This is a genomic window from Salipiger sp., assembly GCF_048261495.1.
Taxonomy (GTDB): Bacteria; Pseudomonadota; Alphaproteobacteria; order Rhodobacterales; family Rhodobacteraceae; genus Salipiger.
The window spans coordinates 1-110,880 of sequence record NZ_JBLXFX010000003.1 but is presented as its reverse complement, the minus strand read 5'-3'; the positions used below and the strand labels follow the sequence as shown (position 1 = coordinate 110,880).

Genomic DNA, 110,880 nt, shown 5'->3' with positions numbered 1-110,880 from the left:
CTTCACCACGTGATCGGTCGGGGTGCAGGCCTCGGCACGCGCCCCGCCGAGCGCCAGCGCGGCCAACAGGCCGAGCGCGGCGGCAAGTCTCCCCCCCGCCATCGCTTACAGGCCCGCCCAGATGCTGGACATGTGCTTGTCGAGCACCCGCAGGTATTCGCCGCTCTCCCGGATCGAGGCGAGCCCGTCGTTGAAGGCCGCGATGATCTCCTCCGCCCGGGGGTTCGACCGATGGGCAACCACGTGCAGCCCCTCGATCGACAGCGGCCGCTTCAGCATGATCTCGACCCTGTCGGACAGGCCCATGTCCTTCAGCACCACCCGCCCGGTGAATTCGTTGAGCGCGACCGCATCGGCGGTGCCGTCCTCGAGCCGGCGAAAGCACTCCTCCGAGGTCGGCGGCTGCATCAGCATCGCGCCCGCCTCGGCCAGAAGCCCCTGCCCCGGACCCTCCAGCGCCGCCCGCTGGTAGCCGCGCGGAGAGCAGATCCGCAGCCCCGCGAGATCGGCATTGCCGTCGAACCGGATCGGCCGGTCCTTCGCGGTGAACAGCACGATCAGCATCTCGAACATCGGGTCCGAATAGACGTAATCGCTGCAGAGCGGGGTGTCCGGCGCGGCCGCGCAATCGGGCTTCTTCCAGGGAAAGGCAAGATCGACCATGCCTTCGGAGAGCATCGGGTCCAGATGCACCGAGCGGTCGTTGACCCAGTGGAACTTGTGCAGCCCGACGTCATCGGTCGCCACGAAGGCCCGGTTGACGATGTCCGTGATCAGCCCCGAGCTCATCTGCAGGCGGTTGGTGAAGGGGCGGAAATCGTCGCCCGCCACCAGCGTGACATCGACCCCGGCCCGGCGCCGCGCACTGGCCGCTTGCCGGTCCGCGAGCTGCGCCCCGGCGGTCTGCGGCGCGGCATCGGCCAGCGCGGCGTCGCTCAGCGGCTGTCCGCCCTCCAGCCCCAGCGGCAGGCCCGAGATGCAGGGCATCCGGTAGACCTGACCCACGCGGATCGCATCCGGGCTGCTGATCTCGTCGATGTTGTTGCGATAGATGGCGGTCCACATGCCGACATCCTTGTAGAGCCGGTCCGCGATCAGCGACAGGGAATCCCCCGCCCGAACCCGGTAGATACCGCCGCAGGTCTCCTCGGCCGCGACGGAAATGGCGCTTGCGGCCAGGATACCCGCCGCCAGCGCGCAAACGCGTGTCATCATCTTGTCTGTCCCCCAGGATAGCAGTCCCTGCGACAAGGTCGCGCATTTTGTGTGGATCGGTCAACGCTCCACTACAAAATGTGCGTCCAAGCCATATGTATCAGTGGTTTCGGCGTGCAACCACAAGGGAATGCCCCGTGCAATCCGGATCCTCCGGGCGGAATTCCTCGACCGGCGCGCCCTCGCGCGCGAGAATCGCCGCGTATTCCTCGGGCGAGAGCGAGGCATGATAGACCGTGTCACCGGCGACGGTGCCGGTCACCTCGCCCGCTCCCGGTCCGACGGTAAGCAGCAGGCGGCCGCCGGGGTTCAGGTGACGCACGAGCCTCGGCAGGGTGGCGCGCTGCTCGTCCGGGGTGAGGTGAAAGAAGCTGCCCCAACCGATGACCGCATCGAAGCGCTGCGCGAGCGCCAGCGCGCGCATGTCCGCCACGAGAACCTCGGCGGCGGGAAGGCGGCGGCGCGCGATCTCCACCATCGCGGGGGCAAAGTCGACCGCGGTAAGCGCGACCCCCTGCCCGAGCAGCCATTCCCCGATCGGCGCGCCGGTCCCGCAGCCGAGGTCGAGCACCGCGCCGCCGTCGGGCACGTCCGCCAGCGCGCGCAGCAGCCAGGCCCGTTCGGTCAGAGCGCGGTTGCGCAGGCCGTCGTAGGCCCCGGCATTGCGGTCATAGATCTCGCGCGTACGTTCCGACAGAAGAGACATGCCGACAGACTAGGCGCGCGGACCCCGTCCCCGCAAGGCACGGCGGAGACCCTCATACCGCCGCAAGCTGCTGGCCCTGCCGCCGCTCGATCAGGTTACCGGTGGCACAATGAATCTGCATCCACACCGCCGCCTCGTCGAACAGCGTCCATTCCCGGCGCAACCCGCCGGGGCCGAATTCGGCATGGCTCATCCCCATGACATGCACCTGCGCGCCGGTGGGCCTGCCGAACGGGCCCCAGCCGTCATGCCGCCCCGAAAGCGACCAGCGCAGCGCGGCACGGGGCGGAAGCTGCCGGGTTTCCATGCCGATGCGATGATGGATCCGGAACTCCGCCGAGGGGAAGGCCCCGCGCAGCCCGAGCCAGAACCGCTCCGCCGCCGAAGCGCCCCGACCGATGACGCCACCCGGATAGACCATCCGCGCCGCGCCGTCGTATTGCGCCGGGATCGAGGCGAAATCCGCGGTCATGATCCGGCTCAGCAGCCCGGCAAAGGCCACCCCCCACTGGTTGCTGTCGCCCTGGCCGGTATAGGGGCCGATGGAATCGATCTCCGGCCGCAAGGGCATGAGATCGGGGTCGCGCCCGGCCATGCGCTGGCGCGCCCAGTCCGCGACGCCGATGCCGAGCTGGCGCAGAACCGCACCGGTGTCGCGCACCATCCAGCCGTCGCTGAGCCGGTTATCCTTGCCGTAGAGGTCCGCCATCACCCGGAACCGCAGACGCTTGCCCGTAGGCGCGCCGAACAGTCCCGCCGCATCGTGACGCCCGCTGATGACCAGCCGCTGCGCACCCAGCATCCCGACCTGCGGGGCGCCCGACCATTGCACATCCTCCGTCACCGCCTGAAGGCCCGGCAAGGCCGAGGCAAGCTCCGTCACCGTGCCGCGCAGCGCCTCCGGCCCGTAGCCGATGGCATCGCTCCCCCGCAGGATCAGCTGCGGATGGGCAAAGGCGGCCAGCGGCGCGCCGAACGCCCGCCGGTTCCAAAGCGCCTCCGTCACCTGGTGCAGATAGTCCGGGTAATCCCGGAAGCCCGGGTCGAATCCCCGCATGTGTGTCTCCAGCAGCATCCCGCCGCCAGCTTGGCGCGAATCTGGTGAAGAAATGGTTTCCCGGGTCGTCAGGGTCGTCGGATTCCCCGGAACGGAGGGAAATCTTCATAGCGTTTCCGGCGGGTTGCGAGGTCTTCTTCGGGTTCCGCACCGGCCGCGATCAGACAACCGCGCGGCGCGACGAAGCTTTCGATCCGACGCAAGGGCACCGGCCGCCAGGCGATGTTGAAGGCGCAGAGCTTGGGAAAGACCTGCAGTTCGGATACCGGCAGATGGTCGAAGATCCACCAGGCCAGATCCCGCCAATCGCGCCCGGCCTCGTAGCGCTCCGCGAACCAGGGGATGACCACCGAGGCCCCGGCAATCTCGATATCCGTCCGGTCCCAGACGTGGCATTCCCGGGGATGATCGTTGCGCGCGCAGTTCAGCTTGCGGGCATTTCCGAAGCGGTTCAGCGCCGCCGAGCGGTAGCCCGACCGCAGGAAGATCCGCCCGAAGGTCTCTTCCAGCGGGTCGAGAAGTGTTTCGCAAAGCGCTCGCCCGTGGGCCAGCGCGCGCTCCGGATCGTCGGGCAGATTCTGCAGGCCGTGAAAGCTGGCGATCTCGGAATGCAGGAATTCGCGCATCCAGAAATGCCGGGACAGGCGCTGCCGCCCCAGCGTTTCCAGGCTCCACATCGAAGCCGGACGCCTCACTCGCCGCCGTAGCCGAGCCAGCGGAAGGCGCCGTCACCCGCGCGCAGCGGCGCCATGGGATTGTGGGCGATTTCCCAGATGTGCCCGTCCGGATCGGCGAAATAGCCGTGATAGCCACCCCAGAACACGTCCTGCGCGGGCTTCAGGATGCGCGCGCCGGCCGCCTCGGCACGGGCCATGAGCGCGTCGACCTCAGCGGTGCTGCGCAGGTTGTGCGCCAGGGTCATCGCACCGTGGCCGAGGCTGTCGAGCGGCACGCCGATATCCTTGGCCAGGTCCTCGAGCCCGAACAGACCCAGCGTCTGGCCAAGAAGATCGAAGGCGGTGACGCCCTCGGGGCTTTCGGTCTGCTGCCAGCCGAGCGCTTCGTAGAAGGTCACGGAGCGCGCCATGTCACGCACGCCGAGGGTCACGAGGCTGATTCTTTGTTCCATCTTTGTTCCTCCTTTCGCCGCACCATACCCGGGAGGGCCGACGATGCAAGGCGGCGGCGGCCCCGCGCGCGGATGTCAGCCGCCGAGGTCCACGATCGCGGCCTCGATCAGGGCGAGGTCGGCCGGCCCGGAAAAGCGGTGATCGACTCCCTTCACCAGCGTCAGCCGGATGTCGGGGCTGTCGATATGGTCGAGCAGACGCAGCGCCGTTTCGCGCGTGACCGCCTCGTCCGCGGTGCCCTGCATCAGACGCACCGGCCAGGGCATGGGCAGGGGCGCGCGCAGGACCAGGTGCTCGCGCCCGTCCTCGATCAGGCGCCGGGTGACCGCGTAATCCTCGCCATAGGCGGAGGGGAGGTAGACCACCCCCGCCTCCGTCACCTGCCTCCGCTGAGCCTCGTCGAAACCGGCCCAGAAACCGTCTTCGGTGAAATCCGGAGCGGCGGCGATGCCGACGAAGCCCGTGACCTCGGGCAGCCTGCGGGTCAGGAGGCAGGCGATCCATCCGCCCATCGACGAGCCGACCAGCAGGACGGGGCCGTCGGTCACGGCACGAATCACCGCCTCCGCATCCGCCGCCCAATCCCCGATGCAGCCCTCTTCGAAGACGCCTCCGGATCGTCCGTGACCGGAATAGTCCAGCCGCAGAAAGGCGCGTCCCCGCGCCTTGGCCCGGGCTTCGAGGTGCACGGCCTTTGTGCCGTCCATGTCGGACTTATAGCCGGAGAGGAACACCACCAGCGGCCCCTCCCCCTGCGTATGAGCATAGGCCAGGCGCGCACGCGCGGTCTCCAGATACCGGATTTCGGTCATGACCCCTCCGTCGAGTTACCGCCGGAGACTGGACCGAGGGGCGGGAAAGGACAAGGCTTTGGCCGGAGCCTCAACAGCAGGAGCGTCAAGGCGCCGGCAGCCGCGGGCGACATGCTTTGCAGGACCACCCATGCCCTGCGCTTCATCAGACTTGCGGTCTTCCGGACGGGTCGCAGTCTTCCCGGACGGGTCGCGGTCTTCCCGACGGCCGGCAGTTCGGTGATCGGGTTGCGGTTCGCCGGGCGCGTGCGAGCCTCCCCAACGCCGGGCAGCTCCGGCGGCGCACAGCGCCTCTTTCGAAACGGCGCCCACCGATGCGCCCGTCGGTTTCGCCGCCCGTTGCGCGGCCTGCGGCATGTTCCGCGATCAGGCGGCGGCCTCTGCGGCGGCATCGTCGTCCCAATCCGACGTCATCGACGTCACCGTGTCGGAAACACGGAACACGCGCACCCCCTCTGTGAGGGTCATGCTGTTGCGCGACAGCGTCCGGGTTGCGTCGGCGGTTTCGTTGACCATCGCGGCATTCTGCTGCGTCACCGCGTCGAGCTGGGAGATGGCGGTGTTGATTTCGCCCAGGGTCATCGTCTGCTCGCCGAGCCCGTGCACCACTTCGCGGATGCGTTCGGAAATGCGGTCCACACCCTGAAAGATGCTCCCCAGGTCGGAGCTGGCTCGCGCGACAAGATCGACGCCCGACTTCACGTGGCTGCTGCTCTGCGCGATGAGCGCCTTGATTTCCTGTGCCGAATCCGCCGAGCGCTGCGCAAGGGAGCGCACCTCGGAGGCGACGACGGCAAAACCGCGCCCCGCCTCGCCCGCGCGGGCCGCCTCGACCCCGGCATTGAGCGCGAGGAGGTTGGTCTGGAAGGCGATATCGTCGATGACCGAGATGATCTGGGCGATGGAATCCGACGAAGTCTCGATCCGTTTCATCGCGAGGGTCACATCCTCAACGACCTGGCGGCTGCCTTCGGCGGCGGACTTGGTGTCGTCAGCCTCCCGCCCGACTTCGGCGGCATAATCGGCGGCGGATTTCGCGTTGCTGTTGATCTCTTCCACGGCGGCGGCGGTTTCCTCGAGGGTGGCGGCCTGGGTTTCCGTCCGCCGGGAGAGCTCGTCGGAATTGGTGCCGATCCGCGTGGCGATGTCGTCGATGACGCCGGAGACGGATTGCACCTGGCGTATGAGCTTGGCCATGTTCTGCACCGCCGTGTTGAAGGCGTCGCCCAGTTCGGCAAGCCGGCCGTTGCCGCATTTGGTGACGCGGTACGACAGGTCCCCCTCCCGCATCGCGTCGAGCCCGAGCGCGATGTCCTTGATCGCCTCGCGCTGATCGGTGATTTCGGTGGCGATCTTGGTCACCCGCGTGACCTTGCCATCCTCGTCGAAGACGGGGGCATAGGTGGCGCTGATCCAGATCACCCGGTCGTCCTTGGTGACGCGCGGAAACTCTTCCGTGAAGAATTTCCCGCCCCGCAGCTCCTCCCAGAATGTCTCGTATGCGGGGGTTTCGCGGAACCGCTTCTGGACGAAGATCCGGTGATGCTTTCCCACGACCTCTTCGAGGGAATAGCCGAGCACCTTCAGAAAGTTGTCATTGGCTTCGATGATCGTGCCGTCGGGCGCGAAATGGATGACGGCCTGCGTGCGCTGCACGATCTGAAGAATGGCGGCCTCCACCCCCTCCGACGCCGAGGGCGGCCGCTTTGCCTTGCCAAAGAATTTCATGCCGTACTCCCGGTGAACTGCGCATCCGCGTCACCTCTAGCCCGGGAAGTCTTTACATTCTCTCTACGGCATCCGGGCAGCGACGGCGGACGGCGCACCATGCCGCCCCCCGTTTCTGCCCGCGGAACCGCGTCAGAGCTGTTCCATGACCTCGTCCGAGGCTTCGAAATTGGTGGTGACGCGCTGCACGTCGTCGTCGTCTTCCAGCGCCTCGACCAGTTTCATGAGGGACTGCATCCCTTCGAGATCGAGCTCGGTCGTGGTGGAGGGTTTCCACACCAGCTTGGTCGAATCGCTCTCGCCCAGCTCGGATTCGAGCGCGGTGGCGACCTCGTTCAGGTCGGTGTCGGCGCAGTAGATGACATGGCCGTCCTCACCGCTTTCCACGTCCTCGGCACCGGCTTCGATCGCCGCCATCATCACGGTATCCGCATCGCCGACGGAGGCCGGGTAGACGATTTCGCCCTTGCGCTCGAACATGAACCCGACCGAGCCGGTTTCGCCGAGATTGCCGCCGTTCTTGGTGAAGGTCGAACGCACGTTCGACGCGGTGCGGTTGCGGTTGTCGGTCATCGCCTCGACGATCACGGCGACGCCGTTGGGGCCGTAGCCCTCGTAGCGGATTTCCTCGTAATCCTCGCCGTCGCCACCGATGGCCTTCTTGATGGCGCGCTCGATGTTGTCCTTGGGCATGGACTGGCTCTTGGCTTCCTTGACGGCGAGCCGCAGGCGCGGGTTCTTCTCGGGGTCGGGATCGCCCATCTTGGCGGCGATGGTGATCTCCTTGGAGAATTTCGAGAACAGCTTGGCGCGGACCGCGTCCTGGCGGCCCTTGCGGTGCTGGATGTTTGCCCATTTGGAATGGCCGGCCATGGTGGAGTCCTTTATTGCCCGGAATTAGCGCCGCTCTTACTCAGGGCGCGGGACAAATTCAAGTTCCAGCCGATGTGCAACCGAAGTCCGCAAGGCCCATCAGGAGCCGCAGGACAAGGCCGAGGATCACCAGCAGCGCCACCCAGAGCGGCGGAAACTGAAACGCCCCGCCATGGGCGGCGGCCTGTTCGCGGTGTCGGGCCAGCGCGAAGTCGTGGGCGGCGCAGGCGCGGGCATCGGCGTCGGAGGGGCGGCCCCTCCGGATCAGCGCCATGGCGCGGGCCTCGTGGTAATGCGCGCGCACCGGGAAGGCCGCGCTCCAGATCCCGGTGGCGATCAGCGGCACGAGGGCCAGCCCCTTGAGCAGCGGCAGCAACGCGCAGAGATCCAAACCCGTCAGGCTCCGGCGGATTCGATCGCGACGGTAAGCGGCACGTTCGCCGCCTCGGCCAGCGCCAGCAGGGTCCAGAGCGCCGGGCCGGTCGCCCGCTTGCCCACGGACAGGCGCGAGATCGTCTCGGCCGCGATACCGCTGCGTTCGGACAGCTCCGCGAGGGTCATCCCGCTGCGCGTCACGATGGCGCGGACAAGCTGCATGCCCAGAAGGCGCGCGATCTCCTTGCCCGCCTCGGCGGTGGCCTCCCCGGCCTCCCGCGGGTCGAGATCCTCGTCCAGGCGGCGCAGGAACCGGTCCTCGGCCTCGTGCGCCCGGGTGGCGGGATCGCGCGGCACCGGGGCCGGCTGCGGACGGTGGCGGACGGCGGGACGCGCGCCGCCCTGGACCGAGGGCGGATGCCGCTCGGCGGGGTCGGTGGCGTGGTCTTCGATACCGGCGGTGAACTCGGACGCGGTCATCCTGGCCTCCTCGGGGTCATTGATCTTGACGTCAATATAGGGCGCATTGACCTCAAAGTCAATTTCGCGCCTTCTTCCTTGGATAGAGCACCAGCTCCTCCCAGACCGCATCGTAGCGCCCGGCGGTGCCGCGCAGCGATTCCATGGCCCCCGCCGCCGCCTCGCGCGGGCCGCGCCAGAACACGCCGAGGCGCGCGTCGGGACGTTCGGCATACAGCACCCCGGCCGCCAGCGGCAGACGCGGAAAGGTCAGGACGGCGGCATAGCTGTGCGGGTCGCGGCGGCTTGCCTCGCTGCCCGGCGGGGCGGGCACGACCCCGGAAAACCGGCTGAGAAGGGCCGCGATGTCGACCATCCCGCCCGCATCCGGTGCTGCCTTCGCATCGGCGATCCGGGCGCGGCGCAGGTCCGGCACCGGGCAGTTCGGCCCCAACAGATGGTTGATCATGCGAACCCGGATGTGCAACGCATGTGCGGCCTGCGCCAGCCGCTTCCTTTCGCCCGGCATCAGGCGCGCGGTGTCGAGATCGGCAAAACAGGATTCCAGAGGAACCAGAAGAACCATGACCCTCGCTACCCCTTTCCGACCGGCCCGTACGGTGCCCGGCCAAACCATCCGATCCGCCGCGCCGGGTCAAGACCGCCGGACATGAGCCGTTTCCTCATCCTCCAGCTGCGCCCCGAGGCCGAGGCGAGCGACGACGAATTCGCCGCCTTTCTCGACAAGGGCGGACTGGCACCGCAACAGGTTCACCGCATCCGGCTGGATCGCGAGGCGCTGCCCGAAGGACTGGACCCGCGGGACTATGCCGGCGTGATCGTCGGCGGCGGTCCCGGCTGCGTCTCGGATGCGCCCGAGGCGAAAACCCCCGCCGAGGCGCGCATCGAGGCCGCCTGCCTGTCGCTGATGCCCGCGATCACCGCCCATGACGTGCCCTTCCTCGGCTGCTGCTACGGCATCGGCATCCTCGCGCATCACCTCGGCGCAGAGGTCGGCAAGACGCGCTACGGCGAACCCGTGGGCCACGTCGCCTGTACCCGGACGGACGCGGGCACGCGCGATCCGCTGCTCGACGGGCTGCCCGAGACCTTCTCGGCCTTCGTCGGCCACAAGGAAGCGGTGCAGCACCTGCCGGACGGTGCCGTCCACCTGCTGGCCTCGGCCCCCTGCCCCTTCCAGATGATCCGCCACGGCGAAAACGTCTATGCCACGCAATTCCACCCCGAGGCCGATGCCGCCGGTTTCGAGACGCGCATCCGCATCTACCGGCACAAGGGCTATTTCCCGCCCGAAGAGGCCGACGCGCTGATCGACATGTGCCGCGCCGCCCCGGTGACGGAGCCCGCGCGCATCCTGCGGAATTTCGTGCGGCGCTACGGCTGACCGGGGCGCGTCAGAGCGGCCAGAACAGCGGGATCAGCGCCGAGGCGAGGATCCCCATGGTGAAGTTGAGCGGCGCGCCCACCTTCAGGAAATCCGAGAACCTGTAGCCGCCCGGCCCGTAGACCAGCGTGTTGGTCTGGTAGCCGATCGGCGTCGCGAAGGAGCAGGACGCCGCCACCATCACCGCCACCACCAGCGGGCGCGGATCTATGCCGAGCTCGTTCGCGAGCCCGATGGCGATGGGCGTGACCACGACGGCCACCGCGTTGTTGCTGACCATCTCGGTCATCACCGAGGTCAGCAGGAAGATCGACCAGATCAGCAACGGCGCCGGCAGGGATTCCATCAGGGGGGCGACCGCCTTGACCACCATCGCCACGGCGCCCGACGCATCCAGCGCCGCGCCGATGGCCAGCATGGCAAAGATCAGCGCCAGAAGCTGCCCCTCGACAAAGGAAAACGCCTCGTCCGCATCGATGCAGCGGGCAAGAAGCACCACCGCCACCGAAATCACCGACAGCGCGAGGATCGGCGCCACGCCGAAGGCCGCCAGAACCACGATCCCGGCCATCGCCCCGATGGCGATGGGCGCATGCCCGCGCCGGAACGCCCGCGCCGAGGGTCGCGACACGTCGACCAGCGCCATTTCGTCGGCCAGACGCTTGATGTCCTCCGGCGCGCCTTCCAGCAGCAGGGTGTCGCCCACGCGCACCACCAGTTCGTCGAGCTTGCGCCCGATGTTCTGGTTCCGCCGGTGCACCGCCAGCGGATAGACCCCGAAGCGGCGCCGCAACCGCAGAGCGCCGAGGCTGCGCCCGACCATCTTGCATCCGGGGGTGATCAGCACCTCGACGGTCGTGGTCTCGCGCGCGGAGATCTGGTCCACCCGTTTCAGCGACTTGTTGCGCTGCAGCGACAGCAGTTCGGTCATCTGGGTGCGCAGCACGACGCGGTCCCCGACCTGCATCGTCACCCCGTCGAGGTTGCGCCGCAGCGATTCATCGCCGCGGATCACGTCGATCAGCCGCACGCCTTCGCGCTTGAACAGCTGAACCCCCAGCACCTCGCGCCCGATCAGGTCGGAATCCGGCGGGATCACCGCCTCGGTGAAGAACTTCATCCGCGACCGGTCCGACAGCATGCCCGCCATGGAGTGCCGCTCGGGCAGCAGGTAGCGCCCGGTCAGGAACAGGTAGAGCATGCCCCAGGCCACCAGGATGACGGCGAGGGGTGTCACTTCGAAGATCGTGAAGGGCCGCAGCCCCTGCGCCCGCGCCACCCCGTCGACGAGCAGGTTCGTCGAGGTGCCGATCAGCGTCGTCATTCCCCCGAGGATCGCCGCGTAACTCAGCGGAATCAACAACTTGGATGGCTGGACGCCGAGCGATTTCGCGATCTGCACGAAGATCGGCAGCATCAGCACCACCACCGGCGTGTTGTTCATGAAGGCCGAGGCCAGGATCACCACGCCCATGATGGCCGCGATGGCCCGGCGCGGCTGGCGCACGACCTGCGCCTGCGCATAGGTGGCAAAGGCGTCCAGCGCCCCGGTGCGCACCAGCGCCCCCATGACCACGAACATCGCGGTGATCGTCCAGGGCGCCGGGTTCGACAGCACGGACAGGGCATCGTCATAGGGCAGGATCCCCATGATCAGCAGAAACGCCACCCCCCCGATCGCGACCACCTCGGTCGGATAGCTTTCGCGAACGAAGAGCAGGAACATCCCCACCACCGTGGCCATGGTCACATAGGCCTGGGCGTTCTGACTCAGTTCGATAAAATGCATGTACGGATGCGCCTGCCCCTAGTTCATCGCGCCGCATTCTGACCGCGCGGCCAAGCTCTTGCAAGCGCGGCGCATCATCGCGCCCGCGCCGCTCCGGACACCCGGCCTCAGATCCCGGATTGCTCCAGCCGCCCGCCCAGGCGCACCATCTTCACGAGGGTGGCCTTGCCGGTACGATCATCGCTCTCGACCAGCACACCGGACAGCGTCGCCGCCCCGAGCGCCGGCGTGAACCGCCCCTTGGACATGCCGGTGACGAAGCGGCGCATCGGCTCGGCCTTGTCCATGCCGATGACGGAATCGTAGTCCCCGCACATGCCCGCGTCGCTGAGATAGGCGGTGCCGCCCGGCAGGATCTGCGCGTCGCCGGTCGGAACATGGGTATGCGTGCCGACCACGAGGCTTGCCTTGCCGTCGCAGAAATGCCCCATCGCCATCTTCTCCGAGGTCGCCTCGCAATGCACGTCCACCAGGATCATCTGCGCCTGCCCGCCGAGCGGATGCGCCCGCAGGGTCGCATCCATCGCCGAGAAGGGATCGTCGAAGGCCCGCTTCATGAAGACCTGCCCCAGCACCTGCGTCACCAGCACCTTGCGCCCGCGCCGGTCCTTGAACAGCCCCGCGCCGCGCCCCGGCGCCTGCTTGGCAAAGTTCAGCGGGCGGATCACCCGCGGCTCGCCGTCTATGAAACTCAGCATGTCCTTCTGGTCGAAGGCATGATCCCCGAGAGTCAGCACGTCCGCACCGGCATCGAGCAACAGTTTCGCATGGGCCCCGGTCAGCCCGGCACCACTGGAGGCGTTCTCGCCGTTCACCACGACGAAATCCAGCTTCCAGTCCTCACGCAGTTTCGGCAGGGTCTCCGCGATGGCCGCCCGTCCGGCGCGTCCCACCACATCCCCGAGGAATAAGGTTCTCATGCCCCCTGCGTAAGCGGAGCCACGCCGAAAGCAAAGACCCATTTGCAGCCGCGCAGGGGCCGGCGCGGCATCCCTGCGCTTCTTCTTGTTGCAAATACGCCGATCACGGCCTCGGGGCCGCCGCCCGGCCGGGGCGGCATTGCAGCGCCGCCGCCATGTCCCGCTCCGAATACGGCCCGAGATCGCGGGCCTCGATCCGCCCGCCGACAAGCCGCGCCGCCGCGATACGGCTCCAGTCCGCGCGCGCCACGATCATCTCGGGACCGGCGCCGCAGTCGCGCAACCCGCCCTCGATCCGGTCTCGGCCGATACGGTGGTTGGTGAACCCCGGGGTCGCGGCCACTTCCTCCAGCGCGGCGCGGCCCGGAACGTGGCGCCAGATGCGCAGGATCTTCGCCAGGTGCGGCCGATCGACATAGGCCAGTTCGACCCGGCCGTCGCCGTCGAGGTCGCCCGCCCCGACCGGGGCGAGCCAGCGATGGCGCTGCCCGATGAACGGCGCGGCCGCGATCAGTCCGCCGGACCCGTAGAGCGCCAGCCGCGCCCCGCGCCCGAGGTCGCTCTCCACCACCATCGCCGCCACCTCGCCCGAGGCAAGCGGCACGAGCCGCGGCGCGAGATCCTCGAAGACACGATGCACGGGCAGCCGCAGCAGCACCTCCCGACCCGAGGCATGGCGCAGGCGCAGCGCGCCCCACTCGATCGCATCCCCGAGGACGGCGTGATCGTAGCGCGTCGTCGGCTCGGCATAATCCGCCGCGACCACCGCATCCGCCCGCGCGACCTGCGGCGCCAGCCACAGGCACAGGATCAGCCATGCGCCGCGGGAAAACCCGCGCCACGGGCGCGACAGGAGTCGCGGCGCCCGGCTCAGATCTGCTTTTCCGGCATCTGCACGACCAGCCCGTCGAGCGCATCGCTCACCCTGAGCTGGCAGGTCAGGCGCGACCGCACCGGATCCGGCTCGAAGGCGAAATCCAGCATGTCCTCTTCCATCTCGTCCTTGGCCGGCAGCTTCTCGACCCAGTCCGGCGCGACGTAGACGTGACAGGTCGAACAGGCGCAGGCCCCGCCGCAATCGGCCTCGATGCCGGGAATGTTGTTGTCCCGCGCGCCTTCCATCACGGTCAGCCCGTTCGCCACGTCCACCACATGCTCGGTGCCGCCGAACTCGATATAGGTGATCTTCGCCATCGCCCGTCTCTCCATCGTCTCACGTTCCGACCTACCTAGTCAGACCGCGCGCCGGACACCAGACCCCTTGGCCGCGCGGCGCATATGTTCTACATTTGTTCCGAAAAAGGGAGTCCCGAATGCCCATAGACATCCCGCGCAGCTATCCCGACGACTGGCCGCGCCCGCCCTCCTGCCTCCAGGCCTCGCGCCTCGAAGAGCCGCCCACCGGCGCCCGGATCGCGGTCGCCGGCCTCGTCATCCTGCGCCAGCGGCCCGGCACCGCCCGGGGCACCATCTTCCTCACGCTCGAGGACGAGACCGGCGTCGTCAACGTCGTGGTCTGGAACAAGATCTACCAGCGGTTCCGCCGCGCGGTGATCGCGGGCCGGATGCTGCGGGTGACCGGGCGGCTCGAACGGGCGCATGGCGTCACCCATGTCATCGCCGACGAGATCGAGGACATTTCCCACATGCTCGACGAGCTGCTGGCCGAACATCTTCCCACGGAAGGCGAAACCGGGTAAGGTCGCGCCAAGAGGCCCGAAATCGCAAGAGGCTCAGAGCAGATGTCCCGCCCAACCGCCGCCGTTGCCGCGCTCGTCGCCGCGCTGACCTCTGCCTGCGCCGCGCCGCAGCCCGACGAGGTGTCCCGCGCCGAAACGACCGGCCCGGTCGGCCCGGCCCCGGCGCCCGTGCAGCATGCCGACGGCACCTGCTGGGCGCGCGAGGTGACACCGGCGATCTACGAACACGTCTCCGGCGACCAGCGGGCCTACCACGAGCAGGTCACCGACGAAGGCACCCTGCTGCATCTGCCGATCTTCCGCCGCGCCGTCGCGCCCAAGGTGCTGCGCCCGCGCGAGGATGTCAGCTTCGAAGCGCCCTGCCCGGCCCTGATGACCTACGACTTCACCGCCTCGCTGCAGCGCGCGCTGGCCGTGAGGGGGTATTTCGCGGGCAATGTCACCGGCGAGATGGACGCCCCGACCAGCGCCGCGATCCGCAGATACCAGTCCGAACGCGGGCTCGAGAGCGGTCAGCTCTCGCTCGCCACCGCGCGCGAGCTGGGCCTCGCGGCGGTGGAGCGGGACAGGATCCGGGGCTGACATCGCCCGGCCCGCGCGCCACTGTGGACCCGTCCGCCCCTCCCGGCGCGGACATGGCCACCACCGGACAAGGGCGCACGCGATGAACCGCACCGACACCCCCACCCTCGGAATCCTCGGAACCGGCATGCTCGGCAGTGCGATCGCGCGGGGCCTGCTGGACGCCGGGGCCTGCGAGGACTCCACCCTCGTCCTGTGCAATCGCAGCGGCACTTGTCCGGCGCTTGCCGACCGGCCGGGGCTGGCGATCACCACCGATCCGGCGGATCTCTGCGCCCGCTGCAACACGCTGCTGCTGTGCCTGCCCCCGGCAGCCACGGCAACGCTCGTCCTGCCAGCCGCCGACCACCTCGTGCTGTCGGTCATGGCCGGTGTCACCCTGAAGCGCCTGGGCGGGATCACCGGCTCCGCGCGCCTTGTCCGCGCCATGAGCAGCCCGGCGGCGGCGCTCGGCCTGGCCTACGGTCCCTGGATCGCCACCCCGGACTGCACCGCCGCCGACCGCGACCGCACGCGCGGGCTGTTCGCCGCCATCGGCGAGACCGACGAGATCGGGCAGGAATCGCTCATCGACCAGTTCACCGCGATGACCGGCCCGGTGCCGGGCTTCGTCGCCTTCTTCGCCGATGCCATGATCCGCCACGCCGAAAGCGCCGGGGCGCCGCCCGAGGTTGCCCTGCGCGCGGTGCGCCAGCTTTTCCTCGCCGGCGGCCGCATGATGGCCGAAGACGAAACAACCCCCGCCGAACACCTGCGCGGCATGATCGACTACGCCGGGACCACCGCCGCCGGGCTGACGCTGCTGGCCGGAGGAAACACGCGGGAGGAAATCTCGCGCGCGCTCGATGCCGCCGCGGACCGCTGCCGGACCATCGTCTGACCCAAGCGCGCGGCCGATGAAAAAGGGCGCCCCGAAGGGCGCCCCGTCTCTCTGCCGTTGCCGGCGAACTACTGTTCGGTGTCTTCCACGCTCAGCGCGACGAAGCGCGGGTCGCCGCCACGGCTCACCAGCAGCAGCATCGACTTGCGGCCCGCATCCCTGGCTTCGGCGATCCGGTCTTCGAGGTCGCCGACGCTCAGCACCTGGCTCTGGCCGGCTTCGGTGATCACGTCCCCGGCACGCAGGCCCTTCTCGAAGGCCTCCGAGGTTTCGTCGACCGCCGTCACGGCAAGACCCTTGGCGCTGTCGGGCAGGTTCATCTCGGCGCGCAGATCGGAGGTCAGCGGGCTGAGGGTCAGCCCGAGGATGTCCACCGTGGAGGGCTCTTCGCTCTCGGGCACGGTCTGGGACGCCGGGAAGGTCCGCTCCGCCTCTTCGCGGCGACCGAGCGTCACCAGAAGCGTCTCGCTCTTGCCGTCGCGGTTGACGATGACGCGCACCGATTTGCCCACTTCGGTGTTGCCGACGATGCGCACCAGCTGGCGGGTATCGTCCACGTCCTTGCCGTCGAAGCTGACGATCACGTCACCGGCCTGCATGCCGGATTCCTTGGCGGGACCTTCGGGCACGTCAGAGACCAGCGCGCCCTTGGCCGAGACCAGTCCGAGCGATTCGACCATGTCCTCGGTCACGTCCTGGATGCGCACACCCAGCCAGCCGCGGCGGGTTTCGCCGAACTGCTTGAGCTGGTCGACCACCTTCGTGACGACGTTCGACGCCATCGAGAAACCGATGCCGATGGAGCCGCCGTTGGGCGACAGGATCGCCGTGTTCACGCCGATCACGTCGCCGTCCATGTTGAACAGCGGCCCGCCCGAGTTGCCGCGGTTGATGGCGGCATCGGTCTGGATGTAATCGTCATAGGTGCCCGACAGCGCGCGGTTGCGCGCCGAAACGATACCGGCCGAGACCGAAAAGCCCTGGCCGAGCGGGTTGCCCATGGCCATGACCCAGTCGCCGACGCGGGCATTGTCGGAGTTGCCGAAGGACACGAAGGGCAGCGCATCGTCACCCTCGACCTTGAGCAGCGCGATATCCGTGTTGGGATCGGTGCCGACCAGCTTGGCCGGAAGGACCTTGCCCGAGAAGAACTCGATGCTGATCTCGTCGGCGCCGTCGATGACGTGGTTGTTGGTCACGATGTAACCGTCTTCGGAAATCACGAAGCCGGACCCGAGCGCCGAGGACCGGCGCGGCTGACCGCCATCGCCCTGGCCGTTGCGGTCCTGGAAGTCGCGGAACAGATCCTCGAACGGCGAGCCTTCGGGAACGATGCCCTGCGGGCCGGAGCGCGCCGCGACGGTCGTCGAGGTGGTGATGTTCACCACCGACGGGCTGATCCGCTCTGCCAGGTCCGCAAAACTTTCGGGCGCGCCGCGCGCATGCGCCATCAGCGCCTGGGACAGGATGAGAAACATCGACAGGCTTGCGAGCCAGAACAGCCGCATCGGCTGTACGCGCTCACCCGTCGTTGCGAGTGCTTGAGGTTTCACCTGGAACTCCTTTGCTGCGCAGAAAGGCCGCGCGTGGGCCGCACGGTCGCCTGCCTCCTCTTCAACGACCCTAACATAGGCGTCCCGGGGCCACACCAAAGAAAAGGTTTCGCTGCCTCAAGCTCATGTGAAAGTCCGGTAGCGCCCCGTGACTCGGGATCATTCCGGCAAATGGCTTCGAAAGGGTTAATTGCCGCAGCGTCGCCCGCGAAAGGCTGCGCGGATCAGGCCCGCAGCGCCCAGAGCATCAGGACTCCGGTGACCAGCGTCAGCAGGCCGAGGGTGCGGCGCGTCTCGACCGGGAGGGCGCGCAGAGCTTCGAGCAGGTGCTCGACAAGCGAAGGGGCCAGTGCGTACACCAGCCCCTCGATGACAAGAACGAGGGCGATCCCCGTTCCGATGTCGGTTGCCGTCATTCCGACGCGGGTGCCGGAGCGACGGGGGCCGGAGCCGGTGCCGGAGCGGCGGGCGCAGGCGCGGGCTGACCGGCGGGGGCCGTTTCCCCCGCATCGGCGGCCTCTTCGGCCACCGGCGGCTTCACCTGGGTGCCCTGGTTCCAGAAATACTCGAAGAACTCGCCGTCCGGCGTCATCACGAGCGAGGAATTGTCCCCGCCGAGAGCGTTCTCGTAGGCCTGGAGCGAGCGGTAGAAGGCAAAGAACTCCGGATCGGCACCGAAGGCTTCGGCAAAGATGCCGTTGCGCTCGGCGTCGGCCTCGCCTCGGGTCACGTTCGCATCGCGGTCGGCTTCGGACTGGGTTTCGACCACGGTCCGGTCGGCAAGCGCGCGCACGCGCTGCGCCGCCTCGTTACCGCGGGCGATCTCGTCCGCCGCTTCCCGTTCACGCTCGGCCCGCATCCGGGCGAAGGTGGCTTCGAGGTTCTGCGTCGGCAGGTTGGTCTGCTTGAGGCGGACGTCCACCACATCGAGACCGAGCGACAGCGCCTCGGCGCGGGCCTGGTCGCGGATGCGGTTGGTCAGCGCCCGGCGGTCCGCCGACAGGATGGTGTCGGAGGTGACCTGATCGGCACCCAGAACTTCGCGGATCTGCGCGTTCAGGATGCCCGAGAGGCGATCCTCGGCGGTGCGCACGCCGCCGACGCCGACGGCCTGGCGGAAGCGGACCACATCGGCGATGCGGTAGCGCGCGAAGGCGTCGACCACGAGACGGCGGTCATCCGAGGGCGTGACCTCGATGGTGTCGGTATCGAGCGACAGGATGCGGTCGTCGTAGGTCACGACCTCCTGGATCAGCGGGATCTTGAAGGCGAGACCGGGGTCCTCCTTGACCGAGCGGATCTGACCGAACTGCAGCACCAGCGCCTTTTCCCGTTCGTCCACGACAAAGATCGAGGACAGCACGGTCACGAGCACGATCACGATGATCGGCAGGATGTAGGTTGTCTTGCGCATGGATCAGTTCCCCCCCGTGGTGTTTCGGCGGTTCAGCTCGTTCAGCGGCAGGTAGGGCACGATGCCGTTGCCGCCCTCCGTCAGGCTGCTGTCGAGGATCGTCTTGTCCACGCCGCCGAGCACCTTTTCCATCGTCTCGATGTAGAGACGGCGGCGGGTGACTTCGGGTGCCTTGGCATATTCCTCGCGCACGGCGGAGAAGCGCGAGGCCTCGCCGACGGCGTCGTTGACGACGCGGGCACGATAGCCCTCGGCCTCTTCGCGGATCTGCGCGGCCTGGCCTCGGGCCTCCGCGACGACGCGGTTGGCATAGGCATCGGCCTGACGTTCGAGGCGGTCACGCTCCTGCTCGGCGGCCTGCACCTCGCGGAAGGCGTCGATCACCTCGCGCGGGGGGTCGGCCTTGGCAAGGTTGATCCGGACGATGGAGATGCCGGAATCGTATTCGTCCAGCGTCGCCTGGATCTGTTCCAGCGCGGTGTCGGCGATGATGCCGCGGTCGCGGTTGAGGATCGGCGCGAGGTTGGACGCCGCGATGATCTCGCGCATCACGGCCTCGGAGACCGCCTGAACGGTCAGCTGCGGGTCGCGGATGTTGAACAGAAGCTTGGCCGGGTCGTTGATGTTCCAGACCACCTGGAATTCGATGTCCACGATGTTGGCATCGGTGGTCAGCATCAGCCCGTCCGAAGTGTTCCCCCGGCCGGAGCCGACGGTTTCGGTACGTTCCGAGGTCACGTTCACCACCTCGGCCGTCACGAAGGGCCAGGGCGCGAAGTTCAGACCGGGGTTGCCGGTGGAGCTGTACTTGCCGAGGAACAGTTCGACCGACTGCTCTTCGGGCTTCACGGTGTAGAAGCTCATGAAGGCCCAGAGGCCGACCGCGGCAAGCGCCGCTATCCCCAGCGTGCCGCGGGTGAAGGCCGGACCACCGCCGCCGCCACCGCCGGAACGGGGAGCGCCCCCGTTGCCGCCGCCGCGACCGCCCATGAGAACGCGCAGGCGTTCCTGGCCCTTCTTCATCAGCTCGTCGATCTCCGGGATCTGCGGATCGTTGTCGCGGCGTCCGCCACGGTTTCCGTTGCCCCCGCCCTCGCCGTTCGGCGGCCTGTTGCCCCCGTTGCTTCCACCGCCGCCCCAGGGGCCGCCGCTGTTACCTGCCATGAATTGCTATCCCTCTTGTCCTTTTCAGGGTCCCGCTCCCGAAACTGTGCATTCTTTCCGGCGATTCAAGCCGTGCGTGTGGCTTTGCGCATGGTGACGATCTCTTCGGACATGGTCGGATGCACCGCCACGGTCCTGTCGAAATCCTCCTTGGTGGCGCCCATCTTGACCGCGATGCCCGCCAACTGGATCATTTCACCCGCATTCGGGGCCACGATATGACATCCGAGCACCTTGCGGGATTCTTTCGACACCACGAGTTTCATCATCACCCGGTCGCTGCGTCCGGCAAAGGCCGATTGCATCGGACGGAAGGAGGTCGAGTAGATCTCGACCGCCTCCTGCTCCGCCGCCTGTTCCTCGGACAGGCCCACCGTGCCGAATTCCGGCTGGGTGAAGACCGCCGAGGGGATCAGTTCATGATCGACCGGCGTGGGGTTGCCCCTGAACACCGTTTCGACAAAGGCCATGCCCTCGCGGATCGCGACGGGGGTGAGGTTCACCCGGTCGGTCACGTCGCCGATTGCATAGATCGACGGAATCGCGGTCTGGCTGTATTCGTCCACGACGATCTCGCCCTTGCGGCCGAGCTTCACGCCGACCTCTTCGAGGCCCATGTCCACGGTGTTCGGGCTGCGCCCGGTGGCGAAGAACACCGCGTCGAAGACGCCGGACTGACCGTTGGTCGCCTTGACCCAGATCGGGCCGTCGCGGTTCTCGCCCTGCGGCGCGTCGCCCGCGATCTCGTGCATCGGCGTGCCCATCGAGATGGCGCCGTCGCTCTTGCCCGAGAGATCGTCATCGGTGGCACAGCGCATCTCGACGATGTCGGTGCCGGTGTGCAGCGCGATGCCGCGTTCCTTCATCGCGTCCGAGATCAGCCCGCGCGCCTCCTCGTCGAAGCCGCGCAGCACCTGGGCGCCGCGGTAGTACTGCGTCACCTCGACCCCCATCCCGTTCAGGATGCAGGCGAATTCGCAGGCGATGTAACCGCCGCCGATGATCAGGATGGATTTCGGCAGTTCGGGCAGGTGGAAGATGTCGTCCGACACGATGCCGAGGTCGGCATTGGGAATGTCGGGGCGCACCGGCCGCCCGCCGGTCGCCACCAGGATGTGCTTGGCTGTAAGGGATTCGCCCGTGGACAGTTCGACGGTGTGGGTGTCGCGGATCACGGCGCGGGCGTCGTAGGTCGTGACCCCGGCATTCTTCAGCAGCGACCGGTAGACCCCTTCGAGACGGTCGAGCTCGCCGTTGAGGCGGGTCCTGAAGGCGCTCCAGTCGAAGTCGCCGCGGTCCATCGACCAGCCGTAGGCGCGCGCATCCTCGGCCACCTCGGCGAACTCCGAGGCAAAGACCATGAGCTTCTTGGGCACGCATCCCCGGATCACGCAGGTGCCGCCATAGCGGTCATCCTCGGCCAGGGCCACCCTGGCCCCCGTTTCCGAAGCCGCCACCCGCGCCGCCCGGACACCGCCGGAGCCGCCGCCGATGACGAACAGATCATAGTCGAAATCGCTCATCTACACCCCCTTCAGGTTGCGGGGGACGGTAGATCACAGCAGGCATGGGAAGGCCAGAGCAACGGGACGCAAACCGTGCAGGTCGCAGCCGACGGTTCGCCGGCGTCTCAGACCCTGAAATAGACGAAATACCGCTCGCCCCGGATGTCGAGCGACACCATGGGGGCGTAGCCCTCGCCCAGCACGGCGGGGGCATCCTCGCGGCTGACGTTGGACAGATGGAGATTGCCCATCCCGTCGATCCGCCGCGTTTCCTGCGGCGCCATCGGACGGGCGAGGATCTCGTCCCGCAGCCGTTCCAGCATCTGACCCGAGATCAGCATGCCGGGCACCTTTGCGCGGCGGCGGTCAAATGTCCCGGAAGAGGTTGTCTTCCTCGACGAAATCCAGCCGGTCCTCGCTGACCGTACCGGCATTGATGTCGCGCACTTCGACGCGCCCGTCGCCGTAGCCGATCACCACCTGGTCGCAGATGTCGATGAAGAGACCGTTCTCGACCACGCCGGGGATCTGGTTCAGGATCAGCGCCAGTTGCCGGGCGTTGCCGATGCGCGACAGGTGCAGGTCGAGGATGTGGTTGCCCTCGTCCGTCACGAAGGGCGCCTCGCCGTTCATCCGCAGCGTGCTCTTGCGGCCGAGCACGTCCATCGACACCAGCGCCTCTTCCAGCAGGGTCTGGGTGGCGGTCCAGCCGAAGGGGATGACCTCGACCGGCAGCGGGAAGGCACCGAGGTTCTCGACCTCCTTCGCCGCATCGGCAATCACGATCATCTGGTCGCTCGCGGTGGCGACGATCTTTTCCTGCAGCAACGCCCCGCCGCCGCCCTTGATGAGGTTCAGCTCGGCGTCGAATTCGTCCGCGCCGTCGATGGTCAGGTCGAGCCAGCGCGCCTCGTCGAGCGAGATCACCTCGATCCCCACGGAGCGGGCCAGTTCCGCGGTCCGGGTCGAGGTCGGAACCCCCCGGATGCGGAGACCGTCGTCGCGCACCATCTCGCCGAGGCAGCGCACCAGCCAGGCGGCGGTGGAGCCGGTCCCGAGGCCGACCCGCATGCCGTCCTCGACGAATTCGGCGGCCCGCTTGGCGGCCACGAACTTGGCCTTGTCGATGGGCGAAAGCTCTCCGGTCATGTCATTCTCTCCTGGCGCATCGCGGCCTGCTATAGCCGCGAAGCCGCCTCTGCGCGAGTCCCATTTCCGCCGCATCCGGGGGCGCGGAATGCGGATCGGGGCCGGAGCGGCATCCGGTCGGGCTTGAATCCGCAGCCCTGCCCGCCCTGCGCGGCGGTCAGGACCGGACAGGGCGCGGTTTTTCCGACGAGGGAGCTATCCTGCGTCATCGCCCCCGGCTCGTTGAAGAAGGTGAGATACGTCATCACCTTCCGACCGTCGGCGCGGATCGAGGCCTTGCGCAGGAATCGGCTGCCGCCGGGACCGCGCACCGACCACCGCATGCGCACGTCGACCCATCCCTGGCCGCCGGAGATCCCGCAGACCTCGATGGCCTTGTCGATCGGCACGGAAACCTTGGTCGCGTCCGATGCGGGCGACATCACCAAAAGGAAGGCGGCGCAGAGCGCCGGCAGGAGCCACGAATACGGCATCGCTGAAACGCCCCGAAATTGCGGGATGAACACCCGCCCCGCCGCAGGAAACGCCTTGTTGCCCGACCACCCCCGGCGCTGTTGCCCCGACACCGCTTTCCGCCGGGCGGACGCCGCTTTCGGCATTGCCCGCCCGTCCGGAGCCACTAGGCTGCGCCGCAGACCTCATCAGGACCGATCCAAGATGTTTCTCTCTGTCTTCGACATGTTCAAGATCGGCGTCGGGCCGTCGTCCTCCCACACCATGGGGCCGATGGTCGCCGCCGCGCGGTTTCTCGACCGGCTGCGCGAGGCGCCGTTCACGGCCCACGGGCTGCGCGCCTCGCTGCACGGCTCGCTCGCCTTCACCGGGGTGGGCCACGCGACCGACCGCGCGACGATTCTCGGCCTCGCGGGCGTCACCCCGGAAAGTTACGAGGCCGCCGCCGCGGATGCCGCCATGGCCCGCATCAGGGACGACCGACAGGTGACGCCCGAGGGACTGTCGCCTCTGGCCTTCGATCCGGCGACCGACCTTGCCTTCGATTACGAACAGGCCCTGCCCGGCCATGCCAACGGCATGGTGCTGATGGCGACGGACGCGCAGGGCGACGTGATCCTGCGGGAGGTCTATTATTCCGTCGGCGGCGGCTTTGTTCTGACCGAGGCCGAACTGGCGGCGGGCAAGGATACCGATTCCGGCCCCGCCGTGCCCTTTCCCTTCCGCACGGCCGCCGAGATGCTGGACATGGCGGCGGAATCCGGGCTGTCGATCGCCGCGATGAAGCGGCGGAACGAGCTGTCGCGCCACCCGGTCGCGACCCTCGACGCCGGGCTGACGCGGATCTGGGAGGTGATGAACGACTGCATCGAGCGCGGCCTTGCCGGCGGCGGAGAGCTTCCCGGCGGGCTGCGGGTGAAGCGGCGCGCCGGGGGCATTCACGAGCAGTTGAAGGCCGAGCGCGGTCGCAACCTGACCGCGCCGCATGTCATCAACGACTGGATGAGCTGTTTCGCCATGGCCGTGAACGAGGAAAACGCCGCGATGGGACAGGTGGTGACCGCCCCGACCAACGGCGCGGCGGGCGTGGTGCCGGCAACCCTGCGCTACTGGCTTGATTTCGTGCCCGGTGCCAGCCCCGCCCGCATCCCCGATTTCCTGCTGACCGCCGCCGCGATCGGCGGGCTGGTGAAATACAACGCCTCGATCTCGGGCGCCGAAGCCGGTTGCCAGGCCGAGGTCGGCAGCGCATCCGCCATGGCTGCGGCGGGGCTCTGCGCGGTGATGGGCGGCAGTCCGGAACAGATCGAGAATGCCGCCGAGATCGCGCTGGAGCATCACCTGGGCATGACCTGCGACCCGGTGCGCGGACTGGTTCAGGTGCCCTGCATCGAACGCAACGGGCTCGGGGCGATCAAGGCGGTGTCGGCGGCCTCGCTGGCGCTGCGCGGCGACGGCTCCCACCTGGTACCGCTGGATGCCTGCATCGAGACCATGCGCCAGACCGGCCGCGACATGAGCGAGAAATACAAGGAAACCTCGCTCGGCGGGCTGGCCGTCAACGTGCCCAACTGCTGAGACGGCGCATCCGGCGGAGCGGGCTTCCGCCCGCGCAGGGCCGTCGCCGGCGGCGGGCGCCGCCGTCTCCACGCCTGTGGCCGGGGTGACGCCCCTGTTCCGCCGCCGCGGCCGTGGCCATCAGGCCGAGACGCGGAACAGCAGGTATTTGGCGGCCTTGGCCTTGCGCGTCGACAGGCGCACCGGGCCGGTGGGACGATAGCGCAGCGTATCCCCGGCGTTGAGATCGTAGGGCGTTTCCTCCAACTCGACCCGCAGCTTGCCCGAGAGCACGAGCAGATGGTGTTCCTGCCCCGGCACCTCCGGCGCGGGGGAGAGCACCGTGACCTCCGGGTCGAGCTTGCATTCGACCACCTCCCCCGCCAGCGCCGGGCCCGAGGCCGAGACGATGCGCCGGATCAGCCCGGAGTCCTTGTCGCGGAGCACCGGCTGGTCGTCGCGCGCGACGAGGGCGGGAAAGCCGTCCTCGATCCGGACCATGAGGCGGGCGAGGCTGATGCCGTAGGCAGCGCAGAGCCGTCCGATCTGTTCGGCCGTCGGGCTGACCTCGGCATTCTCGATCCGCGACAGGGCGGCGCGGCTGACGCCGCTGGCCTCGGCCAGCCCGTCCAGCGTCAGGTTCCGCTCGGCCCGCAGCGCGGCAAGTCGGCCCGCCAGCCTCGATGTCAGATCCGTCGCCATCCCCGCCCCCCTTGGCACATGACGGGGGAGAGTTTCCCCCGAACGGGAGGATACAGGGGAGATCCGCCCTGACAAGACCGTGCGGGACCGGGCGCAGCGGTCAGGCCACCTCGATCCACGATGTCATGCCGGATGCCGCGTGGCCCAGCATGTGGCAATGCATCAGCCACTTGCCGGGATTGTCCGCGACGAAGGCGATCTCGGTCACCTCGTCCGGGGCCATGAGCACCGTGTCGCGCATCGCGCCCTGCGTGCCGTCCGGCAACAGCGTGCGGAAATGCATGCCGTGCAGGTGCATGGCATGGGCGAAGGCCGTGTCGTTGACCAGCCGGATGCGCGCGGTCTCGCCCCGCTCGTACCGCGCGAAGGGATCATCGCCGCGCCCCGCCTGCCCCGCCAGAGCCCAGAACTGGCCGCGCGCGATCAGGGCCGCGAAATCGAGGAGCTCGCCCTGATGGCGCGCGGATTCCATGCCCCGCATCGCACCCCCCTGCATCCGCATCTCGCGCGGTTCGGCGGAGTCGGCACCGGGGACCGTCATGCGCGGGTTGGGCGGCAGCGGCGGCGGCGCACTCCGCGCCGCGCTCGTGCCCCCCGCCGAGACCGCAACCTCGACCAGCGCGCGCCAACTGCCGTCGCCCGCGCGGTGGACCAGTGCGGCGGGCGCCCCGGCTTCGGCGGTGACGTCGACGATCAGGTCGACCCGCTGCGCCGGGGCGAGGACGATGTCTCCGGATGCCGGAATCGGCTGCGCCAGCGGCATCCCGTCGAGCGCCACCGTCCACCCGGACATGCCCTCGAGCCGCAGCACGAAGATCCGTGCATTGGCGGCATTGACCAGGCGCAGGCGGAGCCGGTCCTGCCGCCGCGCCGCGAGCGACAGCTCGAACCGCCCGTTGACACAGAGCAGGTTGCCGAGCCGCCCGGCATGGCTGCGCATCATCGGGTTGTCGAAGCCCTCGGCGATCCGGCCGGTTTCGGGATCGAGCAGCACATCGTCGAGAACCAGCACCTCGTCGCGGTCAACCTCGAGCGGGTCGGCTTCGTCCACGATCAGCGCTCCGTAAAGGCCGCGCGCGACCTGCTCCATCGAATTGGTGTGCGCGTGATACCAATAGGTTCCGGCATCGGGCAGATCGAAGGCATAGTCGAAGCTTCCCCCCGGCGGCACCGCCGCCTGCGTCAGCCCGGACACGCCATCCATCGCGTTGTCGATGCGGATGCCGTGCCAGTGGACCGAGGTCGGCACCTCCAGCGCATTCACCAGCCGACGCGACAGGCGGCTGCCCTGCGCCGCGCGCAGGAGCGGGCCGGGCAGCGTGCCGTCATAGCTCCAGACCGGGGTTGCGGGATAGCCCTCCGGGGCGAGTTGCACCGTGGCGTGGCGCGCGGTGAGCGGGACAAGCGGCGCGGCAGAGGCCGCCCCGGGCCGCAGGAACGGGACAGCGGCCAGGCCCGCGCAGAAGGTGCGTCGTGTCGGTCGCATGTCAGTCGATCCCGTTGGCGCGCTGCATCGCGCGGATGTAGGCGATGATCGCCATCATCTCTCCGGCGCTCACCTGCGGCTGCGGCGGCATGTTCCCGAACGGCCAGTGATGCGCCCGCACCCCTCGGGCGGCGGCGGCGACAAAGGCCGCGTCGCCGTGGTGGGACGGCTCGTAGAGGCGGTGAACCAGCGGCGGACCGAAGCCGAACCTGCCGGCCCCGGAGGTGCCGTGGCAGGCGGCACAGACGGCATCGAAGGCGGCGCGACCGGCGCGCGCCTCGTCGGTGAGCGTGTCGGGCTCGGCCACCTCGACGATGGCGGCCCCCTCAGCCCGGTCGGGCTCGGAGCCTGCACCCTCGGCGACGAGGATGCCTGAGATCCCTCCCGCGACGGCGATGGCGGAGAGAAGGAGAACGGGTCTTTTCATGGTACTTGTCCTGACATTGGCCACGCGACGTGGCCTCGGGGAAAGACGCCGGGCTTGCGCCGGCAGGGTTCGTCAGGTCAGGCGCGCGGCGGCGGCGGGTCGGTCGCGGAAGGAGCCGAAACGGCCGACGGCGCCCCCGGCAGGCGCAGGTCCGGGCCCGTGGCGACGCAGGCGGCCTCTGCCGAGGGCGGCTCGAAGAGCGGCACCGCGCAGCAGGCCGCGGCATGGCCGCAGGGTGCGGCATCCGGGGCAGCTGTTTCCGGGCCGCCGCGCGCGCCGCCGCAATCGGCATGCGCCGTCGCGCCGCCCGCCGCGACCGACGGCAGGGCGCCACCGGGCAGGACGGCCGCGAGCAGCCAGCCGGTCAGGATGATGAGCGGGATGATGCGCAGGTCCGGTTCCTCCGGCATCGAGTATCGCAGGCCGCGCGGCACCGGGTCAACCGGCCCGAGACGGCAGAGCGGAGCGGGCCGGCGTGGCAAAACGCCGGCGGGTGTTGCCGCGCCCTAGGAATCCCGGCGGAATCCGCCCAATCTGCGCCCGAAGACGAGGATGACCATGGCCATGACCCTGACCGATGCGGACGACACCTTTGCGGAACGGCTGGCCGGCGCCATGCCGGACGGACTGATGCGCCGGGCCGAGCCGCGCTACCTTGAAGAGCCGCGCGGCCGCTGGAGGGGGGCCTCGCGCTGGGTCGCCCTGCCCCGCTCGGTCGACGAGGTGGCGGCGCTGGTGCGGTCCTGCGGCGCGCAGGGCGTGGGCATCGTTCCCTATGGCGGCGGGACCGGCCTGGTCGGTGGCCAGGTCGCGCCGGAGGGCGGTCCGGTGCCGCTGGTCGTGTCCTTCGAGCGCATGGCGGCGATCCGTTCGGTCCATCCGGAGGAAAACGTGCTGGTGGCCGAGTCCGGCGCCATCCTCGCCCAGGTCCACGAGGCGGCGGGCGCGGTCGCCCGGCTCTTTCCGCTGTCGCTGGCCTCGGAAGGCACCGCGCGCATCGGGGGGCTGCTGTCGACCAATGCCGGGGGGGTGAACGTGCTGCGCTACGGCAATACCCGCGACCAGGTGCTGGGGATCGAGGCGGTGCTGCCCGACGGCACGATCTTTCACGGGCTGAAGCGGCTGCGCAAGGACAACACCGGCTACGATCTGCGCAATCTGCTGATCGGCGCCGAGGGGACGCTGGGGCTGATCACCGCCGCGAGCCTCAAGCTGGCGGCGCGGCCCGCCGCCTCGGGCACGGCGCTGATGACGGTCGCCGGGCCGGAGGCGGCCCTGGACCTGCTGGCCATGGCGCGGGATCACCTGGGCGAGGCGGTCAGCGCCTTCGAGCTGATGTCGCGGACCGGGTTCGATTTCCTGGCCGAGACCATCCCCGAGCTGCGCCAGCCCTGGTCCGAGCCGCCCGACTGGTGCGTTCTGATCGACCTCGGCCTGCCCAGGGGCCTCGATCCGCAGGAGGCGCTGGAGCGGCTCTTCGTCGAGGCGATGGAGGCCGGGCTGGTGAGTGACGGGCTGGTGGCGCAATCGGATGCGCAGCGCGAGAGCTTCTGGGCCCTGCGAGAGCATATCCCGGAGGCCAACAAGCGCGTGGGCGCGGTGGCCTCGCACGATATCTCGCTGCCGCTGGGGACGATCGCGGATTTCGTGCGCGAGGCCCCGGGGCGGCTGGCCCGACTGGGGGCGTTCCGGATCAACTGCTTCGGGCACCTCGGCGACGGCAACCTGCATTACAACGTGTTCCCGCAGCCCGGCCACACCCGGTCCGAGCACGATGACGTGCGCGCCGAGGTCTCGCGCGCGGTGCATGACCTGGTGGCCGAGCACGACGGATCCTTCAGCGCCGAACATGGCGTCGGGCGGCTGAAGGTGGGCGACCTGGAACGATACGGCGATGCGGGAAAGCTGTCGGCGATGCGGGCGATCAAGGCGGCGCTCGATCCGCGCGGGATCATGAACCCCGGTGTCATGCTGCGCCCCGCGCCCTGAACGGGGGGCGCTGCCCCCGTCCGCTGACGCGGACTCCCCCGGGATATTTGCGGCCAGAAGAAACCGCGGGAAGGGTCAGTTGAGCGAGGCGACGCGGAAGACGCAGCCGTCCGAGGCCAGCATCGGCGGCGTCAGGCAGAGGCCCTTGGCGACGTTGAAGGCGGCCAGCACCTTGGGCACGTAGTCGCGGGTTTCGGCATAGGGCGGCACGCCGGAGTGCTGAGGGATCGAGTTTTCTCCGGCGTTGTAGCCTGCCAGAACGAGGATCGGGTCGCCGTCGAAGCGATCCATCAGGAAATCGAGGAAGGCGACGCCCCCCTTGATGTTCTGGACCGGGTCCAGCGCGTTCGAGACGCCGAAGCGCGAGGCGGTGGCGGGCATGAGCTGCATCAGCCCCTGCGCGCCGGCCTTGCTGATCGCATCTGCGCGCCCGCCGGATTCCACCGCCATCACCGCCAGCGCCAGCGCCGGGGAGACGCGGGTGCCGACGGTGGCCTTCAGCAGTTCGATTCCGTGGCGCGCGGCGATGTCCTGGAGATCCTGGAGCCGGGGGGCGGCGACGCCGCGGCCCTGGGGCGGGTTCGAGAGCTTGACCAGCGCGGTTTCGAGGCGCCCGGCGCTGACCTCGGCCAGGGTAGGCGAGACCACGTCCCAGAACCAGTCGTAGCGCCCGGTGCCGGCAGCGCGGCCGGTGGCATTCGGTGTCGCGGCCTCGGGTGCGGGCCGCGCGGCCTTCGGCAGCACCGGCGCGGGCGCGATCTGGACGGTGATGCGTTTCGCGGTTCCCGCCTTGGGCGGCTTCACCCGTTTCGCGGAAAACTCGGGGAACGGCGCGGGAGAGTCCGCCTGCGCGACTCCCGCCGATAGCGCGGCCAGAACGGCCGCTGCTGCCCATGTCATTCTCATTGCCGACCTGCCTCTGGTCTTGTTGTTGTTTCCAATGTCGCACAAAGGCCGGAAATCACCAAGATCGTCGCCGAAGACGCGACACGTTTGTTGCACATTCGCAGAGAAATTGCCGTGTTTGCTCTTTCGAAACCAGAAGATCGATTTTTTATATCTTAAATTTCATATGCTTATACGAAAGCATAGGGAAACCGTCTCAAACTGCAAAAACAATCCATTCGTGCCCAAATCGCGCCACGATCCAAGGGCTTTATAGCCTCATACCGCAACCGAGCCGGGCAAGTGAGAGAGGCCCAGATGGTGACGACGCGGTGATCGTGAGCGAACCTGATACATCGGAGAGAAACAATGCTGAACTTCATCAAAACCTTCCGCGCAGACGAAGATGGCGCCGTGACCGTTGACTGGGTCGTGCTGACCGCTGCCGTCGTCGGCATGGCCATCGCCGCCTACTCCACCATCGAATCCAACGCCTCCACGCTGATCGGCGCGGCCGGCGGCGCGGTTGCGGACCAGAACGACTTCTGAGCACTGCCGGCCTGAGGGCCGCATGATCGGATGACCAGGGGCGCGGCGCCCCGAGAGCACCGCGCACCCATTCCCAACAACAGGCCCGCGTGACGGGCAACCCCGGAGAATTCCAATGCTGAACTTCATCAAGACCTTCCGCGCAGACGAAGATGGCGCCGTGACCGTTGACTGGGTCGTGCTGACCGCTGCCGTCGTCGGCATGGCCATCGCCGCCTACTCCACCATCGAATCCAACGCCTCCACGCTGATCGGCGCGGCCGGCGGCGCGGTTGCGGACCAGAACGACTTCTGAGCACTGCCGGCCTGAGGGCCGCATGATCGGATGACCAGGGGCGCGGCGCCCCGAGAGCACCGCGCACCCATTCCCAACAACAGGCCCGCGTGACGGGCAACCCCGGAGAATTCCAATGCTGAACTTCATCAAGACCTTCCGCGCAGACGAAGATGGCGCCGTGACCGTTGACTGGGTCGTGCTGACCGCTGCCGTCGTCGGCATGGCCATCGCCGCCTACTCCACCATCGAATCCAACGCCTCCACGCTGATCGGCGCGGCCGGCGGCGCGGTTGCGGACCAGAACGACTTCTGAGTTCACGCCTGACGAACCGGACCCGGGCCTCCGCATGGACGGCCCGGGTCCATCCAACCAACCCAGCGTGATGAGAACGAGCGATGCTTCACTTTCTGAGCAATTTTCGCCGCGACGAAACGGGCGCGGTTACTGTTGACTGGGTGGTCATTACGGCCGCTGTGGTCGGTATGTCGGCGATCTCCTTCTGGACGATCGAAGACAACGCCTCGGTTCTGCTGGATGCGGCTGGGGGCGCGGTGGCGGATCAGAACGACTTCTGATTCTCACCGAAAGATCACAATCTGCGGAAAGGCCGTCGCCAGAAGGGCGCGGCCTTTTTTGCTTTCCGGGTTCCTGCCCGGGAGATACCCCCGCCCCGGCGTCTTTTGAACACAATCGGGGGCTATACCGGCGATTGGACGCGCCCGCAGAACGGGGCGCCGCAGAGACAGGCAGAACCCGAAAGGATTTACCATGCGACTGGTATTCGGACTTGTGCTGATCGTGGGCCTGGGACTAGCCGGGTTTGCGGTCTACATGGCACAGAATTACATCGGCGCGTATCAGACCGCGCTGGAACAGGAACGCGAGAAGGCCGTGCGCGCCGTTCCGACGCAGGACATCTACATCGCCGCTCGTGCCATCGCCATCGGCGAGGTGATCGGCGACGACGCGATCAAGCTGGCGCCCTGGCCCAAGGAGATCATGCCGGAAGGCTTCTTCGACGAGGCGACCCCGTTGAACGCGGACGGCGATCAGCCCCGCGTCGCCACCCGGGTGATCGAGCTGAACGAGGCGCTGACCGCGGTGAAGGTCTCCGAGCCCGGCGGCGATGCCGGCCTCACCTCGCGGCTGAAGATGGGTCAGCGCGCCTTTGCCATCAAGGTCGACGTGGCGACCGGCGTGTCCGGCTTCCTGCGCCCCGGCGACCGGGTCGACGTCTACTGGACCGGGCGCATCCCCGGCAACGATCCGAACCTGCCCTCGGGCGACGTGACCAAGCTGATCGAGACCGGCGTGAACCTGATCGCCATCGACCAGTCCGCGCATTCGGATTCCTCCGATCCCACCATCGCCCGAACCGTGACCGTCGCGGCCAGCCCGCAGCAGGTCGCAAGCCTGGCGCAGGCCCAGAGCACCGGCCGGCTGTCGCTGTCGCTGATGGCGGCGAACGACACCACGGTGGCCGAAGCGATCGAGGTCGACCAGCGCTCGCTGCTCGGGATCACCCGCAAGGAACAGAAGGCGGAGAAGCAGGCGCTCGAAGTCTGCACCACCCGGGTGCGTCGCGGTTCGGAGGTCGTCGAGATCCCGATCCCCTGCACAAACTGAGCAATATCATGATCTTGCCACGGGGCGCCCACCGGCGCCCCGTGGTATGCCCGCGGGCCGCCGGATCATCGGGAATCTTCCATTGTTGCGATATGTCCACATAAGACAGCGCGCCGAACCCTTTGATTCTTGCATAAAAACGGAAAGTGACGCACAGTCGCTCCAAATGCAGGCACACCAAGACCTGCGACCGAGGCGTGATCGAAAGGCAGGTCACATGAAAATCGACGGACTTCTGAAGGTGGCCCTTCTCGGGCTGACCATGGGCGTGAGCCCTCTGGCCCTTGCGGCCCACGCGGAAAATCTCCGGGTGGTGCGAACGGGCACGGAAAGCGTGTTGAGCGTGCCGATGAACCGCGCGGTCGTGGTCGAAAGTGACAGCCCCTTCGCGGAGCTCTCCATCGCCAACCCTGCGATCGCCGACATTTCCTCGCTTTCGGACCGCACCATCTACGTCCTGGGCAAGACGCCGGGCACCACGACGCTGACCATCCTCGACGCGAACGGCAAGCTCATCACCAACGTGGATGTGCGGGTCGCGGCGGATGTGACGGAATTCAAGGAACGTCTCGGCCAGATCCTTCCGGGCGAAAAGATCGAGGTGCGCACCGCGAACGACGGCATCGTGCTGTCGGGTTCGGTGTCGAGCTCGCAGAAACTCCAGCGGGCGCTCGACCTCGCGGAACGCTATGCCCCGGAGCGGGTGTCGAACCTCATGGTGGTGAGCGGCGTCCAGCAAGTCATGCTCAAGGTCCGCTTTGCCGAAATGCAGCGTTCCGTGGCCAAGACCCTGCGCTCCTCGCTGAGCCTGGGCGGCAACCTTCTGGGCGGCGATCTCGGCGTGTCCTCGGAAACCGGCACCTGGCTCGACGGTTCCAACAGTCTGGGCAGCCCCGTGACAGTGCCGACCGATACCGAGGGCGCGATGCTCTTCGGGTTCAACGCCGGCGGTCTCGAAGTCGGCGTGCTGCTGGAAGCCCTCGAACGGAAGGGCGTCGTGCGCACCCTGGCCGAGCCGAACCTCACCGCCCTCTCCGGGCAGGAGGCCAAGTTCCTCGCCGGTGGCGAATACCCGGTTCCGGTGAACCAGCAGGACGGCCTGATCACCATCGAATTCAAACCCTTCGGCGTGGAGCTGAACTTCACCCCGCGGGTGGTGGACGGCGACCTCATCAATCTCGAACTCGAAGCGGCGGTGTCCTCCATCGACCCGGACAACGGCTTCGACCTCGACTCCATCCGCATCGACGCATTCAAGCGCCGCGAGACCTCGACCACCGTGGAAATGCGCGACGGCGAAAGCTTTGCCATCGCCGGCCTGCTTCAGGACGATTTCCGCGACATCAGCGGCCAGGTGCCGTGGCTGGGCGACATTCCGGTGCTCGGCGCGCTGTTCCGCAGCGCGGAATATGCCCGCGAACAATCCGAGCTGGTCATCATCGTGACCCCGCACCTGGTCACGCCGACCCGGGGCGAGGCACTGGCCCTGCCGACCGACCGCGTGCGGCCGCCGTCCGAGAAGGACCTGTTCCTCTTCGGCCGGACCGCTTCCGACAACAGACGGCCGGTCAAGGGCGCTGCGGGCGAGGTTGCCAAGCAGGACTTCACCGGCTCATATGGCTACGTGATGGACTGAGGCGAAATATGCGGGGGCAGAGCATGATCAGGAACAGCATAGCGGTTCTGGGGCTGGGTGCCCTCGCCTCTTGCACGGGCATCGGATACGATCCGATCCAGAGCCAGTTCTTCGAGGAGGCCGGGTCGATCACCGATACCGGCAGCTTCGGCAACGCGACGATGAACAACACGCAGATCATGAACGGCGACAAGGCCTATGTCTACGATCTGTCCCAGAGATTCGCGGCCGAGGTTCCCACCACGGTGAACTTCGCCTTCAACAGCGCGGTTCTGGATGCCGGGGCGCGCGACACGCTGCGCGAACAGGCCAACTGGATCCGTCAGTTCCCCGAAGTGCGCTTCAAGGTCTACGGTCACACCGACCTCGTCGGCGGCAACGGCTACAACAAGACTCTCGGCATGAGCCGCGCCCGTGCCGTGGTCAGCTACCTTGCCAGCCAGGGCATCTCGACCTCGCGGCTCGAAGCGGTTGTTTCCTTCGGAGAAACGCAGCCGCTGATCGTGACCGAGGGCCGCGAGCGGCGCAACCGCCGCACCGTGACCGAGGTTTCGGGCTTCGTGAAGGGCCATCCTACGGTGCTGGACGGCAAATATGCCGAGGTGATCTACCGCGAATACGTGCGCAGTGCCCAGCCGACCACCACGCTGAGCGGCATCGAGGGCGGCGACTACCGTACGGAACAGTAAACGCCGGCTTGGGTGATCGTGCGGAAATACCGTACAATTACGATTATTCGGCCCAAATGTTGCCCACATTTCCAGCGACCCTCCTTGTAACGGGAAGACTGTTCCGACCCCGAGTCGGTTCGGCTTTTCCCGGATAGCAAGGGGCGTCCCGGCCGATCCGGCCCTCCTCCTCTGCTTTCCGGGGAATCCCCAAAGCAAAGGATGAGAGGCATGACCAGTACACCCCCTCTGCCGACGGCACAGAGCCCGATCGTCGCCTGCACGATCAGCCGGAACGTGCAGAACTTCGATCTTCTGATCGAGGACATGGAAGGTCTTCTCGGCGAGGGCTGGGGCGATCTCGGCTTCGGCGAGGCGCTGGCCTTCCTCGACCAGCCCGATGCGGACGGGCTCGAATTCGTGGCCATGGCCATCGACGAGGAGGACGAGGAAAACCTCGCCCTGATGAACCAGATCATCGCGGCGGCCAAGGCCCGCAGGATCGACGTCATCCTGATTGCCGAGGATGTGACCCCCGCCGCGCTGCACCAGCTGCTGCGCGGGGGCGCCGACGAATTCGTCCCCTACCCCCTCCCCGAAGGCGAACTGGCCGCCGCGGTCGAACGGCTTCGCAAGAAGGAACAGGACGACCTCGAACTCACCACCCGCCGCGGCAAGGACAGCGTCAAGCTCAGCGGCGACGGCGACGGCGTGCTGATCGCGGTGCAGGGCCTTGCCGGCGGCTGCGGCGCGACGACCTTCGCGGTGAACCTGGCCTGGGAACTGGCCAACGTCACCAAGGAGGGCGGACCGCGCGTCTGCCTGATCGACCTCGGCCTGCAATTCGGATCGGTCGCGACCTATCTCGACCTGCCCCGCCGCGAGGCGGTGATCGAACTGCTGAGCGAAATGGACAACATGGACGGCGACAGCTTCGCGCAGGCCCTGTCCTCGTTCGAGGGAAAGCTGAACGTGCTGACCTCGCCCTCCGACCTTCTGCCGCTCGACATGGTCGGGCCGGGAGAGGTCAAGGCGCTGCTCGACGTGGCGCGGGAGCATTTCGACTTCGTCGTGGTCGACATGCCCTCGACCATCACCCAATGGACCGACACCGTGCTGACCGAGGCGCAGGTCTATTTCGCGCTGCTGGAACTCGACATGCGGTCGGCCCAGAACGTGCTGCGGCTGAAGCGCGCGATGCAGTCCGAGGATCTTCCCTTCGACAAGCTGCGGTTCCTGCTGAACCGCGGGCCGAAATTCACCGATCTGCAGGGCAAGAGCCGCGCCAAGCGCATGGCCGAAAGCCTCGGGATCTCTCTGGACCTTCATCTCAGCGACGGCGGCAAGCCGGTGTCGCAGGCCTGCGACCACGGTCTTCCGCTGTCCACCCAGGCCGCGAAGAACCCGCTGCGCAAGGAAATCGCCAAGCTGGCCGCCGAGCTTTACGCCGTCGGACAGTCCGAGGCCGAAGCCGCCTGATAGGAGCAAGACGCGATGTTTTCCCGATACAAGAAAACCCCGGTCCGGGAGGCCGAGCCGGTCACCGCCGCCCCCGCCAAGGCGCCGGTCAAGGATGCCGACGCCCGCAAGCCCTCGGCAACGCGCAAGGTGCTTCCCAAGAAGGCGGCCGAGGCCGCACCGCAGGATCGCGAGAAGAAGCGCAAGGAACGGCTGGGCGATCTCAAGGTCGAACTGCACCGCGCGCTTCTGGACAACCTGAACCTTGCCGCCATCGACCATGCGACCGACGCAGACCTGCGCGAGGAGATCGCCTCCATCGCGCAGGAGGCGCTTCAGGAAAAGGGCATCGTGCTGAACCGCGAGGAACGCACCACCCTCAACCAGGAGCTCTACGACGAGGTGAAGGGCCTCGGCCCGCTGGAAACCCTGCTCAAGGACGACACGGTTTCGGATATTCTCGTCAACGGGCCGCAGCAGATCTTCATCGAACGCAACGGCAAGCTGACCCTGTCGGACGTGACGTTCAAGGATGAACGCCACCTCATGCGGATCATCGACAAGATCGTGTCCGCCGTGGGTCGCCGCGTCGACGAAAGCAACCCCTATGTCGACGCCCGCCTTGCGGACGGCTCGCGCTTCAACGCCATGGTGCCGCCGATCGCCGTCGACGGCTCGCTGGTGTCGATCCGGAAATTCAAGAAGGACAAGCTGGCGATCGACGACCTGATCCAGTTCGGCGCCTTCACCGAGGAAATGGCCGTCTACCTTCAGGCCGCCGTCGCGACCCGCCTCAACGTCATCGTCTCCGGCGGTACGGGTTCCGGGAAAACCACCACGCTCAACGCGCTGTCCTCCTTCATCGACGATGCCGAACGCATCCTGACCATCGAGGATACGGCGGAACTCCAGCTCCAGCAGTCCCATGTGGGGCGCATGGAAAGCCGCCCGCCCAACGTCGAGGGCAAGGGCGCCGTCACCCCGCGCGACTGTCTCAAGAACGCGCTGCGGATGCGCCCCGACCGGATCATCGTGGGGGAAACCCGCGGCGAGGAGGTCATCGACATGCTCCAGGCCATGAACACCGGCCACGACGGCTCGATGACCACGATCCACGCCAACTCCGCCCGGGACGGCGTTTCGCGCCTCGAGAACATGATCGCCATGGCCGGCGTGGAAATGCCGCTCAAGGCGATGCGCTCGCAGATCTCCTCGGCCGTGAACCTCATCGTGCAGGCCAGCCGCCTTCAGGACGGGTCGCGCCGCATGACCTCGATCACCGAGATCACCGGGATGGAAGGCGACGTCATCTCCATGCAGGAGATCTTCCGCTTCCAGCGCGTCGGCCTGACCCCCGAGAACAAGATCATCGGTCACTTCACCGCCACGGGCGTGCGTTCGCACTTCTCCGAGCGGTTCCGCATGTGGGGCTTCGACATTCCGCCCTCGATCTACGAACCCTTCCGCCCGGAGTAAGCCCATGCTTTCCGCAGAACCGATCATCTACGGCCTGATCTTCGTGGGCGTGCTCGTCCTGGTCGAAGGCGTCTACCTTGTCGTCTTCGGCAAGTCGATCAGCCTCAACAGCCGCGTGAACCGTCGCCTCGAAATGCTCAACAAGGGCAACGCCAATCGCGAGGAGGTGCTCGCCAAGCTCCGCAAGGAGATGGACCAGCATTTGCAGTCGCGCGGCGTGCCGCTCTATTCGTTGCTGGCGGACCGGGCGCAGAAGGCGGCCATCGCCTTTACCCCGAACCAGCTCATCATGATGATGGTGGGGGTCAGCGTCTTTGCCTTCCTCGGCCTGACCATCGGCACCGAGGCCGGGCTCGCCGTGCGCATCGTCATGGGCGTCGGTCTCGGCGTGGGCGGTGTCTACATGTGGGTCAACGGCAAGGCCAAGAAGCGCCTCGGCATGATCGAGGAACAGCTTCCCGACGCCGTGGAACTCATGGTGCGCAGCCTGCGCGTGGGCCATCCCTTCAGTTCGGCCATCTCCATCGTGGCCAAGGAGCTCAAGGACCCGCTCGCCACCGAATTCGGCATCATCGCGGATGAAAGCACCTATGGCCGCGACGTGGGCGAAAGCCTCAAGCACATGGCCGAGCGGCTCGACATGCAGGACATGCGCTTTCTCGCCGTGGCCGTGACCATCCAGCAGCAATCGGGCGGCAACCTCGCCGAGATCCTCGAAGGTCTCGCCAAGGTGATCCGCGCCCGCTTCCGCCTGTTCCGCCGGGTCAAGGCCATCACCGCCGAAGCGCAATGGTCGGGCAAGTTCCTGTCGGGCTTCCCGGTCGCCGCGCTGATCGTCATCCAGGTGACCGACCCGCACTACTACGACGAGGTGCTCGACCACCCGTGGTTCATTCCCGCCTGCTTCATCGTCGGCATCTTCCTCGCGCTGAACCTGATCGTCATGCGCATGCTCGTGAACATCAAGGTCTGAGAGGACACCCGACATGGACGCTCTGAACGCAATGCTCACCGACATGCTGGGCCCGGCGGGCCCGCTGATCGCGGTCGCGGGCCTCGCCTTCCTGCTGATCCTCGCCAGCATCCCCCTGATGCTGTCGAGCAAGCCGGACCCGATGGACAAGCTCAAGCAATCGGGCCGCGAAAAGCTCGACGCCGAAACCAAGGCCATCCTGCGCGACAAGCGCAAGAACGCGAAGCTGAACAAGTACGCGCAGTACCTCGAACCCAAGAGCGCCGAGGAACTGGGCCAGATGCGGCTCAAGCTGCTGCAGGCCGGCTATCGCACCCGCGACGCGGTGCGGCTCTACTACCTCGCGCAGATGGTGCTGGGGCTCGGCCTGCTGGCGGTGGGCACGGTCTACTACTTCACCTTCGTCGACAGCGCGGATTCGACGATGCAGCAAAAGCTCATGTACATCCTCGGCCCCGGAGCCGTCGGTTACATGGCGCCGAAATACTGGATCACCAAGCGGGTCGAGGAACGCAAGGTGCAGATCGAAAGCGGCTTTCCCGACGCGCTCGACATGATGCTGGTCTGCGTCGAGGCCGGTCAGTCCCTCGACCAGTCGATCGTTCGGGTCGCCAAGGAACTCCGCGCCTCCTACCCCGCGCTCGCCGACGAATTCCAGATCATCAGCCACGAGATGAAGGCCGGCAAGGACAAGAGCCAGGTGCTCGGCGACATGGGCGACCGCTGCGGCGTGCAGGACGTGTCCTCCTTCGTGACCGTTCTCAACCAGGCGGCCAGCTTCGGCACCTCGATCGCGGACGCCCTGCGGGTCTACGCGGACGAAATGCGTGACAAAAGAGTCATGCGTGCGGAAGAAGCCGCAAACAAGTTGCCGACAAAGATGACGCTGACCACTATGATGCTCACGGTGCCGCCGCTGCTGATCATCCTCGTGGGTCCGTCGGTGGTGAGCATCTCGCAACTGGGAAATCTCGCCGCGAACTGAGGCTCATGCGTCTGACCATTCTCGCCGCTCTGACGGTTTCGTTGCTGGCCGCCTGTTCGCAGGACGGCCAGCCGCTGTTTTCCGCACGCGATCCCGCCGCGCGCGACAATCCCTTCGCCCCCGCGCTCGATCCCGGGGGCGAGGCCGTCGACGGCCTGATCGTCGGCCACCGCCTGATGGAGGCGGGGCAGTACGAACTGGCGCTCGAAGCCTATACCCGCGCCGCCGGAACGCACGGCCTGACCGGCGAGGTGCTGACCTCGCTCGGCTCCGCGAACCTCGCGCTCGGGCGGCTGCACCAGTCCGAACGTCTGCTGCGCCGGGCCGTCGATACCGAACCGGAGTGGGCCGAAGCCTGGAACAACCTGGGCGTGGTGCTCATGGAGCGGGGCGAAACCGCGGAATCCGCCGAAATGTTCCGCCGCGCCTATGCGCTGGACAATGGCGAAAGTGACGCAATCCGCGACAATCTGCGCTTGGCGCTCGCAAAAATGGAAAATCCGGGGTACGGTGCCGACGGACAACAAGAATACAAGCTGGTGCGCCGGGGGAGCGGTAGTTACCTGATCCGGCCCACCACGTGACGAGGCAAGAGCAGTAAAAAGGACGCAACAAATGCGCCACCCTATCCTTGTGACCCTCTGCCTAGCAGGGGTCGTCGGACTTTCCGCCTGTGACCGCACGATCGACAAGGACGCCGTGGACCGCGAGTTCTCGGGCGTGAATGCCATCGACGGCGCGGGGCTCAACGACGTGATGCTGACATCGGGCAACCCGGAAGAGGCCGTGGCCTACTTCCAGCGCGCCGCGTCGCAGGATCCCGAACGCATCGACCTGATGCGCGGCTATGCCAAGTCGCTGGTGCGCGCGCAGCGCCCGCGCGAGGCCTCGCAGGCCTGGGCCAAGGTCGTCGATCACAAGGAATCCGACGACGAGGACCGGGTGCAGCTTGCCGACGCCCTGATCCGCAACAACGATTGGGAAAACGCCGAGAAGGTGCTGGATTCCATCCCCCCCACCCACGAGACCTTCAAGCGTTACCGGCTCGAAGCGATGATCGCGGACGGCAACAAGGAATGGAAGAAGGCCGACAGCTTCTACGAGATCGCCGTGGGCCTCACCACCAAGCCCGCGCCGGTTCTCAACAACTGGGGCTATTCCAAGCTGACCCGCGGCGAGTTCGGCGAGGCCGAGCGCATGTTCGTCGACGCGCTGCGTCACGATCCCTCGATGTTCACCGCCAAGAACAACCTGATCCTCGCCCGCGGCGCGCAGGGCAACTACAACATGCCGGTGCTGGAGATGACCCAGGTCGAGCGTGCGGAGCTGCTCTATTCGCTGGGTCTTGCCGCGATCAAGCGCGGCGACGTCGAGATCGGCAAGGGGCTTCTGCGCGACGCCATCGAAACCCACCCGCAGCATTTCGAGGCCGCGTCGCGGTCGCTTTCGGCCCTGGAAAACGCCTGAGGCCGGGAGATGCTCGCCATTCCCGCCAGCGCCGCGCTATGGTTCGCGCCCTTCGTGCTGCCGATCTGCCTCTATGTCTGCTTTACCGACATGAAGGCGCTGCGCATCACCAACCAGGCCGTGCTGGCGCTGGTCGCGGTCTATGCCGTAGTGGGTCTGATCGCCCTGCCGCTGGACACCTACCTCTGGCACTACCTGCACCTGCTGGTCGCCCTCGTGGCGGGCATGGCGCTCAACGCCGGGGGGGCCATGGGCGCGGGGGATGCAAAGTTCATCGCGGCGGCGGCACCCTTCGTGCATCTCGGTGACCTGCGCTTCGTGCTGACGCTCTACGCCGCCTGCGTGCTGGCCGCCTATATCAGCCACAGGCTGGCCCGCATGTCGCCGCTGCGCCGCCTCGCCCCGGCCTGGGAAAGCTGGACGTCGGGCAAGCGGTTCCCGATGGGCCTCGCGCTCGGCCCGGCCCTGGGCGCCTATCTCATCGTGGGCATGCTCTACGGCAAGTAGGGCGGCCCTGCCGCCCGCCTTGCGGAGCATCCGGGCACCGCAACCGGGCCCGGATGTCTCAGATTCGCCCCATTCGCGTGGTCCACTCGGCCCTGCCCCTCCGGGCAAGACTGCCGAGACCGTACCGGACCCATGCTGCGCACCCTTTTGATATCCTTGACCTTTCTCCTGCTCCCCGGCTGCACCGAACGGGCCGGCCCCGGCACGCAATCCCGCATCCTCCTGATGGGGGATTCGATGATGGCGGCCAACCGCAACATCGGGCTTTCCGTCGCCGACGCGATCGAATCCCGGCTGGGCGAAAGCGTCATCGACCGCTCCGTTCCCGCCGCCCGCATCCTCCATGCCCTGCCGATTTCCGGCAGCCTCGGGCTCGATATCGACCAGCAGTACCAGGCCGGGTCCTGGGATTGGGTGGTGCTGAACGGCGGCGGCAACGACCTTCTGTTCGGCTGCGGCTGCGCGCTCTGCGATCACAAGATCGACCGGTTGATCTCGGCCGACGGGCGCAGGGGGGCGATTCCGGGCCTCGTCTCGCGCCTGCGCCACGGCGGCGCGCGGGTGATCTACACCGGCTACCTGCGCAGCCCCGGACGCTGGTCGCTGATCGACGGCTGCCGCGCGGTCGGCAACGAACTGGACCGGCGCATCGCGCGGCTCGCGGGCCTGGATCGCGGGGTCTTCTTCCTCGCCCTGGACGATCTCGTGCCCTTCGCCGACCGGTCGTACCACGCCCCCGACCTCATCCATCCCTCGCCCAAGGGCAGCGACGCCATCGGCCGCCGCATTGCCGCGCTGATCGACGCCGCCGGCTGAAACCGCCGCCGCTTTTCCCAGTCCCCGCCGTGCTGGTGCCACAATGCTGCTGTTTCCTGAGCGGCAACAAATCCTCACCGGGCTTCGTACTGATGAACATGCACACCAATGCCGTGATGGCACCGCCGCCGCCCAAGCGCCTCGACGACCTCGGCCTGCCGCAGGTCTTCATGCGGGACATCGCGCTCAAGACGGTGTTCCGCAAGAACGCCAACACCGTCACCTACCTGTCCAAGGCGCTCTGCCTGCCCATCGGCATCGCGCAGGAGCTCATCGACATCGCCCGGAGCCAGGGCCTGCTGGAGGCCATGGGCACGCTCAACGCCTCGGGCAGCACGGAAATGCCCTACCAGCTCACCGATGCCGGCAAGGCCCGCGCGCTCGATGCGCTGTCGCAGTCCGAATATTTCGGCGCCATGCCGGTGCCGCTGCAGATCTACCGCGAACAGGTCAAGCGGCAGTCGATCCGCAACATCCAGATCAGCCGCGAACAGCTGCTGAACGCGATGGGGCACCTCGTCCTGCCCGAGCACCTGATCTCCCATCTCGGACCGGCGGTCAGCGCCGGGCGGTCCATCCTGATGTACGGCCCGCCGGGCAACGGCAAATCCTCGATCTCCAACGGCATCCGCGACGCCATGGGAGACAAGATCTACGTCCCCCGCGCCATCGAATATTCCGGCCAGGTGATCTCGGTCTACGACCCCATCGTGCATTCCGCCGCCGAGGAAGAGGTCGAGGACAACACGCGCCTGCGCCGCGCCAACCGCTTCGATTCCCGATACGTGCTCTGCGAGCGGCCGACGGTCATCACCGGCGGCGAACTGTCGCTCGACATGCTCGACCTCGTCTACAACCCGACCGCGCGCACCTACCAGGCGCCGCTGCAGATGAAATCCACCGGCGGCATCTTCATCGTCGACGACCTCGGCCGTCAGGCGGAACCGCCGCAGAAGCTGGTCAACCGCTGGATCGTTCCGCTGGAAGAGAACAAGGACATCCTCGCGCTGCAGTCCGGGGAAAAGTTCGAGGTGCCCTTCGACACGCTGGTCATCTTCTCGACCAACTTCCACCCGAACGAGATCTTCGACCAGGCCGCGCTGCGCCGGATCTTCTTCAAGATCAAGATCGACGGACCGAACCAAGCCGACTTCCTCAAGATCTTCGCGCTCGTCGCCCGCAAGCGGAAGATGCAGCTCGACGAGGGCTCGCTCGTCCACCTGCTCAAGACCAAGTACCCGACGATCCAGAACATCTACGCGAACTACCAGCCGATCTTCCTGATCGACCAGATGATCGCCGTCTGCGATTTCGAGGGCTGGCCCTACAAGATGACACCCGAACTGGTCGACCGCGCCTGGGCGAACATGTTCGTGAAGGACGAGAAGATCGTGAAGTGACGACGGGGCGGCCGGCGCGCCGCCCTGCCCTCCCGACGCGCCCCTCCGGCCTGCCGGATCGACGGGTCGAGACCGAACCCACGGTCCTGCAGGCGGCCCCGTCCTTGCCCGTCAGGCAGACGCGGATCGTGCAGGTGCCCGTTTCCGGCAGCGGGACGGTGGTCGTGATCGCCGCGGCCGGTCGCCTTGCCGTTGATGCAGGTGCCCTGTTTCCCTTGCGCAGGGCCACGTCGCCGGCCGCCCGCGCATGGGCCATCCCCCCGGCAACGGACCACCGCAGACGACAGGGCGGAAGGTCATTTTCCGGACCATCACGCTCTCCATTCCGAAATGCCCCGGCACGGGCCCGGTATGAATTTGGCGCGGACCCGGCCGCAATCCGCCCTGCAGGCCCGCGGTCATCGGTCGGAGGCGCGCGGGACCGGAAAAGTCGGCCCCGATGCGGAAATTTCCGCTTGACGCCGGACCATGCCTGCCATACCTAGCCGCACGGTTTGGCGGAGTAGCTCAGTTGGTTAGAGCAGCGGAATCATAATCCGCGTGTCGGGGGTTCAAGTCCCTCCTCCGCTACCAGATCACCAGACACGCCCCACGGCGCCCCGGTGACACGCCCTTTCCGGACATTGCCGAACACGCGACCGAAGGCACCGCAACCTGACCAGTCAGCCGGTTTGCGCGGAAGCACGCCATCGCCCGCTCTGCTCACGCAACCGCCGCATCGGTCGATAGTCACCTCGCCACCTCCCCGCGCGAGGCACACCTGACGCCCCCGACGCTCCCCTCCCGCGCGTCGATACCTGCCCCACGCCATACCAACCCCGCGCTTTCCGGACCCCGGTTTCTTCTGGCTCGAAATATCCCGGGGGAGCGCGCCCCGCGCGCGTCGGGGCGGAGCCCCGCACGGACAGGACACAAAGGCCCGCGCCCAAGGAAACGGGCGCCCCCGGAGGGGCGCCCGCGCGACAGTGTCACGACCCGGTCAGGATCAGCTGAACACGAAGTCCGAGAAGTCCGTCAGGACCACCCCGACGATCTCGATCGTGTCGGTCTGACCCGAGATTTCGACGAGGGTATTGCCGCCGGAATTGCTCAGCGTCAGATCACCCTGCACGTAGCCGATCATCTCGATCGTGTCGGTTCCCGCGCCGAACCCCTGGACGGAATCATTCCCGAAGAGGGCCTGGAACTGGAAGGTGTCGGCGTTCGGGCCGCCGAACAGCCGGTCGTTGTCCGCCCCGCCGTCGATGGTGTCGTTGCCGTTGTTGCCGTAGATCGTGTCGTTGCCTTCGGCGCCGAGCAGCAGGTCGTTGCCGTCCTCGCCATAGATCAGGTCGGCATCGCCGCCGCCGACGATGGTGTCGTCGCCCCCGCCGCCGAGCAGCGTGTCGAGACCGGCGCTCCCCGAGAGGTCGTCGTTCAGATCGTTGCCCTCGACGTAGTCGTTGCCGTTGCCGCCGTCGATCGTGTCGTTGCCGCTCTGACCGATCAGCGAGTCGTTGTCGTCACCGCCCAGGATCAGGTCCGACCCGCCGCCGCCGTCGATGGTGTCATCGGCCTTGTTGCCGATCAGCGTGTCGTTCCCGGTGTTCCCGGCGATCAGGTCGCGCCCGTCGCCGCCGGTGATGCTGTCGGTTCCGGTGCCGCCCTCGAGCGTGTCGTTCCCGAGGTTGCCGAGGATCGTGTCGGCCCCGTCGCCGCCGAGGATGCTGTCGGTGTTGCCACCGCCGATCAGGCTGTCGTTGCCGCCTCCCCCGATCAGCGTGTCGGGACCGTCCTCGCCGCGCAGAGTGTCGTGCTGGTTGCCGCCGAAGATCAGGTCTCCGAAGGAGCCGCCGAAGATCACGTCGTTGCCATCCTCGCCGCGCAGGGTATCGGCGCCGTTGCCGCCATTGACGGTATCGGCCCCGCCCCCGGCGTTGATCGTATCCGCGTCGTCACCGCCGGACAGGTCGTCGCGCCCGGTGCCGCCGAGGATGAAATCGGCGCCGCCGTTCCCGGTGATCACGTCGTCATCCGAGCCGCCGTCGATGTTGTCGTTGCCGTTGGCGCCGCTGATCGTGTCGTTGCCGGCGTCGCCGGACAGGATGTCTCCGACCCCGGACGAGACCGCGAAGCCGCCGTCGATGAGATCGTCGCCATCCCCGCCCGATATGGTCTGCTCGTTGAATCCGCCGGTCAGGGTGTCATTGCCTCCGTTCCCGATCAGCGTCGTGCCCGGGGTGCCGTCGGCATCGACATCGTCTCCCAGGGCCGACCCGAGGAAGACCTCGATCGAATCCAGTTGCAGCCCCAGGATGGGGCCGAAATCGTATTGCCCGAACGGCCCGAGGTCGGCGTTCAGGATCGCCAGCCCCGAAGCCGTGGCATCGAAGGTGTCGATATCGGCGCCGCCGTCGATGTTGTCGGCGTTGTTGAAGCTGGTCTGGATGAAGGTGTCATTCCCGCTGCCGCCGTTCGACTGCCCCGAGAAAAGGCCGCCGTCGAGCGTGTCGTTGCCGTTGCCGCCGATCAGCGTATCGGTGCCGCCTTCGCCGAGCAGGGAATCGTTGCCGTCGCCCCCGTCGATGGTGTCGTTGCCATCACCGCCACGGATCGTGTCCGCCCCGTCATTGCCGTTCAGGATGTTGCCGACGCTCGACCCGATGATGGTTTCCGAATTGTCGGTGCCGTTGAGGTTCTCGAAATTCACCATCACCTCGCTTGACGCACCGATGGTCGCCGTTCCCGCCCCGAGATCGAAGGTCGCGCCCGAGACGAAGGCCGATGCGCCCGACCAGTCGACGGTATCGTTGCCGGTGCCGCCGTCATGCAGATCCGAATTGATCGGAGAGGTCACGTTGATGCGGTCGTTGCCGGCGTCGCCGTAGTATTCGCGGGTGCCGCCGCTTTCGGTGATGACGTCGTCGCCGTCCCAGCCGTGGGTGAACTCGGCATTGGTGCTGGGTGTGAAGATGTCGTTGCCTATCGTGCCGACCACCCATTGATCGGGGGTGTAGACGCCCGGCGAATTCGGCAGGTCGCGGGTGTCCATGATCTGCACGCGCACATCGACGCCGCTCCCGGAGCCCGCGAGCCCGTTCTCGGTCCAGCCGAAGATGAACCGGCCGTCCCCGAGGCCGACGCCCGAGGGATCGCTTTCGGCCACCGACTCGACCGAGACCACTGTTCCGGTGGCCGTGCCCGTGGCGTTGAACCGCTGGACCGACAGGACGTTGGTCTCGTCATCGTCATAGGCGACCACGAAGCCGCCGTCCTCGAGGCCGATCAGGTGACTTTCGTTGTTGTTGTCGGTGAACGCCCCGCCGTTGACGGTCTGGACCCCGCCCGCCGTGGCATAGGTGGTCGAGGTGCCGCTGCCGCTCGCGACCTCGTAGCGCTGGAATTCGACATCGGTGTCTACTCCGGGATCCACGTTGGTCCAGGAGATGACGAAGCCTCCCGACTCCAGCGCGACGACCGAGGCATCCGAATCGGTATCGCCGTTCGTTGCGGTGTCGGCGACGAAGGCTCCGCCGGTGGGCGATGCGCCGGTCGTGGACCGGATCGAATAGGCGAGCGCGTCATCGGTGCCGTCGTAATCGTAGACACCGACGTAGAGTCCGGAGGCGAGGGCCGCCACATCGGTCGACGACGTGGCACTGTCGGACCCCGAGATGAAGATGATCTCGGACCCGACGACACCGGCGGCGGTCACCGGGGTGCCGCGCAGATCGCGGTCCGGCACCGAACTGTCGAAATGTTCATAGACGACCATGTAGGAGCCGTCCGGCTGCGCATCGACGGCGGGACGGCGCACGATGTCCCCGGCATCCGGGGAGGTGGCGATGGTCAGGGTTGCATCGAGCGTGAGCGTGCCGTCCGGCGTGCTGTGCCACTCGGTCGCACGGATCGCGATGGCGTCATCCGGTCCGGGGTCGTCCTCGTAGACGACCACGAAGCCGCCGTTTTCGAGGGCCGCGGCATCGAAGTTGTATTCGTCATCCGCAAAGAACGACTGGTTGGCGCGGAATTCGCTGCCGAGCGGATTGCCGAGCGGGTCGTAGATCTGTCCGACGATGTCGGCGCCGCCCGCACCGCCCGGTGCGGCGTCGGATGTGTCGACCCACAGCACGACGATATTTCCGTTGGTCAGCTGGATCACGACCGAATTGTTCTGCTGGCTGCCGTTCGGACCGACGTCCTGTGTGTTGGCCTGGAACGATGAGAGCCATACTTCCGGGGTGGTAGGCATTTGTTCAATCCTTCATTGCTTAAAATCATTGCATGGCGGCGCTCGACCAGCTCCGAAATGCAAATGCTTCGGAAGCCGGGCTTGCGGGCGGCAGAAAACAGAATGTAACAATCAAAAAGAAATACCGACCGCTTCGGGTCTCACGCTTCCTCCCCCGCATGGAACATGCGGCGGGATGAAAGGATTATGCCCCGAACGGCCCCATCTGGCAACCTTGCGGCCGGACCTTACGCAGGGGAAGCCATCTATCCGGGATCATTGCACTTTTGCCGCCGGTCGCGTCGCGTCGGCAAGAATGCGCTGTTTGCGGGTTCCCGTCGGTGACGCTTCGTGCGGGCCCGCGGCAGGTCCGGACCGGCCGGAGAGCGCGCAGGCTCCCCGCTCAGGTGAACAGGAAATCCGAGAAATCGGTGAGTTCCACGCCGATAATCCGGATCGTGTCGGCCTGCCCGGCGATCTCGACAAGGGTGTGACCGCCGGAGACACTCAGCGTCACCTGGCCCGGCAGGTAGCCCGACATCTCGATCACGTCCTCGCCCGCGACAAAGCCCTCCACCGTGTCGTTGCCGAAGCCGGGGGCAAAGACCAGCACGTCCGGGACGCCATCGGCATAATACCCCGCGTTCGGCCGCAGCAGGTCGTTCCCCGCCCCGCCGACCAGCGTCTCCGCCCCGCTGTTGCTGATCAGCGTGTCCGCCCCCGCGCCGCCGTCGAGAAGATCGGCGCCGGCATAGGCGGTGAGCAGGTCGTCGCCCGCCTCTCCGCGCAGGGTATCGTCCCCGCTGACGCCGTTCAGAAGATCGTCGCCCTCGCCGCCCTCCAGCAGGTCGTTGCCCCCGAAGCCGCTCAGAGTGTCGTCGCCCGCACCTCCCAGCAGGGTGTCCGCACCGTCGCCGCCGTCGAGGGAATCGTTGCCGTCGCCTCCGTCCAGATAGTCATCGCCGTCGCGACCGATGAGGCTGTCCCGGCCCGCGCCGCCGAGCAACCTGTCCGCATCCTCCCCCCCGGCCAGCGTGTCGTTCCCCGCGCCGCCGTCCAGAAGGTTCGCCCCGTTGCCCCCGAGCAGCCGATCGTTGCCCTCCCCGCCGTACAGGGTGTCGGGCTCGGTCCCGCCGTCCCACCTCTCGGCCCCCTGGAGCGTGTCATCCCCCGGCCCGCCGTCGAGGAAATCGGCCCCCGCGCCACCGTTCATCGAGTCGTGTCCGCCCCCGCCCAGCAGCAGGTCGGCCCCATCGTCGCCCAGCAGGGTATCGTCTCCTATGCCGCCGCGCAGGGTGTCGTCGCCCGCGCCGCCGTCGACCAGGTCCTGCCCGCCCTTCCCGGCCAGAAGGTCGTCGCCGTCGAGCCCGGTCAGCGTTTCGGAATAGGCGGTGCCGCGATGGACGTCGCCGTCCGCCCCGCCGGTGTAATCGCCCGCCTCGAACGTGATCGCAGGCACGGCAAGGAACTCGGCCACGGTGATATCGCGCAGCAGGACCTCGGTCCCGAGGAAGGTCAGCCGTGTGTGCAGCCCGCCCACATTCGTGACCGTGATTCTGTCCGACCCGCCGATGCGAAAGACCAGCCTGTCCCCGGCCTCGAAATCGAGGACGGTATCGCGGTTGCCGTCCGCTTGGAACACGAAGACATCCTCGCCCGCGCCGCCCGTGAGCGTGTCGGAACCGTCGCCGCCGACCAGCGTGTCGTTTCCCGGCCCGCCGTCGATGACGTCGGACCCGCCCTGTCCCTCGATCCAGTCGTTGCCCGCCCCGCCCGAGAGCGTGTCCCTGCCGTCCTCTCCGAACAGCACGTCGCGCCAGTCGCCCGCCGTCACGAGGTCATTGCCGGTGCCCGCGTAGACGGTATCGTTCCCGGTGTGTCCCGCGTCGATGGTGTCGTTGTTGGTCCCGGCCGAGATGTAGTCCGAACCGCCGCCGCCGAGGATCGACTCGGCCGCGCCGTTGCCGATCACCGTGTCGTTGTGGCGCCCGGCATCCGTCAGCCCGCGCCCGGAATAGATCAGGTCGTTGCCGTTTTCACCGTAGAGCGAATTGTTGCCGGCGCCGCCGCGCAGGGTGTCGTCGCCGCGCCCGCCGTGAAAGACGACCGAGGTCTGCGCCCCCGGTTCGCCGTTGTCGATCATCAGATCGTCGCCGCTGCCGCCCCAGCCATCGGCCCCGACAAAGCTGCGCAGCGTGTCGTCGCCATCTCCGAGAAAGGCCTCTCCGCCGTTGGCGTGGATCTCGTCATCGCCCCTGCCGCCGCGATAGGTATCGTCGTAGCCGATCAGCGTGTCGTTGCCCGCGCCGCCGATCAGCAGATCCGCGCCGATATCGTCGAAGCGCTCGTCCGCGCTCAGCCGGTCGTCGCCGCTGCCGCCGTTCAGGGTGTCGTCCCCGGCGCCGCCCCGAAGCTCGTCGTCGCCGCCGCGCCCCTGAAGGCTGTCGTGGCCGCCGTCGCCCTCGATGGTGTCGTTGCCGCTGCCGCCGGGGATGGTCTCGTCCCCCGGGCCTCCGACGATATGGCGCCCGGGGATGCGGAGTGCCTCGACGCGCGCAACCGGCGGCGCATCGGCCCTTGCGCGCAGATCCGGCAGGATCTGCAGCAGCAGCGTCTCTAGGTCCGGAGTCATGGCCGCCTTCCCCTTCGTGTTCTGCGTGGCAGAGGCGGCGCGCGGCACTTGCCCCGCGATTCCCCCCGAGGTTGCATAGCATGTCCGGCGCCGCCTGTCCCCGCGGGGACCCAGACGGCGCACGCCCGAACGTACGGGCCACGCTGAATGTTGCACTCGCATTCAAATAGGATACACTGTGAACGAAATTGTTTACGCATGGGGGCGCGGCCTTGGCGACGAGCGGTGACATCGACGGAATCGGCCGGAACGACGACGACATCCGGTATCTCTTTTCCTATAACCTTCAGCGCCTTGCCGGTCTGTCCTCGCGCATTGCGCTGCTCGGGCTCAAGCCGGATTTCGAACTCAACACCCATGACTGGCGGGCAATGGCGGTGCTGGATTTTCTCGGGATCGCACCGCTGCACACGCTGGCCAAGCGTGCCGGGGTTCAGAAAAGCCAGATGAGCCGCACCGTATCCGCCCTGGAAGAGCGCGGGTTCATCGGGCGCGAGGCGAATCCGGACGACAAGCGGAGCATCAACCTCCGGCTGACCGATGCCGGGCAGACGCTGGTCCGGGAGGTGCTTGCCGCCTCGCGCGAGCGCAACCGCCGCATGCTTGCGGAACTCACCACGGACGAGCGCTGCGAGTTGATGCGGCTGATGGAGAAGGTGTCGCGCGGCTCGCTCACCTACCTGCGGGAGTTGAAGGGCGAGGCGACACCGCCGCGCCGCCCGCCGCCCCCTGCCACGATCTTCGAGACGGAAATCCCCTAGCGGCCGCTCACCCCTGCCAGGGCGCGGGCCAGGGTGCCTTGCGGACCTGCCCGAAGCCGGGCGCGTCCGGCAGGTTCAGGAGGCCGTCGCGGATTTCGGGCCAGTGATGATCCTCGTCGTCGAAATGTCGGAATTCGGCACATTCGGCGGGCCCGGTGCAGGGATGTAGCGCCGCAAGGGTGGCGGTGGCCAGCGACACCAGCGGGCCGCCGAATGCGGTGCCGATGCGGGCATGCACACCGCGCGCCGCCGCCGCGCGAGCCATGTCCAGCGACGGCAGCAGGCCGCCGGAGCGGGCAAGCTTGAGGCTGATGCCGTCCGCCGCCTGCGCGTCGAGGATCCGCGCGAGGTCGCCCGACGCGAACAGGCCCTCGTCGGCCTCGATCCGGGTGCGGGCCGTTCCGCGGACCGCGGCCAGCGCGGCGGGATCGCCCGCCGGAACGGGCTGTTCCAGCGACCAGATATCGAGCGGGCCCAGGGCGGCCTCGAACCGTTGCGCCGACTCCGCGTCGCAGGCCTGGTTGGCATCGACGGTCAGCACCACCTCCGGCCCGACGGCCGCCCGGACGGCGGCAATGCGGGCGATGTCCTCGGCCTGCACGCCGGTCGCCTTCAGCTTCAGCGCGCCGTAGCCCTCGGACACGAGCCCGGAGGCGATGGCCGCCATGTGGTCGGGGGATTTCACCGGGATGATGCGCAGCACCGGCACCGGCGCGGGCACCCCGCCCAGCATCCGCGCGACGCTCTGACCGCGCAGCCGTGCCGCGAGGTCGAGCAGGGCCATCTCCACCGCCGAGCGCGCGGCGTTGCGCGCCTTGGCGCAGGGGCCGAGCCGGACGAGCGCGGCATCGGGGGTCGCGAGATCGGCCCCGGTCAGACCGGCGGCGATGCGGCGCGCGGCGGCGTCCAGCGCCTGCGGCGAGGCGTCGAGATGCGGCAGGAAGGGCGCGTAGCCCTCTCCCGTCAGGTCTCCGGCGCGCAGCGCGACGCGGATCCCCGGCAGGCGGGGCACGTCGCGCCCCGCGTAGTGCCATTCCGGATCGAGGTTGCGGTGCTCGACCGGCGCAACCGACCAGCCGTCGATCCTCATGCCGGGCCCGGGGTGCGGCGCACCGTCAGTCGCGCCAGCGCCATCACCAGCGCCGCCAGCGCCAGACCGGCAATGTCGCTGTGGCCTTCGGGGATCAGCAGCGCCAGTCCGGCGACCATGGCGAGGCCCCGCAGCCACATCGGCAGGCGTCCGGCGAAATGCAGCCAGCCTTCGAAGGCGGCCGAGATGTACCAGATCGCGAGGCCCGCCGTGCAGACGGCCTGGATCACCTGCGGCAGGTCTCCGCGCAGGATCAGCGCCGGGTTCAGCACGAAGGCGAAGGGCAGGATGAACAGGACCGAGCCGAGCCGCATGGCGCGCAGGCCGGTCTGCAGGCCGCCGCTGCCCGCGATCCCCGCCGCCACCACGGCGGCGAGCGCCACCGGCGGGGTGATGTAGGACAGCATGCCCCAGTAGAGGATGAACAGGTGGCTTGCCACCGTGTCGAGCCCCTGCGAGGTCAGCGCCGGTCCGAGGATGATGGCAAGGAAGATGTAGCAGGCGCTGGCCGTCATCCCCATGCCGAGCACGAAGCTGGTCAGGGCGCCGAAGACCAGCAGCAGGTAGAGGTTGTCCCCCGCCGCGAACACCAGTTCCCGCGAGACGGAACTGCCCACGCCGGTGATCGACAGCGAGCCCACGATCAGCCCGATCCCCGCGAGGATGCCGTAGAGATAGGCACCGCTGCGCCCGGTTTCGACGAGGGTCTCGCGGATCACGCTCCAGGCGGCGCGCGGGGCGCGCAGGATCGCGATGGCCAGCATGAACCCCGCCGCGAAGAAGGGGGCGGAGCGTTCCATGTGGAAGAACAGGATCAGCCCGACGAGCGAGAGCACCCCGGCAAGGTGCGGCCAGCCTTCGCGCAGGGTCGGGCCGAGGCGCGGCAGGTCGGCCTCGTCCATGCCGCTGAGCCCGTTGCGCGCGGCATAGGCATCGACCTGCATCAGCAGAGCGGCGTAGAACAGGACGGCGGGCAGGATCGCGGCGGACACCACCGTCGCGTAGGGCACATTCAGGAACGAGGCCATGATGAACCCCGCGGCCCCCATCACCGGCGGCATGATCGAGCCCCCGGTCGAGGCGCAGGCTTCGACGGCGCCGGCATAGGAGGCGGGATAGCCGCAGCGTTTCATGGTGGGGATGGTGAAGGCGCCGGTGGAGATGACGTTCGACACCACGGACCCGGACAGCGATCCGAACAGGCCCGACGAGATGATCGAGACCTTGGCCGGCCCGCCCCGCGCCCGGCCCATCAGGGCGCTGGCGAAATCCATGAAGAAGCGCCCTCCGCCCGTCACCGTCAGCGCGGCGCCGAACAGCAGGTAGCCGATGACCAGTTCGCTGACCACCTGCACCGGCACGCCGACGATGGCGCCCGAGCCCATGACATGCGCCGAGAGCGTTTCGCGCGGGGTGTACTGGCTGCCCCAGAGCAGCCCCGGCATGTGGTCGGCGAAGATCGGAAAGACCGCGAAGGCAAGGCAGATGCAGAACAGCACCGTGCCCCCGGTGCGCCGCAGCCCTTCGAGCACCAGCAGGAACAGCGCCAGCGCGAGCAGCGTCGGCAGGATCGGGGCGGAATAATCCCAGCCCCGGTTGATGATGTCCCCGGCGATGGAGGCAAAGTAGCCCCCGCCGCCGAGCGCCAGCGCGGCAAAGATCCAGTCATGGAGAGGAACGCGGGTCTCGTCCGCCTTGCGCATCGGGAAGGTCAGGAACAGGATCGCGAAGAAGATGCCGATCAGCGCGTAGTAAAGCCCCGTGCTGGGCATCTGGAAACCGCCGATGCGCAGCAGGAAGACCTGGTTGGCCACCAGCAGCAGCGCCAGCGCCGTCAGCGGGAAGACGACGAAGCGGGTCTGATGGAGGCGGGACGTCTCGGGGCGCAGATCCTCGCCGGGGAGAACGGTGTCGGTCAGTGCGGCATCGGCCATGGCAAACCTGTCAGCAGGATGATCGGACCGGCCCGGCGACGCGCGCCCGGCCGGCCCCGGAAGGGTTCAGAGGTTCTCGGAGCGGAACTGGTCCCAGAAGGCGGGCCAGTCCTTGTCCGCGAGACCCTGGTCGTCCGCCGCTTCGGTCGCGGCGGCCCAGGCCTCCTGCACCTTGGCAAGACGGGCGAGGCGGTTGGTGTTCCAGGTCTCGTCCTGTTCGGTCCAGACGCCGATCTCCTCGAAATACTTCCTGGCGCCGTCATGGCAGGGGGTATCGTAGGGCGGGTGCGCCGCATGGTTGACGTCATAGGCGGACATGACCGGGGCCGCGTCCTTGTAGAGGTCGTAGCCCTCCACGATGGCCTTGGTCATCTCGTAGACATCCTCCATCCCGGTTTCGGCATAGACCGACAGGATCGGGTAGCGGTAGCCCACCAGCGCCACCGGGTTCTCGGCCGAGGCGCCGGGGCCGCTGGTCATCGTGGCCGGTGCGAAGAGCGGCGCATTGGCGTTGATCCGGCTCCAGCCCTCGGTGTCGTCTGCCGGCACGGGCAGCCAGCCGATGCCGTTCGGGCTTGCCTCGATCTCGCGCAGGACCGACGCGCCGACCACGGCGCCCGCCGCCTCGACCGAGCCGTCGAGCACCGCCTGCAGACCGGCGGAATAGCCCGGCACCTCGATCGCCTCGACATCGTCCCAGCCGAGACCGGCAAAGGCCAGCACGCCTTCGACCTTGAAGTTGGTCGAGGGGTGGGCCTGGATCAGCGCCACGCGGCGGCCCTTGAGGTCGGCGATGGACTTGATCCCCGACGACGCGGTCGTGACGATGCCGAACAGGGCCTCGCGGCCCATCAGCGCGCGCAGATCCTGCGGCCCCCATTCGCGGGTCGAGAAATCGTAGAGCGCCTCGGAGGCGAAATAGGCCTCGTTCGCGAGATAGCCGAGAGACACCCGGCCCTGCTTGAGCTGCATCATCCGCCCGATCGAGGTGCCCGAGGGCACGACGCGGATGCGCGACCCGTGCTGTTCGATCAGGGCGTTTGCGATCGCCGTCGCCTCGATATAGCCGGAGGAGCCGACATCCGCCGCCGTCCACTGCAGTTTCGACGGTATCCCGGCGTGCAGGGCCCGGGGCATCACCAGCCCGGCACCCGTCGCCATCGCCGCGCGCTTCATGAAGGCGCGCCTTGTCAGATCGCTGATCATCTCCGTACTTCCTCCTCTTTGGTCGGGCAGCATCCCTGCCCCGGTCACATGGTCCCCGGCCGTCCGGCCCGTGGCGTCCATGGCTTCAGGCCCCGCGCGGCATTTGCGCCGGGGCCGGTCGTTCGCGGCGGCCTAGTCGTCGGCCGCCGGGCAGCTTGTCGCGCGCGGCATCGCGGCAAGGCAGTCGGCATAGCCACGGGCGATTTCGGCCACCACCTCGGCGGCGGGCATCAGGGCGCGCACCAGTCCCGTGCTCTGCCCGGCCTCGACCTTGCCGCGTGTCATGTCGCCGTCGAAGGCGGCCATCCTGAGGGTCGCGGCGGCAAAGACCGCGCGCCGCGCCTCCTCCGGCGCGCCGGCGCGTTCCAGCGCCTCCATCTCGTCGGTAAACGGGTTGGCGATGGCGCGGATCATGCCCATGCCGCGACCGACGGTGCGGGTATCGGCGACACCCGCGGCGATCACCGCCCGCTTGTAGGCATCGGACACGCCCGCCTCCGGCGTGGCGATGAAGCGGGTGCCGAAGTTCGCCGCTCCCGCGCCCAGCGCCAGCGCCGCCGCCAGCCCGCGCCCGTCCGCGAAGCCGCCCGAGGCGACCAGCGGCACCCGACCCTCGGTCGCGTCCGCCACCGCCCGCACCAGGACGAGGGTCGAGACAAGCTCGGCCGGGGGGTGGCCGCCGGCCTCGCCCCCGACGACGATCAGACCGTCGACACCCTTTTCCGCCGCCTTCAGCGCATGGGTTTCCGAGGCCACCACGTGCAGGCAGGTCGTGCCCACCGCCCGGAAGCGGTCGAGGTATTTCTGCGGCCCGCCCTGCGAGGCGATCAGCACCGGGATGCGCTTGGCTTCGAGCAGGTCGAGGATCTCGTCGGCGCCCTTGCGATAGAGCGGCATGTTGACCGCGAAGGGCCGGTCGGTGCCCGCACGCAGCCTGTCGATCGCCTGTTCCAGCGCCTCGACATACATCGGCCCCGCGGCGATCACCCCGAGCCCGCCCGCGCGGGAGACCGCCAGCGGCAGTTCCGCGTTGGACGAGGCCCAGGACATGCCCGCCTGAAGGATCGGCAGGTCGATGCCCAGAAGGCGCGTCACGTCGGTTTCGATCCGCATCATGCCGCGTCCTCCTCGGCCAGCAGCCGCCGGGCATGGTCGGCCAGCTTGGACTTCTGGATCTTCGAGGAGGCGGTCATGCCGATGTCCTCGAAGCCCTCGACGATCCAGACGTGGCGCGGCACCTTGAAGCCCGCCATGACCCCGCGCGCCCAGTCGATCAACTCTGCCGGGTCCAGCGCCGCGCCCTCGTTCAGGATGACGAAGGCGGCGCAGACCTCGACCAGCCGGTCGTCGGGCACGCCCACCACCTGCGCCTGCTTGATGGCGGGATGGCGGTGCAGACGGTCCTCGATCTCTTCGGGCGAGACGTTCTCGCCGCCCACGCGGATGATGTTCTTGAGCCGCCCGACGAAGTCCAGCCGCCCGTCCGCGCCCAGCCGCCCGAGATCCCCGGTGGCAAGCCAGCCCTCGGCGTCGAGGGTTTCGGCGGTCTTTTCCGGCATGTCGAAATAGCCCTTCATGACGGACCAGCCGCGCACCCGGATCTCGCCCGGCTGATCCGGGGCGCATTCCGCCCCGGTGGCCGGATCGACGACGCGCAGATCCAGCCCCGGTTGCAGACGCATGCGCCCGCCGGTGCGGATCTCTTCGTCCTCCCACCAACAGGATTGCGCGATGTTGGGCGAGGCTTCGGACAGCCCGTAGCCCGACACGACCTCGCGCGCGCCGAGTTCGCCCGCGACCCGGCGCAGCACCGATTGCGACCCGGCGACCCAGCCGCCGCGCAGCGACAGGCGGCGCGCGGGGCGGTCGGGGTGGTTCAGCAGCATCAGCGCCATGGTGTCGTTGCCGGAGAAATGCGTGCAGGCTTCCGCCTCCATCATCGCCAGCGCCTCGCCCGGTTCGAACCGGGTCATGGTGACCAGCGTCGCGAGGTTCTGGAGGCAGGCGAGCATCGACAGCGTGGTGCCCGCCACGTGAAAGAACGGCCGCGCGGAATGGAACCGGTCCCCGGTGCGCAGCCCGATCCGCTGCCCCGAGACAAAGCCGTTGCCCAGCATCGAGCGATGGCTGAGCATCACGCCCTTGGGATAGGCCGTTGTGCCCGAGGTATACTGGATCAAGAGCGTGTCGTCCGGCCGTGCCTGCGGACCGGGATCGGCGGGTGTGCCCGCCGTCATCCCGGACCAAGCCGACGCGGCGGGCGGAACGGTGTCGCCCAGAACCACGATGCGTTCGAGGTCCGGCAGCGCCGCGTCCGGCAGCGCGCCGGGACGGTCGATGGCGGGCAGGATCTCGCGCAGGGTGGCGATGAAATCGGCGTTGAGCAGCCGGTCGGCGGTGAACAGCACCCGCACCCGCGACTGCCGCAGGGCATAGGCGATCTCGTCCGCCTTCAGGCGGGTGTTGACCGGGACCGAGACCGCGCCGAGCGTGCCGAGCGCGAGAAACAGCGTCTCGAATGCGACCCCGTTGCCGAGACAGAGCCCGACGTGATCGCCCCGGCCGATGCCCGCGGCATGAAGCGCCGCCCGCAGCGCGGCGACGCGGCCGGCCAGTTCGCCGAAGGTCACACGCCCGTCGGGGGCGACCAGCGCCTCGACGTCCGGCGCAAGCGCGGCGGCGCGGGCCAGCGCGTCCTGCACCACCGTCGGACAGAGGGTTTCGAGGGCGAACGTCATGCCTTCTGCTCCTTGCCGGCCGAGCCGATCTGCGCGCCGAACCGGTCCACGCCGCCGCGCCAGTCGCTTTCCGACAGCAGCCGGTCGATCGCCGCCAGTTCGATGCGGATTCCCGACGACAGGTCGGTCCGCGCCCCCTGGTCGATGCAGTGCTTGGTGAGACGCAGGGCAAGCGCAGGCGCCCGCAGGATGCGTTCGGCCATCTCGTCCACCGTCGCGGCAAGATCCGCCGCGCCGGTCAGCGTGGTGACAAGCCCGATGCGATGGGCCTCTTCGGCCTCCATCACCCGGCCGGTGTAGAGCAGTTCCTTGGCCCGCGGCACGCCGACGACCCGCTGCAGGCGCTGGGTCGCCCCGACCGTGCCCCATTGCGGTTCGGGAAAGCGGAAGGTGGCGGCATCGGAGGCGACGATGAAATCGCAGCTCATGGCGATCTCGCCGCCCGAGCCCACCAGCGCGCCCTGCACCTGCGCGATCACCGGCAGCGTGCAGTTGCCGATGGTCTCGTAGGCGAGGAAGGCCAGTCGGCGGCGCGCCTTGACCCAGGCCTCGTCCCGGCCCTTGCGCTCCTTGAGATCGGCGCCGGCGCAGAACACCGGACCTTCGGCGCGCAGCACCACCAGCCCGGCATCGGGCATCGAGGCGATCCGGGTGAAGGCCTCGATGAGATCCTCGCACATCGCCAGGTTCAGCGCATTGCGCGCCTCGGGGCGGTTCAGCACCACGTCGACGCGGGCGCCGTGATCCTCCAGCCGGATCAGTCCGTTGACTGTCATTGCACGATCCCCTTCTCGTAAAGCGCCGCGATCGTGGCCTCGTCCAGCGCCAGTTCCTCGCGCAGGATGCGGCCGGTGTCGGCGCCGAGCTTGGGCGGCGCCTCGAAGCGGTGGTCGTCATAGCCCGAATAGCGCAGCGGCGTGCGCAGGCCCGGCGTCGGGCCGCGGTCGGGATCGTCATAGGTCGCGACCATGCCGCGGGCCCGGATATGCGGGTCGTCCAGGATCTCGGGGACGGTGTTCACCTCGCCCGCCGGGACGCCGACGGCGCGCAGGGCGGGCGCAAGTTCGCCCCGCTCGCGCTGCGAAAAGGCCCCGGCAAGGGCGCGCGTGACCTCGTCCCGCCGCGCCACCCGGTCGGCATTGCGCGCAAGGCCCGCGTCCGCTGCCATCTCCTCCAGCCCCAGCGCGTCGCAGAGCTGCGGCCAGTGCTGGTCGGAGGCGGACACGAAAAGCCAGTCGCCGCCCTTGCAGGCAAAGGCCGAGGACGGCACCCGCCCGAGATGTTCGGTGCCGGTCCGCGTCGGGGTTTCGCCCAGCGCGAAGTGGCGCGCGGCGGGCAGGCTCAGCAGGCTGACCTGCGCGTCCATCATCGCCATGTCGACGTGGCAGCCCCGGCCCGAAGCCGCCCGCCCCACCAGCCCGGTGAGCGCCGCGATCAGGATCCACAGCCCCGAGGTCAGATCGGCGAAGGGCAGGCCGACCTTGGCGGGCGGTCCGTCCGGATGGCCGGTCAGGTCGATGACCCCCGACAGGGCCTGAAAGATCGTGTCATATCCCTTGCGCCGGGCATAGGGTCCGGTCTGGCCGAAGCCGGTGTTGGAGACGTAGACAAGGCGCGGATTGGCTTCCTTCAGCGCCTCGTAGCCCAGCCCCATGCCCTCCATCCCGCCGGGCAGGAAATTCTCGACCAGGACGTCGGCATCGGCGGCAAGGTCGAAGGCAAGGCGGCGGCCCTCCCCGGACTTGAGATCGACGGCGATGGATCGCTTGGACCGGTTGAAGGCGGCGTAATAGGCGCTTTGTCCGCCGGCAAAGACCGGCTCGAAGACGCGGCTTTCGTCGCCGGTGCCGGGGCGCTCGATCTTGGTCACCTCGGCGCCGTATTCGGCCATGACCTGCGTCGCCATCGGCCCCGCGAGGACCCGGCTGAAATCCACGACCCGGATGCCGTCGAGCGGTCTCATGCCCCGCTCTCCCGGAACGAGCGCATGAGCGCGTTGACGTCGCGCCCCGCCAGCATCGCGGCGTCGAGCGGCAGATCCTCGACCCTGTACATCAGGCTCTTGGCGGCGCGCATGGCGCGGGGTTCGGCCCTGGCCCAGACCTCGGCGATCTCCAGCGCGGCGGGCAGAGGATCGCCGCTCACCACGCGGTTCACCAGCCCGAGGGCCCGCGCCTCGTCGGCGCCGATGAGACGGCCGAGCGAGATCATCTCGAACGCCTGCTTGCGCCCCAGCGCGCGGACCAGTCCGGTCATCACCAGCGCGGGCACGATGGAGTGCTTCACCTCGGGATAGCCGAATTTCAGAGTGTCCGAGACCACGACCATGTCGCAGCCGATCGCCAGCCCGGCCCCGCCGCCGACAGCCGCGCCGTGCACGGCGGCGACCACCGGCTTCGCCATCTTCTGCGCCGCCATCTGAAGGCGGCATGTGAGATCGGCCCGCGCTTCGACCGCGCCCGACCGGGCGGGGGTCAGGTGCTTGAATTCCGAAAGATCCGCCCCGGCGCAGAAGCCGCGCCCGGCACCGGTCAACACCACGGCCCGGATGTCGTCGTCGGCATCCGCCGCGAGCAGCGCATCCAGCAGTTGCTGCGTCAGCGCCGTGTTCAGCGCGTTCAGCTTGTCGGGACGGTTCATCGTCACGATGCGGATCGCGCCGCGATCCTCGGTCAGCAGCAGGTTTTCATCGGACACGTCAGACATTCTCCCTCTCCTTGGTCTCGGTGGCGGGGCGCCACAATCCGGTGCGCGCCACGCGCGACAGCAACCGGCGGCCGAGCGCCTCCTCGCAGGCCGAGGAGGCACGCATCATCGCATCGAGGTCGATGCCGTGATCCAGCCCTTCGCCCTCGAAAAGCGCCACGAGGTCCTCGGTCGCCACGTTGCCGGTATCCCCGGCACCGTAGCTGATCCGGGTCGGATGGCCGCCGACCCCGCCCATGGCGCTGTCGAAGCGGGTGGAACCGGCCTCGAGCGCGGCCACGGCGTTCGCGATGCCCGCACCGCGCGTGTCGTGGAAATGCGCCACGGGCACGATCGCCGGCACCTCGTCCAGCAGCCGGCGGAACAACGCCCGCACCTGTCGCGGAGTCCCGGCCCCGATGGTGTCGCCCACGGTCAGCAGCTCGCAGCCGAGGTCGGCAAAGCGGGCGGCATCCTCGACCACGCGACCGGGATCGACCGGACCCTCGAACGGGCAGCCGAGCGCCATGGAGATCACGCCGACCAAGCGGAAATTGCCCCGACCCAGCGCCGCCATCCCGGCGACCCGCTCCCACTGACCTTCGCGCGTGGTGCGCAGGTTGCGCGCGGTATGGGATTCGGTCGCCGACACGAGCAACGAGATTTCCTCGGCCCCGTGTCCGGCGGCGCGGTCCTCCAGCGCGCGCGAGACCGCGCGGGGGTTGGGACAGGTCGCCTTGAAGGCCACGCCATCGCGGCGCGGCAGATGCTTCAGAAGCTCCGATGCATCGGCAAATCCCGGCACCCGCTGCGGATGGGAATAGCTGGTCGCCTCGATCCGGCGGAACCCGGCGGCCACGAAACCCGCCAGCAGATCCAGCTTGATCGCGGTCGCGGGCACGACGGGTTCGTGTTGCAGCCCGTCGCGGGCAAAACATTCGCAGATCACGATCTCCGGCATGACGCCTCCTTCAAACTCGTTGCCTTTATCAACTATATCAGGATTGACATCAACCATTATCTTCGCCATCCCTCCCTCGCAGATATTTTAAGAATTTCAACTACTTGCCTTCATTTTTACAGTCATCCCCGCCGAAACGGCACCAACGGACCCGATATTTTTGTTGATTTTGACAACCATATTTGTGCTGATGTTAACCACATGAGGATCACGAAAGGGAGGAGATTCGATGATCAACCGCCGTACCGTTCTTTTGTCCGGGGGCGCCCTTGCGGCCCTGGCGCTCGGCACCGGGTCCGCGATGGCCGCCGGGTATCCGGAGAAATCCATAGAGCTGCTGATCCCGTTTTCCGCCGGGGGCGGGAACGACCAGGTGGCGCGGGCCCTCGCCGCCGAACTGGACGGCATCCTCGGCCAGAGCGTCGTTCCGATCCAGAAGACCGGCGCGGGCGGCTATGTCGCGGCGCAGGCCGTGGCGACGGCGGCACCGGACGGATACACCCTCGGGCATCAGTCGCTCGGCACGTTGATGCTCGGCAGCCTGATGAAGGAACAGGTGCTGGACCCGATGACCGAGCTGCGCTTTGTCGCGCAGATGGCGCTGATCCAGTCCGCCATCGCGGTCAGGGCCGACAGCCCCTACCAGACCCTCGACGACCTCGTGGCCGCGCTGAAGGCGGCGCCCGGCGATCTTGCCTGGGGACACACCGGGCGCGGCGGCTTCCACTTCGTGAACGGCGCCTCGCTGCTGGCGGCGACGGGCACCGAAGCGCTGGACGTGCCGTTCAAGGGCAGCTCGAACACCGTGGCGGCGCTGCTCGGGGGCGAGATCGACTATGCCTTCCTGTCGACCTCCAACTACCTCGGGTTCGAGGACGAGATGCGCATTCTCGCCTTCGCGGCGGATCAACGGGACGACCTTCTGCCCGATGTGCCGACCGTCGCCGAGGCGGGGATCGACATGGTGACGGTGGCCACGCCGTCGGTCATCACGGTGCACAAGGATACCCCGGACGAGATCGTGACCGCGCTTCAGGCGGCGATCCGCGAGGCCGTCGCCCGCCCGAGCTACCGCGAGCGGCTGAACGGCATGGGAATCGCGCCGGTCTTTGCGGACGAAGCGCAGATCCTGGCCTACCTCGACCGCAACCTCGGCCCGTGGAAAGAGCTGGTGGACGCGGCTGCGGCCACCGCCGGCTGAGGATCATGCGCCGGCTCGCCCGCATCACGCTCTGGGAACTGTCGCTGCCCCTTGCCGCCCCGGTCAGCTGGACCGTGGGCGGCAGCGGGCAGGAGGTGCCCTGCATTGTCGCGCTGTTCGAGGATGGCGACGGCCGGCGGGGCGCGTCCGAGATCCTCTGCCGGCCCGAATGGAACGGGGTGACGCCGGGCCTGCTGGCGCGGGCCGTCTCCGACATGGCCCGGCCGCGGCTGCATGACGCGGACGGGGAGGACGCCGACGCGGCGCTGACCGCGCTTGCGCCGATCCGGGGCGCCATGGCGCTGACGGCGCTCTGCGACAATGCCTGGCGCGACATGGTCGCGCCGGCCCCTGCCCCGCTGGCGCCCGTCCGGGTCGCCGACCTGCTGACCCGCGCTCCGGCCGGCGCCATGGCCGAGGCCGCGCTGGCGGCCCGCGACGGGTTCGGCATCACGGCGTTCAAGGTGAAGCTCGGTCAGGGTCTTTCGACCGACACGCAGGTGTTGCACGGACTTCGCGATGCGCTCGGCGACGGGGCCGAAATCTCGGGCGATGCCAACGGCGCCTACGGGCTTGGCGACCTTCCCGAGCTGCTGGCGCTCGCCGCCGATACCGGGTTGAGCTTTCTCGAAGATCCCGTGCCCCTCGCCCCGGACGCGGCGCTGGACGCGGCCCTGCGCGGGGCCGCGGTGCCGGTTCTGGCCGACAAGGCCGTCACCGGGACCGAACTTCTGACCGCGTTCCGCGAGCGCGGGGTCACGCAGGTTTCGGCCAAGCCGACGCGGCTCGGCCGCGGTATTGCCGGGCGGATCGCGGCGCAGGTGCATGGCGCCGGCGGCCGGATCTGCAACGGCACCTATTCCGAAAGCGCGCTGGGGGCGGCAGGACAGATCGCCTTTGCCCAGGGCCTGCCGCCCGGCCTCGCCCAACCGCACGAAATCGCCTTTCACCGGGGGCTCGCCGCGCAGATCGCCGAGCTGCCCGTCATCGCCGACGGACTGGCGGCCCCGATCTGCGGGCGGCTCGCCGACCGGCTGGACATGACCGCGCTGACCCGCCTGGCACGGGCGCGCCACGATCTCGGACCGGCGCGGACCGCCGCCCGCAAGATCCCGCATTAAAATCCCGCATTCCTGAGGAGGATCACATGACGAACGCAAGCAAGGACATGCTTGGCGGTGCATTGCTGTTCGCGGCAGGGCTCTGGGTCACGCTCTACTGCGTGGCGCACTATGACCTCGGCAGCCTGCGCCGCATGGGAACGGGGGCCTATCCGGCACTGGCGGGCAGCATCCTCGCGCTGCTCGGCCTCGCCATCGCGCTGCCGCCATTGCTGCGCGGAGACCGCCCGACCCGCTTTGCCCTGCCGCCGCTGCGGGCAAGCGCGGCCGTGCTCGGCGCGGTCCTTGCCTTCGCGCTGCTGGTCCGACCCTTCGGATTGTTTCCGGCCATCGCGGCGCTGGTGAGCCTGTCGAGCCTCGCCGGGGAGGAGCGCCCGACACCCGGCACCCTTGCTGCGATGATCGCCGCGCTCTGCCTGCTGGCCTGGCTGGTATTCGGCCTGGGCCTGTCGCTGGGGCTGCACATGCTGGACTGGCCGTGGTGAGGGGCGCGGGACAATGATCGACAACATCCTTCTCGGCCTGCAGACGGCACTGGCGCCGGTCACGCTCGGGTACTGCTTCCTCGGCGTCTTTCTCGGCACGCTGGTCGGGGTCATTCCCGGCATCGGTCCGCTGACGGCGATCTCCATGCTGCTGCCGCTGACCTATCACCTCGACCCGACCACCTCGCTCATCATGCTTGCGGGGATCTGGTACGGCACCGGCTACGGCGGCTCGACCGCGGCGATCCTCGTGAATATCCCGGGCACCACGTCCAGCGCCATTTCCTGCCTCGACGGGCATCCGATGGCGCTGCAGGGCAAGGGCGCGGCGGCGCTGCTGATGACCTCGGTCGCCAGCTTCGTCGGGGGTGTCATCGGCATCCTGATGCTGATGGCCTTCGCCCCGACCATCGCGCGCTACGCGCTCGGCTTCGGCTCTGCCGAATACTTCTCGCTCATGGTGCTGGGACTGGTGGCCGCCAGCGCGGTGAGCGACGGTTCGGTCGCCAAGGCGCTGGCCATGGTGGTCCTGGGCATCCTGTTCGGCACCGTCGGCATCGACCTCTACACCGGGGACGAGCGCCTGACCCTCGGCATCCTCGAGATGAGCAACGGAATCGGCCTCGTGCCGCTCGCCATGGGGGTCTTCGGGATCGCCGAGGTGGTGTCCAATGCCGGGTCGGGCGCGCGCCGCAGCTTCGACCGTGCCAGCGTGTCGCTGCGTGCCATGCGCCTGCCACGCGCCGAGGTCGCACGCTCGATCCTGCCGATGCTGCGCGGCAGCGGCATCGGCGGCTTTTTCGGCGCCCTGCCGGGCACCGGCCCCTCGGTCGCGTCGTTCTTTGCCTATGCGCTGGAGAAGCGCCTGTCGCGCACGCCGGAACGCTTCGGCAAGGGCGCGATCGAAGGCATCACGGCGCCGGAATCGGCCAACAACGCCGCCGACCAGACCGCCTTTGTCCCGACGCTGACCCTCGGCATTCCCGGCAGCGCGACCATGGCACTGATGCTGGGCGCGCTGACCATCCACGGCATCGCGCCGGGGCCCAAGCTGCTGACCGATCAGCCGATGCTGTTCTGGGGGCTCATCATGTCGTTCTGGGTCGGCAACCTGATGCTGCTGGTACTGAACATCCCGATGATCGGCCTCTGGGTGCGCCTGCTGCTGGTGCCCAACCGCTACCTCTACCCGGCGATCCTGATGTTCATCGCCATCGGCACGCTGAGCCTGCACAACGCCACCTTCGACATCTGGCTGGTCGCGGGGTTCGGACTGCTCGGCATCGTCATGCGTTGGCTGGATTTCCCCGCCGCCCCGATCCTGCTGGGGTTCGTCCTCGGGCCGATGATGGAGGAACATTTCCGCCGCGCGATGCTGCTGTCGCGGGGAGATCCCATGACCTTCCTCGAACGGCCGGTGAGCGCGGTGGTGCTGCTGGTCGCGGCGGGCATGCTCGCCATGGGCATCCTGTCCCACCGCAAGGCCCGCCGGCGCCTCGCCACGAGCTGAGCGGACAGGCTCCGCCGGACGGCGTCCGGCGGGCTGGCCCCTTGGGGGCGGGCCTGCAATACGGATGTTTCAGAAGGGGGCTCTGGAGGCGAGTACCGGAATCGAACCGGTGTGGACGGATTTGCAATCCGCTGCGTCACCACTCCGCCAACTCGCCAGAGTGGGGTTCTCCATAAGTTTTCCCTCGGACGCCGTCAAGCAGATAACCACCGGGGTTTCGGGGCTCGGCCACGCCTCGGCCGGACCGGGAGGTCAGTTGCAGGAATTGCAGCAGATACTCTGCCATTTGCAATTCCTGTAAGAAACTTCCTCCGATAGGCTTCGGCCCAGCATTCAAGGGAGGATGACATGCTGACCAGACGTTGGCGCACTCTGTGCATGGCGAGTGCGGTCGCACTGACCGCCGCCGCCGGCCCGCTCTTCGCGGGGAAATCCGATGACACGCTCCGGGTCGCGATGGCCGAGGAGATCCTGAACCTCGACTACAACTACACCACCAAGCGCGAATACATCATTCTTGCGCAGCTGACCGATGCGACTCTGTTCGACATCGATTCCGCGACCTCCGAGATCCGGCCTTCGGTGGCGACCGGCTACACCTTCGTCGACGACACCACGCTGGACGTGACGCTGCGCGACGACGTGACCTTCCACGACGGCTCCGCGCTCACTGCCGAGGACGTCGCCTATACCTACAACTGGATCAACGGGCCGGAGAGCGAATCCAACGCCTCGGGCGTGGTCGAACGCTGGCTCGACACTGCCGAGGTGATCGACCCGACCACCGTCCGCTTCCACCTCAAGTCGGTCTATCCGCTGGTGCTGCGCGACATGGGCGCGCGGATCATGCTGCGCAAGGCCGGCACCTATGATGCGGGCGGCACCGTGGACCGCGACGCCATGGCGAGCCACCTGATCGGCACCGGCCCCTACAGGGTCGTGTCCTTCGAGCCGGGCACGGAACTGGTCCTGGAACGCTACGACGGTTATTTCGGCACGGCTCCGGCCATCCGCAACATCGTGGTGCGCAACATTCCCGACATCGGCACGCAGCAGGCCGAACTGATGTCGGGCGGGGTCGACTGGCTGTTCAAGGTGCCGCTCGACCTGGCGGAAAGCCTCGGCCAGACGCCGATGGCCGAGCACCTGAGCGGCCCCGACCTGCGCGTCGGCTTCATCGTTCTCGATGCGGCGGGCATGACGGATGCGGACGGCCCCCTGACCAACGTGCTGGTGCGGCGAGCGATCAACCACGCGCTCAACACGCCCGAGATGGCGAAATACCTGATCGGCGGCTCGGCCGAGGCCATCCATACCGCCTGCCACCCGGCGCAGTTCGGCTGCGACCAGGACGCCGTCGCCTATCCCTACGATCCGGACAAGGCCAGGGCGCTGCTGGCCGAGGCGGGCTATCCCGACGGCTTTCCGCTGGAACTCTGGGCCTATCGCGACAAATCCGCGGCCGAGGCCGTGGCCGCCGATCTCGAAGCCGTGGGCATCGACGTGGACCTGCGCTACGTCAAGCTCGAAAGCCTCAACCAGGCGCGGGCCAAGCACGAGATCCCGGCCTACATCGGCACCTGGGGATCGGGCGGGACCGCGGATACCGCGGCCATCGCGCGCATCCACTTCGCCGACTCCGACCGCAACTTCTCGGGTGACGATGCGCTGAAGGAGATGGTGCTGTCCGCCGAACAGACCAACGATCCCGCCGAGCGCAAGGCCATCTACAGCGACGCCATCGGGCATATCGCGGACCAGGCCTATTGGGCGCCGCTGTTCAGCTACTCGGCGAACTACCTCGTCTCTCCGGACCTGAACTTCCCGCTTGACCCGGACGGCCTGCCCAGGCTGCAGAATTCGAGCTGGAAATGACATCTGCGGGGCGGGCTTCGGCCCGCCCTTCCCGGGGGGAGAAGACTTCATGCTGAGATACATCGCGCTGAGGGCGGTGCTGGCGATCCTGGTCGCCTTCACCGTGTCGCTGGCCGCCTTCCTGCTGCTGAACGTGGCGACCGACCCGGCCCATGCCATCGCGGGGGAGGATGCCACCCCGGACGTGGTCGAGGCGATCCGCGCCCGCTACGGCCTGGACCGGCCCCTGCCCGTCCGTTACGCCGACTGGCTCGGCGGCGTCGTGCAGGGCGATTTCGGCGAAAGCTACTACTGGCACAAGCCGGTGGCCGAACTGGTCGCGGACCGGGCGGACGAGACCATCACCCTCGCGCTTTCGGCGCTTGCGGTGACCATCGCCATCGCCGTCCCCCTCGGCGCGCTGGCGGCGCTCAATCCCAACAGCTGGATCGACCGCTTCGCGCTCGGCGTGGCGGTGTCGGCGCAGGCGGTGCCGAATTTCTGGCTCGGGCTCATCATGATCATCCTGTTCGGCGTGACCTTCCCGATCTTTCCGGTCTCGGGGGACGACACCTGGCGGCACTTCGTGCTCCCGGCCTTCGTGCTCGGCGCCTCCTCGGTGCCCGCGGTGATGCGGCTGACGCGGACCGGGCTGATCGAGGTCATGGGGGCCGACTACATCCGCACCGCGCGCTCCAAGGGGTTCCGGGGCTGGCAACTGCTGCGCCGTCACGCCCTGCGCAACGCGATGCTTCCGGTGATCTCGGTCCTGGCGGTGCAGCTGGGACAGAAGTTCGGCGGCTCCGTCATCACCGAATCCATCTTTGCCATCAACGGACTGGGACGGCTGGCGCTTGAATCCATCCTCGGCGCGGACATCCCGACCGTGCAGATGTTGATCTTCGTCTTCGCCATCGTCTTCGTCGTAATGAACCTGATCGCCGACATCCTGAACGCGGCGCTGGACCCGAGGATCCGTATCGGATGACCGACACCGACATCACCCTTGCCGCGGTCGAGGCCGAGCACGACACCGACACGCTCACTCCCGGCCAGATCTTTCGCCGCCGGATGTTCGGACACACCGGCTTTCTGATCGGCGCCGGGCTGATCGGGCTGATCGTGCTGATCGCGATCTTCGCGCCGCTGCTGGCGCCGCACGATCCCTTTGCCCAGTCCCTCAGCAGCCGGATGCTGCCGCCGATCTGGTCCGAGGGCGGCTCTCCCGACCATCTGCTCGGCACCGACCAGAACGGACGCGACTACCTCAGCCGGCTGATCTACGGCACCCGCGTGTCGATCACCATCGGCATCGGCGCCGCAACCATCGGGCTGCTGATCGGCGTGACGCTGGGCGTGCTGGCCGGATATTTCGGCGGCTGGGCGGACCATGCAATCAGCTTCCTGCTGACCGCGCAACTCGCCCTGCCGGGCCTGCTGCTGGCGATGGCGCTGGTGTTCATCATCGGCCCCTCGATCTGGGTGGTGATCGGCATCGTGGGGGTGCTGCACTGGACCTATTACCTCGTGGTGACGCGGGCCGCGACGCAACGCATCCGCAACCTCGATTTCGTCGCCGCCGCCGCCGCGTCGGGCGCCGGGGCGCGGCAGATCCTCTGGCACGAGATCCTGCCCAACCTCATGTCCTCGATCATCGTGATCTTCACCTTCGAACTGGGCATCGCGATCCTCGCGGAATCGAGCCTGTCGTTCCTCGGAGTCGGCATCCAGCCGCCCACCCCGAGCTGGGGGCTGATGATCGCCGAGGGCAAGCAGGCGATGTTCTACCGGCCCTGGCTGGTGATCCTGCCCGGCATCTGCCTCTTCCTGCTGGTCATCGGGGCGAACCTGATGGGCGACGGGCTGCGGGATGTCACATCTCCGGAGGGCCGCGACGGATGACACGTCTTCTCGACATTCAGGACCTGGGCGTGACCCTGCCCCTGCCCTCGGGCGATCTGCACGCGGTGCGCGGCGTCGGACTGAGCCTCGATCGCGGGGAATCCCTCGGGATCGTCGGCGAAAGCGGCTCGGGCAAGTCGATGAGCGCGCTGGCGCTGATGCGGCTTCTGCCGAGCGGCGCCCGCAGCGGCGCGACGGCGCTGCGGTTCGACGGTCAGGACCTTGCCGCGCTGGACGACCGCAGCTTTGCGCAGCAGATCTGCGGACCGCGCATCGGCATGATCTTTCAGGAGCCGATGACCTCGCTCAACCCGGTCTACACCATCGGGCGGCAGATGACGGAATCCGCCGTCGCCCGCGGGCTGCTGTCCGGGGCGCGGGCGCAGCGCAAGGCCGTCGACCTGCTCGACCGCGTCGGCATCCCCGACCCGGAGATCCGGACGGGCCAGTACCCGCACCAGCTTTCCGGCGGCCAGCGTCAGCGCGTGATGATCGCCATGGCGCTGATGCTCGACCCCGAGCTTCTGATCGCGGACGAACCGACCACGGCGCTGGACGTGACCGTGCAGGCACAGATCCTCGACCTGCTCGACGATCTGCGCCGAGAGCGCGAGATGGCGATGATCCTGATCTCGCACGATCTCGCGGTCGTGGCGGAACGGACGGACCGGGTGGCCGTGATGTACGGCGGCGAAATCATCGAGGAGGGCAAGGCCGGCGACGTGCTGCGCCAGCCCGCGCACCCCTACACCCGCGCGCTGCTGCACGCGATTCCCCGGCTCGGCGGCGCTCCGGCCCGGCTGACGGCGATCCCCGGCATCGTGCCGTCGCTGCTGCGCGCGCCCGAGGCCTGCGTCTTTGCCCCGCGCTGTGCCTACCGGCGGGCGGAATGCACCGCCGCGCCGCCGCCCCTGCGCGACCATGGCGACGGGCACCGTTGCCGCTGCGTGCTGACCGAACCGCCGCGCGCCGCCCGCGTGGCCGAACCGCTGCGCCGAAGCCCCGCGATCGGCCAAGAGCCGGTGATCGCCGCAAGCGACATCAGCCAGGTGTTTTCCTCCCGCAAGGGCCTGTTCGGCCCCCGCCGGGAGATCCGCGCCGTCGACGGCGTGTCGCTCGAACTGAAGCGCGGCGAGACGCTGGCCCTGATCGGGGAGAGCGGCTCCGGCAAATCCACGCTGGCGCGGATCATGCTGGGCCTCTCCGCCCCCACCGAGGGGACGGTCACGATGCTCGGCCGGCCCGTCGCCAGCCTGAGCGGGACCGAGCGGGCAAGCTTCGTCCAGCCGGTCTTTCAGGACCCCTATTCCTCGCTCAACCCGCGCCGACGCCTGTCCGAGATCATCGCGCGGCCGCTCGAACTTGCCGGGACCGGAGACCGCAGCTCGCGCGCGGCGGCGGTGCGCGAGGCGATGGACCTCGTCCGCCTGCCCGAGCGGCTGCTGCATGCCTACCCGTCGCAATTGTCCGGCGGCCAGCGCCAGCGCGTCGCCATCGCCCGCGCCCTCGTCACCCGCCCCGAGGCGCTGGTCTGCGACGAGCCGACCTCGGCGCTGGACGTCTCGGTCCAGGCGCAGATCCTGAACCTGCTCGACGACCTGCGCGCCGAAATGGGGCTGACCTGCCTCATCATCACCCATGACATGGCGGTGGTGCACCAGGTCGCGGACCGCGTGGCGGTGATGCTGAACGGCCGCATCGTCGAGGAAGGCCCCGCCGCCCGCGTGCTGGACCATCCGGCCAGCGACTATACCGCGCGGCTGCTCGCCGCCGCCCCGCGGTTCGAAGACCGAGACACCACACTGGAGACTGCCCGATGACCGCCACCGACCCCGCACTCACGCCCGCGACGCTGTTCGCGCGTGAAACGCTGTGGCAGTCCTATCTGGATGTCGAAGCCACCCTGGCCGAGGTTCAGGCCGAGCTGGGCGTGATCCCGGACTGGGCGGCGGCCGACATCCGCGCCGCGGCATCGCTGGACCGCATCGGCCCGGCGGCGCTGATGGCCGACATCCGCCGGACCATGGCGCCGATCCTGTCGCTGACCCGGCTTCTGGCCGATGCCTCGGGCAAGGCGGGCGCCTATGTTCACTGGGGCGCGACCACGCAGAACGTCATGCAGACCGGCCGCATCCTGCTGATCCGGCAGGCCGACGACGCGATCCGCCGGGCGCTGTCGCGCGTCGTGCGGCGGCTTGGCGGGCTGGCCGGAACCCATGCCGAAACGCTGATGGTGGGGCGCACCAACCGCCAGCACGCCCTGCCGATCACCTTCGGCTTCAAGGTCGCGGGCTGGATCGAGGAACTGGACCGGGCCGCCGACCGTCTCGACGGCGGCAGGGACCGGTTGTTCGCCCTGCCCTTCGGCGGCGCGGTGGGGGCGATGCACGCCTTCGGCACCGACGGGCGCGAGATCAACCGGCGGCTTGCCGCGCGGCTCGGCCTGCGCGAACTGCTGGTGCCGGGACGGACGAGCAACGACCTCTTCGCCGATTACGTTGTGCAGCTGTCGCTCCTGGCGATGACCATCGAGCGGATCGCCTCCGAGCTCTACCTGCTGATGACGCAGGAAATCGGAGAGATCGCCGAGACCCTGGATGCCGGCACGGTCGGGTCCTCGACCATGCCGCACAAGATCAACCCCAAGTTCGTCGTCAAGGTGCTGGCCGAGGCGGCAGAGCTGCGCGGCATGGCCGGGACGGCGCTGGAAACCGGGCGCTCCAGCCACGAGGGCGACGCCGCCAACAACCAGCTACTCGGCTCCGTGCTGGACCGTGCGGTGCCGCTGGCCTGGACTCTGGTCGAGGGTTTCGACGGGCTGCTTGCGCGGATCGCGGTGGACGACGCCCGCATGGCCGCGAATGCCGGGCTGACCGGCGGTGCCATCGCCACCGAGCGCCTGATGATGCAGCTTGCTCCGATGACCGGACGCGCCGCGGCGCACGATCTCATCCACCACGCGCTCGACCACCGCCGGGACGGCGCCACCGTGGCCGAGGCGCTGCTGGCCGATCCCAGGATCGGCGCGCATCTCGATGCCGACGGCATCCGCGACGCGCTCGACCCCTCGGGCTATTGCGGCGACAGCGCGCGCATCGCCCGCGACGCGGCGGCCCTGGCCGACCGGCTGGCGCGCAGCCTCGCCGGAGATCAGATCAGGTAGAGCAGATCCGCCAGCGAGGGATCCTCGCCGCGCTGCGTCTCGATATCCGCGCTCAGCGCGTCGAGGACCTGTTCGGACAGCTCGGCGCGCGGCCCGCGTGCGTGGATGCTGGCATAGGTGATCCAGTGTTCCCCGGCGAGCGGACGCATGGCCAGACCCGCCCGCGCGGCGCGCGGAAAGGTCACCGGGTCGATCAGCGTCAGGCCGAGCCCGTGGCGCACCATCTCGACCGTGACGATGGTCGATCCGGTCTCGAAAGCGACCAGCGGGCGCAGCCCCGCCTCTCCGGTCAGTTCGTCGAGCCGCTGCCGCCAGCGCTGCCCGGCACCGAGGGACACCAGCGGATAGCGCGCGAGGTCGGGCACCGCGATCTCTTCCTGCCCGGCGAGGGCATGTCCGTCGGGCATCAGCACGCAGAGCCGGCTGCGCAGCAGCGGCATGATGTCGAGCGGAATGATCTCGTTCTCGACCGGCAGCGAGATGAACCCGAGGTTGTAGCCCCGCGCCGCCACCTTGCTTTCGATCTCGAACCGGCTTTCGGTGTGCACCGTGCACTGGAAATCCAGCCCCGACCGTGACAGCCGCCCGATGGCGGGAACGATCAGGCCGGCGGCCAGCGGCGCGGCTGTCACGATGGAAAGCCAGTTGCGCGCCCGGCCGCGGATGTCCCGCGCGATGGTCGGGATTTCCTCGATCCCGTCCAGCGTGTTGGTGATCTGCTGGTAGAACAGCGCCCCCTCCTCGGTCAGTTCGAGGTTGCGGCGATCGCGCGAGAACAGCGTCAGCGACAGCTGCGATTCAAGCTGGCCCAGCATCCGGCTTGCGGCCGAGGCCGAAAGGTTCAGACGGTCCGCCGCTTCCGACAGCGAGCCGGTCAGGACGATGTTGCGGAACAGCTGGAGCCCACGCAGGTTCATGGCCATCTCTCTTGCATTATTCGCAAGAGTTGAGCGATTAATCGCAGTTTTGTCAACCGGAGGCTCTGCTACCCTGCCCGCATCGCCGCGCGGAGGAGCGCGGTGCAATCGGGAGCCCCCCCATGCCGGAGGCGGAACATCTGCCCGCAATACGGGCGACGGGCGCGCGGAACGGACGGCAATCGGCCCGCCGAGCGCGATGTCGCGCGGTGCGGGCAGCGACATGCCGGAAGATACCGGCCCAGCCGCACCGGAGGGAACCGGCCCTCTCCCTTGTCCATGATCGGAGGATACAAAGATGAAGACACTCGTTCTCGGGGCCGCCCTTGCCCTGGTCCTGACGGCCGCGACCCTGCCCGCGGGCGCACGGGCGCAGGACCACGTCCCGACGGTGATTGCGCCGCAGGTCGAGACACCGACGCGCGTTCTGCTCGTGGGCAACAGCTATCTCTATTACGGCGACAGCCTGCACAACCACCTGTCCCGTATGGTCGAGGCGGACAATCCCGGCATCGACCTCGAGTGGAAATCCGCCACCATCGGCGGGGCGCGGCTGGCCGATCACGACATCGACCGCCTGACGACCCCCGGCGCCATCGGCGTGGACGAACCGTTCCAGTTGGTCCTGTTGCAGGGCCATTCCGCCGCCGCGCTGTCCGAGGCGAACCAGGAGCGGTTCCGCACCGCCGCGACCGCTGCCGCCGAGGTGATCGCGGCGCGGGGCGGCAAGGTGGCGCTCTACATGCCGCAGGCCTATGTCGCACCGCACAAGCGCGCCGACCCCGAGAACATCCGCCGCAACGAGGCGTTCTACACCGATGTCGGCAACGAACTCGGCGCGCTTGTGGTGCCCGTGGCCCTGGCCTTCGAAGAGGCCTACAAGCGCCGCCCGGAGATCAGGCTGCACAAGGATTTCGACGGCAGCCATCCGTCGATACTGGGCACCTATCTTGCTGCCGCAACGGCCTATGCGACGCTGTACGGCACCTCTCCGGTCGGCAATGCCTATGACTACTTCGGCACCATCGCGCCCGAGGATGCGGCCTTTCTCCAGCAGGTCGCGCAGGACGTGGTGACGGCCTATCACGGCGGCTGATCCGCTCGCCGGGCGGCTCAGAGCCTGACGCGGCTCTCCGGTCGCCCGGCGACGGGGGCCGCGAGTTCGAACACCGTGCCATCCTCCGCGTGCGGGGCGCTCAGCCCCTCGCGCGCGGAGGTCACGAACAGCCGGCCGAAGCCCGGCCCGCCGAAGGCGGGACAGGTGGTGCGGCTGGCGGGAAGGTCGATCACCCGGTCCGGCGTTCCGTCGGGGAGATAGCGCGCCACCTGCCCCGCCCCCCAGCGGGCATTCCAGAGCCCGCCCTCGGCATCGACGACCGAGCCGTCGGGATGGATCCCCTCGGGCGCAAGATCGAGAAACAGCTCGTGCGGCCCCTCGGGCCAGCCGTCCGGATCGAGCGGTGTGCGAAATATCCGCTGCTCCGCGGTATCGGCCCAGTAGGCAAGCCGCCCGTCCTCGCGAAAGCAGATGGAATTGGGGATCGAGACGCCCTCGACCAGGCAGCGGACCTCGCCGCCGTGAAAGCGGTAGATCGCCCCGGCGCCCGGTTCGGCACGCTTGCCCATGGTGCCGATCCAGAAACCGCCCATCGGGTCGGCCCGCCCGTCGTTGGACCGCGTCACGGCATTGTCGCGCTCGAGATCCGCCAGCCGCTCCTGCCTGCCGGTGCCGGGATCGAAGCGGATCAGCCCGGTTTCCGTCGCGATGAGCAGGGTGTCCGCATCGACCCACCCGGCGGCCGAGGCCATCTCGTCGAACTGCCATTCGAGCGCGGCCCCGTCGCGCCGCGACAGCATCCGGCGTTCCAGAATGTCGAACCAGAACAATTGCTGGCGCAGGGGATGCCAGAGCGGCCCCTCGCCGAGGTGGCACGGCCGGTCATCGAAGATCGCGACGCTCATGCGGAACCCTCCCTGCGGACATGAAAGCGGGACACCTGCCGGTAGACCTGCCCCGGGTCGAGCCGGACGCTCGGGAAATCCGGGCGGTTGGGCGCATCGGGCCAGCGTTGCGGCTCAAGCGCGATGCCGGCGCGGGGGCCGTAGGGATGCCCCCCGAGGCCCGCGACAGACCCGGTGTTCATCCCCGAACCGTCATAGACCTGCAGCCCGGGTTCGGTGGTCGTCACCGTCAGGCACAGCCCGACGCCGGTCAGCACGCAGGCGGTGCGCAGGCCGGTGGCGTCGCGCAGGCAGAAGTTGTGATCCACGCCCGCCTCGCCCGGGGCGGTCACGGCGCGCGGCGCGCGAAAGTCGAAGCGCGTGCCCGCGACGGGCACCGGGCCGCCCTGCGGGATCAGGTCGGCATCGACCGGCAGGTAGCTCTCCGCCGGGATCGTCAGCCTGTGGCTGTCGATGGACCCGCTGCCGTCCAGACACCAGTAGCTGTGATGGGCAAGGTTGCAGAAGGTCGGCGCGGCGGTGCTCGCCTCCAGTTCCAGGACCAGCGCGCCCTCGGGGTCGAGCCGATAGGTCGCGGCGATCTCCATCGGTCCCGGAAAGCCGCACCAGGCGTCCGGCAACCGGATCGACAGGCGGCAGCGGTCGCTCCCCGCCTCGTCCAGCGTCCAGTTCGACCGGCTGGTGCCCTGCGCGCCGCCGTGCAGGGTCGTGCGGTCACGCTCGTTGCGGTCGAACTGCAGGATCTGTCCGTCGAGAGGCGCCCGCCCGCCGGCAATGCGGTTGGCGACGGGCCCGGCGATGGCGCCGAAATGGCGCATGACGGTCAGGTAGGGCGCAAGGTCGGGTGCGCCGAGAACCAGCGGATGACCCACGCCCCGCATCCGCAGATCCTGAAGGCTGGCGCCCCAGGTCATGATCGCGGCGGACATGCCGCCCCCCTCGATCCGCGCCCGCAGGACGGCGCTGCCATCCGGCGCGGTGCCGAAGGTGTCGACCTGCCCGCTCATTCGAGGAACGGCGCGACGGTCACGCGCCGACCGAGGGTGAAGGCATCGGCAACATGGCGCATCGGCGACAGGTCCATGTCGATCCCGCCGCTCTGCACGAGCCGCGCCATCGCGGCATAGAGGCGGGGATATTCCCCGGCCAGCGGTGCATCGTGATCGTCGCCGACCTCGGTCCCGTCGATTTCGAGCCGGGCGCCGCCGTCGAGCAGGCGCATCGTGCCGCCGTCGGTCTCGGCCTCGATCATCCAGGTCTGGTCGCCCTCTTCGCGCCAGTCGAACACCGCGCTCACGTCGGTGGTGTCGGGATGGCGGAAGCGCAGGGTCGCCCCGATCGGGGTCTGGCGGTTCTCGGGGATTTCCAGAACCGCTTCGGTGACATGGACCGGCGCGGGCAGGATCCGCGTCAGGATCGACAGCGCGTTGATGCCGGGATCGAAGACCCCCAGCCCGCCCGGCTCCCAGATCCAGGCCTGCCCCGGATGCCAGCGGCGCACGCTTTCCTTCCAGGTGATGGCCAGCGACCGGAGCCGCCTGTCGGCGAGCCAGGTGCGCGCCGCCTCGACCTTGTCCGCCTCGCGCGAATGCCAGGTGGCAAAGAGCGACACGCGCATCTCTCGCGCCAGGGCCTCGAGGTCATGACATTCCGACAGCGTCGCGCCGGGAGGTTTCTCCAGCATCACGTGGCGGCGGGCGCGGATCGCCTCGGCCGCGTAGTCGAACCGCGGCACCGGCGGCAGGCAGAGCGAGACGACGCGGATGTCGGGCCGCGCGTCGAGCATGGCGGTGAAATCGTCGAAGGACTCCACCCCCGCCACCGTGCCCTGCCGCGAGACCGTCGCGGCAAGGTCCCAGTCGGGCGAGGCCGCGATCGCCGGAACGTGCTGATCGACGGCGATCTTTCCGATACCGACAAGCGCGATCTGCATCAGTGCGAATCCTTGCCCACGGGCGCGCCGCGGCACCCTTTGAGAAAGCCGAGATCGGCCCCCGTGTCCGCGCCTTCCACATGCTGCTGATGCAGCCACTGGTAACCGCTCTCGGCCCGATCGTGGCTCGGCGTCCAGTCGGCCAGCCGCGCCGCCAGTTCCTCGTCGGGGATGTCGAGGTGGATGCGCCGTCCGGGCACGTCGACCTCGATCATGTCGCCGGTGCGCACGGCGGCAAGCGGGCCGCCCACCGCCGCTTCGGGCGAGGTGTGCAGGATCACCGTGCCGTAGGCGGTGCCGGACATGCGCGCATCGGAAATGCGGATCATGTCGGTGATGCCCCGCTTCAGCACCTTGGGCGGCAGGCCCATGTTGCCGACCTCGGACATGCCGGGATAGCCGCGCGGGCCGCAGTTCTTGAGGACCATGATGCAGGTTTCGTCGATGTCGAGATCGTCATCGTTGATCCTGGCCTTGTAGTCGTCGATATCCTCGAACACGACGGCCCGGCCGCGATGCTGGAGCAGGTGCTTCGATGCGGCGGAGGGTTTCAGCACGCAGCCCTTGGGCGCGAGGTTGCCGCGCAGGACGGCGATGCCGCCCTGTTGGGTCAGCGCCTTTTCGACCGGCAGGATGACATCCTCGTTCCAGTTGACGGCATCCTTGACCTCGTCCCAGATCGCGCCGCCGGAGACGGTGAGCGCGTCCCCGTGCAGCAGCCCGGCTTCACCCAGCCGCTTAAGGACGACCGGCAAGCCCCCGGCATAGAAGAATTCTTCCATCAGGTATTTGCCCGAGGGCTGGAGGTTCACGATGGTCGCGACATCGCGCCCGCAGCGATCCCAGTCATCCAGCGTGAAGTCGATGCCCACCCGCCCGGCGATGGCCAGCAGGTGGATGACCGCATTGGTCGAACCGCCGATGGCGCCGTTGATGCGCACGGCGTTCTCGAAGGCGGCTTTCGTCATGATGTCGGAGGGTTTCAGATCGTCCTTCACCATCTGCACGATGCGCCGCCCGGTGAGTTGCGCCATGACGCGGCGGCGGGAATCCACCGCCGGAATCGCGGCGTTGCCCGACAGCGCCATGCCCAGCGCCTCGGCCATGCTGGCCATGGTCGACGCAGTGCCCATCGTGTTGCAGGTGCCCGAGGACCGCGTCACCGCGGCCTCCGCATCCAGAAATTCCTGCTGCGTCATCTCGCCGGCCTTCACGGCCTCGGAAAAGCGCCACAGATGCGTGCCCGCGCCGACCCGTTCGCCCTGGAACCAGCCGTTCAGCATCGGACCGCCTGTCACGACGATGGAAGGCAGATCGCAGGAGGCCGCCGCCATCAGCAGCGAGGGCGTGGTCTTGTCGCAGCCCACCATCAGCACGCAACCGTCGATGGGCTGGCCGCGGATCTGTTCCTCGATCGACATGGCGGCGAGGTTGCGGAACATCATCGCCGTGGGGCGGAAGGTGTTCTCGGAAGCAGAAAAAACCGGCACTTCCACCGGGAAACCCCCGGCTTCCCATACCCCGGCCTTAACCTTTTCCGACAATTCCCGCAGGTGGCCGTTGCAGGGCGTCAGGTCGGACCAGGTGTTCAGGATGCCGATGATCGGACGGCCGTCGAACAGGTCTTCCGGGTGGCCCTGGTTCTTGAGCCAGCCGCGATGGTAGATCACGTCGCGCGAGGTTCCCCCGTACCATTCCTGCGAACGCAGCTTGCGGGGCCAAGGGGCGGGCTTGAAAGTCATCGCGGTCTCCTGAAGGGGCGGCGGATGCCGTCAGCCCTGTTTCTGCTTGTTGTAGACATCGAAGATCACCGCAGCGAGGAGCACGAGGCCCTTGATCATCTGCTGGTAGTCGATGCCGATGCCCATGATCGACATGCCGTTGTTGAGTACCCCCATCAGGAAGGCGCCCACAACCGCCCCGACGATCTTTCCGACCCCGCCCGACATCGACGCGCCGCCGATGAAGACCGCCGCGATCACGTCGAGTTCCAGCGCAAACCCGGCCTTGGGTGTTGCGGTGTTGAGGCGCGCGGCAAAGACGAGCCCGGCGGCGGCGGCAAGGATGCCCATGTTGACGAAGGCGAGGAAGGTCAGGCGCTCGGTCTTGATCCCGGACAGCTTTGCCGCCTTCTCGTTCCCGCCGAGCGCATAGACCCGGCGCCCGATCACCGTGTTCTCGGTGAGGAAGGCGTAGATGACCGTCAGCACACCCATGGTGATCAGCACGTTCGGCAGGCCGCGGAAGGTGGCGAGCTTGTAGAGGATGAAGATCAGCGCCGCCGAGACGATGACGTTGCGGGCGACGAAGAAGCTGCGGGGCTCGTCCTCGATCCCGTAGGCCTTGTTGCGCGCCCGGGCCCGCATGCCGATCCAGACGATGGCGGCGGCGGCGACGATGCCGGTGCCCAGCGCCAGCACGTTGACCTGTCGCGCGCCGAAGATGCCCGCCAGCGCCGTGCCGAAGCCCGCCGGAAAGATGTCGGGGACGAAGCCGTTGGCGATGATCTGGAATTCCTTGGGGAAGGGTCCGACCGACTGGCCTTCGAGCAGCCAGAGCGACAGGCCGCGGAACACCAGCATCCCCGCGAGGGTCACGATGAAGGAGGGAATCTTCCAGTAGGCGACCCAATAGCCCTGCGCCGCCCCGATCACGCCGCCCGCCACGAGGCAGACGACCACGGTGACGAGCACGGGCATGTCGCCCTCGACGATCATCACCGCCGCGAGCGCGCCGATGAACCCCATCACCGAGCCGACAGAGAGGTCGATGTTGCCCGAGACGATGACGATGAGCATCCCCAGCGCCATGATGATGATGTAGGAGTTCTGCAGCATCAGGTTGGTGACGTTGACGGCGCGCAGCAGCGTGCCGTCGGTCACGATCTGGAAGAACGCCATGATGGCGATGAGCGCGAAGAGCAGCCCGTATTCGCGCAGGTGGCTGGCGAGGTATTCGCCGATGCCCTTGCGTGCGCCACTGTCAGATGTCTGGTCGGCCACGGCCATGGCTCTCTCCTATTCCGTCACGATGAGCGACATGATGCGCTCCTGGCTGGCCTCTTCGGCGGTCAGTTCGCCGACGAAGGCCCCCTCGTTCATCACGTAGATGCGGTCGCACATGCCCAGCAGCTCGGGCATTTCCGACGAGATCATCACGACCCCTTTGCCGCTGGCGCTCAACTCGTTGATGATTCCGTAGATTTCGAACTTGGCGCCGACGTCGATGCCGCGCGTCGGCTCGTCGAGGATGAGCACCTCGGGGCCGGCAAAGAGCCACTTGGACAGCACCACCTTCTGCTGGTTGCCGCCCGACAGGTTCACCACCTTCTGGAAGACCCCCGGCGTGCGGATGTTCATCGCCTTGCGGTAATGCTCGGCGATCCTGGTTTCCTCGTTCTCGTTGATGATGCCGTTCGACGAGACCGCGGGCAGGTTGGTGAGGGTGATGTTGCGCCGGATCGTCTCGTCCAGCACGAGGCCCAGCGACTTGCGGTCCTCGGTCACGTAGGCAAGGCCCGCCTCGATGGCGCGGCTGACGGTCGAGGTGTCGACCGGCTGCCCCTTGATCGCGACCCGGCCGGAGATGTTGCGCCCCCAGGAGCGGCCGAAGATCGACATGGCGAGTTCCGTGCGCCCTGCCCCCATCAGCCCGGCGATGCCCACCACCTCGCCCGCGCGCACGGTGAGATCGATGTCGCGGATCACCTGCCGTTCGGCGTGTTCGGGGTGCCAGACGTTCCAGCCTGTGACCTGCATCAGCATGTCCCCGGCCCGGCGCACGCGCTCCGGGTAGCGGTGCGCCATGTCGCGCCCCACCATGTCGCGCACGATGCGGTCCTCGGTGATGGGTTCGGCCTTGGCGTCCATCGTCGAGACGGTCGCGCCGTCGCGGATCACCGTCACGCTGTCCGCGACCCGCCGCACCTCGTTCAGCTTGTGGCTGATGATGATAGAGGTCACGCCCTGCGTCTTCAGTTCCAGGATGAGATCGAGCAGCGCCTGACTGTCGCTTTCCGACAGCGCGGCGGTCGGCTCGTCGAGGATCAGCAGACGCACCTCCTTGGAGAGCGCCTTGGCGATCTCCACCAGTTGCTGCTTGCCGACACCCAGCTTGTCGACCAGCGTGCCGGGGCTTTCGCGCAGGCCGACCTTGCGCAGCAGCCCTTCGGTGCGCTGGAACGCCTCCTGCCACTGGATCACGCCGTTCCGCGCGATCTCGTTGCCGAGAAACAGGTTTTCCGCGATCGACAGCAGCGGCACCAGCGCCAGTTCCTGGTGGATGATGATGATGCCCTTCGCCTCGCTGTCGGCGATGTCGCGGAACTGGGCCAGTTCGCCCGCGTAGTGGATCTCGCCGTCGTAGCTGCCCGCCGGGTAGACGCCCGAGAGCACCTTCATCAGCGTCGATTTGCCGGCCCCGTTCTCGCCCACGATGGCGTGGATCTCGCCCTCGCGCACGTGCAGGTTCACCCCGTCGAGCGCCTTGACCCCCGGAAAGGTCTTGGTGATCTCGCGCATTTCAAGTAGCGCCATGGTCCGTCTCCGTCAGATGCGCCCCGCCCGCGACAGGCGGACGGGGCCGGATCAGGGTCGGATCACTTGATCTGGTCTTCGGTGTAGTAGCCCGAGCCGATCAGGATCTCTTCCCAGTTGGAGGCGTCCACGGACACCGGCTCCAGCAGGTAGGAGGGCACGACCTTCACGCCGTTGTCGTAGGTCGTGGTGTCGTTGATCTCGGGCTCGGAGCCGCCGAGCACGGCGTTGACCATGCCGACGGTGACGCGGGCCAGTTCGCGGGTGTCCTTGAAGACGGTCGAATACTGCTCGCCCGCGAGGATCGACTTGACCGAGGGAACCTCGGCGTCCTGGCCCGAGACGATCGGCATCTTCATGTCACCGGAGCCGTAGCCCACGCCCTTGAGCGAGGACAGGATGCCGATGGACAGGCCGTCGTAGGGCGAGAGCACGCCGTTGATCTGCTTGTCGGTGTAATGGGCCGAAAGCAGGTTATCCATCCGCGCCTGCGCCACCGCGCCGTCCCAGCGCAGGGTGCCGACGGTGTCCATGCCCATCTGGCCCGAGGGGACGACGACCGTGCCCGCGTCGATCAGCGGCTGCAGCACCGACATGGCGCCGTTGTAGAAGAAATACGCGTTGTTGTCGTCCGGCGAGCCGCCGAAGAGTTCGACGTTGTAGGGACCGTCGCCGAAGCGTTCCTTGAGACCGTCGACCAGCGAGGAGGCCTGCTGCACCCCGACCTTGAAGTTGTCGAAGGTGGCGTAATAGTCGACGTTACCGCTGTCGCGGATCAGGCGGTCATAGGCGATGACCTTGATGCCGGAGGCGGCGGCGTTTTCCAGCGCGTTGCTCAGGGTGGTGCCGTCGATGGCGGCGATCACGAGGACATCGACGCCCTTGGTGATCATGTTCTCGATCTGGGCAAGCTGGTTGGGGATATCGTCCTCGGCATATTGCAGGTCGGTTTCGTAGCCCGCGGCCTGGAACTGCTCGACCATGGAATTGCCGTCGGAAATCCAGCGCGCAGAGGATTTGGTGGGCATTGCGATGCCGACCGTGCCGTCGGCAAGCACACCTGTCGCGACGACCGCGGCCATGGCGGCCGTGGCCAGAAAAGTGGTGATCTTCATGTTGTCCTCCCATGGGATCGCCCGGCCCGTGGCGCGCGCTCTCCCCGATTTTTGTTGGCGGGTCCTCCAAACCCTGCCTCCGGGCTAGCCCGGATTTACATGCCGATCAAATGCAATTAGGTACGTTTTGCATATCATCCGTGGTATGTGGACCGCATGGACCTGCTTCGCAAACTCCGCCCGCACCATCTGCGTCTCGTGGTGCGCATCGCCGACAGCGGCAAGCTTCAGGCCGCCGCCGCGGCGCTGGCGATGTCGCAGCCCGCCGCCTCGCGGACCCTGTCCGAGATCGAGGCCGATGTCGGCGCCAAGCTGTTCGAACGTCATCCCAAGGGCATGCAGCCCACGCCCTCGGGCGAGGCCTTCATCCGCCACGCCCGCGCCGCGCTGAACGCGCTGGAATCGCTCGAGGCCGAGGTGGGCGGCATCAACCTCGGCCGCGCGGGAAAGGTGCGGGTCGGCTCGGTCACCGGGCCCGCGGCGCATTGCGTGGTGCCCGCCCTGCTGAAGATCAAGGAAACCTCTCCCGACCTCGAAACCAGTGTCGAGGTCGGCCCTTCGAGGGTGCTGATGCGCGGGCTCGAGGCGGGGCAGTTCGACTTCATCCTCGGCCGCCTGCCCCCCGGCCGCGACAGCCGGGATTTCCACATCCAGCCGGCGCGGGCCGAGGTCGTGTCGCTCATGGTCAGCCCGTCGCATCCGCTCGCCGAGCGGCGGGAGGTCGCGCTGGCCGAGCTCACCGGCTACCCGTGGGTGATCCAGGAGCGCGGCTCGCCGATTCGCACCGCGGTCGAGCAGGCCTTCGTCACCGCCGGCCTGACCGCCCCGCGCAACATCGTCTCCAGTGCGTCGCTCATGGTGATGCTGGCGCTGATCGAGCGGTCCGACACCCTGGCGCCGGTGTCGGAAGAGGTCGCCAACCTTTTGATTCACGGCGAGTTCCGTGCGCGGCTGGGCATCATCGACCTGTCGGAGCCGATCCGCGTCTCGCCCTATTTCGTCATCCACCGTCGCAGCCAGCGCCTGTCGCGCGCCGCCGAGCGGCTGATGCACGAGGTGATGGCGCGGCTATAGATCCCGGGCAGAGGCGGCCAGCACCCCCAGCGTCACCGGCACCAGCGGCGCGCGGTTGCGGAGCGCGCCGGTCTCGTCCTCGTTCCGGCCGGTGGCATCGGCGATGATGCGGGTCAGCACGGGGCCGCAATAGCGCCCCTGGCAGGGCCCCATGCCCGCGCGGGTAAAGGCCTTGGCCTGGTTCGGCCCCGTCGCCCCGCAGGCGACGGCGCGGCGGATCTCGCCCGCGCTCACCTCCTCGCAACGGCAGACGAGGGTGTCGTCCCGCGGGGCGAGCGCCTGCCTGCTCGGCGGAAAGGCACGGTCGAGGAAGGCGCGCGGCGCCAGTTCCAGGCGCAGCTTCAGGCGCGGCACGCGGGACAGCAGATCGCGCCCGTCATGGCCGAGCGCCCCGAGATCATGGGCGATTTCGAGCGCGGCCAATTCTCCGCGCAGGGCGGCGGCCTTGGCGCCGCCGATCCCCGCGCCGTCCCCGGCCACGAAGACCCCGGCTGCCACCCTGCCCCAGCGATCGGCGACCGGGCGGAACGCCTGCTGCCGCGCGTCCCAGCGATGCGGCAGACGCAGCGCACCGGTGATGCGGGTGTCCGGAATGACGCCGTGATGCAGAAGGATCGTGTCGCAGGCCAGCCGGTGCCGGTGCCGTCCCTGCCGGAAGCGCAGCGCCTGCGCGGCGGTGTCGCCCAGAACCTCGATGTCCGTCGCCCCTCGGAATCGCATGATTTTCGCGCGCCGCAGCTCGGCCAGCAGAGAGCCGCCCTTGGCCAGCGTCGCGGCGCCGAACAGCGCGCGGGGCAGCGCACCGAGCGCGCGCGCCGCGTCGCGCAGGCCGCAGGTTTCGACCAGCGCCATCGGCGGCATCCCGGCGCGGACAAGCTGCACCGCGACGAGGTAGAGCAACGGCCCCGCGCCCACCAGCACCGCCCGTTCGTGCACGACGCCGGATTGCTTCATCAGGATCTGCGCCGCGCCTGCCGTCATCACCCCCGGCAGGGTCCAGCCCGGCAGCGGCATGGGGCGTTCCAGCGCCCCCGTGGCGATCAGCAGCCGCCGCCCCTCGGCCACCTGCCCCCGGCCCTCGCGGACAAAGCTGACGCGCGTCGCGGTCACGTCCCAGACCCGCGCGCCGCCCAGATGGGTGATCCCCGGATGATCGAGCGCCGCGACCAGCGCCTGCCCGGCCGTGTACTCGGCCCCGAGCATGGTCCCCCGAAGCGGGGCGGCACGCGCCACGTCGCGGTAGATCTGCCCCCCGGCGCGGGGCTGTTCGTCGAGCATCAGCACGGATATTCCCTGCTCCGCCGCGACCCGCGCCGCCGCCATGCCCGCGGGCCCCGCGCCCAGGATGATCAGGTCGGCCTTCATGCGCCGCCCCCCGCCGGGTCGGCTTCCAGCCCGTCGCGCACCTCTGTCATGCAGGCCTGCACCCGCTCTCCGTCGATCAGCACGAGGCAGTCGTGGCAGGCGCCCATCATGCAGAACGGCCCGCGCGGCGCGCCGCTTGCCGGGGTCCGGCGAAAGGTCGACACCCCGGCGGCCAGGAGCGCCGCCGCCAGCGTCATGCCGTCGGGAAGCTCCAGCCACCTGTCGCCGAAACGGACGGAGACCCGGCGGATGCCGGGGGTGAGGTCATGGAAAACGGCTGTCACGGAACGCCTCCAGGTCGGGTGCATCGGCTGCCCGGTCGAGCCAGGCGGGAAGCAGGCGGGCATGGGCGGCGGCAAGGGTGATGCCGGAATGGCAGGTCACCATGTAGGCGCCGGGCATGTCCGGGCTCTCGGCATAGATCGGCAGGCCGTCCGGGGTGAGGATGCGCAGCGCGCCCCAGGACCGCACCAGCCGCACGCGGGCCAGCGCCGGATAGGCGCGCACCGCATCGGCGGCCATCCGGGCGATCGCCTCGGGCGTGGTGCCGTCGTCGGTGCCGACCTCCTCCTCCGTCGCGCCGATCTGGATGCCGCCCTCGTCCACCTGCCGGGCGATGACGGAGGGATAGTTCAACAGCTTCGGCAGCCGTTCGGTGATGAGCACCTGCCCCCGCTGCGGCCGTATCGGCGCGCGGAACCCCAGCACCGGCCCGAGCGTCGCCGCCCCGAGTCCGGCGGCCAAGACCACGCGCTGCGCCGCGACGATGCCCCCGTCCGCGCAGCGCAAGCGGAAGGTGTCGCGTCTTTCCACCGCGACGACCTGACGATCGACCAGGACCTGCGCGCCCCGCTGCCGCACGCCCTGCGCCAGCGCCCGCAGCAGGCGCATCGGGTTGGCATGGCCGTCCTTGCGATGCAGGATCCCGCCCGCGACCGCCGGCCCGATCTCGGGTTCGAGTTCGCGCAGGGCGTTGTTGCCGAGGATCTCGAAGTCGTCGCCGCCCAGCGCCTCGGCGAGGCCGCGGTAGCGGGCCACGGTCCGCGCGAGACTGTCCTCGGTGAAATGCAGGTCCAGCCCGCCGTTCCGGCGAAGGCCGGGATCGATGCCGGTGGCGGCGCGCAGGTCTTCCGCAAAGCCCGGCCAGGCGGCGGCAGAGGCGCGGGTCCAGCGCGCATAGGCCGGGGCCGACGCCCCCTTTCCCTGCACCCAGACCAGCCCGAAATTGCCCCGGCTGGCGCGGAAACTGCCGTCCGAGCCGTCGAGCACGACGACCCGGTGCCCCCGGTTCAGCAGCCCCCAGGCGACCGAGAGCCCGACGATGCCGCCGCCGATGATCGCGACATCGGCCTCTGCCCCCGGTGCCATCGTGTCAGGACGACAGCGCGGCGGCGCGGATTTCGGTCAGGGTCCGGTAGGGGGTCAGCGCCTCCTTGCTCACCACGAGATCCAGCACCGCGCCGGTCGGCGAGGCAAGGGCCCGTCCGAACGCCGCATCGAAATCCTCCGTCCGCTCGACCCGCTCGCCATGCATCCCGCAGGAGCGCCCGAAGGCGGCGAAATCCGGGTTGGTCATGTCGGTGCCGCTGACACGGCTGGGGAATTCGCGTTCCTGGTGGGCGCGGATGGTGCCGTAGGTGCCGTTGTTCACCACCAGCACCACCACCGCGACTCCGGCCTGCACCGCCGTGGCGAGTTCCATGCAGGTCATCTGGAAATCGCCGTCCCCGGCGAAACAGATCACCGTGGCCCCGGGGCGTTCGAGCTTTCCGGCGACCGCCGCCGGAATGCCGTATCCCATGGATCCCGATTGCGGCGCGAGCAGGCGCATCCCCGGCCCGAAGCGGAAGAAGCGCGTCGGCCAGACGGTGAAATTGCCCGCGCCGTTGGTCAGGATCACCTCGCCGTCGAGCCGGCCGCGCAGGGAGCGGCAGACCGCGACCATGTCCACCGGCCCCGGTTGTGCCGGCGCCTTGTCGATGAAGGCGAGGTAGCCCTCCCGCGCCTTCCGGCGCCAGTCGGCCCAGGGGCCCGCGATGCGCTCCGGCAGGGCCTGCACGAACCGCTCCGGCGCCGCGTGGATGCCGATCACCGGCTGGTAGACCTTGCCGATCTCGCGGTCCGAAACATGCACGTGCACGATCTTCTGCGCCGGTTCGGGCACGGTCAGCAGGGTGTAGCCGTCGGTCATGTTCTCGCCGAAGCGGATGCCGAGCGCGAGGATCACGTCGGCCTCCTTCAGCAATCCCTTGGTATGCGCGCTCATCCCCACGCCCGCATCGCCGCAGAACACCGCCGAGCCGTTGTCGATCTGGTCCTGGTAGCGGAAGGACGACGCCACCGGGATGTCCGAGCGTTCGGCAAAGCCCTGCAGCGCGCTGCGCGCCGCGTCGTCCCAACCGCTGCCGCCGATCAGGATCAGCGGCTTGCGGGCGGTTTCGAGCAGGGCCATCGCCTCCTGCACGGCCGTGGCGGAGGCATCGGGCGCGTGCAGCCGCGGCGCCCCCGAGATCGGCGCGACGGCGGTCTCCTCCATCAGCATGTCCTCGGGGAGCGCGATGACGACGGGACCGGGGCGGCCGCTTGTCGCCGTCACCCAGGCGCGCGCGATCAGTTCGGGGATTCGCTCCACCCGGTCGATTTCGGTCACCCACTTGGCCAGGGTTCCGAAGACCGCGCGGTAATTGACCTCCTGAAAGGCCTCGCGCTCGCGAATGTCGGTGCCGATCTGCCCCACCAGCAGGATCATCGGCGCGCTGTCCTGCATCGCCGTGTGAACCCCGATCGAGGCATTGGTGGCGCCGGGACCGCGCGTCACCATGCAGATGCCGGGACTGCCGGTCAGCTTGCCGTGGGCCGCGGCCATGAAGGCCGCCCCACCCTCCTGACGGCAATTGACAAAATCCAGGACACCGCCGGTGTCGTGCAGCGCGTCGAGCACCGCGAGATAGCTCTCCCCCGGAACGCCGAAGGCCCGGCGGGCCCCCAGCGCGATCAGTGTCTCGACCAGCAACCGGCCCCCGTTTCGCACCATCGTTCTTCCCCCGGTTCGCAGCGATGTTTCGCAAGTGATGGATAATTCCGCCCCGGCTTTCAAGGCCGACGGCCGAATCCGGCGGGATTCGCGATGCGCCAGAACGCTTTGTTAAGACACCGACCGTATGTCTTTCCGGGAGCTGCAAGGCTGCATGCCCAGCCGGATCCTCCCGGCCGCGAGACTGCGAAAGGTGCCGACCCCAAGATGACAGATGTGCATTACCACGTTCTAGAACCCGCCCGGAACCGCAATGGCGAGGATCCTCTGGTGCCGTTCCTTCTTGGGGCCCGTCACGGTCCGGTCTCGATCTCGGCCAAGCATGTGTCACGCCTCGATTCCCACCGGCTCCAGATCCTCCTCGTAGCCGAGAAACAGTGGAATTCCGAGGGACACGGGTTCCGGATCACCGACACCAACGTGACGTTCGAAGCCGGGTTGGAGCGGCTCGGACTGACTCCCGATCATTTCGACAAGGACACGATGCAATGACGACCAAAGTCCTCGCGATCGACGATTCCCGCACAATCCGGAACCTTCTGCGCGTTTCCCTGGAAGGCGCGGGGTTCGAATACCACTCGGCCTGCGACGGCGTCGAAGGGGTCGAACAGTTCTCCGAGGTGGAGCCCGACGTGGTGATCACCGACATCAACATGCCGAACATGGACGGCTTCGGGGTGATCGAGACCCTGCGCACCGGACCGAACCGCACCACCGTTCCCATCATCGTGCTGACCACCGAAAGCGGCGCCGACCTCAAGGCGCGGGCACGCACCGCCGGCGCGACCGGCTGGATCGTGAAGCCCTTCGACGACGCATCGCTGGTCTCGGTGCTGCGCCGTCTCACAGGTCACGTGGTGTAAGCGATGTCAGGCAACTCGATCCGCGATACCTTTTTCGAAGAGTGCGAAGAACTCCTCGAAGCCCTCGTCGAAGGGCTCTCCAGCATGGAGGAAGACGCCGAGAACATGGACGTGGTGAACGCCGTGTTCCGGGCCGTCCACTCCATCAAGGGCGGCGCCGGCGCCTTCGCGCTGAACCGCCTCGTCAACTTTGCCCATACCTTCGAAACGGTCATGGACAAGGTCCGCTCGCAGGAACTGAAGGTGGACGAGCCGCTGATGCGCCTGTTCCACCGTTCGGGCGACCAGCTCGCCGACCTCGTCGAAGCGGCGCGGGACGACCGCGAGCCCAACGGCGAATCCGAGGCGGCGATCCTGGCCGAACTCGGCACCTACCTGGGCGAGGCCGACAAGGAGGAGGAATTCACCTTCGACGCGCTCGGACTCGATTTCGAAGCGGGACCGATCGACCTCGACCTGCCGGGCGATTCCCCGTCCCTGCGCAGGTTCGACATCCGCTTCAAACCGAAGCCCTCGCTCTATGCAAACGGCCATGAGCCGCTGCTGCTGTTCGATGCCTTGGCAGAGCTGGGGGCGTTGACGGTCAAGGCGGACCTGGCGGCACTCCCTGAATTCGATGCCTTCGACCCGAACGATGCGGTGATCGAATGGTCCCTGTCGCTCGAAACCACCGAAGACGAAACCGTTCTTCACGAAATCTTCGAATTCGTCGATTCCCTCTGCGATCTCGACATTTCGGTGACCGAGGATATTCCCGAACGGGACAACGCGGTGGAGGTCGAAGAAGCCCCCCTCCCTTTGGCCTCGGCCTCGCCGGTGACCGATGCGCCGGCCCCGCAACCGGCCCCCGCAATCATGAAGGCGGCACAACGATCGGAACCGGCGGAAAAGAAGGCGGCGCCCACCGCGGCGCAGGAAGCCAAGGGACCGCGACCGACCCTGCGCGTCGACCTTGAACGCGTCGACCGTCTCATCAACACGGTCGGGGAGCTCATCATCAACCAGGCGATGATCTCCCAACGCATCGAGGAACTCGAACTTCCGGCGGTCGCGCATCTCACCAACGAGCTGGAAGCCTACAAGCTGCTGGCCCGCGACATCCAGGAAGGCGTGATGGCCATTCGGGCCCAGCCCGTGAAACCCTTGTTCCAGCGCATGTCCCGCATTGTCCGCGAAGCGTCGGAGGCGACGGGCAAGAAGGCCAAGCTGGTGACTGTCGGCGACTCCACCGAAGTGGACAAGACCGTCATCGAGAGGCTGGCAGATCCGCTGACTCACATGGTGCGGAACGCGGTGGATCACGGTTTGGAAAAGCCGGCGCTTCGCGATGAAGCCGGAAAGGACCCGATCGGCAGCATCCGCCTGTCCGCCTCCCACCGCTCCGGCAGCGTTTTCATCGAAATCGCGGATGACGGCGCCGGTCTCAACCGGCCCCGGATTCTCGAAAAGGCGATCGAAAAGGGGTTGGTGCCCCCAGACACGGAACTGACCGAACCGGAAATCGACAATCTGTTGTTCCTGCCCGGTTTCTCGACCGCCGGCGAAGTGTCCAACCTCTCCGGGCGCGGGGTCGGCATGGATGTCGTCAAGAATGCCGTGGCGGCCCTCGGCGGCCGGGTGTCGATCACATCCGCGCCCGGTGTGGGGACAACATTCACCATCGTGCTGCCGCTGACGCTGGCGGTCATGGACGGCTTCGTGATCCGGGTCGCCGATCAGACCATGGTGATACCGATTTCCTCGATCATCGAAACCATCCGGCCGAGCCGCGGCGATTTGCACCGAATCGGTACCGACGGTCAGGTCATCCCGGTGCGCGGCGCCTACGTGCCGATCGTGGATGTTGCCCGGAACCTCGGACTGTCCCCCGGTGAGGAAGACGCAAGCAACGGCGTCCTGTTGCTGGTAACGACCGAACAGCAGGGCCTCGCGGCCCTTCGCGTCGACGCCATTCACGATCAGCGCCAGGTCGTGATCAAGAGCTTGGAAAGCAACTACGGCGCCATCGCCGGCGTCTCCGCCGCCACGATCCTGGGCGATGGCAAGATTGCCCTGATCCTGGACCCGGAGGAACTGGTCAAACTCCAGCCCTCCGCCCCTTATTTCCCCGCCTCGACCCCACCCAGAATGGAGCTTCGACATGCTTGATGCAACCGAAGGACCCACCGAGACCCAATTCGAATTCATCACCTTCTCTGCCGGCAACCAGAGCTTCTGCCTCGAGATCACCCAGATCCGTGAAATCCGTCGCTGGACCCCGGTGACCCGGTTGCCTCACACGCCGGATGACGTGCTGGGCGTGATGAACCTGCGCGGCGCGGTGATCCCGATCTTCGATCTGGCAGCTCGGTTCGGGCTCGGCTCAACGGCTGACAACGAGCGCAACGTCGTCATCGTCACGGCTTCGGGCGATACGACAGTCGGCTTGCTTGTCGAGTCCGTGTCCGAAATTCTCTCTGTCCGGAAATCAGCCATACAGGAAACACCCGACCTCAAATCCGAAGCGGCGCGGCAGGCAATCCTCGGTGTGATCTCGGTCGGCGAAACCATGGTCCGGGTCGTCAACCTCGATGCAGTGCTCGACAATGAAAAAGGCGTGGCCGTATGAGCCTCGCGGCCGTAGAGGACGGTCAGAGGGAATTCAGTTTCTCCGACCAGGATTTTCAATCCCTTGCCAGACTGGCGCGGGCGGAGTTCGGGCTGAGCCTTGCCGAAAGCAAGAAGCCGCTCGTCTACTCGCGATTGGCGCGCCGCCTCCGCGCCCGGAAGGTCGGCAGCTTCCAGCAATACCTGACACTCCTTGAAACCGCAGACGAGTCCGAGGAAAGGCTGGAACTGATCTCCGCTCTGACGACGAATGTCACCAGCTTTTTCCGTGAAAAGCATCACTTTGAAACACTGAAGTCGGAACTCTCCCCGGATTTCGGCAAGACAGGCAAGGCCCGCATCTGGTCCGCAGGATGCTCGTCGGGTCAGGAACCGTTTTCCATAGCCCTGACTTTGCTGGAGACCATCCCGGACGCCGCAAGGCGGGACATCCGCATTCTCGCTACGGATATCGATCCGGCAGTCGTGTCGCGGGCAAAGCGCGGGCGATATTCCAACGAAGAGAAATCTGCCATCGCGCCGGCTCTGCAAAGCAAATGGACACGGCTCTGTCCGGATGCCCCTTCCGCCTTCGAGTTCAACGAAGAGATACGGAAAATGATCAGTTTCGGGGAGCTAAACCTCATGGTGGGATGGCCGTTCAAGGGGCCGTTCGATGCCATCTTCTGCCGCAATGTAGCGATCTATTTCGATCATGAAACGCAACAGAAGTTGTGGTCGAAATTCGCAGATAAACTGCGTCCCGGCGGATATCTCTTCATAGGCCACTCCGAACGTGTGACCGGCCCGGCGATGGACGGCTTCACCACCGCGGGGGTGACAACCTACCGAAAAATTGCCGGTTCGGGCAGCGCTCTTGAGAACTAGGAGACGAAAATGAGTCTGAAGGATTCCCTGCGCGTCATGGTCGTGGACGATATGGCCACCAGCCGTGGTCTCATCACGCAGGCGCTCGATGAAATCGGCATCAAGAACTATTTGACCGAAAATGACGGCCAGCAGGCGCTGACCCGTCTTGCCGCCAACCCCGTTCATCTCGTCCTTTCGGACTTCAACATGCCGAACATGGATGGTCTCGGATTGCTGAAGGCCGTGCGCCAGAACAAGGCCACACAACGCATGGGGTTCATTCTGGTCACCGGCAAGCCCACGCCGGAAATGGTCGCACAGGCCAAACAGCTTGGCCTGAACAACATGATCAAGAAGCCGTTCACATCGATTTCGATGAAACAGTGCATCGAGAGCGTGGTGGGTCGCCTATGAGCGGACGAGAACTTCTACACCTTTCGGCGAGCGAGGCAGCCTGGTTGCTGTCGCAGGAAATCCGACATCTGCAGCATCGCCTCGAACGGCTGGAAAACGGGATGGAGCACCTCTATGCCGATAGCGAGGAACGGTTCGGAACCGGGGCGATCACCGCGCTTCAGGAACTCGACATGCTGGCGCAGTCGACTGACGCGCTGGCCGGATATGCCGAAGGGCTGTCAAGAAAACTGGACAAGAAGTCCGATCTCGATCTCGCAGAGGACCTCCGCGCCGTGCCCCTCAGGGAACTCGCGATCCGGCTTGGCGGGGGTCACTTGCAGCAATTGGTTCCGAACGCACCCGAGCTGTTTTGAAATGAGAACGGGCGCTCGTATGATCACCCCTCCCAAAAGGGTTTCAGCCCGGCAGCGGCACCACGGAAATATTTCCTCACTCGGCGGAATGACAGGCTTCTACCGGCGCCAGCACACCTGAAGGGGCTGATCATGCAGAAGATTACACTCATCGTCGCGCATTCGGACAGTCTCATGCGCCGCCGACTTGCGTCCTCTCTCTCCGCCCGGTCCGAGATCGAGCTTCTCGCACAGACCCGCGACCTGATGGAAACCTATTCCGAGGTCGAAGACCTCGAACCCATGGCGGTGCTGATCGAGGAAAAGCTTGCGCAAAAGGCCGAATTCGAGGTCATGCGCGCCCTGTTCTCCGCTCTTGATGTGCGCTGGCTCGTGGTGACGGATCGTGCGCGCATGACGCAGGGCAACACCTCGCCCTGGGACCAGAAGTCCGACCTCTTTTCAATGGAATCGGATTCGCCGCCGGACGTGATCGCGGAAGCGCTCGGCTCTCTCACCAGAACCGCGCGCCGGAATGTGCCGACCCGCGCACCGGCTGCCCCCCCGAGCCCGGTTGCGACCGGCTCAAACGGTACGGAACGGTTTATATTGATCGGTGCCTCGACCGGCGGGGTCGATGCGCTCATCACCGTTCTGTCGAGTTTTCCCGCGAATTGCCCACCGACCTTCATCGTACAGCACACCGGGGGCGGGTTCGGGGAGAGCCTGACACGTCTGCTGGACCGCCAATGTGCCGCGACGGTCCGTCCCGCGCGCGACGGCGACACCGTCGGACCGGGAGAGGTGGTGGTCGCCGCCGGCAGCCGGGCGCATCTTGTTCTGACGGGCGGCAAGCCGATGCGCACGGCGCTTCGCCCCGGCGCACCGGTGACGGGCCACATGCCTTCGGTCGATGCGATGTTCCAGTCTGCCGTTCCCGGCGCCGGTCGCGCGGTCGCGGCCTTGCTGACCGGAATGGGACGGGACGGCGCGGAAGGGCTGAAGGCATTGCGCGACAACGGCGCGGTGACCTTCGCGCAGGACGAGGCAAGCTGCGTCGTCTACGGCATGCCTCGCGCGGCGGCCCTGCTGGATGCCGCGGACTCCGTTCTTCCATTGAACCGGATCGGCCCGGCATTGCTCCGCGCCAGCACGAAACCCGCGTCGCGCACGACCAGGAGGGCAGGTGTACAATGATTGGCCGCAACGAAAAGCTGGTGAACGTGATCCAGGGAGAATTCCGGATCTCCGACGATCAGGACACGGTGCTTTCCACCGTCCTCGGATCCTGCGTCGCCGTCTGCCTTACGGACCCCGTCGCGAAGGTCGGCGGCATGAACCATTTCCTGCTGCCGCAACGTGCGGGCAAGGAGGGCGAGAATGTCCGCTACGGTGCCTATTCCATGGAATTGCTCATCAACGGGCTGCTGAAACGTGGCGCGCGCAAGGACCGCCTGGTGGCAAAACTGTTCGGTGGCGCCAACATGATCAAGCAATTGCGCGACATCGGCGGGTCCAATGTCGCCTTTGCCAAGGAGTTCCTGCAGAACGAAGCGATCGCCCTCGCGTCGGAAAGCACCGGCGGAACCTCGGCGCGACGCATCCGGTTCTGGCCGACCGACGCGCGGGTGAAACAATTCGTCGTGCCCGGCGACGTGGACACCGTCGCGCCGGTCGTCGCGCCGCAACCGCAACCGGAATCCGGAGAGATCGTCCTGTTCTGACGGTCGACCGAAGCGATTTGGTTCAGATCGGGTCGATTTCCTGGAACGCGTTGCGCAGGGCTTCGGACCAGGAATGGCTCATCTGCTTGAACCCTTCGTCCGTCGCTTCGATCCGCCGCGTCCGGGAAATGCGGAACGCGTCGCGTTCGATGATCGCCATATCCAGCGGCATGCCGACGCTCAGGTTCGAGCGCAGGGTCGAATCCATCGACAGCAGAACCGCCTTTTCCGCATCCGCGAGGGAGGTATCCACTTCGATCACGCGGTCGAGGATCGGCTTGCCGTATTTGTGCTCTCCGATCTGGAGGAAAGGCGTATCGGCCGTGGCTTCGATGAAATTCCCCTCGGGGTAGACGAGGAACATGCGCATCGGGCCGCCCTTGCGCTGTCCCGCCACGATCATCGAGGCGGAAGCGCCCTGACTCATCCGCTCCATCTTGGCCGAAACCTCTGCGGTGACATCCGACAGCGTGCTGCCGACGATTTCAGCCACCTGGAGCATGGTCGGCGCGCGCAGGATCGACCGGTCCGAGTCCGGATCGTCATTGGCATCGCCGAGGCGTGCCAGCGTCGTCTGCGTGACGGAAAGCGATCCCGCCGTCATGATCCCGATGGCGCGTTCGCCGGGGTTCTCGAACAGGAACATCTTGCGATAGGTCGAGATATTGTCGAGCCCCGCGTTCGTTCGCGTGTCGGACAGCAGAAGGATGCCCGCGTCCAGCAGCAATCCCACACAATAGGTCATCCGCGAATCCCCCCGATCATCATGCCGGCCCGGCGTCGGCTATAGAGTCGCCGGACCCTGGCGGCAATGCTGACAGATAGCAATGTCGGAATGATTACTGCTGCTGTTGCTGCCCTGCCGTCACCACGACCTCGACTTCGAGATGTTCTTCGGGAGAGGATCCCTGCACCACGCCGCGGATCGGCGCGGCATCCTGCGCGTCGAACCCGGAGCCGAGCCGGATGTAGCGTTCATCCGGGCAGCAGCGGTTGGCCGCGTCGAACCCGACCCAGCCCAGCGTCGGAACGAAAAGCTCCGCCCAGGCGTGGCTCGCCTCGTGACCGGCGCCGCTTTCGTCCGAATGCAGGTAGCCGGTGACGTAGCGCGCCGGGATGTCCGCCACATGCGCCACGGCAATCAGCGCGTGGGCATGATCCTGGCAGACGCCGGAACCGCCGTGCAGCGCCTCGGCGGCGGTGGTGTGGGCCCTGGTTTCGCCCGGAACATAGGCGATGGCATCGGCCACGGCCCCGGACAGGGCATGGGCCCGGTCGAGATCGGAGGCCGACGTGAGCCCCTTCAGCGCCGTTTCGGACAGGTCGCGCAGCGCATTGTCGACCGCGATGGGCCGGGTCTGGCGCAGATAGGCCGAGGGCGGCACCTTTTCGCGGTGTTCGCGCAGCACGCCGGACTGGTCGGTGGTTTCGACCATGCCGGTCACGACGACCGACAGCTCTTCGAGCGGTCCGCGCCAGGAGGCGAGTTCCGTGCAGTCCCTTGCGCTGTCGCGGAACTGGGCCCCGCGCAGCGCACCCTCGGTCTCGACCGACCAGGACTGGATCTTCTGCGAGGCGCAGTCCGACGGCCAGAGCCGCAGCGACTGCACCACTCCGCGTACGGGTTCCTCGAAACGATAGCGGGTGACGTGGCGCACTGTGAGTTTCATGCCGGGATCCCCCGCAGGTAGGCATCGTGCACGGTATTGGCCAAGCGCGCGTTGCGGGCCATGAACCGTGCAAGGAATTCGTGAAGCCCCTCGTCGAAGATGTCATCCACCGTCACGCGGTTCAGTTCGTCCAGAAGCTGATGCGCCACCTCCTGTGCACTGGTGGCCGCGCTGTAGTTCTCGGCGATGTTGTCGAGATGGTCGCACGTCCATTGCACGCAGGATTGCAGGGATCTGGGGAACTTGCGGTTGAGGATGAGCAGGTCGGTGATCTTGGCCGCCGTGATCTCGCCGGTGTAGGACCAATTGAACGCGCGCTGCGCTGTCATCGACTGCAGCAGCAGCGCCCACTGGCTCTGATCCAGCCCCGACCCGACATAGGAGACGGAGGGCAGCAGCACGTAATATTTCACGTCGATCAGCCGGGCGGTGTTGTCGGACCGCTCGATCGAGGTGCCGATGCCCATGAAATCGTAACCGTCGTTGCGCAACTGCGTGGCCGAGATGCAGCCCCGCACGAGGTGGCAGGCGCGCATCGTCCAGTCGGTGAGGTCGTTGACCGACAGCTTGCTGCGCTCGGTCCGCTGGAACTGCCGCAATTCCTGGTAGGCCGTGTTCAGCGCATCCCACACCGGCGATGTCAGCGCGGTGCGCACGACGCGGGCGTTTTCGCGGGCGGCGTTGATGCAGGACAGGACCGAAGCGGGGTTGTCCGCATCGAAGAACAGGAAGGTTTCGATGTTGCGCTGGTTGGCGTCGCCGTATTTCTCCTGGAACAGGTCGAGCGAGCCCTTGGCCTGCAGGACGGCCTCCCAATCGTTGCGGTAGCCGCCCGAAATGTCGGGCAGCAGCGCGTTGCGCGCACCCACGGACAGCAACCGGCCCGTGGTCTCGGCGCGCTCCAGGTAGCGCGCCATCCAGTAAAGGTGATCCGCGGTGCGGCTCAGCATGATATTCCTCCCCGCCCTATTCCGCCAAAACCCAGGTGTCCTTGACCCCGCCGCCCTGCGACGAGTTCACCACCAGCGAGCCTTCGGTCAGCGCCACGCGGGTCAGACCGCCCGGCACCAGTTCGATGGTTTCGCCGACCAGGCAGTAGGGCCTGAGGTCGACGTGCCGCGGGGCGATGCCTTCGTCCACGAAGGTCGGACAGGCCGACAGCGCCAGCGTCGGCTGGGCGATGTAATTGTCCGGATTGTCGCGGATCTTGGCCGCGAAGGCCTCGATCGTGGACTTGTCCGCCTTGGGCCCGACCAGCATCCCGTAGCCGCCCGAGCCGTGGACTTCCTTCACCACGAGCTCGGAGAGATGTTCGAGCACGTACTTGCATTCGTCCTTCCTGGCGCATTGCCAGGTCGGCACGTTTTCGAGGATCGGCTCCTCGCCGAGGTAGAAGCGGATCATTTCCGGCACGTAGGTGTAGATCGCCTTGTCGTCGGCAACCCCGGCGCCGGGGGCGGAACAGATCGTCACCCCGCCCGAGCGGTAGACGTTCATCAGCCCCGGCACGCCCAGCATGGAATCCGGGCGGAAGCAGAGCGGGTCGATGAAGGCGTCGTCCAGCCGGCGATAGATCACGTCGACCTTCTTGGGGCCCTCGGTGGTCTTCATCCAGACGAAATCGCCCTCGACGAACAGGTCCTGCCCCTCGACCAGTTCGACCCCCATGAGGTCGGCAAGGAAGGAATGTTCGTAATAGGCCGAATTGAACTGGCCCGGCGTCAGGATCACCACATTCGGTTCCCCCATGCACTTGGCCGGCGCGACCGAGGCCAGGGTCTTTTTCAGCGCCCCGGCATAGCCGTCCACCGGACGGATGCGGTTTTCGAGGAAGAGCTGCGGGAACATGCGCATCATGATCTCGCGGTTCTGCAGCATGTAGCTGACCCCGGAGGGGGTGCGGCAGTTGTCTTCCAGGACGTAGAACTGATCGGGGCCGGTACGCACGAGGTCGATGCCGACGATATGGCTGAACACGCCGCGCGGCGGGCGGAACCCGACAACGGCCTTTTCGTAGGCGTCGTTGTTGGTCACGAGGTGTTCGGGAATGCGGCCGGCGCGGATGATCTCGCGGCGGTCGTAGACATCGCAGAGAAAGGCGTTGAGCGCGGCGGCGCGTTGCTTGATGCCGCGATCCATCTTGCGCCACTCCTCGGCGGTCAGAACGCGCGGAAACATGTCGAACGGAATGAGACGTTCGGGATCTCCGCCCTCGCCGTAGACCGCAAAGGTGATGCCCACCCTGCGGAAAAGCGCTTCGGCTTCGGATTGCTTCAGACTGCGCAATTCCCTGGGCATGGAGCGGTGCCATTGTTCGAGGCTCCGATACGGCGACCGCACGTCGGTCCCGCTCATCATCTCGTTGAAGATCGCTGGCTCGTTGACGCTCATTTTTTCCCCTTTGCTCTTGAGCCAAGTTTCACCACTCCGCGCAGAAGGGAAAGCCCCCCGTGGAAAAAAAGGAAAAATCCCCCGGGGGCAGCGCCCAATAATTGGGCGTCGCACCCCAGTTCGGGCGCCACGAGAGCCCCGGAAGGCCTGTCGGAGGCCCCCGCCCGGCCGGTCAACTCCCAATATGATTAATATGTGACCATATACCGAAATTTTCGCCCGCATTTTAATCACCACCCGGCGCTCCCCGGCCCCTACCCCAAATTGCCGTGGAGGTAAGGCAGCCATGGCTTATTGGAATCGTGTGCCTGGACAAGGACACGACGGGGACGCCGCGGCCGGTGAAAACAATCGGCGGCGCGGCACAACAAAACGCAAAGCGGCGGGCAGCCTGGCCCCGAACCGGACTGGGACCGACCAGCGCCGTTCGGGCTGCGATATGCGCCGTGCTCAAGGGATGGAAAAGAGAACGACATGATCAAGACGCTGAAACTCTCGGGTGTGGCCACCGCTGCGCTGCTCGCGGCGAACGCCGCCTCGGCCCAGGCTGCGAACTGCCCGATCAAGGTGGGCGTGCTGCACTCGCTGTCGGGCACGATGGCGATCTCCGAGACGACGCTCAAGGACACGATGCTGATGCTCATCGACAAGCAGAACAAGGCCGGCGGCCTGCTGGGCTGCGAGCTGGAAGCTGTCGTAAAGGATCCGGCCTCCGACTGGCCGCTCTTCGCCGAAAAGGCGCGTGAACTGATCTCCAACGACAAGGTCGTCGTGACCTTCGGCAGCTGGACCTCCTCCAGCCGCAAGGCGGTTCTGCCGGTGCTCGAGGAACTGAACGCGCTCTACTTCTACCCGGTCCAGTACGAGGGCGAGGAATCGTCCAAGAACGTCTTCTACACCGGCGCCGCGCCGAACCAGCAGGCGATCCCGGCCGTGGATTACTTCCTCGACGAACTCGGCGTCGAGAAATTCGCCCTGCTCGGCACCGACTACGTCTATCCGCGCACGACCAACAACATCCTCGAAAGCTACCTGAAGGCCAAGGGGATCGCGGCGGAGGACATCTTCGTCAACTACACGCCCTTCGGTCAGTCCGACTGGTCGACCATCGTAGGCGACGTGGTGAAACTGGGCGAGGACGGCAAGCAGGTCGGCGTGATCTCGACCATCAACGGCGACGCCAACATCGGCTTCTACAAGGAACTCGCGGCAGCCGACGTTTCCGCCGACGACATTCCCGTGGTCGCCTTCTCGGTCGGTGAAGAGGAACTGTCGGGTCTCGATACCTCGAACCTCGTCGGCCACCTGGCCGCATGGAACTACTTCATGACCGCCGACACCCCCGAGAACGCCGAATTCATCAAGGAGTGGCACGCCTTCATCGGCGACGAAAAGCGCGTCACCAACGACCCGATGGAAGCGCATTACATCGGCTTCAACATGTGGGTGAAGGCGGTCGAAGAGGCCGGCACCACCGATGTCGACGCCGTGCGCGAACACATGTGGGGCCAGGAATTCCCGAACCTGACCGGCGGCACCGCCGTGATGGGCGTGAACCACCACCTCTCCAAGCCGGTGCTGATCGGCGAGATCCGCGCCGACGGCCAGTTCGACATCATCTCCCAGACCGAGCCGGTCCCGGGCGATGCATGGACCGACTACCTTCCGGAATCCGCGCCGCTGACCTCCGATTGGAAAGACCTCGGCTGCGGCATGTACAACACCGAGACCAAGACCTGCGTTCAGATCAAGTCGAACTATTGATCGCCTGAGCTGACACGACGGAAGGCGGGCGCGCGGTCTCCCTCACGCGCCCGCCGGACCTTTTCCCCGCCTCCCTCCTTTTCCGATCCAAATTGCAAAGGCCGCCCATGCTGCGTGCGCTTCTCGTCACACTTGCGTTCTGCCTGGCCCTGTCGCTGCCGACGGCCGCGGCCCGGGCGCAGAACCAGGATCTGCAGGCCGTCCTGCAGGCCCACGCCGAAGAGGTGGCCAATCCCGGCCGTCAGAGCGTCGGCACGCTGATCGACGCCCTGATCGCGTCGGGTCTGCCCGAAGTCTCGACCTTTCTCGAGAAATGGTCCGACAAGGGCGTGTTCCAGCGCGCTTCGGACGGCCTGTTCTACTACGCCAAGCGCAGCGGCGACGGTTACGCGCTGACCGATGTGTCGACCGGCGCCGACGCCGGAACGGCCCCGCGCGACGACATGACCGAAATCCGCCCCAACGGCGGTGTGCGCCGGGTCATCGGCACGGCGCTTGTGCAGTTCCAGCTTTCGGATCCCGACCTCGCCCGCCGCACCTCGGCGCTCGATTCCATCGCGCGCCGCCCCGCGGCCGACCAGCTCGAACCGCTGCGCGCCTCGATCGAAACCGAACAGGACCCCACCCTGCGCGCCCGCAAGGAACAGCTGGCCGGGATGCTGGCCGCCTCCTTCGGGGACAGCCCGCAAGAGCGCATCGCCGCCATCGAGGCCCTCTCGGATGCGATCAGCGTCGAAGTCCGCGCGGTGCTGAACCAGATCCTCACCACCCGTCCCGGCGTTGCCGCGACCCTGCCCGCCGGCATCAATGTCGCGCAGGTGCTGGAGGTCGGCGACGACCTCGGCGAGGCCGAAGCCTATGCCCGCCTGGTCGAGGCGAACCTCGCCCCGCCCGCGCAGGATCGCGAGCGCATCAAGGCGCTGCTGACCGAGAACATCGACGGCGGCACCGTCGGCGGCATTCCCATCGGCCAGCTTGCCACCGAAGCCGGCCGCGCGCGGGCCTACGCCGCACTTGCCGCCGCCGGAACCGTGCCGCCCCTGGTCACCCCGGAAGGCCGCGATGCGGCCGTCGCCTCGCACGTGTTCTACCTCGAATACGACGAAAGGGACGCCACGATCACCGATGCCGCCCGCGAGGCACTGGACGAGATCGACAACCGCGTCTTCCTCAACCAGCTGATCGACCTCGGGCTGGACGCGCTGTCGCTGGCCTCGATCTATTTCCTCGCCGCCATCGGGCTTGCCATCACCTTCGGGGTGATGGGCGTGATCAACATGGCGCATGGCGAATTCATCATGATGGGCGCCTATACCGGCTACGTGGTCCAGCAGATCATCCCCGACTACACGCTGTCGCTGATCGTCGCGCTCCCCATGGCCTTCGCGGTGACCTTCGCCGCCGGCGTGGCGATGGAGCGCCTGATCATCCGCTGGCTCTACCACCGGCCGCTGGAAACGCTGCTGGCGACCTTCGGCATCTCCATCGCGCTGCAGCAGCTCGCCAAGAACATCTTCGGCACGCAGGCCCGCCCGCTCACCTCTCCGGCCTGGCTGGACGGCGCCTGGGTCATCAACGACGTGGTCGGCATAGCCAACATCCGCATCGCCATCTTCGTGCTGGCGCTGATCTTCCTCGGCTTGATCCTGTTCATCCTGAACAGGACGCGCATCGGTCTCGAAGTCCGGGCCGTGACGCAGAACCCCGGCATGGCGGCCTCCATGGGCATCAATCCCGACCGCATCAACATGCTGACCTTCGGCCTCGGCTCCGGCATCGCCGGGATCGCCGGGGTTGCCATCGGGCTCTATGCCAAGGTCACCTCGGAAATGGGCGCCGACTACATCGTCCAGAGCTTCATGACCGTGGTCGTCGGCGGCGTGGGCAACGTCTGGGGCACGCTTGCGGGCGCCGGCCTCATCGGCATCCTCCAGAAGGGCATCGAGTATTTCAACCCGTCCAACACCCTGGCGGCGCAGACCTACATGATCCTCTTCATCATCCTGTTCATCCAGTTCCGCCCCAAGGGCATCGTCGCCCTCAAGGGCCGCGCAGCCGGAGATTGACACCATGAGCACCCTCTTCTGCATGGCCGCGACAGGCCGGGCGTTCCGGCCCGCCACGGGCGGGGATATCCGGAGCCCGATGTTGCCCTCCCATCGCCCCGCGGCCTCTTCTGGCGGAAAATATCCCGGGGGAGAGCGCGCCCCGGCGCGCGACGGGGGCAGCGCCCCCTCCACGGCCCCCATCGGCGCGGGAGAGAAGGCATGACGCGCAGCTTCCTGACCGAGAACCGCTCCATCTTCTGGTTCCTCCTCGCCCTCGCCCTGTTCACCCTCGTCGTGACCGTGCTGTCGACAGGGGCAGGCTCCGGCGCGATCTCCACCAGCTTCGTGAAGACGCTGGGCAAGACCCTGTGCCTCATGCTGGTCGCCGTCGCGATGGATGTGGTCTGGGGCTACACCGGCATCCTCAGCCTCGGTCACATGGCGTTCTTCGGCCTCGGAGGCTACATGATCGGCATGTGGCTGATGTATGCCCGCACCGAGATCATCCTGGCCCAGAGCCTTGCCGCCGCGCCGATCCCCCCCACCCCGGAAGAGATCCACGACGCGATCGGCACGCAGATCTTCGGGGTCGTGGGCAGTTCGGAGTTTCCGCTGATCTGGTACTTCGCGGACAGTTTCGTGATGCAGATCCTGCTGGTGGTGCTGGTGCCGGGGGTGCTGGCACTGGTGTTCGGCTGGCTCGCCTTCCGCTCCCGCGTCACCGGGGTCTACCTGTCGATCCTGACCCAGGCGATGACGCTGGCGCTCTCGCTCTACCTCTTCCAGAACGACAGCGGGCTGCGCGGCAACAACGGCCTTTCGGGCCTGCAGAACCTGCCGGGCCTCGGCGAGGTCCCGCAGAGCGTCCTGTCGATCTGGTTCTTCTGGGCCTCGGCCGCCGCGCTCGCCGCAGGATACGTCTTCTTCTCCTGGGTGGTCTCGGGCAAGATGGGATCGGTGATCCGCGGCATCCGCGACAACGAAGGCCGGGTCCGCTTCCTCGGCTACCACGTCGAAAGCTACAAGCTCTTCGTCTTCACCGTGACCGCCATCGTCGCGGGCCTCGCGGGGGCGCTCTACTACCCGCAGGCGGGCATCATCAACCCGGCGGAAATCGCCCCCATCGCCTCGATCTATCTGGCGGTCTGGGTCGCCATCGGCGGGCGGGGGCACCTCTACGGCGCGGCCCTCGGCGCGGCCGTCGTGTCGCTGCTGTCGAGCTGGTTCACCGGCGGCGGCGCGCCGAACATTCCGCTCGGGTTCTACACGATCGAATGGACCGACTGGTGGCTGGTGCTGCTGGGCCTGTCCTTCGTGGCGGTCACCCTGCTGGCGCCCAAGGGCATCGGAGGCCTGTTCGACCTGATCACCTCCCGCCACGCGGTTCCCGAACGCGTCGGCGATTTCGGCCCGGACAAGGGCGCCCGCCGCACCGTCGAAGGAGAGGAAGAGAGATGAGAACGCTGCTTGAAATGTCCGGCGTGTCGGTCAGCTTCGACGGCTTCAAGGCCATCAACAACCTGAGCTTCCAGATCGGGGAACCGGAGTTGCGGGCCATCATCGGCCCCAACGGAGCGGGCAAGACCACCTTCATGGACATCATCACCGGCAAGACCCGCCCGCAGCAGGGCAAGATCCTCTACGGCGAGAAATCCATGTCCCTCCTCAAGATGTCCGAAAGCCAGATCGCGATGGCGGGGGTCGGAAGGAAGTTCCAGAAACCCACCGTCTTCGAGGCGCAGACCGTGCGCGAGAACCTCGCCATGGCGCTGAAGAACAAGCGCAGCCCGTTCGACGTGCTGGTCTATCGCAAGACCCGACGCGGCGCCGAGCGGATCGAGGCCATCGCGGAGGAGATCGGCCTCGTGCAGGAACTCCCCCGCATCGCCGGAGAGCTGTCGCACGGCCAGAAACAGTGGCTCGAGATCGGCATGCTCCTGGCGCAGGACCCGCGTCTGCTGCTGGTCGACGAACCGGCAGCGGGCATGACCCCGGCCGAACGCGAGCACACCACGGACCTGCTGCGCCGGGCCGCCGAGAAGCACGCGGTCGTCGTGGTGGAACACGACATGGAATTCGTCCGCCGCCTGAACTGCAAGGTGACGGTGCTGCACGAAGGCTCGGTCCTGGCCGAGGGTTCGCTCGATCACGTGACCTCGAACCCGCAGGTCATCGAAGTCTATCTGGGCCGCTGATCATGGGCGGCACAAATCTTTTGAAAAAGATTTGCAAATTCCTTGAAAGGAATTTGCATCGGGGGACCCCTTATGCTGAGCGTTGAAGATCTCACCCTGCACTACGGCCAGAGCCAGATCCTGCACGGGATCTCGCTGACTGCCGAACCCGGCAAGGTCACTGCCGTGACCGGCACCAACGGCGTCGGAAAGACCTCCCTGCTGAAGGCCATCGCGGGCCGCCATCCCTATAGCGGCGGCTCGATCACGCTCGACGGCAAGCCGCTGTCGCACCTGAACGCCTACCAGACCGGGCGCGCGGGCATCGCCTACGTGCCCCAGGGCCGCGAGGTCTTTCCGCTGATGACCGTGCAGGAGAACCTCGAGACCGGCTTCGCCTGCCTGCCCCGCTCCGAGCACAAGGTTCCGCCGCACATCTTCGAACTCTTTCCCATCCTCAAGGAATTCCTGCACCGGCGCGGGGGCGATCTTTCCGGCGGCCAGCAGCAGCAGTTGTCGATCGCGCGCGCGCTGATCACACGGCCGCGGGTGCTGTTGCTCGACGAGCCGACCGAGGGCATCCAGCCCAACATCATCCAGCAGATCGGGCGGGTCATCTCCCAGCTGCGCGACCAGGGCGACATGGCGATCATCCTGGTCGAACAATATTTCGACTTCATGTGGGACCTTGCCGACAGCTTCGTCGCCGTCACCCGCGGCTCGGTCGCCATGGCCGGAAAGGCCGGCGAGATCGACCGCGAGGCGCTTCTGGCCAAGGTCTCCATCTGACCGCCACCCGCCACCGTCCGCATCGCCGCGGATCAGCACCTCATTTCCGGCCTGTCGGCGGGCTTCCTGCCCGCCCGGCCCTCGAACGAAAACACCGGTGTCCGGTACCGGCGCCCGGCGTGGCGGGGGGAGCACACCTAGATCCGGCCTGCTGCGGCGGGTCCGCGCTCCGGTACCATCACGGCGGTGGGCATCGCCGAGTTAAAAGGAAACTGCGCAGGCTCCGGCGCAGGGATGTGGCAAGCCACCCATCGATGCGAAGATGCGCGACAAGCGCGCTGAAAAAACGCGGCATCCCCATGCTGAGACAATCGCCACGCTTGCAGGAAACCCTCCCCGGCAACCGGGGCGCCAGGGCGGACCCTCCCGCCTGACGCGACCTCGCCATACTGTCCCAACGCAATCCCCTCGCCCGCCGACCAAACCCCGTGCCCCGCCCAGCCCTTCGGACAGCCATTCCCGCCCGGCGGGAAATCACCTCCACCGACACGGGCCTCTCTCCCCGCCAAGGCCTCTTCTGGCCCGAAATATCCCGGGGTGAACTGGCCGCAGGCCAGGAGGGGCAGCGCCCCTTTCTTCCGCCGCCGCCCTATGGGCAGGCGCGCGGGCAACTGCTAAGGCGTCACCACACCAGGAAAGGCGCCGCCCGTTGACCCCGAACACCCTGCCCCTGACCCGCGACCTCGTCCTGATCGGCGGAGGGCACAGCCATGCCCTGGTCCTGCGGATGTGGGGCATGTCGCCGCTGCCCGGCGCGCGTCTCACCCTGATCGACCCCGGCCCGACAACGGCCTATTCGGGAATGCTGCCGGGGTTCGTGGCCGGGCACTACCCGCGCAGGGCGCTCGACATCGACCTGGTGAGGCTTGCGCGCGTCGCCGGGGCGCGGATCGTTCTCGGCGCGGTCGACCGTCTCGACCTTGCGGCCCGCACGATCCATGTCCCCGGTCGACCGCCGATCGGGTTCGACGTGGCATCGCTCGACATCGGCATCACCTCGGCCATGCCCGATCTGCCCGGCTTTGCCGACCACGGCGTCCCCGCCAAACCGCTCGGGGCCTTCGCATCCCGTTGGGAGACATGGCTGTGCACGGACGGCCCGGCGGATGTCTGCGTGATCGGCGGCGGCGTGGCGGGGGCCGAACTGGCGGCCGCCATGGCCTTCGCGCTCAAGCGGCGCGGCCGGTCGGGATCGGTGCACCTGATCGACCGCGGCACCGCACTCGCAGCGCTGCGCCCCGGCGCGGCGGCGCGGCTCAGGGCTGCCCTCGAGCAGCAGGGAGTCACGTTGATCGAACACGCCGAGGTCGTCGCCGTGACCGGGACCGGGGTCGCGCTCGCCGACGGGCGGCAGATCCCGGCCGGGTTCGTGGCCGGCGCGGCGGGCGCGCAGCCGCAGGGCTGGCTCACCGGCACGGGGCTCACGCTCGAACGCGGCTTCGTCGCGGTCTCCCCGACGCTGCAAAGCTCGGACCCGGATGTCTTCGCTGCCGGAGACTGCGCCCACATGGTGGACAGTCCGCGCCCCAAGGCCGGAGTCTTTGCCGTGCGGCAGGCGCCGATCCTGCTGCACAATCTGCGCGCCCGGCTGGCCGGAACCGACTCCTTCCGCCGCTACAGGCCGCAACGGGACTATCTCAAGCTGATCTCGCTGGGCGGGACATCCGCGCTGGGGGACCGCTTCGGCCTGACGCTCTCGGGACCGCTGATCTGGCGCTGGAAGGATCGCATCGACCGGACCTTCATGCGCAGGTTCGCCAGCCTGCCCGCCATGCCTGCACCACGGCATCCCGTGCCACGCGCCGCGGGCACCGAGGAGGCGCTCGGCGACAAGCCGATGTGCGGCGGCTGCGGCGCCAAGGTCGGGCGCGACGCGCTGTCCGCCGCGCTGGCCGTGCTGCCGCCTCCGGTGCGCTCGGACGTGACGCCGCTGCCGGGCGATGACGCCGCCCTGCTCACCACCGGGGGCCGGCGCCAGGTGCTCACCACCGATCACCTGCGCGCCTTCGTCGAGGATCCCGTCACCATGGCCCGCATCGCCGCCGTGCACGCCTTGGGCGACATCTGGGCCATGGGCGCCGCGCCGCAGGCGGCCGTCGCCAACATCACCCTGCCCCGCATGTCGGACGCGCTGGCACAGCGCAGCCTCTCCGAAATCCTCGCCGCCGCCTCCGGGATCTTCCGCGAGGCCGGGGCCGAGATCGTCGGCGGACACTCCTCGATGGGGGACGAGACCACCATCGGCTTCACCATCACCGGGCTCTGCGACGACGCCCCGATCACCCTCTCCGGCGCCCGTCCCGGCGACGCGCTGATCCTCACCAAGCCGATCGGCAGCGGAGTCATCATGGCCGCCGAAATGGCCGGTCTCGCCGAAGGTGCCTCGGTCGCCGCGGCGCTGTCCAGCATGACCCGACCGCAGACCGTCGCCGCGGATCTCCTGCGCCATGCCCATGCCATGACCGACGTCACCGGCTTCGGCCTTGCCGGACACCTGCAGGGAATCTGCGCCGCCTCCGGAACCGGGGCCGAGCTGCGGATCGACCGCATTCCCTGCCTCGACGGCGCACGGGAGCTGTCGGCACGGGGCGTCCGCTCCACCCTCTACCCGAAGAACCGCAAGGCCGTGCCGGGACTGCCGTCGGACCCGCTGCACGACCTGCTGTTCGATCCGCAGACGGCCGGAGGCCTGCTGGCCTGCGTCGGGGACGGTCCCGCCACGCTCGCCGCGCTGCAGGCCGCCGGGATCCGCGCCGCGCTCATCGGCACCGTCACCGATCGCTTCGGTCAGATCGACATCGTCTGAAGCGCCGCCGCGATCCGGTCGGCCAGATCGTCCAGCCCCGCCGGACCCAGCGTCTCGGTCCGGAACGATTGCAGCACCGTCGGCGTCATCGCCCGCATGGACTTGTCATAGGCGGGATCGTAGTGATCCGCCGCCAGCGACCGGCACAGTGCCAGACGTTCGCCCGCGCCGATCAGCGTTTCCCAATGCTCGACCAGCGCATGGCCGCGATGGTAGCGCAGCGGAGCGAGCTTTCGCTTCAGCTCCTCGCGGTCCGAAAGCACGTCGTCATAGGCCGCGTCGAGATAGGCCGCACGCGCTTCGAGCGGCGCCGCGATCTCGATCCAGGGCGCCTGCTTCATCGCCTCCCAGAGCGAGGGCGGCAAAAGGATCTGCCCGATCTTGCTGCTCTCCGCCTCGACGATGACCGGTCGCGCGGGATCCAGCCCGTGCAATGCCCCGACCAGCGCGGTCTCGAACGCCTTCTGCGACGGCTGCCCGCCCGGCATGTCCCCGAGGAGAGAGCCGCGATGCCGCGCCATCCCCTCCAGGTCCAGCACCTGCACGTCCCGCGCCGCGAGCCGCCCCAGAAGCGCCGTCTTGGCGGTGCCGGTGTAGCCGCCGAGCTGGACCATGCGGAACGGCAGCGCCTCGTCATAGAGCGCCCGCGTCACCAGCCGCCGATAGGTCCGGTACCCGCCCTCGACCATCTCCGCCCGCCAGCCGATCTGCTGCAGCATCCAGGCAAAGGAGCCCGACCGCTGCCCGCCCCGCCAGCAATAGACCAGCGGCCGCCAGCCGCCCTCGTGATGGGCCAGCGGCCCGGCGATATGGGTCGCTGCATTGCGGAACACCAGCGCCGCCCCGATCTTGCGCGCGCGGAACGGCGATTCCTGCTTGTAGATCGTCCCGACCCGCGCCCGTTCCTCGTTGTCGAGCACCGGAAGGCTGATCGCGCCCGGCACGTGATCCTCCTCGAACTCCGCAGGGCTGCGGACGTCGATCACGGTGTCGAAACCGTGCCGGAGAAGGCCGTCGAGGCTCTGAAAAACGCGTGTCATGCGGGAGATCTAGCGGCAGCCGCGCCCGGATGGAAGGGAGTTGCGCGCAAGAGCGAATTTCCCTGAAAAACCCTCTGGACACCGGCCGGAGCCTCGGCTATCCCCCCTCCACCCGAAGGGCCCCGCCCTTCCCCGTGCCCGGGTAGCTCAGGGGTAGAGCAGTGGATTGAAAATCCTCGTGTCGGTGGTTCGATTCCGCCCCCGGGCACCACTTTACTCAAAAAAAACAATTGTGTAGCATGGTGCGCTGAATGGTAGCGGGAC

At 67.7% G+C, this 110,880-nt stretch carries 107 protein-coding genes and 3 tRNA genes (1 of these 110 only partly in view); 52 read left to right on the top strand and 58 right to left on the bottom strand.

All coding sequences use genetic code 11. The features are described 5' to 3' along the window. The 12 genes from ACN0RJ_RS07125 to ACN0RJ_RS07070 all read right to left on the bottom strand — a co-directional run. Positions 1 to 102: the 5' portion of an ABC transporter substrate-binding protein gene (locus ACN0RJ_RS07125; RefSeq protein WP_417723823.1), read on the bottom strand. It extends 936 nt beyond the left edge of the window; only the first 102 of its 1,038 coding nucleotides appear in the window; its start codon is at positions 100 to 102; the stop codon falls past the left edge of the window. A 3-nt stretch (positions 103 to 105) separates the two neighbouring features. Next, the gene (locus ACN0RJ_RS07120) at positions 106 to 1,215 is read right to left on the bottom strand and encodes a LysM peptidoglycan-binding domain-containing protein (RefSeq protein WP_417723822.1); all 1,110 of its coding nucleotides are present in this window, start codon (positions 1,213 to 1,215) and stop codon (positions 106 to 108) included. 100 nt (positions 1,216 to 1,315) lie between these two features. After that, complete coding sequence (locus ACN0RJ_RS07115; RefSeq protein WP_417723821.1) at positions 1,316 to 1,921, bottom strand: class I SAM-dependent methyltransferase; 606 nt, start codon at positions 1,919 to 1,921, stop codon at positions 1,316 to 1,318. 52 nt (positions 1,922 to 1,973) lie between these two features. After that, entirely contained in the window at positions 1,974 to 2,978 is a 1,005-nt protein-coding gene (locus ACN0RJ_RS07110; protein ID WP_417723820.1) for an ester cyclase, read from the bottom strand. A 68-nt stretch (positions 2,979 to 3,046) separates the two neighbouring features. Then, positions 3,047 to 3,655: a hypothetical protein gene (locus tag ACN0RJ_RS07105; RefSeq protein WP_417719872.1), complete on the bottom strand. Its 609-nt coding sequence runs from the start codon at positions 3,653 to 3,655 to the stop codon at positions 3,047 to 3,049. A gap of 14 nt (positions 3,656 to 3,669) precedes the next feature. Continuing rightward, positions 3,670 to 4,107, bottom strand: a complete 438-nt coding sequence (locus ACN0RJ_RS07100) for a VOC family protein (RefSeq protein ID WP_417723819.1) — start codon at positions 4,105 to 4,107, stop codon at positions 3,670 to 3,672. Between the two features lie 75 nt (positions 4,108 to 4,182). Then, entirely contained in the window at positions 4,183 to 4,920 is a 738-nt protein-coding gene (locus tag ACN0RJ_RS07095) for an alpha/beta hydrolase (protein WP_417723818.1), read from the bottom strand. Positions 4,921 to 5,286: 366 nt separating this feature from the next. Further along, a complete protein-coding gene (locus ACN0RJ_RS07090; protein ID WP_417723817.1) occupies positions 5,287 to 6,648 on the bottom strand; it encodes a methyl-accepting chemotaxis protein in 1,362 nt (453 codons plus the stop codon). A gap of 132 nt (positions 6,649 to 6,780) precedes the next feature. Then, positions 6,781 to 7,521, bottom strand: coding sequence for a YebC/PmpR family DNA-binding transcriptional regulator (locus ACN0RJ_RS07085; RefSeq protein ID WP_417719868.1), 741 nt, complete (start codon positions 7,519 to 7,521; stop codon positions 6,781 to 6,783). Positions 7,522 to 7,579: 58 nt separating this feature from the next. After that, positions 7,580 to 7,897, bottom strand: a complete 318-nt coding sequence (locus ACN0RJ_RS07080) for a hypothetical protein (RefSeq protein WP_417719867.1) — start codon at positions 7,895 to 7,897, stop codon at positions 7,580 to 7,582. Positions 7,898 to 7,917: 20 nt separating this feature from the next. After that, positions 7,918 to 8,376 carry a helix-turn-helix domain-containing protein gene (locus tag ACN0RJ_RS07075; protein WP_417719866.1) on the bottom strand — a complete coding sequence of 153 codons (459 nt, stop codon included), beginning with the start codon at positions 8,374 to 8,376 and terminating at the stop codon, positions 7,918 to 7,920. A 58-nt stretch (positions 8,377 to 8,434) separates the two neighbouring features. Beyond that, the gene (locus tag ACN0RJ_RS07070; protein ID WP_417719865.1) at positions 8,435 to 8,941 is read right to left on the bottom strand and encodes a hypothetical protein; all 507 of its coding nucleotides are present in this window, start codon (positions 8,939 to 8,941) and stop codon (positions 8,435 to 8,437) included. 84 nt (positions 8,942 to 9,025) lie between these two features. Between ACN0RJ_RS07070 and ACN0RJ_RS07065 the strand changes: the two genes are divergently transcribed. Next, entirely contained in the window at positions 9,026 to 9,760 is a 735-nt protein-coding gene (locus tag ACN0RJ_RS07065; protein ID WP_417719864.1) for a glutamine amidotransferase, read from the top strand. 10 nt (positions 9,761 to 9,770) lie between these two features. Here the strand turns inward: ACN0RJ_RS07065 and ACN0RJ_RS07060 are convergent, their stop codons facing one another. The 4 genes from ACN0RJ_RS07060 to ACN0RJ_RS07045 form a co-directional block, all read right to left on the bottom strand. After that, entirely contained in the window at positions 9,771 to 11,549 is a 1,779-nt protein-coding gene (locus tag ACN0RJ_RS07060) for an SLC13 family permease (RefSeq protein WP_417719863.1), read from the bottom strand. Positions 11,550 to 11,656: 107 nt separating this feature from the next. Continuing rightward, positions 11,657 to 12,469 (bottom strand): TIGR00282 family metallophosphoesterase, encoded by an 813-nt coding sequence (locus tag ACN0RJ_RS07055; RefSeq protein ID WP_417719862.1) that lies wholly within the window; start codon positions 12,467 to 12,469, stop codon positions 11,657 to 11,659. A gap of 103 nt (positions 12,470 to 12,572) precedes the next feature. Further along, entirely contained in the window at positions 12,573 to 13,235 is a 663-nt protein-coding gene (locus ACN0RJ_RS07050; protein WP_417723816.1) for a VCBS repeat-containing protein, read from the bottom strand. Between the two features lie 104 nt (positions 13,236 to 13,339). Further along, positions 13,340 to 13,663 (bottom strand): 2Fe-2S iron-sulfur cluster-binding protein, encoded by a 324-nt coding sequence (locus ACN0RJ_RS07045; protein WP_417719860.1) that lies wholly within the window; start codon positions 13,661 to 13,663, stop codon positions 13,340 to 13,342. A 119-nt stretch (positions 13,664 to 13,782) separates the two neighbouring features. Between ACN0RJ_RS07045 and ACN0RJ_RS07040 the strand changes: the two genes are divergently transcribed. From ACN0RJ_RS07040 to ACN0RJ_RS07030, 3 genes are all read left to right on the top strand, one after another. Beyond that, positions 13,783 to 14,169, top strand: coding sequence for an OB-fold nucleic acid binding domain-containing protein (locus ACN0RJ_RS07040; RefSeq protein WP_417723815.1), 387 nt, complete (start codon positions 13,783 to 13,785; stop codon positions 14,167 to 14,169). A gap of 42 nt (positions 14,170 to 14,211) precedes the next feature. After that, entirely contained in the window at positions 14,212 to 14,751 is a 540-nt protein-coding gene (locus ACN0RJ_RS07035; RefSeq protein ID WP_417723814.1) for a peptidoglycan-binding domain-containing protein, read from the top strand. An 82-nt stretch (positions 14,752 to 14,833) separates the two neighbouring features. Beyond that, positions 14,834 to 15,631: a pyrroline-5-carboxylate reductase family protein gene (locus ACN0RJ_RS07030; protein ID WP_417723813.1), complete on the top strand. Its 798-nt coding sequence runs from the start codon at positions 14,834 to 14,836 to the stop codon at positions 15,629 to 15,631. A 68-nt stretch (positions 15,632 to 15,699) separates the two neighbouring features. Here ACN0RJ_RS07030 and ACN0RJ_RS07025 read toward each other — a convergent pair whose 3' ends face one another. From ACN0RJ_RS07025 to ACN0RJ_RS06990, 8 genes are all read right to left on the bottom strand, one after another. Beyond that, positions 15,700 to 17,139 (bottom strand): DegQ family serine endoprotease, encoded by a 1,440-nt coding sequence (locus ACN0RJ_RS07025; RefSeq protein WP_417720042.1) that lies wholly within the window; start codon positions 17,137 to 17,139, stop codon positions 15,700 to 15,702. 269 nt (positions 17,140 to 17,408) lie between these two features. Then, positions 17,409 to 17,600 (bottom strand): DUF2065 domain-containing protein, encoded by a 192-nt coding sequence (locus tag ACN0RJ_RS07020; RefSeq protein ID WP_417723812.1) that lies wholly within the window; start codon positions 17,598 to 17,600, stop codon positions 17,409 to 17,411. After that, on the bottom strand, positions 17,597 to 18,598 hold the full coding sequence (gene hflC, locus ACN0RJ_RS07015; RefSeq protein WP_417723811.1) for a protease modulator HflC: 1,002 nt from the start codon (positions 18,596 to 18,598) through the stop codon (positions 17,597 to 17,599). The genes ACN0RJ_RS07020 and hflC overlap by 4 nt, the downstream gene beginning before the upstream one ends. A gap of 3 nt (positions 18,599 to 18,601) precedes the next feature. After that, positions 18,602 to 19,762, bottom strand: a complete 1,161-nt coding sequence (gene hflK / locus ACN0RJ_RS07010) for an FtsH protease activity modulator HflK (RefSeq protein ID WP_417723810.1) — start codon at positions 19,760 to 19,762, stop codon at positions 18,602 to 18,604. Between the two features lie 65 nt (positions 19,763 to 19,827). Further along, positions 19,828 to 21,285: an FAD-dependent oxidoreductase gene (locus ACN0RJ_RS07005; RefSeq protein ID WP_417719853.1), complete on the bottom strand. Its 1,458-nt coding sequence runs from the start codon at positions 21,283 to 21,285 to the stop codon at positions 19,828 to 19,830. 107 nt (positions 21,286 to 21,392) lie between these two features. Beyond that, a complete protein-coding gene (locus ACN0RJ_RS07000; RefSeq protein WP_417719852.1) occupies positions 21,393 to 21,608 on the bottom strand; it encodes a hypothetical protein in 216 nt (71 codons plus the stop codon). Positions 21,609 to 21,633: 25 nt separating this feature from the next. Continuing rightward, on the bottom strand, positions 21,634 to 22,416 hold the full coding sequence (gene rpiA / locus ACN0RJ_RS06995) for a ribose-5-phosphate isomerase RpiA (RefSeq protein WP_417719851.1): 783 nt from the start codon (positions 22,414 to 22,416) through the stop codon (positions 21,634 to 21,636). Positions 22,417 to 22,445: 29 nt separating this feature from the next. Then, on the bottom strand, positions 22,446 to 23,015 hold the full coding sequence (locus ACN0RJ_RS06990; protein ID WP_417723809.1) for a hypothetical protein: 570 nt from the start codon (positions 23,013 to 23,015) through the stop codon (positions 22,446 to 22,448). A 58-nt stretch (positions 23,016 to 23,073) separates the two neighbouring features. Between ACN0RJ_RS06990 and ACN0RJ_RS06985 the strand changes: the two genes are divergently transcribed. Then, on the top strand, positions 23,074 to 24,447 hold the full coding sequence (locus ACN0RJ_RS06985; RefSeq protein WP_417719849.1) for an L-serine ammonia-lyase: 1,374 nt from the start codon (positions 23,074 to 23,076) through the stop codon (positions 24,445 to 24,447). Positions 24,448 to 24,567: 120 nt separating this feature from the next. Here ACN0RJ_RS06985 and ACN0RJ_RS06980 read toward each other — a convergent pair whose 3' ends face one another. From ACN0RJ_RS06980 to ACN0RJ_RS06965, 4 genes are all read right to left on the bottom strand, one after another. Next, entirely contained in the window at positions 24,568 to 25,128 is a 561-nt protein-coding gene (locus ACN0RJ_RS06980; RefSeq protein ID WP_417719848.1) for a helix-turn-helix domain-containing protein, read from the bottom strand. Positions 25,129 to 25,228: 100 nt separating this feature from the next. Further along, positions 25,229 to 26,614: a multicopper oxidase family protein gene (locus ACN0RJ_RS06975; RefSeq protein WP_417723808.1), complete on the bottom strand. Its 1,386-nt coding sequence runs from the start codon at positions 26,612 to 26,614 to the stop codon at positions 25,229 to 25,231. A 1-nt stretch (position 26,615) separates the two neighbouring features. Then, on the bottom strand, positions 26,616 to 27,041 hold the full coding sequence (locus ACN0RJ_RS06970; protein WP_417723807.1) for a c-type cytochrome: 426 nt from the start codon (positions 27,039 to 27,041) through the stop codon (positions 26,616 to 26,618). 77 nt (positions 27,042 to 27,118) lie between these two features. Continuing rightward, positions 27,119 to 27,451, bottom strand: coding sequence for a hypothetical protein (locus tag ACN0RJ_RS06965; RefSeq protein WP_417723806.1), 333 nt, complete (start codon positions 27,449 to 27,451; stop codon positions 27,119 to 27,121). A gap of 154 nt (positions 27,452 to 27,605) precedes the next feature. Between ACN0RJ_RS06965 and ACN0RJ_RS06960 the strand changes: the two genes are divergently transcribed. Beyond that, on the top strand, positions 27,606 to 29,030 hold the full coding sequence (locus ACN0RJ_RS06960; RefSeq protein ID WP_417724070.1) for an FAD-binding oxidoreductase: 1,425 nt from the start codon (positions 27,606 to 27,608) through the stop codon (positions 29,028 to 29,030). A gap of 75 nt (positions 29,031 to 29,105) precedes the next feature. Here the strand turns inward: ACN0RJ_RS06960 and ACN0RJ_RS06955 are convergent, their stop codons facing one another. After that, the gene (locus tag ACN0RJ_RS06955; RefSeq protein WP_417719844.1) at positions 29,106 to 29,936 is read right to left on the bottom strand and encodes a lytic transglycosylase domain-containing protein; all 831 of its coding nucleotides are present in this window, start codon (positions 29,934 to 29,936) and stop codon (positions 29,106 to 29,108) included. Between the two features lie 348 nt (positions 29,937 to 30,284). On the opposite strand from ACN0RJ_RS06955, the gene ACN0RJ_RS06950 reads away from it, so the two are divergent. From ACN0RJ_RS06950 to ACN0RJ_RS06870, 17 genes are all read left to right on the top strand, one after another. Next, on the top strand, positions 30,285 to 30,464 hold the full coding sequence (locus ACN0RJ_RS06950; protein WP_417723805.1) for a Flp family type IVb pilin: 180 nt from the start codon (positions 30,285 to 30,287) through the stop codon (positions 30,462 to 30,464). 115 nt (positions 30,465 to 30,579) lie between these two features. Further along, positions 30,580 to 30,759: a Flp family type IVb pilin gene (locus tag ACN0RJ_RS06945; RefSeq protein WP_417723805.1), complete on the top strand. Its 180-nt coding sequence runs from the start codon at positions 30,580 to 30,582 to the stop codon at positions 30,757 to 30,759. Between the two features lie 115 nt (positions 30,760 to 30,874). Further along, positions 30,875 to 31,054: a Flp family type IVb pilin gene (locus ACN0RJ_RS06940; RefSeq protein ID WP_417723805.1), complete on the top strand. Its 180-nt coding sequence runs from the start codon at positions 30,875 to 30,877 to the stop codon at positions 31,052 to 31,054. An 83-nt stretch (positions 31,055 to 31,137) separates the two neighbouring features. Continuing rightward, positions 31,138 to 31,317, top strand: a complete 180-nt coding sequence (locus ACN0RJ_RS06935) for a hypothetical protein (RefSeq protein WP_417719842.1) — start codon at positions 31,138 to 31,140, stop codon at positions 31,315 to 31,317. Between the two features lie 193 nt (positions 31,318 to 31,510). Further along, the gene (cpaB, locus tag ACN0RJ_RS06930; protein WP_417723804.1) at positions 31,511 to 32,368 is read left to right on the top strand and encodes a Flp pilus assembly protein CpaB; all 858 of its coding nucleotides are present in this window, start codon (positions 31,511 to 31,513) and stop codon (positions 32,366 to 32,368) included. A gap of 217 nt (positions 32,369 to 32,585) precedes the next feature. Further along, entirely contained in the window at positions 32,586 to 34,004 is a 1,419-nt protein-coding gene (locus ACN0RJ_RS06925) for a type II and III secretion system protein family protein (RefSeq protein ID WP_417719840.1), read from the top strand. A 23-nt stretch (positions 34,005 to 34,027) separates the two neighbouring features. Continuing rightward, on the top strand, positions 34,028 to 34,693 hold the full coding sequence (locus tag ACN0RJ_RS06920) for an OmpA family protein (RefSeq protein ID WP_417719839.1): 666 nt from the start codon (positions 34,028 to 34,030) through the stop codon (positions 34,691 to 34,693). Positions 34,694 to 34,903: 210 nt separating this feature from the next. Beyond that, positions 34,904 to 36,151 (top strand): AAA family ATPase, encoded by a 1,248-nt coding sequence (locus ACN0RJ_RS06915; RefSeq protein ID WP_417719838.1) that lies wholly within the window; start codon positions 34,904 to 34,906, stop codon positions 36,149 to 36,151. A gap of 15 nt (positions 36,152 to 36,166) precedes the next feature. After that, positions 36,167 to 37,606 (top strand): CpaF family protein, encoded by a 1,440-nt coding sequence (locus ACN0RJ_RS06910; protein WP_417723803.1) that lies wholly within the window; start codon positions 36,167 to 36,169, stop codon positions 37,604 to 37,606. A 4-nt stretch (positions 37,607 to 37,610) separates the two neighbouring features. Beyond that, a complete protein-coding gene (locus tag ACN0RJ_RS06905) occupies positions 37,611 to 38,579 on the top strand; it encodes a type II secretion system F family protein (protein ID WP_417719836.1) in 969 nt (322 codons plus the stop codon). Between the two features lie 13 nt (positions 38,580 to 38,592). After that, the gene (locus tag ACN0RJ_RS06900; RefSeq protein ID WP_417719835.1) at positions 38,593 to 39,564 is read left to right on the top strand and encodes a type II secretion system F family protein; all 972 of its coding nucleotides are present in this window, start codon (positions 38,593 to 38,595) and stop codon (positions 39,562 to 39,564) included. A 5-nt stretch (positions 39,565 to 39,569) separates the two neighbouring features. Further along, positions 39,570 to 40,148 carry a tetratricopeptide repeat protein gene (locus tag ACN0RJ_RS06895; protein WP_417719834.1) on the top strand — a complete coding sequence of 193 codons (579 nt, stop codon included), beginning with the start codon at positions 39,570 to 39,572 and terminating at the stop codon, positions 40,146 to 40,148. Between the two features lie 31 nt (positions 40,149 to 40,179). After that, a complete protein-coding gene (locus ACN0RJ_RS06890) occupies positions 40,180 to 41,031 on the top strand; it encodes a tetratricopeptide repeat protein (protein WP_417719833.1) in 852 nt (283 codons plus the stop codon). 9 nt (positions 41,032 to 41,040) lie between these two features. Continuing rightward, entirely contained in the window at positions 41,041 to 41,538 is a 498-nt protein-coding gene (locus ACN0RJ_RS06885; protein WP_417719832.1) for a prepilin peptidase, read from the top strand. Between the two features lie 156 nt (positions 41,539 to 41,694). Further along, entirely contained in the window at positions 41,695 to 42,354 is a 660-nt protein-coding gene (locus ACN0RJ_RS06880) for an SGNH/GDSL hydrolase family protein (protein WP_417719831.1), read from the top strand. Between the two features lie 92 nt (positions 42,355 to 42,446). Further along, positions 42,447 to 43,754 (top strand): ATPase, encoded by a 1,308-nt coding sequence (locus ACN0RJ_RS06875; protein WP_417719830.1) that lies wholly within the window; start codon positions 42,447 to 42,449, stop codon positions 43,752 to 43,754. A 496-nt stretch (positions 43,755 to 44,250) separates the two neighbouring features. Beyond that, positions 44,251 to 44,327: transfer RNA gene (locus ACN0RJ_RS06870), tRNA-Met, on the top strand. Between the two features lie 412 nt (positions 44,328 to 44,739). On the opposite strand, the gene ACN0RJ_RS06865 is transcribed toward ACN0RJ_RS06870, so the two are convergent. Beyond that, positions 44,740 to 47,985 carry a calcium-binding protein gene (locus ACN0RJ_RS06865; RefSeq protein WP_417723802.1) on the bottom strand — a complete coding sequence of 1,082 codons (3,246 nt, stop codon included), beginning with the start codon at positions 47,983 to 47,985 and terminating at the stop codon, positions 44,740 to 44,742. 32 nt (positions 47,986 to 48,017) lie between these two features. On the opposite strand from ACN0RJ_RS06865, the gene ACN0RJ_RS06860 reads away from it, so the two are divergent. Continuing rightward, positions 48,018 to 48,164, top strand: a complete 147-nt coding sequence (locus tag ACN0RJ_RS06860) for a hypothetical protein (RefSeq protein WP_417723801.1) — start codon at positions 48,018 to 48,020, stop codon at positions 48,162 to 48,164. Between the two features lie 203 nt (positions 48,165 to 48,367). Here ACN0RJ_RS06860 and ACN0RJ_RS06855 read toward each other — a convergent pair whose 3' ends face one another. Beyond that, a complete protein-coding gene (locus ACN0RJ_RS06855) occupies positions 48,368 to 50,596 on the bottom strand; it encodes a calcium-binding protein (protein ID WP_417723800.1) in 2,229 nt (742 codons plus the stop codon). A 212-nt stretch (positions 50,597 to 50,808) separates the two neighbouring features. Between ACN0RJ_RS06855 and ACN0RJ_RS06850 the strand changes: the two genes are divergently transcribed. Further along, positions 50,809 to 51,357, top strand: coding sequence for a MarR family winged helix-turn-helix transcriptional regulator (locus ACN0RJ_RS06850; RefSeq protein ID WP_417719826.1), 549 nt, complete (start codon positions 50,809 to 50,811; stop codon positions 51,355 to 51,357). Between the two features lie 7 nt (positions 51,358 to 51,364). On the opposite strand, the gene ACN0RJ_RS06845 is transcribed toward ACN0RJ_RS06850, so the two are convergent. The 9 genes from ACN0RJ_RS06845 to ACN0RJ_RS06805 all read right to left on the bottom strand — a co-directional run bounded on the left by ACN0RJ_RS06845 (position 51,365) and on the right by ACN0RJ_RS06805 (position 61,971). After that, the gene (locus tag ACN0RJ_RS06845; RefSeq protein WP_417723799.1) at positions 51,365 to 52,447 is read right to left on the bottom strand and encodes a mandelate racemase/muconate lactonizing enzyme family protein; all 1,083 of its coding nucleotides are present in this window, start codon (positions 52,445 to 52,447) and stop codon (positions 51,365 to 51,367) included. Further along, complete coding sequence (locus ACN0RJ_RS06840; protein ID WP_417719824.1) at positions 52,444 to 54,381, bottom strand: TRAP transporter permease; 1,938 nt, start codon at positions 54,379 to 54,381, stop codon at positions 52,444 to 52,446. The genes ACN0RJ_RS06845 and ACN0RJ_RS06840 overlap by 4 nt, the downstream gene beginning before the upstream one ends. Positions 54,382 to 54,447: 66 nt before the next feature. Further along, on the bottom strand, positions 54,448 to 55,587 hold the full coding sequence (locus tag ACN0RJ_RS06835) for a TAXI family TRAP transporter solute-binding subunit (RefSeq protein ID WP_417719823.1): 1,140 nt from the start codon (positions 55,585 to 55,587) through the stop codon (positions 54,448 to 54,450). Between the two features lie 132 nt (positions 55,588 to 55,719). Beyond that, complete coding sequence (locus ACN0RJ_RS06830) at positions 55,720 to 56,703, bottom strand: NAD(P)H-dependent flavin oxidoreductase (RefSeq protein WP_417723798.1); 984 nt, start codon at positions 56,701 to 56,703, stop codon at positions 55,720 to 55,722. Beyond that, positions 56,700 to 58,325, bottom strand: coding sequence for an AMP-binding protein (locus ACN0RJ_RS06825; RefSeq protein WP_417723797.1), 1,626 nt, complete (start codon positions 58,323 to 58,325; stop codon positions 56,700 to 56,702). Before ACN0RJ_RS06825 ends, ACN0RJ_RS06830 begins: the two co-directional genes overlap by 4 nt. Then, positions 58,322 to 59,101 carry an enoyl-CoA hydratase/isomerase family protein gene (locus ACN0RJ_RS06820; RefSeq protein WP_417723796.1) on the bottom strand — a complete coding sequence of 260 codons (780 nt, stop codon included), beginning with the start codon at positions 59,099 to 59,101 and terminating at the stop codon, positions 58,322 to 58,324. Before ACN0RJ_RS06820 ends, ACN0RJ_RS06825 begins: the two co-directional genes overlap by 4 nt. Continuing rightward, on the bottom strand, positions 59,098 to 60,288 hold the full coding sequence (locus ACN0RJ_RS06815; protein WP_417723795.1) for a CaiB/BaiF CoA transferase family protein: 1,191 nt from the start codon (positions 60,286 to 60,288) through the stop codon (positions 59,098 to 59,100). Before ACN0RJ_RS06815 ends, ACN0RJ_RS06820 begins: the two co-directional genes overlap by 4 nt. Further along, positions 60,285 to 61,031, bottom strand: coding sequence for an enoyl-CoA hydratase/isomerase family protein (locus ACN0RJ_RS06810; RefSeq protein ID WP_417719818.1), 747 nt, complete (start codon positions 61,029 to 61,031; stop codon positions 60,285 to 60,287). The genes ACN0RJ_RS06815 and ACN0RJ_RS06810 overlap by 4 nt, the downstream gene beginning before the upstream one ends. Next, a complete protein-coding gene (locus ACN0RJ_RS06805) occupies positions 61,024 to 61,971 on the bottom strand; it encodes a hydroxymethylglutaryl-CoA lyase (protein WP_417723794.1) in 948 nt (315 codons plus the stop codon). The genes ACN0RJ_RS06810 and ACN0RJ_RS06805 overlap by 8 nt, the downstream gene beginning before the upstream one ends. 229 nt (positions 61,972 to 62,200) lie before the next feature. On the opposite strand from ACN0RJ_RS06805, the gene ACN0RJ_RS06800 reads away from it, so the two are divergent. The 4 genes from ACN0RJ_RS06800 to ACN0RJ_RS06785 are packed head-to-tail and all read left to right on the top strand — an operon-like array spanning position 62,201 to position 66,288. After that, entirely contained in the window at positions 62,201 to 63,172 is a 972-nt protein-coding gene (locus ACN0RJ_RS06800) for a tripartite tricarboxylate transporter substrate binding protein (protein ID WP_417723793.1), read from the top strand. A 5-nt stretch (positions 63,173 to 63,177) separates the two neighbouring features. Then, a complete protein-coding gene (locus tag ACN0RJ_RS06795; protein WP_417723792.1) occupies positions 63,178 to 64,293 on the top strand; it encodes an enolase C-terminal domain-like protein in 1,116 nt (371 codons plus the stop codon). 26 nt (positions 64,294 to 64,319) lie between these two features. Further along, positions 64,320 to 64,778 (top strand): tripartite tricarboxylate transporter TctB family protein, encoded by a 459-nt coding sequence (locus ACN0RJ_RS06790; RefSeq protein ID WP_417723791.1) that lies wholly within the window; start codon positions 64,320 to 64,322, stop codon positions 64,776 to 64,778. 13 nt (positions 64,779 to 64,791) lie between these two features. Beyond that, positions 64,792 to 66,288 carry a tripartite tricarboxylate transporter permease gene (locus tag ACN0RJ_RS06785; protein WP_417723790.1) on the top strand — a complete coding sequence of 499 codons (1,497 nt, stop codon included), beginning with the start codon at positions 64,792 to 64,794 and terminating at the stop codon, positions 66,286 to 66,288. A gap of 83 nt (positions 66,289 to 66,371) precedes the next feature. On the opposite strand, the gene ACN0RJ_RS06780 is transcribed toward ACN0RJ_RS06785, so the two are convergent. Then, positions 66,372 to 66,445 (bottom strand) — tRNA-Cys (locus ACN0RJ_RS06780). Between the two features lie 191 nt (positions 66,446 to 66,636). Between ACN0RJ_RS06780 and ACN0RJ_RS06775 the strand changes: the two genes are divergently transcribed. Genes ACN0RJ_RS06775 through ACN0RJ_RS06755 form a run of 5 tightly spaced genes read left to right on the top strand, consistent with a single transcriptional unit; the run spans position 66,637 to position 73,207 of the window. Continuing rightward, positions 66,637 to 68,163, top strand: coding sequence for an ABC transporter substrate-binding protein (locus ACN0RJ_RS06775; protein WP_417723789.1), 1,527 nt, complete (start codon positions 66,637 to 66,639; stop codon positions 68,161 to 68,163). A gap of 49 nt (positions 68,164 to 68,212) precedes the next feature. Further along, a complete protein-coding gene (locus tag ACN0RJ_RS06770) occupies positions 68,213 to 69,130 on the top strand; it encodes an ABC transporter permease (protein WP_417722755.1) in 918 nt (305 codons plus the stop codon). Next, positions 69,127 to 70,044, top strand: a complete 918-nt coding sequence (locus ACN0RJ_RS06765; RefSeq protein ID WP_417722756.1) for an ABC transporter permease — start codon at positions 69,127 to 69,129, stop codon at positions 70,042 to 70,044. Before ACN0RJ_RS06770 ends, ACN0RJ_RS06765 begins: the two co-directional genes overlap by 4 nt. Then, positions 70,041 to 71,864 (top strand): dipeptide ABC transporter ATP-binding protein, encoded by a 1,824-nt coding sequence (locus ACN0RJ_RS06760; protein ID WP_417723788.1) that lies wholly within the window; start codon positions 70,041 to 70,043, stop codon positions 71,862 to 71,864. The genes ACN0RJ_RS06765 and ACN0RJ_RS06760 overlap by 4 nt, the downstream gene beginning before the upstream one ends. Next, positions 71,861 to 73,207 carry a lyase family protein gene (locus ACN0RJ_RS06755; RefSeq protein WP_417722758.1) on the top strand — a complete coding sequence of 449 codons (1,347 nt, stop codon included), beginning with the start codon at positions 71,861 to 71,863 and terminating at the stop codon, positions 73,205 to 73,207. Before ACN0RJ_RS06760 ends, ACN0RJ_RS06755 begins: the two co-directional genes overlap by 4 nt. Here the strand turns inward: ACN0RJ_RS06755 and ACN0RJ_RS06750 are convergent. Further along, positions 73,195 to 74,124: a LysR family transcriptional regulator gene (locus ACN0RJ_RS06750; protein ID WP_417723787.1), complete on the bottom strand. Its 930-nt coding sequence runs from the start codon at positions 74,122 to 74,124 to the stop codon at positions 73,195 to 73,197. The genes ACN0RJ_RS06755 and ACN0RJ_RS06750 overlap by 13 nt on opposite strands. Before the next feature lie 298 nt (positions 74,125 to 74,422). On the opposite strand from ACN0RJ_RS06750, the gene ACN0RJ_RS06745 reads away from it, so the two are divergent. Next, on the top strand, positions 74,423 to 75,220 hold the full coding sequence (locus ACN0RJ_RS06745) for a hypothetical protein (RefSeq protein ID WP_417723786.1): 798 nt from the start codon (positions 74,423 to 74,425) through the stop codon (positions 75,218 to 75,220). Positions 75,221 to 75,237: 17 nt separating this feature from the next. Here the strand turns inward: ACN0RJ_RS06745 and ACN0RJ_RS06740 are convergent, their stop codons facing one another. The 7 genes from ACN0RJ_RS06740 to chvE form a co-directional block, all read right to left on the bottom strand. After that, positions 75,238 to 76,086, bottom strand: a complete 849-nt coding sequence (locus tag ACN0RJ_RS06740) for an SMP-30/gluconolactonase/LRE family protein (protein ID WP_417723785.1) — start codon at positions 76,084 to 76,086, stop codon at positions 75,238 to 75,240. Next, positions 76,083 to 77,093 (bottom strand): aldose epimerase family protein, encoded by a 1,011-nt coding sequence (locus tag ACN0RJ_RS06735; RefSeq protein ID WP_417723784.1) that lies wholly within the window; start codon positions 77,091 to 77,093, stop codon positions 76,083 to 76,085. The genes ACN0RJ_RS06740 and ACN0RJ_RS06735 overlap by 4 nt, the downstream gene beginning before the upstream one ends. Then, a complete protein-coding gene (locus ACN0RJ_RS06730; RefSeq protein WP_417723783.1) occupies positions 77,090 to 78,019 on the bottom strand; it encodes a Gfo/Idh/MocA family protein in 930 nt (309 codons plus the stop codon). Before ACN0RJ_RS06730 ends, ACN0RJ_RS06735 begins: the two co-directional genes overlap by 4 nt. After that, positions 78,019 to 79,761, bottom strand: coding sequence for an L-arabinonate dehydratase (gene araD, locus ACN0RJ_RS06725; protein ID WP_417723782.1), 1,743 nt, complete (start codon positions 79,759 to 79,761; stop codon positions 78,019 to 78,021). Before araD ends, ACN0RJ_RS06730 begins: the two co-directional genes overlap by 1 nt. A gap of 30 nt (positions 79,762 to 79,791) precedes the next feature. Further along, positions 79,792 to 81,027 (bottom strand): multiple monosaccharide ABC transporter permease, encoded by a 1,236-nt coding sequence (gene mmsB, locus ACN0RJ_RS06720; protein WP_417722765.1) that lies wholly within the window; start codon positions 81,025 to 81,027, stop codon positions 79,792 to 79,794. A 9-nt stretch (positions 81,028 to 81,036) separates the two neighbouring features. After that, on the bottom strand, positions 81,037 to 82,554 hold the full coding sequence (gene mmsA, locus ACN0RJ_RS06715) for a multiple monosaccharide ABC transporter ATP-binding protein (protein ID WP_417723781.1): 1,518 nt from the start codon (positions 82,552 to 82,554) through the stop codon (positions 81,037 to 81,039). Positions 82,555 to 82,616: 62 nt separating this feature from the next. Beyond that, entirely contained in the window at positions 82,617 to 83,669 is a 1,053-nt protein-coding gene (gene chvE, locus ACN0RJ_RS06710) for a multiple monosaccharide ABC transporter substrate-binding protein (RefSeq protein ID WP_417722767.1), read from the bottom strand. Between the two features lie 156 nt (positions 83,670 to 83,825). On the opposite strand from chvE, the gene ACN0RJ_RS06705 reads away from it, so the two are divergent. Next, the gene (locus ACN0RJ_RS06705; RefSeq protein WP_417722768.1) at positions 83,826 to 84,743 is read left to right on the top strand and encodes a LysR family transcriptional regulator; all 918 of its coding nucleotides are present in this window, start codon (positions 83,826 to 83,828) and stop codon (positions 84,741 to 84,743) included. Here the strand turns inward: ACN0RJ_RS06705 and ACN0RJ_RS06700 are convergent. Genes ACN0RJ_RS06700 through ACN0RJ_RS06685 form a run of 4 tightly spaced genes read right to left on the bottom strand, consistent with a single transcriptional unit; the run spans position 84,738 to position 89,142 of the window. Next, positions 84,738 to 86,108 (bottom strand): NAD(P)/FAD-dependent oxidoreductase, encoded by a 1,371-nt coding sequence (locus ACN0RJ_RS06700; RefSeq protein ID WP_417723780.1) that lies wholly within the window; start codon positions 86,106 to 86,108, stop codon positions 84,738 to 84,740. The genes ACN0RJ_RS06705 and ACN0RJ_RS06700 overlap by 6 nt on opposite strands. Further along, entirely contained in the window at positions 86,105 to 86,392 is a 288-nt protein-coding gene (locus ACN0RJ_RS06695) for a (2Fe-2S)-binding protein (protein WP_417722770.1), read from the bottom strand. The genes ACN0RJ_RS06700 and ACN0RJ_RS06695 overlap by 4 nt, the downstream gene beginning before the upstream one ends. Further along, entirely contained in the window at positions 86,373 to 87,476 is a 1,104-nt protein-coding gene (locus tag ACN0RJ_RS06690) for an NAD(P)/FAD-dependent oxidoreductase (RefSeq protein ID WP_417723779.1), read from the bottom strand. Before ACN0RJ_RS06690 ends, ACN0RJ_RS06695 begins: the two co-directional genes overlap by 20 nt. A 4-nt stretch (positions 87,477 to 87,480) precedes the next feature. Next, on the bottom strand, positions 87,481 to 89,142 hold the full coding sequence (locus ACN0RJ_RS06685) for a thiamine pyrophosphate-dependent enzyme (RefSeq protein WP_417723778.1): 1,662 nt from the start codon (positions 89,140 to 89,142) through the stop codon (positions 87,481 to 87,483). A 270-nt stretch (positions 89,143 to 89,412) separates the two neighbouring features. Here ACN0RJ_RS06685 and ACN0RJ_RS06680 point away from each other — a divergent pair, with 270 nt between their 5' ends. The 9 genes from ACN0RJ_RS06680 (at position 89,413) to ACN0RJ_RS06640 (ending at position 95,934) form a co-directional block, all read left to right on the top strand. Continuing rightward, the gene (locus ACN0RJ_RS06680) at positions 89,413 to 89,634 is read left to right on the top strand and encodes an STAS domain-containing protein (RefSeq protein WP_417722773.1); all 222 of its coding nucleotides are present in this window, start codon (positions 89,413 to 89,415) and stop codon (positions 89,632 to 89,634) included. Then, positions 89,631 to 90,005, top strand: coding sequence for a response regulator (locus tag ACN0RJ_RS06675; protein WP_417722774.1), 375 nt, complete (start codon positions 89,631 to 89,633; stop codon positions 90,003 to 90,005). Before ACN0RJ_RS06680 ends, ACN0RJ_RS06675 begins: the two co-directional genes overlap by 4 nt. Positions 90,006 to 90,008: 3 nt before the next feature. Further along, positions 90,009 to 92,153, top strand: a complete 2,145-nt coding sequence (locus ACN0RJ_RS06670) for a chemotaxis protein CheA (protein WP_417723777.1) — start codon at positions 90,009 to 90,011, stop codon at positions 92,151 to 92,153. Then, complete coding sequence (locus ACN0RJ_RS06665; protein WP_417722776.1) at positions 92,146 to 92,613, top strand: chemotaxis protein CheW; 468 nt, start codon at positions 92,146 to 92,148, stop codon at positions 92,611 to 92,613. Before ACN0RJ_RS06670 ends, ACN0RJ_RS06665 begins: the two co-directional genes overlap by 8 nt. After that, positions 92,610 to 93,479, top strand: coding sequence for a CheR family methyltransferase (locus ACN0RJ_RS06660; RefSeq protein ID WP_417723776.1), 870 nt, complete (start codon positions 92,610 to 92,612; stop codon positions 93,477 to 93,479). The genes ACN0RJ_RS06665 and ACN0RJ_RS06660 overlap by 4 nt, the downstream gene beginning before the upstream one ends. A gap of 9 nt (positions 93,480 to 93,488) precedes the next feature. Further along, complete coding sequence (locus tag ACN0RJ_RS06655) at positions 93,489 to 93,875, top strand: response regulator (protein ID WP_417722778.1); 387 nt, start codon at positions 93,489 to 93,491, stop codon at positions 93,873 to 93,875. Further along, positions 93,872 to 94,231: a chemotaxis protein gene (locus ACN0RJ_RS06650; RefSeq protein WP_417722779.1), complete on the top strand. Its 360-nt coding sequence runs from the start codon at positions 93,872 to 93,874 to the stop codon at positions 94,229 to 94,231. The genes ACN0RJ_RS06655 and ACN0RJ_RS06650 overlap by 4 nt, the downstream gene beginning before the upstream one ends. Before the next feature lie 132 nt (positions 94,232 to 94,363). Further along, positions 94,364 to 95,407, top strand: a complete 1,044-nt coding sequence (locus ACN0RJ_RS06645; protein ID WP_417723775.1) for a CheB methylesterase domain-containing protein — start codon at positions 94,364 to 94,366, stop codon at positions 95,405 to 95,407. Next, positions 95,404 to 95,934: a chemotaxis protein CheD gene (locus ACN0RJ_RS06640; protein WP_417722781.1), complete on the top strand. Its 531-nt coding sequence runs from the start codon at positions 95,404 to 95,406 to the stop codon at positions 95,932 to 95,934. The genes ACN0RJ_RS06645 and ACN0RJ_RS06640 overlap by 4 nt, the downstream gene beginning before the upstream one ends. 22 nt (positions 95,935 to 95,956) lie before the next feature. Here ACN0RJ_RS06640 and ACN0RJ_RS06635 read toward each other — a convergent pair whose 3' ends face one another. From ACN0RJ_RS06635 to ACN0RJ_RS06620, 4 genes are all read right to left on the bottom strand, one after another. After that, on the bottom strand, positions 95,957 to 96,679 hold the full coding sequence (locus tag ACN0RJ_RS06635) for a peptidase (RefSeq protein ID WP_417722782.1): 723 nt from the start codon (positions 96,677 to 96,679) through the stop codon (positions 95,957 to 95,959). A 94-nt stretch (positions 96,680 to 96,773) separates the two neighbouring features. Next, positions 96,774 to 97,604 (bottom strand): transglutaminase family protein, encoded by an 831-nt coding sequence (locus ACN0RJ_RS06630; protein WP_417723774.1) that lies wholly within the window; start codon positions 97,602 to 97,604, stop codon positions 96,774 to 96,776. Beyond that, positions 97,601 to 98,554, bottom strand: coding sequence for an alpha-E domain-containing protein (locus ACN0RJ_RS06625; protein ID WP_417722784.1), 954 nt, complete (start codon positions 98,552 to 98,554; stop codon positions 97,601 to 97,603). Before ACN0RJ_RS06625 ends, ACN0RJ_RS06630 begins: the two co-directional genes overlap by 4 nt. Before the next feature lie 16 nt (positions 98,555 to 98,570). Continuing rightward, positions 98,571 to 99,995, bottom strand: coding sequence for a circularly permuted type 2 ATP-grasp protein (locus ACN0RJ_RS06620; protein WP_417722785.1), 1,425 nt, complete (start codon positions 99,993 to 99,995; stop codon positions 98,571 to 98,573). Positions 99,996 to 100,469: 474 nt separating this feature from the next. Between ACN0RJ_RS06620 and urtA the strand changes: the two genes are divergently transcribed. The 6 genes from urtA (at position 100,470) to selD (ending at position 109,576) form a co-directional block, all read left to right on the top strand. Beyond that, complete coding sequence (urtA, locus tag ACN0RJ_RS06615; protein WP_417722786.1) at positions 100,470 to 101,759, top strand: urea ABC transporter substrate-binding protein; 1,290 nt, start codon at positions 100,470 to 100,472, stop codon at positions 101,757 to 101,759. Positions 101,760 to 101,866: 107 nt separating this feature from the next. Next, positions 101,867 to 103,825, top strand: a complete 1,959-nt coding sequence (urtB, locus tag ACN0RJ_RS06610; RefSeq protein ID WP_417722787.1) for an urea ABC transporter permease subunit UrtB — start codon at positions 101,867 to 101,869, stop codon at positions 103,823 to 103,825. 201 nt (positions 103,826 to 104,026) lie between these two features. Further along, a complete protein-coding gene (urtC, locus tag ACN0RJ_RS06605) occupies positions 104,027 to 105,265 on the top strand; it encodes an urea ABC transporter permease subunit UrtC (RefSeq protein WP_417723773.1) in 1,239 nt (412 codons plus the stop codon). Continuing rightward, a complete protein-coding gene (urtD, locus tag ACN0RJ_RS06600; RefSeq protein ID WP_417722789.1) occupies positions 105,262 to 106,002 on the top strand; it encodes an urea ABC transporter ATP-binding protein UrtD in 741 nt (246 codons plus the stop codon). Before urtC ends, urtD begins: the two co-directional genes overlap by 4 nt. Before the next feature lie 72 nt (positions 106,003 to 106,074). Further along, positions 106,075 to 106,770, top strand: coding sequence for an urea ABC transporter ATP-binding subunit UrtE (gene urtE, locus ACN0RJ_RS06595; protein ID WP_417722790.1), 696 nt, complete (start codon positions 106,075 to 106,077; stop codon positions 106,768 to 106,770). A 649-nt stretch (positions 106,771 to 107,419) separates the two neighbouring features. Continuing rightward, on the top strand, positions 107,420 to 109,576 hold the full coding sequence (gene selD / locus ACN0RJ_RS06590) for a selenide, water dikinase SelD (RefSeq protein WP_417723772.1): 2,157 nt from the start codon (positions 107,420 to 107,422) through the stop codon (positions 109,574 to 109,576). Here selD and mnmH read toward each other — a convergent pair. Beyond that, positions 109,558 to 110,616: a tRNA 2-selenouridine(34) synthase MnmH gene (mnmH, locus tag ACN0RJ_RS06585; protein ID WP_417723771.1), complete on the bottom strand. Its 1,059-nt coding sequence runs from the start codon at positions 110,614 to 110,616 to the stop codon at positions 109,558 to 109,560. The genes selD and mnmH overlap by 19 nt on opposite strands. A gap of 136 nt (positions 110,617 to 110,752) precedes the next feature. On the opposite strand from mnmH, the gene ACN0RJ_RS06580 reads away from it, so the two are divergent. After that, positions 110,753 to 110,827 (top strand) — tRNA-Phe (locus tag ACN0RJ_RS06580). The last annotated feature ends 53 nt before the right edge of the window (positions 110,828 to 110,880 follow it).

Excerpts from the sequence above, each read along its gene's own strand:
- ACN0RJ_RS06660 (WP_417723776.1), top strand. The coding sequence starts at position 92,610 with ATGAGCCTCGCGGCCGTAGAGGACGGTCAGAGGGAATTCAGTTTCTCC.
- ACN0RJ_RS07035 (WP_417723814.1), top strand. The coding sequence starts at position 14,212 with ATGTCCCGCCCAACCGCCGCCGTTGCCGCGCTCGTCGCCGCGCTGACC.
- ACN0RJ_RS06770 (WP_417722755.1), top strand. The coding sequence starts at position 68,213 with ATGCTGAGATACATCGCGCTGAGGGCGGTGCTGGCGATCCTGGTCGCC.
- ACN0RJ_RS06630 (WP_417723774.1), bottom strand. The coding sequence starts at position 97,604 with ATGAAACTCACAGTGCGCCACGTCACCCGCTATCGTTTCGAGGAACCC.
- ACN0RJ_RS06675 (WP_417722774.1), top strand. The coding sequence starts at position 89,631 with ATGACGACCAAAGTCCTCGCGATCGACGATTCCCGCACAATCCGGAAC.
- ACN0RJ_RS06750 (WP_417723787.1), bottom strand. The coding sequence starts at position 74,124 with ATGAACCTGCGTGGGCTCCAGCTGTTCCGCAACATCGTCCTGACCGGC.
- ACN0RJ_RS07090 (WP_417723817.1), bottom strand. The coding sequence starts at position 6,648 with ATGAAATTCTTTGGCAAGGCAAAGCGGCCGCCCTCGGCGTCGGAGGGG.
- urtD (WP_417722789.1), top strand. The coding sequence starts at position 105,262 with ATGAGAACGCTGCTTGAAATGTCCGGCGTGTCGGTCAGCTTCGACGGC.
- ACN0RJ_RS06655 (WP_417722778.1), top strand. The coding sequence starts at position 93,489 with ATGAGTCTGAAGGATTCCCTGCGCGTCATGGTCGTGGACGATATGGCC.
- ACN0RJ_RS06775 (WP_417723789.1), top strand. The coding sequence starts at position 66,637 with ATGCTGACCAGACGTTGGCGCACTCTGTGCATGGCGAGTGCGGTCGCA.
- ACN0RJ_RS06900 (WP_417719835.1), top strand. The coding sequence starts at position 38,593 with ATGGACGCTCTGAACGCAATGCTCACCGACATGCTGGGCCCGGCGGGC.
- ACN0RJ_RS06935 (WP_417719842.1), top strand. The coding sequence starts at position 31,138 with ATGCTTCACTTTCTGAGCAATTTTCGCCGCGACGAAACGGGCGCGGTT.
- ACN0RJ_RS06765 (WP_417722756.1), top strand. The coding sequence starts at position 69,127 with ATGACCGACACCGACATCACCCTTGCCGCGGTCGAGGCCGAGCACGAC.
- ACN0RJ_RS06890 (WP_417719833.1), top strand. The coding sequence starts at position 40,180 with ATGCGCCACCCTATCCTTGTGACCCTCTGCCTAGCAGGGGTCGTCGGA.
- ACN0RJ_RS07085 (WP_417719868.1), bottom strand. The coding sequence starts at position 7,521 with ATGGCCGGCCATTCCAAATGGGCAAACATCCAGCACCGCAAGGGCCGC.
- ACN0RJ_RS07105 (WP_417719872.1), bottom strand. The coding sequence starts at position 3,655 with ATGTGGAGCCTGGAAACGCTGGGGCGGCAGCGCCTGTCCCGGCATTTC.
- ACN0RJ_RS06830 (WP_417723798.1), bottom strand. The coding sequence starts at position 56,703 with ATGATGCGGATCGAAACCGACGTGACGCGCCTTCTGGGCATCGACCTG.
- urtA (WP_417722786.1), top strand. The coding sequence starts at position 100,470 with ATGATCAAGACGCTGAAACTCTCGGGTGTGGCCACCGCTGCGCTGCTC.
- ACN0RJ_RS07075 (WP_417719866.1), bottom strand. The coding sequence starts at position 8,376 with ATGACCGCGTCCGAGTTCACCGCCGGTATCGAAGACCACGCCACCGAC.
- chvE (WP_417722767.1), bottom strand. The coding sequence starts at position 83,669 with ATGAAGATCACCACTTTTCTGGCCACGGCCGCCATGGCCGCGGTCGTC.
- ACN0RJ_RS06845 (WP_417723799.1), bottom strand. The coding sequence starts at position 52,447 with ATGAGGATCGACGGCTGGTCGGTTGCGCCGGTCGAGCACCGCAACCTC.
- ACN0RJ_RS06705 (WP_417722768.1), top strand. The coding sequence starts at position 83,826 with ATGGACCTGCTTCGCAAACTCCGCCCGCACCATCTGCGTCTCGTGGTG.
- ACN0RJ_RS06800 (WP_417723793.1), top strand. The coding sequence starts at position 62,201 with ATGATCAACCGCCGTACCGTTCTTTTGTCCGGGGGCGCCCTTGCGGCC.
- ACN0RJ_RS06860 (WP_417723801.1), top strand. The coding sequence starts at position 48,018 with ATGGCGGCGCTCGACCAGCTCCGAAATGCAAATGCTTCGGAAGCCGGG.
- ACN0RJ_RS06755 (WP_417722758.1), top strand. The coding sequence starts at position 71,861 with ATGACCGCCACCGACCCCGCACTCACGCCCGCGACGCTGTTCGCGCGT.
- ACN0RJ_RS06795 (WP_417723792.1), top strand. The coding sequence starts at position 63,178 with ATGCGCCGGCTCGCCCGCATCACGCTCTGGGAACTGTCGCTGCCCCTT.
- ACN0RJ_RS06875 (WP_417719830.1), top strand. The coding sequence starts at position 42,447 with ATGAACATGCACACCAATGCCGTGATGGCACCGCCGCCGCCCAAGCGC.
- ACN0RJ_RS06925 (WP_417719840.1), top strand. The coding sequence starts at position 32,586 with ATGAAAATCGACGGACTTCTGAAGGTGGCCCTTCTCGGGCTGACCATG.
- ACN0RJ_RS07045 (WP_417719860.1), bottom strand. The coding sequence starts at position 13,663 with ATGGCGAAGATCACCTATATCGAGTTCGGCGGCACCGAGCATGTGGTG.
- ACN0RJ_RS06740 (WP_417723785.1), bottom strand. The coding sequence starts at position 76,086 with ATGAGCGTCGCGATCTTCGATGACCGGCCGTGCCACCTCGGCGAGGGG.
- ACN0RJ_RS06815 (WP_417723795.1), bottom strand. The coding sequence starts at position 60,288 with ATGAGACCGCTCGACGGCATCCGGGTCGTGGATTTCAGCCGGGTCCTC.
- urtE (WP_417722790.1), top strand. The coding sequence starts at position 106,075 with ATGCTGAGCGTTGAAGATCTCACCCTGCACTACGGCCAGAGCCAGATC.
- ACN0RJ_RS07025 (WP_417720042.1), bottom strand. The coding sequence starts at position 17,139 with ATGCGGCTGTTCTGGCTCGCAAGCCTGTCGATGTTTCTCATCCTGTCC.
- ACN0RJ_RS06805 (WP_417723794.1), bottom strand. The coding sequence starts at position 61,971 with ATGCCGGAGATCGTGATCTGCGAATGTTTTGCCCGCGACGGGCTGCAA.
- ACN0RJ_RS06665 (WP_417722776.1), top strand. The coding sequence starts at position 92,146 with ATGCTTGATGCAACCGAAGGACCCACCGAGACCCAATTCGAATTCATC.
- ACN0RJ_RS07110 (WP_417723820.1), bottom strand. The coding sequence starts at position 2,978 with ATGCGGGGATTCGACCCGGGCTTCCGGGATTACCCGGACTATCTGCAC.
- ACN0RJ_RS07020 (WP_417723812.1), bottom strand. The coding sequence starts at position 17,600 with ATGACGGCAACCGACATCGGAACGGGGATCGCCCTCGTTCTTGTCATC.
- ACN0RJ_RS07055 (WP_417719862.1), bottom strand. The coding sequence starts at position 12,469 with ATGAGAACCTTATTCCTCGGGGATGTGGTGGGACGCGCCGGACGGGCG.
- cpaB (WP_417723804.1), top strand. The coding sequence starts at position 31,511 with ATGCGACTGGTATTCGGACTTGTGCTGATCGTGGGCCTGGGACTAGCC.
- ACN0RJ_RS06865 (WP_417723802.1), bottom strand. The coding sequence starts at position 47,985 with ATGCCTACCACCCCGGAAGTATGGCTCTCATCGTTCCAGGCCAACACA.
- ACN0RJ_RS07065 (WP_417719864.1), top strand. The coding sequence starts at position 9,026 with ATGAGCCGTTTCCTCATCCTCCAGCTGCGCCCCGAGGCCGAGGCGAGC.
- ACN0RJ_RS06730 (WP_417723783.1), bottom strand. The coding sequence starts at position 78,019 with ATGCAGATCGCGCTTGTCGGTATCGGAAAGATCGCCGTCGATCAGCAC.
- ACN0RJ_RS06955 (WP_417719844.1), bottom strand. The coding sequence starts at position 29,936 with ATGAGAATGACATGGGCAGCAGCGGCCGTTCTGGCCGCGCTATCGGCG.
- mmsA (WP_417723781.1), bottom strand. The coding sequence starts at position 82,554 with ATGGCGCTACTTGAAATGCGCGAGATCACCAAGACCTTTCCGGGGGTC.
- ACN0RJ_RS07005 (WP_417719853.1), bottom strand. The coding sequence starts at position 21,285 with ATGAGCGATTTCGACTATGATCTGTTCGTCATCGGCGGCGGCTCCGGC.
- ACN0RJ_RS06820 (WP_417723796.1), bottom strand. The coding sequence starts at position 59,101 with ATGACAGTCAACGGACTGATCCGGCTGGAGGATCACGGCGCCCGCGTC.
- mnmH (WP_417723771.1), bottom strand. The coding sequence starts at position 110,616 with ATGACACGCGTTTTTCAGAGCCTCGACGGCCTTCTCCGGCACGGTTTC.
- ACN0RJ_RS06635 (WP_417722782.1), bottom strand. The coding sequence starts at position 96,679 with ATGACCTATTGTGTGGGATTGCTGCTGGACGCGGGCATCCTTCTGCTG.
- ACN0RJ_RS06950 (WP_417723805.1), top strand. The coding sequence starts at position 30,285 with ATGCTGAACTTCATCAAAACCTTCCGCGCAGACGAAGATGGCGCCGTG.
- ACN0RJ_RS06920 (WP_417719839.1), top strand. The coding sequence starts at position 34,028 with ATGATCAGGAACAGCATAGCGGTTCTGGGGCTGGGTGCCCTCGCCTCT.
- ACN0RJ_RS06650 (WP_417722779.1), top strand. The coding sequence starts at position 93,872 with ATGAGCGGACGAGAACTTCTACACCTTTCGGCGAGCGAGGCAGCCTGG.
- ACN0RJ_RS06685 (WP_417723778.1), bottom strand. The coding sequence starts at position 89,142 with ATGGTGCGAAACGGGGGCCGGTTGCTGGTCGAGACACTGATCGCGCTG.
- ACN0RJ_RS07070 (WP_417719865.1), bottom strand. The coding sequence starts at position 8,941 with ATGGTTCTTCTGGTTCCTCTGGAATCCTGTTTTGCCGATCTCGACACC.
- ACN0RJ_RS07095 (WP_417723818.1), bottom strand. The coding sequence starts at position 4,920 with ATGACCGAAATCCGGTATCTGGAGACCGCGCGTGCGCGCCTGGCCTAT.
- ACN0RJ_RS06840 (WP_417719824.1), bottom strand. The coding sequence starts at position 54,381 with ATGGCCGATGCCGCACTGACCGACACCGTTCTCCCCGGCGAGGATCTG.
- ACN0RJ_RS07120 (WP_417723822.1), bottom strand. The coding sequence starts at position 1,215 with ATGATGACACGCGTTTGCGCGCTGGCGGCGGGTATCCTGGCCGCAAGC.
- ACN0RJ_RS06825 (WP_417723797.1), bottom strand. The coding sequence starts at position 58,325 with ATGACGTTCGCCCTCGAAACCCTCTGTCCGACGGTGGTGCAGGACGCG.
- araD (WP_417723782.1), bottom strand. The coding sequence starts at position 79,761 with ATGACTTTCAAGCCCGCCCCTTGGCCCCGCAAGCTGCGTTCGCAGGAA.
- ACN0RJ_RS06915 (WP_417719838.1), top strand. The coding sequence starts at position 34,904 with ATGACCAGTACACCCCCTCTGCCGACGGCACAGAGCCCGATCGTCGCC.
- ACN0RJ_RS06670 (WP_417723777.1), top strand. The coding sequence starts at position 90,009 with ATGTCAGGCAACTCGATCCGCGATACCTTTTTCGAAGAGTGCGAAGAA.
- ACN0RJ_RS06855 (WP_417723800.1), bottom strand. The coding sequence starts at position 50,596 with ATGACTCCGGACCTAGAGACGCTGCTGCTGCAGATCCTGCCGGATCTG.
- ACN0RJ_RS06745 (WP_417723786.1), top strand. The coding sequence starts at position 74,423 with ATGAAGACACTCGTTCTCGGGGCCGCCCTTGCCCTGGTCCTGACGGCC.
- ACN0RJ_RS06885 (WP_417719832.1), top strand. The coding sequence starts at position 41,041 with ATGCTCGCCATTCCCGCCAGCGCCGCGCTATGGTTCGCGCCCTTCGTG.
- ACN0RJ_RS06760 (WP_417723788.1), top strand. The coding sequence starts at position 70,041 with ATGACACGTCTTCTCGACATTCAGGACCTGGGCGTGACCCTGCCCCTG.
- ACN0RJ_RS06785 (WP_417723790.1), top strand. The coding sequence starts at position 64,792 with ATGATCGACAACATCCTTCTCGGCCTGCAGACGGCACTGGCGCCGGTC.
- urtC (WP_417723773.1), top strand. The coding sequence starts at position 104,027 with ATGACGCGCAGCTTCCTGACCGAGAACCGCTCCATCTTCTGGTTCCTC.
- ACN0RJ_RS06940 (WP_417723805.1), top strand. The coding sequence starts at position 30,875 with ATGCTGAACTTCATCAAGACCTTCCGCGCAGACGAAGATGGCGCCGTG.
- ACN0RJ_RS06905 (WP_417719836.1), top strand. The coding sequence starts at position 37,611 with ATGCTTTCCGCAGAACCGATCATCTACGGCCTGATCTTCGTGGGCGTG.
- ACN0RJ_RS06700 (WP_417723780.1), bottom strand. The coding sequence starts at position 86,108 with ATGAAGGCCGACCTGATCATCCTGGGCGCGGGGCCCGCGGGCATGGCG.
- ACN0RJ_RS06625 (WP_417722784.1), bottom strand. The coding sequence starts at position 98,554 with ATGCTGAGCCGCACCGCGGATCACCTTTACTGGATGGCGCGCTACCTG.
- ACN0RJ_RS06960 (WP_417724070.1), top strand. The coding sequence starts at position 27,606 with ATGACCCTGACCGATGCGGACGACACCTTTGCGGAACGGCTGGCCGGC.
- ACN0RJ_RS07030 (WP_417723813.1), top strand. The coding sequence starts at position 14,834 with ATGAACCGCACCGACACCCCCACCCTCGGAATCCTCGGAACCGGCATG.
- ACN0RJ_RS06910 (WP_417723803.1), top strand. The coding sequence starts at position 36,167 with ATGTTTTCCCGATACAAGAAAACCCCGGTCCGGGAGGCCGAGCCGGTC.
- ACN0RJ_RS07115 (WP_417723821.1), bottom strand. The coding sequence starts at position 1,921 with ATGTCTCTTCTGTCGGAACGTACGCGCGAGATCTATGACCGCAATGCC.
- ACN0RJ_RS06965 (WP_417723806.1), bottom strand. The coding sequence starts at position 27,451 with ATGCCGGAGGAACCGGACCTGCGCATCATCCCGCTCATCATCCTGACC.
- ACN0RJ_RS06835 (WP_417719823.1), bottom strand. The coding sequence starts at position 55,587 with ATGATCAGCGATCTGACAAGGCGCGCCTTCATGAAGCGCGCGGCGATG.
- hflC (WP_417723811.1), bottom strand. The coding sequence starts at position 18,598 with ATGCGCAAGACAACCTACATCCTGCCGATCATCGTGATCGTGCTCGTG.
- rpiA (WP_417719851.1), bottom strand. The coding sequence starts at position 22,416 with ATGACCGGAGAGCTTTCGCCCATCGACAAGGCCAAGTTCGTGGCCGCC.
- ACN0RJ_RS06980 (WP_417719848.1), bottom strand. The coding sequence starts at position 25,128 with ATGGCGACGGATCTGACATCGAGGCTGGCGGGCCGACTTGCCGCGCTG.
- ACN0RJ_RS06895 (WP_417719834.1), top strand. The coding sequence starts at position 39,570 with ATGCGTCTGACCATTCTCGCCGCTCTGACGGTTTCGTTGCTGGCCGCC.
- ACN0RJ_RS07000 (WP_417719852.1), bottom strand. The coding sequence starts at position 21,608 with ATGCTGATCTCGGGTCAGATGCTGGAACGGCTGCGGGACGAGATCCTC.
- ACN0RJ_RS07060 (WP_417719863.1), bottom strand. The coding sequence starts at position 11,549 with ATGCATTTTATCGAACTGAGTCAGAACGCCCAGGCCTATGTGACCATG.
- ACN0RJ_RS06690 (WP_417723779.1), bottom strand. The coding sequence starts at position 87,476 with ATGGCACCGGGGGCAGAGGCCGATGTCGCGATCATCGGCGGCGGCATC.
- ACN0RJ_RS06735 (WP_417723784.1), bottom strand. The coding sequence starts at position 77,093 with ATGAGCGGGCAGGTCGACACCTTCGGCACCGCGCCGGATGGCAGCGCC.
- ACN0RJ_RS06945 (WP_417723805.1), top strand. The coding sequence starts at position 30,580 with ATGCTGAACTTCATCAAGACCTTCCGCGCAGACGAAGATGGCGCCGTG.
- ACN0RJ_RS06645 (WP_417723775.1), top strand. The coding sequence starts at position 94,364 with ATGCAGAAGATTACACTCATCGTCGCGCATTCGGACAGTCTCATGCGC.
- hflK (WP_417723810.1), bottom strand. The coding sequence starts at position 19,762 with ATGGCAGGTAACAGCGGCGGCCCCTGGGGCGGCGGTGGAAGCAACGGG.
- ACN0RJ_RS06640 (WP_417722781.1), top strand. The coding sequence starts at position 95,404 with ATGATTGGCCGCAACGAAAAGCTGGTGAACGTGATCCAGGGAGAATTC.
- urtB (WP_417722787.1), top strand. The coding sequence starts at position 101,867 with ATGCTGCGTGCGCTTCTCGTCACACTTGCGTTCTGCCTGGCCCTGTCG.
- ACN0RJ_RS06620 (WP_417722785.1), bottom strand. The coding sequence starts at position 99,995 with ATGAGCGTCAACGAGCCAGCGATCTTCAACGAGATGATGAGCGGGACC.
- ACN0RJ_RS07040 (WP_417723815.1), top strand. The coding sequence starts at position 13,783 with ATGCCCATAGACATCCCGCGCAGCTATCCCGACGACTGGCCGCGCCCG.
- ACN0RJ_RS06970 (WP_417723807.1), bottom strand. The coding sequence starts at position 27,041 with ATGAAAAGACCCGTTCTCCTTCTCTCCGCCATCGCCGTCGCGGGAGGG.
- ACN0RJ_RS07100 (WP_417723819.1), bottom strand. The coding sequence starts at position 4,107 with ATGGAACAAAGAATCAGCCTCGTGACCCTCGGCGTGCGTGACATGGCG.
- ACN0RJ_RS06810 (WP_417719818.1), bottom strand. The coding sequence starts at position 61,031 with ATGTCTGACGTGTCCGATGAAAACCTGCTGCTGACCGAGGATCGCGGC.
- mmsB (WP_417722765.1), bottom strand. The coding sequence starts at position 81,027 with ATGGCCGTGGCCGACCAGACATCTGACAGTGGCGCACGCAAGGGCATC.
- ACN0RJ_RS06790 (WP_417723791.1), top strand. The coding sequence starts at position 64,320 with ATGACGAACGCAAGCAAGGACATGCTTGGCGGTGCATTGCTGTTCGCG.
- ACN0RJ_RS06975 (WP_417723808.1), bottom strand. The coding sequence starts at position 26,614 with ATGCGACCGACACGACGCACCTTCTGCGCGGGCCTGGCCGCTGTCCCG.
- ACN0RJ_RS06990 (WP_417723809.1), bottom strand. The coding sequence starts at position 23,015 with ATGCCGAAAGCGGCGTCCGCCCGGCGGAAAGCGGTGTCGGGGCAACAG.
- ACN0RJ_RS06985 (WP_417719849.1), top strand. The coding sequence starts at position 23,074 with ATGTTTCTCTCTGTCTTCGACATGTTCAAGATCGGCGTCGGGCCGTCG.